Genomic DNA, 115,343 nt, shown 5'->3' on the forward strand with positions numbered 1-115,343 from the left:
CCTCGGGGCTGCCTTCTACAGCGCGCCGGCGCTGGACGTGACGCCGCTGGCCTATATCCAGCAGACACTGTCGCTGCTATCCCCTGGTGACCTGTGGCAGGGCCTGTCGAAAAGCGCGGTGTTCGCCGTGCTGATCACGCTGATCGGCTGCAGCACCGGGTTCAACGTCACCGGCGGTGCGGAAGGGGTCGGCCGGGCAACCACCCGCGCGGTGGTGATTTCGATCTGCTACATCATCGTCGCCGACATGATCTTCTCGTACTTCCTTAACCGCCCGTCATGAACACGCCCGAGGTGGTCATTGACGTGACGGGACTGGACGTCTGGTACGGCCGCCGGCGCATCCTGCACGACGTGGATTTTCGCGTCGAAACGGGCGAGATCCGCGTCATCATGGGCGGGTCGGGCTCGGGCAAGAGTACGCTGCTGCGCCACCTGCTTGGACTGCACCGACCCACGCGCGGCTGCGTGAAAGTATTCGGCATCGACATTGCCCGGGCCAGCCGGAGTCAGTTGCAGGAAGTTCGCAAGGAGCTGGGTGTCTCGTTCCAGGGCGGTGCATTGCTGACCTCGCTCACCGTCGGCGAGAACGTGGCGCTACCGCTCCGGGAGCACACCCGGCTCGACGAGAACACCATCCGCATCATGAGCCGGTTGAAACTGGAAGTGGTCAACCTGGGCGGTTTCCAGGACCTCATGCCCAGCCAGCTTTCCGGCGGCATGATCAAGCGCGCGGCGCTGGCGCGGGCGATCGTGATGGATCCGCGCCTGCTGTTCTTCGACGAGCCGTCGGCGGGGCTGGATCCGGTCGTCTCCGCGGAGCTGGACGAATTGATTCTGCGCCTGCGCGATGCGCTGCGCATGACCATCGTGGTGGTCACGCACGAACTGGAGAGCGCCTTCAAGATCGCCGATTCGATCACCGTCCTGGATGGCGGGTGCGTGCTGATGACCGGTACCGTCGACGAAGTACGCAACGCCGACAACGCGCGCATCCAGGACCTCCTCAACCGCCGGCCGCGCGAGGTGACCGTGGATGTCGACGCCTATCTGCGGCGCCTGACCGAGGAGGACGCCGGATGAGCACCCTGGCCCCCCGCGGCGTATTTCCACGCGCAATTTTCCACCGGCCCGGTATCCTTGCCCGCCGACAATGCATGACTCGCCGCCTGGGGCGAAAAGGATTGCCGTGAAGCGCGACCATGTGAACTACACCCTGGTCGGAGTGGTTGTGCTGGCAGGCTTCGGCCTGCTCCTGTTTGCCCTGTACCTGGTCACGGGCCGACACGGCGGTGAAGTCGACTATTACGCGGTGTATCGCAACGTCACCGGCCTGCGCCATGGCGCGCCGGTGTTCTACCAGGGATACCGCATCGGCCAGGTGACCGCACTGGAGCCCCGAAGGACCGACGAGGGCACGCGCTACCGGGTGACGCTCAACGTCCGCAAGGACTGGCCGATTCCGGCCGATTCGGTGGCCCGGCTGCAGTCGAGCGGCCTGCTGGCCGACGTCTCCATTGCCATTCGCGAAGGCATCGAGAAACAGGCCATTGCAGTCGGTGGCGAGATCAAGGGCGAAGAAAGCGCCGACATCTTCGGCGCGATGAACGAACTGGCTGGCGAGATCACCGCACTGACGCGCAGCCAGATCACGCCCCTGGTGCAGACCTTGTCGCGGCGCGTGGATTCGATCACCGATTCCCTCGACAAGGGCACGCCCGAGCTCGTGTCCCAGGCGCAGGCCCTGCTGGTGCGGCTCAATCACGCCAGTGACGCCGTCAATGACCTGCTCAAGCCGGCCAACCGCGAAGCGGTGGGCGACATCCTGGCCGAAGTGCGTGCCGTGAGCCGTGAGCTGGATACCACCAAGGCCGCGCTGGACCGGGTCATGACCGACCTGTCGGCAATCACCCGGGAGAATCGCCCGGGTGTGACGGCGGCGGTGACCGACCTGCGTGCGATCCTCGCGGCGCTGTCGGGCCGGATCGACGCGATCGTGCATCACCTGGATTCTTCCAGCCGCAACCTGGACCAGTTCAGTCGCGAGATCCGCAAGAGCCCGAACCGCCTGCTGCTGTCGCCCAAGGCGGATGCGACGGAGGAAAAGGAATGAAGCGGACTTTCCTCGCGGCGGCAAGCCTGGTGCTGGCCGCCTGTTCCGCGCCGGTCGTACCGGACATGACCTACTACCGGCTGCCCGATCCCCGCATCGCGGCGGACGGGAAACTGTCGGTCAGTGTGCCGATCGATGTCGCCGTCTTCGGCGCGGATGGGCTGTACGCCGAACAGGCCCTGATCTACACCCTCGACTCGGGCGGGCGGTCCCTGCGCTCCTACCACTACCAGCACTGGAGCGATCCGCCCTCGCGCATGCTCCAGCGGCGCCTGATCGAAGTGCTGCGCCAGCGCGATGCGGCGCCGGTCGTGACCGACCGCCTGCCGGCCAGCGCCAATGCCGTCGAGCTTAGCGGCGTGATCCAGCGGTATGATCGCGTCCAGGACGGTGAGGCGTTCCACGCGGACGTGGCGCTGCAGATCCGGGTCGAGCGGGGCGGCGAGGTGCTGGCGGAGAAGGTCTACGCCGCGCGGGCCCCGGCGGACGGCAACGCCGTGGAAGACACGGTCAAGGCGTTCGGCGTGGCGCTGGACCGGATCTTCAGCGATCTCATCAATGATCTGGCCGGAATGAGGGCTTTGCGGGAATGAGTGTGGCAGCCAGCCTGCCGATGACGCCGGGGCGCCTGCGCCGGCTGTCGGCAATGGGGGTGACGGTCTACCGGATGCGTCGTGGCGCGATGTCCGCAGACCGGTCGGAATCCGTCGAGACGGCGCCGGACGTGGCGGCCGAAGTAGCGGCGCGCCAGCTGGTCGTGGTGTGCGATGAGCCACGCGGCCCGGTTGTGGACGCCATCCTGCGGGCGCTGGGCGCGGCCGAGTCCGGCATCACCTGGTGCCGCCCGCAGCAGGGGCGCATCGAGGGGCTGGACGTCGGCGCCGACACGTATCTTGTCCTGGGTGAGCACCTGGCCCGCGTGGTCGGCGCCGATTTGCCCACGGCAGCCCAGCAGAGCGCGATGATCGTGGTGACCAGCGCACCGGCGGGCCTGCGCGGCAACGCCATGGCCAAGCGGCTGCTGTGGCGTGCCCTGCGGCCACTCAAACGGCGACTCGCCACGGCGGGCTGAGCATGGTTGCGATCCTCCAGCCGGCGTTTCCCGAAATGCGTCCGATGCGTGCCGACGAGGTAGAGCGTGTCGTTGCCGTGGAGGTCAGCGCTTACGAGTTTCCCTGGACCGAAGGGATCTTCCGCGATTGCCTCCGGGCCGGCTACAACTGCTGGGTACTGGCGCGGAACGACGAGGTCGTGGGCTACGGCATCCTTTCGGTCGCCGCCGGCGAGGCACATGTCCTCAATGTCTGTGTGCGCCCGGATGAACAGGGCAGCGGTCACGGTCGCCGGCTGATGCGCCGGCTGATCGATCTGGCCCGTTGGCACCGGGCCGAACGCGTTTTCCTGGAAGTGCGCCCCTCGAATCCACGGGCAATCGCGCTGTACGACCAGCTCGGGTTCAACGAAATCGGCCGGCGCCCGAACTACTACCCCACGGCACGCGGCCGCGAAGACGCCATCGTCATGGCTCTGGAGCTGCTGCCGCCGGAGGAATAGGCGCCGGTCAGCGCTGCTGGCGCGTGGTGGCGGACTCATCCACCACGACGAACTCCCCCTCGATCACACCCGCCGGCGTCTGGCGCGACGGCGGAGGTGTGCCTGCGCTGGCGGTTGCGGTCGCTGCCGGCGCGCGCGGTCCAGCGAGGTGACGCGCCAGCCAGATCACCGCGCCGACACAGACCAGCAGCACCAGTGCAAAAAAGCCGAAGACGAGGACGCCCGCCAGGACCAGCGCGCCCAGCACGGCGAACACGGCCCGCGCAAGGGGGTTGCGGGTGCGCGGGAGGCGGAAGATGGCTTGGAACATGGGCGCGGAAATCCTGTGGTGGCGATGCACGCGATCGGCTATGCAGCCGGTGCGACCTTCTAATCTAAGGGTTCCTGCGGCGCACTCAAGTGCAGTTCGTCAGGGCATGGGATCAAGGCGTCCGAGGTACCCCACTGCCCGGACGCTCAGAGGCAGGCAGGCGGGCCAAGCCCCAGCGCGCTGAACACCACGCAGCCCAGCCATTTCACGCCGTAGATGATGAGCAAGGGTACTCCGGCCGAGGCCAGCAGGAGTATCGCAAGGGCGACATACTGGAGCCCTCGGGATTTGCCGGCGCCCCCGGCATACATCAGCAGGGCGTATGCCACCCACAGCGGCGACAGGACGAGCAAGAGGAGGCTTTCGCCGACGCGGTCGCGCCATCGCGATGGCGTTGCGGAACGACTGGGCATGGAAGGGCACGGTGCTGGCGAACTGTTGTGGTAGGTAGGGGCGACGGCGCAATAGGCAATGGGGCTTTCGCCGGAAACGTCATGGAGAGCGCGAGCGCCTGCACGGCGCTTTTTTAGCACGCAACGGGTCTACGGCTCGGCAGCTTTTGCCATCCCGTGCAGGTAACCTTGGCGGCCAGCAAACACCGAGGCCGAGGCAGGATGAACGACCGGACTTCCCTTTGTCGGATCGACGACATTCCCGATGGTGGGGCGATCTCCGCCGAGATCGAAAGCAGCACCGGCGGTTTCAGCCTGATTGTGTTGCGCCAGGGCGAACGGGTGTTCGCCTATCACAATGAATGCCCGCACGCCGGCCGGCGACTGGATTGGTCGCCGGGCAAGTTCCTGGTGAAAGATGGCGTGCTGGTCTGCGCCGCGCACGGCGCCAGTTTTGACGTCGCTTCCGGCGCATGTATCGGTGGTCCCTGCCGCAGCGGACTGGCGCCCGTGCAGTTGCGCGTGACTGATGGCGACGTGGGGGTTGGCGGTGCGCTGGAATAGACCGCCGGCCGCCGCTCAGGGCCGGCCGTACATCACGTTGACGCTGATCAGCAGCGTTATCAGCAGCAGCAGGGTGAGCGGCAGGCCGACCTTGAGAAAGTCCCGGCGCCGGTAGCCACCCGGGCCGCCGACGATGGTCAGTACCGGATTGGCGTTGGCGATGATGAAGGTATTGGATGTGGAAATCGCCACGATCAAGGCGTAGACAGCCGGGCTGCCGTTGGAGGCCAGCGCGATATTGATCGCCATCGGCACCATCATCACGGTGGCGCCCACGTTGGAGACCACCTGGGCGAAGAACAGCGAGAGAATCGCGATGACGCCCTGCAGCGCCCACTGTGGCCAGTCACCCAGATACACCAGCACTTCCTGGGCGACCCACGCCGCGGCGCCGGTGGAATCCATCGCCCAGCCCAGCGGAATCAGGCAGGCGAGGGTGAAGATGGTCTTCCAGTTGATCGAGCTGTAGGCCTCGTCCATGGTCAGCACGCCGGCCAGCAGCATGCCGACCGCGCCGGTGAGCATGGCCACCGACAGCTTCATGCCGGTGAACAGGCCCAGCATCATTGCCAGACCAAAGAAGATCAGCGCGTGCCAGAGCTTGGCCGGTCGCGCTTCTTCCTTGGGAATGTCGGTCACCACGACGAAGTCGCGGTCTTCCGCCGCGAGGGCCAGGTCGCGCCATGAACTGTGCAGCACCAGGGTGTCGCCGGCGCGCAGCGATACCTTGCGCACGTCTTCGCGGAACACCTGCTCGCCGCGGTAGATCGCCAGTACGCTGATACCGTGGTGCTTGCGCATGCGCAGGTCGCCCAGCGTCTGCTTGACGAAGCGCGAGGTGGGCGGGATCACCGCCTCGGAAATACCGGCGCGACCGGGATTGAACATGTCGCCAAACTGGCGCAGACGGGCCTGGACACGCAGCAGCTGATTCTGGGCGAAATCATTGACCTGGTCGCGCTGGCCCAGCACGCCCAGTACCGTGCCTACCCAGATCATCTGGTCGGCCGGCGGCGCCAGGCGCGACTCATTGCCGTTCTTCATCGCCAGGATCAACGGTGCGCCGCGCATCTGCTCGACTTCACCCACGCTCATGCCGACCAGCGGGCTTTCGGCGGTGACGGTCAGCTCCATCACGTCGCCGTCGATGCCGTAGGTCTCGGCGAAGTAGGTTTCCGTGCGGCCGGGCGTCACCTTCTGCTTGCTTTCCTCGTCGGGCAGCAGGCGCCGCGTGAAGAAGGCGAAGTACAGGAGCCCGACGATCAGCAACGGAATGCCGATCGGCGCGATCGCAAACAGCTTGAATGGCTCGATTGTTTCCGCACCCGGCGGCAGGTTGCGATTCGCGCTGACGATAAGGTCATTGAGCAGGATCAGCGGCGAATTGGAGATCATCGTCGTGTTGGTGCCGGCGAGGATCAGGCAGCCCATCGGCAGCAGCAGGCGCTTGAGCGGCACGCCCGTGCGCGCCGACACGCGCGAGGCCACTGGCAGCAGCAGGGCGGCGAGCGCCTGGCTCTGCATGACGGCGGTCAGCGCACCCGCCATGACGTTGATCGCCAGCGACAGGCGGGATTCCACGCCCTGCGACACTCGCAGAACCAGGCTGGCCGCCTTGTTGAGCACGCCGGTGCGGTCTAGTCCGGCGCCCATGATCATGACCGCGATCAGCGAGATCACCGCATTGCCGGCGAAACCGTCGAACAGCAGGTCCACGGGCATGAGGCCAGTGATGCCGATCACCACGATGACCAGCAGGGCGACGACGTCCGCGCGGATCCACTCCAGTACCAGCATGAAAACGGTGAAGATCACCAGCCCGAAGACGAGCATCATGTCGGTGGTGAGTGAGAGGCCGGCATCCATTGTGGTTTTTTAGATTTATGCCTGCGCTGCGGTGGCGGTTACACGCGATCGAATATCAGATCCCACACGCCGTGGCCAAGACGCAGGCCGCGCTTCTCGAAATGCGTTTCCGTGCGCCAGTCCGGTCGCGGCGAGTACGCATCCGTCCCGGCCCGGTTGCGCCATGCGGTATCGGCCTGGACCACGGACATCATCTGCTCGGCATAGTCCGCCCAGTCGGTCGCCAGATGCAAGCAGCCGCCCCGCGCCACGCGCGTGGCCAGCAGGGCGACGAGTTCGGGCTGTACCAGGCGCCGCTTGTTGTGCCGCTTCTTGTGCCAGGGGTCGGGGAAATAAATGCGTACCTGGGCCAGGCTCGCCGGCGCCAGTTCCTGGGTGAGCACCTCCACGGCATCGTGGTGATACACCCGCGCGTTGCTCGAATCCTGCGCGGCCAGCGCGTTGAGCGCCCGACCGACGCCAGGACGGTGCACTTCCACGCCGATGAAGTTCATCGCCGGTTCGTGGGCCGCCCCGAAGGCCAGCTGCTCGCCGTTGCCAAAGCCGATTTCCAGCGCGACGGGACGCTGATTGCCGAAGACGGCGGCCAGGTCGCGCGGCTGGCCGGTGAAGTCGAGTCCGTAGCGCGGCCAGTGCGCGGCGAACGCGCGCTCCTGCGCCGGCGTGATGCGACCCTGGCGCAGGACGAAGCTGCGGATCCGACGCTGCGGACGGCTGGCGTCGTCGCCGGTTTGGTCGCCGTCACCCGGTTTCATGCGATGGTGCCGTCGATCGGACTGGACGCCGAGGCGTAGCGCTTGCGCGGAATACGGCCCGCCAGGAAGGCTTCGCGGCCCGCTTCGATCGCCTTGCGCATCGCGCTGGCCATCAGCACCGGATTCTTCGCCCCGGCGATAGCCGTGTTCATGAGCACGCCGTCGCAACCCAGTTCCATCGCCACGGCCGCATCGGACGCGGTGCCGACACCGGCGTCCACCAGGATGGGAACTTTCGCATTCTCTACAATTTCGAGCAGGTTGTACCGGTTCTGGATACCGAGCCCGGAGCCGATCGGCGCCGCCAGCGGCATCACCGCGACACAGCCGATTTCTTCCAGGCGCTTGGCCAGGATCGGGTCGTCGGAGGTATAGACCATCACCTCGAAACCCTCGCGAACGAGGGTTTCCGCCGCGCTCAAGGTCTGCACCACGTCCGGGAACAGCGTGCGCTGGTCACCCAGGACTTCCAGCTTGACCAGGTTGTGTCCGTCGAGCAGTTCCCGGGCCAGGCGGCAGGTGCGCACGGCGTCTTCGGCGGTGTAGCAGCCTGCCGTGTTGGGCAGGATCGTGTAACGCGAAGGCGGCAGCACGTCGAGCAGGTTCGGCTCGTTCGGATCCTGGCCGATGTTGCTCCGGCGGATGGCCACCGTCACGATCTCGGCACCGGCCGCTTCGGTCGCCTGGCGCGTTTCTTCCAGATCCTTGAACTTGCCGGTGCCGGTCAGGAGGCGCGACCGGTAGGACTTGCCGGCGATGACGAATGAGTCGGAGGTCGATGGGGACATGACGAACGCCGTGCTAAAGCGGGGAATGGTAGCAGAGCCCGTCCGACCGGCGGCCGGGCATCGCTGAATGCGGCTGGATGCGGCGCGTGCCGGTGCGGCGGCTAGCCGCCGCCGATGGCATGCACGATCTCGACCTGGTCATTGGGTGCCAGAGCAGTCTGGGCGTGCCGGCTGCGCGGGATGATTTCCCGGTTGAGTTCCACGGCGACACGTCGCTGCGCGTACCCGGCCTGGTCGAGGAGTTCGGCAAGCGTGGTGTCCTCCGCGCATTGGTGCGGATGGCCATTGAGGAGTATCTGCATCCGCCTATTGTACGGGCAGCCGCCCGCGCTGCGACCCCATAAGCACCACACCCGGCCTTGCGGGCCGGGTGTGGTGATTGACTCAGCGGTGGGGACGTCCCTGATCGCCTTCGTCCTCGCGGGTGCGGCGGCGCTCGCCTTCACCCTTGGGCTCGCGGCTGGGCGGTGCGTGCACCGGTGCTGCGCGCTCGACCGGTTCCCGCGCCGCGCGCTGCTGCGGCGGAGGTGGCATGTAGACCTCGCGGGTCTGCGGCGGCGGCACGTACTGTTGCGGCGGTTGCGCGCGTTCCACCGGCTCGGCACGGCGGACGCGTTCCTGCGGCGGCGGCGCGTAGCTTTGCGGCGGAGGCGGGCTGTAGGCCTGCGGCGCCGGCTCAGCCTGGCGCATCCGGCGCTCGGGCTGCTCGTGGCGGGCATCGCGCTCGACCGGCCGCGCATCCTCACGCGGCATCGGACGCCGGCTCGAATATTCCGGCTGCGGCTTGGTGGGTTCCGACGGGCGCTCCATCCCGCGATATTCGGGTTCCGCACGGTCACCGCGTTCCACCTGGCGAGGCGTTTCGCGCATCACGCGCGGCTCGGCAGTGGGCGCCGCGCTGCGCTCCACGCGATTGCTGTTGATGTCATCACCGCCGCGATCACGCGGCGCACGCACCATGGTGTCGCTGGAGCGGCTGCTCGGTCGGGTGAAATCGCGCTCGGGCGCCGTGTCCGTGTTGCGGCCAACCGGCGACCGGGCACTGGGTTCGGAATCGCGTTCCACCCGGCGCGTGTCGGCGCGGTCCATGGTGTCGCGCTCGACCGGTCCGCGCTGGATCTCGCCGCGTCCGCCGCGCTCGGGAACCGCGCGGTCGCCGCCCTCGGTCGGTCCGCGGTTGCGCGAGCTGACCGCGGTGTCGCGCTCCGGTTCGCGCGTCGGCATGCGGTCCGGACCGCGGCCGTCCTGCGTACTCATCTCACGTCCACCGGCGCTCGGCCCGACCACGCGGACCCGCTGCGGACCACTGGAAACAGCGGTGTCACCCCGTTGTACCGACGCCATGGCTTCCGGCGGAGGCACCCGGCCCGGAGTACGCTGCAGCACTGGCTGGCGCTCGCTGAAGGACGGCATCCGCGGCGGCGGTGCCGTGCGGGCCACGACCTCGCGCTGCAGGACTTCGCGTGCCGGCATCGCCGTGGCGGCGCGACCGACACCGACAACGCTGCGGCTGGACGGTGCGATCGCGGCGACATGGGTTACTTCGGCGCGGGCCGCCGCTTCGCGGTCGAGCGTGATCAGCGACTGGCGGACAGAGCGTGCGTTGACGAAGGCGTCGCCCGGCACTGCCGTGACGGCGCCGGCGATCTGGCGGTTGTGATAGTTGACCGCCGCGATGTTCCGGCCGCTCGAATAGTCGTTGTAGATATTGGTGATGTACGTGTTGTTGATGACCGTGTTGGTCACGTTGACGTTGGTGAAATAGTTGCGGCTCGTCCGGTACGGGGGCACGTAGATCTCGCGATGGCCCAGCGGGAACCAGCCGATCGGACGGGTGCCGATGTTCACGCCCACGTGCCAGTTGTGGCCGCCGACAAAGGCGACCAGGGCCGGGGCATACACCGGACGCACGCTGATCGGGCCCGGAATCCAGCCCCAGCGATTGCTCACGTGGACCCAGCGGCCGTAGTGGAAGGGCGCGAAGCCCCAGGGGGCGTCGTCCACCCAGGTCCAGCCCCACGGTTCCTGCCAGATCCAATGGCCGTCGCGGTAAGGCGCCCAGCCGACGGAGACGCGGGACGGGAACCACACCGAGCCGTACTCTCGCACTTCGGTCCAGCTGCCGTATTCGTCCAGGTCCGAATAGCCGATGAGGTCTTCCGACACATACCGGCGCGACACGGAACGGTCCATCCGCGCATCGCTATCCATGCAGAAGCGGTCGAATTCGTCCGGCCGCGGGATATCGAAGACTTCGTAGTCGCTCAGGCGCCTGTCGAAGAAGCGGATCGCCTCGCCTTCGCGCACGCGGAAGTGCGCGCCGTCGCCATAGGCTTCACCGCCGCCGTCCCACACGGCAACCGTGGTATGGCGCCCGCGCGAATCCACGTCGATGCGGTATTCACCCGGCCGGGTGATCACGAAGGCCAGCGTCGGGGTGTCGACCTCGAACGTCTGCGCATCGTAAATGCGCCGCACGCGCAGGTTCAGGGTGCCCTGCGCCAGTTCGACCTGGGCGTTGCGGTCGTCCAGGTTGAGGATCTGGAAGCTGGTGCCCTCGTCGAGCCGGTAGGTGGCCGTGCCGGCCTGCAGTTCGGCCCGGGCGCCGCGGTCAGTCCAGAGCCGGTCGCCGCGGATCAGCGGTCGATTGCGGGTCGCGTTGACCCATTCATCCTCGCCGGCGGGCGAGAAACTGACCTCGCCCCGGGTGTAGCTGAGGCGGGCGACGCGACTTGGCGGGTCGCCCCGTTCGGCCTGGGCAACGCCGCACGTAAAGGCCAGCAGCGCGATGCCCAGAAACGCCGCAAACCGTGAACGCATGTACATGGAAGTCTCCTGGAGGTTCCGCGCCACGCCACGAGCGCCCCGGCGTAGCTAGCTCGTATCAGACAGCAGACTGGCTGAATGCCGACCTGCCGCCGTACGGGTGTCTGGCGACGTTCAGGCGCCGCCTGTCCCGGTGCCGTGCGGGCTATCACCGTGAACGGTCGCGTCGGCGCCAAGCGAACACGACCGGTCACCGGCCAGGTGTGTCAGCCGGGTTTCGGCGCCGACTGTGCCTGGCGTTCCTCCAGTGTCTTGAGCATGGATTGCGCGCGCCGGGCCTGGTCCACCATCACGGCGTCGCGCGGATCGACGAGCTGCAGGAACCGGCGGAGGCCATCGGCTGCCCGCGCAGGATCCTCCCGTTCGTAAATGTCGAACTGGAGGGTCCAGGTGCTGGCGTGATCCGGGAATTTCGCGACCAGGGTGTCGTGCACGGCGATCGCTTTGGCGCGGTGCCCGGTGCTGGTCAGGTACAAATAAGCGAGGTTGTTCAAGATTTCCCCGGCCTCCGGGTCGATGGCCAGCGCCTGCTGGTATGCCTGCTCCGCGCCGGCGAAGTCGCCGCTCTCTTTCAGGATGTTGGCCTTGCGATGCAGCGGTTTCGAACTTCCCGGCATCAGCGCCGCCATCCGCGTCGCGTCGCGCAGCGCCCAGTCCAGGCGCTTGAGGTGCGTCAATACGGAAGCGCGCTGCCCCAGTATTTCCGTGTCGTCCGGGAAAAAGCGCAGGGCCTGTGTCTGCCATTCGACCGCCTGGGCGTACTTGCCCACGGCCATTGCGACATCGGCGGCATACTTCAGTGCCAGGGGGTCCGGCTGGCGTCTGAGCGCTGTCTCGTACAAGGCCAGGGCCTTTCTCGCGTCGCCCTGGACGTAGTGCATATATGCCTGGTAGTTCAGCGCGTGCGTCGAAAGGAGAGAGTTCATCGGCACCTTTTCGACGTGTGCCATGGCGGCGTCCGCGACCGCCTGCATTTTCGCCTCGGATCCACCCCAGCGCGGTTCACTGGCGATCATCAGTCGCTTGTAGATGTTGGCATCAGTGGGGTCGATGCTCAGCGCCTGCCGCGCAATCTGCTCCAGCAGCGCGCCGTCCGATCCCATGCGCGCCATTTTCATGAGCGCGGAATACGCGGGCAGCAATCGGCGATTGCCGTGGATCGCCGCGTGCAGCACCGTCCTGGCTTCCGCCAATGTCGCGCTCATGGTTGCAATCGCCTCGGGCGAGGTCGCGGCGATGGTGTCCTCGCCGCGCTCCGCACCGGCGCGGCTCACCAGCATGTAGCCTTCAGCGGTGAGCGCGTAGGCGCTTTGTGGACGCGCGTCGCGCCAGCGTCGGACGATATCGGCGACGGCGTCGTCATGCTTCGAGAAGATTTCCGCGTAGGCGCGCAGCAGAATGCCGTGCCGGCCAGTATCCGAGAAATGTGCGGTCAGGTAGGTTTCGAACGTGGCGTCCAACTGGTCTGCGCGCCCGGTGTCCAGAAGCGCTCGTGCCTCGTCGCGTGTCAGAACAGGCTCCATGTAATAGCGGCACAGGTCCGCCACGGTGGCCTTGGGCCAGACAGCATCGACGGGGTCCGGCGTCTCCCGGCAGCGCTTCAGGTCGTCCTCCTGCAAGTTCGCCTGCGCCAAAGTGTCCAGGCGTTCTGGCGTCAAGGTGTTCGCGGGTTCGGGCAGGAGGCGATAGACAAGGGTGCCCACCGCTCCCGCCAATACGACGGCGGTCAGGGCGAGCTGTCGCCAGTTGGTCCTTCCGGGCATTGCGGTTCCTGTTCGTAGGGCACTATGCAGCGCCGTAGCCGCACAGGATACGGCCTGGACCCGGTGTACGCAGCGGTACATTGTCGGTCACGCGCGACTATGGCTAAATACGCCGACCTGCCGCGGGTGTAGCTCAATGGTAGAGCTGTAGCTTCCCAAGCTACTGACGTGGGTTCGATTCCCATCACCCGCTCCATCTCCGCTGTTGCGCATCCTGTTGCCGCTGATTCCGTCGCGGATTGCCCTGTCGCGGCTGACGGCCGCCCATCTTTGCAATTCTCACGACGATTTCCGGGAGTTGATGGCCCGGCCAGGCATCGCGCCCGGGTCCTTTCATCATGCGTCGGACATCGTCCATTTCTTACGTGACAGAACGCGTGCAGCCAGTGCTCGCGTCCACCGTGCACGTGCCGACTCACCCGTCTGCGGAATTGCGTAGCCACGCATTCAATAGCGGCGTCGTGGCGGGAGGCGTGCAGCTGTTCGGCAGCCCGGGTTGGCCGGATTCGACGGTGGACGAGAGCTGGAGTGACGAGATCGTCTCCGACATCGTCTTCCTGCGCCTGGACGGAGACCAGCTGCGCACGGCCGGCGTGCCCGACATGCAGAGGCCGCATCGACATCGAATGTGAAGCCAGTTGTACCGACTGGTACGGCAATGCGCGGCTGTTCTTCGTCGGCGAACGGATCTTCGCGTTGAGCGCCGGCCGGATGAAAGAAGCCCGCTACGACGGCGGCCGCGTGCAGCCGGTGCGGGACCTGGTGTTTCCCTAGGGCCGGCTGGCGCATTGCCGGCCCGTGGTACCCCTCTGCTATATTCGCGCCTACGGACTCGCGAACGGGCGTCGCCGCTGCTGCCACTGTCTCGTGCCGCGGATCACTGCCCGTCGTACCCGGACGCGCCCACCACCGGTACGAGGATTCATGCAGACCCTGCCTGTGATCGGCTGGCGCGAATGGGTGGGCTTGGCCGGGCTCGGTATCGTGGCGGTGAAGGCCAAGGTCGATACCGGTGCACGCACCTCTTCGTTGCACGTCGATTCGCTGGAACGATTCCGGCGCGGCAACCAGACGTGGCTGCGTTTCCAGCTCCGTCCGGGAAACCGGCACGGGCCGTCGGTCGTGGTCGCCGAGGCGCAGGCGACGGATCGACGCCGCGTGACCGATTCCAGTGGTCATGCCACCGAACGGTGGTTCATCCTGGCAGCGGTGCGCGTGGGGTCGTTGGAGTTTGAAGCCGAAATCAATCTGACCAGTCGCCGCAATATGCTGTTCCCGATGCTGCTGGGACGCACGGCCCTCGCGGGCCGGTTCCAGGTCGATCCCCGTCGTTCGTATCTGTGCAGCGGAACCTGGGGTGCCCGTGGGCCGGAGCTAGAAAATGAATATCGCAATCCTGTCGCGTAATGCAAAACTATACTCAACGCGACGGCTGGTCGAGGCCGCGCGCCAGCGCGGACACCGGGCACGCGTGCTTGATCCGCTGCGCTGCTACATGGGAATCGCACCGGGCGAGTTCAGCGTGCACTACAAGGGCAAGCGCCTGGCCGACTACTGCGCGATCATTCCGCGGATCGGCGCATCCGTCACCTTCTACGGCACGGCGGTACTGCGCCAGTTCGAGATGATGGGCGTATTCACGCCCAATCGTTCCGACGCCATCCTGCGCGCGCGCGACAAGCTGCGCTGCCTGCAGCTCCTCGCCCGTGAAGGGTTGGGCCTGCCCCGGACGGTGTTCGGCGACAACCCCGACGACACGACCGACCTGCTCACCCTGCTCGGGCCGCCGCCGCATGTGATCAAGCTCAATGAGGGCGCGCAGGGGCAGGGCGTGCTGCTGGCCGAGAAGGCGTCTGCCTCGCAGAGCGTGATCGAGGCATTCCGCGGCCTGTATGCGAATTTCCTGGTGCAGGAATTCATCCGCGAGGCAAAGGGGGCGGACATCCGCTGCTTTGTCGTCGGCGGCAAGGTGGTCGCCGCGATGCGCCGGCAGGCCCGGGTGGGCGAATTCCGCTCCAATCTGCACCGGGGTGGCACCGCCACCGACGCCGACCTCTCCGACCGCGAGACACAAACTGCCATACACGCCGCGCGGACCATGGGGCTCAATATCGCCGGCGTCGACCTGCTGCGCTCCAAGCGCGGGCCGCTGGTCCTGGAGGTCAACTCCTCGCCGGGGTTGGAGGGCATCGAAGGGGCGACCGGGGTCGACGTGGCCGGGGCTATCATCGAGTACATCGCGCACCGGACGCAGACCCGGGCCAAGCGACGAAACAAATAGTACGAAAGTAATCGTTGACAGTGCCGGAGCTGTATGTCTAGCATCGACCTGCATGCTGCCGCGAGCTCTCTGTCGGCCAGTAAGCAGGGGCATATACGATCACTTTCTGGAGTCCACTGATGAAATTCCGCATGGTTTCTCTCGCGGCCGCTACGCTGTTCTCTCTGTTCACCCTGACCGCCCAGGCCAAGGATCAGCCCGCCGAAAACGTCCTCACCGCCGAGAACAAGACCCAGTTCGAGACGCAGGCGGCCAGCATCCGCTCGCAGATCAAGCAGGGTGGCCGCTATGAGTTCGTCACCGACGCCGAGCGCGAAACCATCAACCGCCAGCTGGCCGTCATGGAGCGCCTGCTGAGCGCGCACTCCGACGGTTCGGCCTTCCGCGAGAACGAGAAGCTCGAGCTGCTCAACGCCCAGGAACAGGTCAACGCCATCCTGGCCCAGCGCGACGGCAAGCGCCTGATCTGCACGCGCCGCGCGCCGACCGGATCGAACCGTCCGCAGAGCACCTGCATGACCTATGCCGACAAAGAGCGCGAGCGTCGCGACACGGTCAATTCGCTGCAGGAAAGCCGTGGCCGCACCCAGATGCAGCGCGGCAACTGAGCCCCGCAACGACGGTCCGGCGCCGGTTTACGGCGCCGGTCGCCTCGGGCATGCTTGAGTCTCGTTACATGAATGGGTGACCTGTGAGTCCACGTCATAGCAGCGAAGTCCCCAGGCCGACGGAAGCAGAATTGGCGATCCTGGGTGTTTTATGGGACAAGGGCGCAAGTACCGTGCGGGAAGTGCACGAGGCGCTCTATCTGCATGAGGGGGGCGGCTACACCACCGCGCTCAAGTTGCTGCAGGTGATGCACGGGAAAGGACTGGTCGAGCGCGATGACTCCCAGCGCGCACATGTCTACCGGCCGACCATCAGCAAGGAACGCACGCAGAAGCGGTTCCTCAACGATATTGTCGATCGCGTCTTCGACGGCTCGGCGTCGCAGCTGGTGCTGCACGCGCTGGGCAGTCAGAGTGCCTCGCGCGAGGAGCTGAAAGAAATCCGTGCGTTGCTGAACCGTCTGGACCGGGAGTCGAAGTAATGGAAAGCTGGCTCGGTATGGTGGACCCGTCAATCCGGGTGCTGGGCCTGGTTCTGCTCCACTTCCTCTGGCAGGGAGCGCTGGTAGGTATTGCCTTTGGTGCGCTGCGGCCCTGGCTCCGGCCGGGGCACCAGCGGTACGCCTGGGGCCTGGGCGCCTTCGCCACGCTGACGGCGCTTCCGCTCATTACCGCCTGGTACCTGGTGCAGTCGCCGCCCGTCGAGTCGGCCGCCACCCTGGTCGCTGCAGGCACCACGGTCGTTTCAGCCGCAGCCGCCGAACCGGGCTTCTGGTCGAACTGGCAGGAACTCCTCCCCTGGCTTGTTGCCCTGTGGGGCGCCGGTGTGGTGATGCTGACCGGCCGTGCGCTGATGCACTGGCACAGCCTCAAGCGACTGATCCGCCAGGCCAGCCCGCTGGCCGAGTGGGATGGCCGCCTGCGCGAGCTGTGCCGCCGTTTCGGCGTCAGCAGCGGCATACGCCTGCTGCATAGCGCGGCTGTCCAAACGCCAACCCTGGTCGGCTGGTTCAAGCCCGTCATCCTGCTGCCGGCCGCCGTGGCGCTGGGTTTTCCGGCGCAGCAGATCGAACTGATCCTCGCGCACGAGCTGGGTCACCTGCGCCGCTGGGATCACGTCGTCAATTTGTTCCAGGTGGTCGTGGAGACCGTCCTGTTCTATCACCCGGTCGTGCACTGGATTTCGCGTGACCTGCGCCACCAGCGCGAAGTCTGCTGCGATGAGCTGGTGCTGCGGATCAGCCGCGCCAGTCCGCGCACCTACGTCGAAACCCTGGCCGACCTCGAACAGTTGCGCCTGGCCTCGCCCGGCGAGCTGGCGCTGACGGCGACCGGCGGCGTGCTGCTGCAGCGTGTGCAGCTGATCGCCCGCGTACCGCCTACGACACTCGACACCCGGGTAATGGCGCGCCTGGCACCGGCGCTGCTGGGCACCCTGGCCGTACTGGTCATCGCGGCCGCCCAGCGGGTGGAATGGGCCCGGACCAGCCTCGCGGACGTGCTCACGCCCTGGCAGCTGCGCAGCCTGCTGAGCAATCCGGCAGATGCGCCGGCGCGCGCGCCGATCGCGGTCGACAACCTGCGCTTCGAGCGTGCGGCCGTCGTCGTGCCGCCGCTGACCGCTCCAGCGGTGGAACTGCCCGTCGCCGACGCGGCGGCGACTGAATCGGCCGCTGCGGTCGAAATGCCTCGGTTGGCCCTGGATCGTCCGGCGATCACGGCCTCGGCCGCCCGGCTGCCTGCGGTCGGGAACCTGGCCATGGCGGCGCGTCCCGCGGTCGCGGTGACCGAGCCCGTCGTCGAGACGGCGCAGCCGCTGCCGACCCAGTACATCCCGCCGGCCTACCCGGAAACGGCTCTGATGCGGGGCGTCGAGGGTCAGGTGGAGCTCACCTACTACGTTGATGCGGCGGGCATCGCGCGGGATATCCGCGTGGAGCGGGCTGATCCGCCGGGCGTCTTCGAGCGGGCGGCGGTCTCGGCGCTGAGCAAATGGCGCTTCCAGACGGGGACGGATGCCACCGCGTCGAGCCGCTTTGCGCGCACATTCGTCTTTTCGCTCGGCAATTCCGGCGGTGGCGCCCGTGCGCCCGCGACGGACGAGTCGCGCTCCGGCGGGCAGGACTGCCATATCGTGACCGGAACCCGCATCTGCCGGCGCTATGAGGACGGCGAAAGCACTGTCACCACCGTACCGTTAAACGGTTAACGATTCCGTCAAAGCCGCTTAACGACCATTTAAGCACCCGCTTCCTAGTATCGTCCCCACTGTACTTTCTGCGAACACTCCCAAGGTCAGGTCGTGACGAGCAGACTACGGTAATCGGGGCAGTAGCTTTTTGGCCCAAGCGAGGTGTGTTCCCCCAATGGCACCTCCTTGGGCCATTTTCTTTCCGGCATCCGGACGCACCGACGCCCCTTTCCTGGGCACCGATCCAGGTGCATCCTTCCCGAAACGGAGTTCACCAAGCCAGCCCCATGCGCGTACTCGTCATTGAAGACAATCGGGATATTGCCGCCAACATAGGCGACTTTCTGGAAGACAAAGGCCACGTCGTCGACTTCGCCGGAGACGGCGTCACCGGGCTTCACCTGGCCGTGGTCAACGATTTCGACGCGATCGTCCTCGACCTCACCCTGCCTGGCATGGATGGTCTGGAGGTCTGTCGCAAGTTGCGCCAGGAGGCGCGCAAGCAGACTCCCGTGCTGATGCTCACTGCGCGGGATGCGCTCGATCACAAGCTCTCCGGCTTCGATTCCGGTGCCGACGACTACATGACCAAGCCGTTCGCGCTGCAGGAACTGGAAGCGCGCCTGTCGGTCCTGGCCCGTCGCGGCAAGGGGCCGCAGAGCCGCGTGCTGCAGGTGGCCGACCTGAGCTTCAATCTCGATACGCTGACCGTATCGCGCGCCGGCAAGCAGATTCAGCTCAATCCGATCGGCCTGAAGTTGCTGCAATTCCTGATGGAGGCCAGCCCGTCGGTCGTCACCCGGCAGGACCTCGAACACCGCGTCTGGGGCGAGGAACTGCCCGACAGTGATTCCCTTCGCGTACACATCCACGGCCTGCGCGCCGCCCTGGACAAACCCTTCGACAAGCCGCTGATCCAGACCCGGCACGGCATTGGATACCGGATGGTCGATCCGGACGCCGCCGTCAACGGGTGATGCCGATCCTGCGCGCGCCCGGACGGCCGCGCGCCAGCTGGTGTGCCCCACCCGATGCCGCGATCCCTGCGGCACTCACCATTCGGTAGCGAATCCGATCAGGGATCCAGCGGTTCGAGCCAGCCGTGCTTGTCCGGCGTCTTGCCGTTGAACAGGCCGAAGAACAGCTCCTGGATGCGATGCGTGACCGGACCGGGCTTGCCCGTGCCGACCGGCTTGCCGTCGACCGAACGGATCGGCGTGATCTCGGCCGCCGTGCCCACCATGAACAGCTCGTCACAGAGGTAAAGGTATTCGCGCGGCAGGTCGCGCTCGATGACGCCGATCCCGGCATCGCGCGCCAGCGTCATGACCGAGTGGCGGGTGATGCCGTTGAGAATGGCGCTGGCCACCGGCGTCGTGTGCAAGTTGCCTTCGAAGACCAGGAACAGGTTCTCGCCGGCGCCTTCGCTCAGCAGGCCCGTCGACGCCAGCGCAATGCCCTCGCCGAAACCCAGGCGGCGCGCTTCGCGTGCAATCAGCTGGCCCGAAAGATAGTTGCCACCGGCCTTGGCGCCCGCGGGAATCGTGTTCGGGGCGAAACGCTGCCAGCTCGACACGCAGGCATCAATGCCCGCCTCCAGCACACCCGGTCCCAGGTAGGGGCCCATTTCCCAGGCGGCCACGGCGACATCGGTCGGCGTTTCCGCGGAAAGTCCAAATCCGCCGAGGCCACGATAGGCCACCGGGCGCAAATACGCTTTCGACAAATGATTGGCGCGGATCACTTCGCGGCACGCGGCGTTGATTTCCTCCACCGAGTAGGGCATCGCCATGTCGTAGATCTTGGCCGACTGGAACAGGCGCTTGTTGTGGTCCGTCAGACGGAAGATCTGCGGGCCGCTCGGTGTTTCGTAGCAGCGGATGCCTTCGAAAACGGAAGAGCCATAGTGCAGGGCGTGCGACATCACGTGAGTCGTCGCCTCGGCCCAGGGCTTGATCTTGCCGTTGTGCCAGATGTGGTCGGGATATTGCATAGCGATGGGTTTGGGTGTGTGCGGTGACGAGAAACCGACAGCCTAGCGACGCTACCGGCGTTTGCCTAGCGCAAAAGTCCGGACCTCTGGCGAACCGCCGCGACACCACCGTCAAGAATAAGTTCACCAACGAAACAAAAAATTAATCGGATTGGTTAGGATACCCGGGTAGATGGCGTGCCCCTTCGGGGGCCGGTGAGGGGGATGGTTCGAGCGCAGGGGTTGCGGACGAACCGACTGGGAAAGCCCATCGACGCTGTCTGCGGGGTATTCAGTGGCAGCGCCTGGCGTTGCCGCTTTCGCAACGACGAGGATGGGCATATGCGAATTGTGAATGCCGGGCTGGCGGCTGTCGGCCTTTTTCTTGGCGCGCTGCTAGCGTCTCCAGCAAACGCTCAAACGTATACCTATTCTATCTACGTTGACGGCGACGGGCGGCCCACCAGCGGCTGTACCGTACCGGCAATGACCGGCGCCGACTTCCGGCTGCAGGCCGAAGTCACCGGAGGCGCTACGCCCCAGGTCATCGCCGTGCGCCGCGCGGCCTGCTCCGGCGGCGCCTTCGGTGCGGACACCCCGATCGGCGGCGGTTATCCCGTCGGATTGAACAACGGCCTGGGCGGCGCGGACGTCGTCGAACTGACCGATGCGCTGGCCAATATCAGTTCGGGCTGGCAGCCCAATGCGCTGCGACTGGCAGTCGTCGCCAACAGCGCGACCGGGCAGGACGACCTCCTCACCACGCCGTCGGGCGGCCCGATCCTCCTGGGCCTGCCGGCGCTGCCGATTCCCTTTCTCACCTGGCCGATCCTCCTGGTACTGGCCGGCATCGTGGCCTTCCTGGGGGCACGCAGGGCCAAGCGCACAGCCGCCTGGCGCGTGCTTTCCCTGTTCCTGATCGCCACCGGTGTTGCGATCGCGGCGAATTTTGCCGCCGACGGCGACGTCAGCGACTGGGCCAATGCCGCACCGCTGGCGACTGATCCCACGGGCGATGCCACCACCACCGAAAGCGCTATCGATATCGTAGCGGTCTTCGGCGCGCTCGAAAATCAGCGCGCGTTCTTCCGTGTCGACGTGCGCGATCTGCAGAACAATCCACCGACCGTGACACCGGCAACGGCGACGACCCTGGAAGACCAGGCCGTCACCGTCACCCTGACCGGAACGGATCCGGAAGGCGCCAACATCACGTTCGCCATCGCGACAGGCCCCGCCAACGGTACGCTCGGTGCGATCACGCCGACCGGCCCGACATCGGCCACGGTCAGCTACACGCCCAACGCGAACTACAACGGCACCGACAGCTTCACCTTCACCGGCAACGACGGGCAGGGCTCCTCGGTGCCAGCGACGGCGACCATCACCATCACGCCCGTCAACGATGCGCCGCTCTTCACCCGCGGCGCCGACCAGTCCGTGACGGAAAATGCCGGCGCACAGACGGTAGCCGGCTGGGCAACCGGCATCAGCGGCGGTCCGACTGCCGACGAGACATCCCAGACGGTCACCTTCACGGCGACCGTGACCAATACCACGGGCAACCTCACCTTTGCGGTCGCTCCTGCCGTCGCGTCCAACGGCACGCTCACCTACACGCCGACCAATGGCACCTCGGGCATTGCCACGATCAGCGTCGTTGCCACGGACAACGGCGGCACGGCCAACGGCGGCGTGGATACGTCCGCCGCGCAGACCTTCACCATTGCGGTCAACGCCATCAACCACGCACCGACCTTCACGGCCGGTGGTGCGCAGACGTCCCTCGAAGACGCTGGCCCGCAAACAGTCGCGAACTGGGCCACCGCGATCAGCGACGGCGACGGCAATACGCAGGCGCTCACCTTCAACGTCACCAACAACACCAATCCGGCCCTGTTCTCGACCGCCCCCGCGGTTTCGCCGACGGGTACGTTGACCTACACGGCGGCACCCGACGCCAATGGCAGCGCCACGATCACCCTGGTGCTGCAGGACAATGGCGGTACGGCCGGCGGCGGCGTCGATACGTCGGCACCGCAGACAGTCACGATCACCGTGACGCCAGTGAATGACGCGCCGTCGTTCACGGTACAGGCGTCGACTTCCGCGTTCGAGAATGCCGGGCCGCAGACCGTTCCCGGTTTCGCCACGTCCATCGTTCCCGGTCCCACCGACGAGACCACGCAAACCGTGACGTTTGCCGCCACCGTCGGCGCGACCACCGGCACCCTGGCTTTCAGCGCGGCACCTGCGATCGCTCCGAACGGCACGCTGACCTATACCGCGCAGAACGGCACCATCGGTACCGCGACCGTCAACGTGACCTTGCAGGACAACGGCGGCACCGCCAACGGCGGCGTCGACACCTCCGCCGCGCAGTCCTTCACCATCACTATCAGCAACGTCAACGATGCGCCCAGCTTTGTCGTCGGTGCGAACCAGACTTCGCTGGAAGATGCCGGCCCGCAGACGGTCGCCGCCTGGGCGACGTCAATCACCGACAATGACGCCAACACGCAGACGCTGACCTTCAACGTCACCGGCAACACCAATCCGACCTTGTTCTCGGCTGGTCCGAGCGTGGCCGCCGACGGTACGCTGACCTATACGGCCGCGGCCAACGCCAACGGCACGGCCACGATCACGCTGACCTTGCAGGACAACGGCGGTACGGCCAACGGTGGCGTGGATACGTCCGCGCCGCAGTCCTTCACGATCACCGTCACCGCGGTCAACGACGTGCCGTCGTTCGATCTCGGTACCTCGGCATCGGTGCTCGAAAGCGCCGGACCGCAGACCTTTGCTGCCTTTGCGACGAACATCCTCGCCGGGCCGGCCGATGAAAGCGGCCAGACCCTGGCCTTCACCGCCACCGTCGGCGCTACGACCGGCAACCTGGCGTTCAGCGCCGCACCGGCGATTGCCCCCAACGGCACCTTGACCTTCACCGCGCAGAACGGCACCTCCGGCACGGCCACCGTCAGCGTCACCCTGCAGGACAACGGCGGTACCGCGAATGGCGGCGTCGACACCACCGCGGCACAGACCTTCACCATCACGGTGAACAACGTCAACGATGCGCCGAGCTTTGTCGTCGGTGCGAACCAGACTTCGCTGGAAGATGCCGGCCCGCAGACGGTCGCCGCCTGGGCGACTTCAATCACTGACAATGACGCCAACACGCAGACGCTGACCTTCAACGTCACCGGCAACACCAATCCGACCTTGTTCTCGGCTGGTCCGAGCGTGGCCGCCGACGGTACGCTGACCTATACGGCCGCGGCCAACGCCAACGGCACGGCCACGATCACGCTGACCTTGCAGGACAACGGCGGTACGGCCAACGGTGGCGTGGATACGTCCGCGCCGCAGTCCTTCACCATCACGGTGACGCCGGTCAACGACGTACCCTCCTTCGACCTGAGTGCCTCCGCGTCGGCACTCGAGAACGCCGGCCCGTCGACGTTTGCGGCATTCGCCACCAACATCCTGGCGGGCCCTGTGGATGAAAATGGCCAGACGCTCGCCTTCACCGCCACCGTCGGCGCGACGACCGGCAACCTGGCGTTCAGCGCCGCGCCGGCGATCGCTGCCAACGGCACCTTGACCTTCACCGCGCAGAACGGCACCTACGGCACGGCCACCGTCAGTGTCACGCTGCAGGACAACGGCGGCACGACGAATGGCGGCGTCGACACCTCCGCGGCGCAGACCTTCACCATCACGGTGAGCAACGTCAACGATGCGCCGAGCTTCACCGTCGGCCCGAACCAGACGATCCTCGAAGACGCCGGTGCGCAGACGGTCAACCCGTGGGCAACGGGCATCAGCGACAACGACGGCGGTCTGCAGACCCTCACTTTCAACGTCACCGGCAATACGAACCCGAGCCTGTTCGCCGCCGGTCCCAGCGTGGCCGCGGATGGCACACTGACCTACACGCCGGCGACCAACGCCAATGGCACGGCCACGATCACCCTGACGCTGTCGGACAACGGCGGCACCGCCAACGGCGGTTCCGATACGTCCGCGCCGCAGTCGTTCACGATCACTGTCACGGCGGTCAACGACGCGCCCAGCTTCACGGCCGGCACCAATCCGACGGTCAACGAAGATTCCGGCCTGACCACCCTCACCAACTGGGCCACGGCGATCTCGCCCGGTCCGGCGGATGAAAGCAGCCAGACGGTCAGTTTCACCGCAAACGTCACCAGTGGCGCTGCGCTGTTCACCATCCCGCCGGCGATTTCGCCGACCGGAACCCTGACCTTTACCGTCGCTCCGGATGCAAACGGCACGGCGAGCGTGGACGTCACCCTGCAGGACAACGGCGGCACCGCGAACAGTGGCGTCGACACGTCGGCCGCGCAGACGGTGACCATCACCATCACCGCCGCGGACGACGCGCCGGTCGCGGTGAACGATGCCGCCACGGTGGTCGAGGATGCCGGCGCGACCAGCGTCAACGTCCTGGCCAACGACACGGACATCGATGGTGGTCCGATCTCGGTCACGTCCGTGACGCAGCCCGCCAACGGCACTGTCGTGATCACCGGCGGCGGCACCGGCCTGACCTACCAGCCGAATCCGAACTACTGCAACAACCCGCCGGGCACCACGCTCGACACCTTCACCTACACGTTGACGCCGGGTGCCTCGACGGCCACGGTCACGATGACCGTCACCTGCGCCGATGACGCGCCGGTCGCCGTTGCCGACAGCGCTACCGTGGCCGAGGATGACCCGGCCACTGCCGTTCCCGTGCTTGCCAACGACACCGACGTGGATGGCGGACCGATCTCGATTACCTCGGTCACGCAGCCGGCCAACGGTACCGTCGTCATCACGGGCGGCGGCACCGGCCTGACGTACCAGCCGAATCCGGACTACTGCAACAACCCACCGGGCACGGTGCTCGACACCTTCACCTACACCCTGACGCCGGGTGGTTCGAGCACGACGGTGACAATGACGGTCAACTGCGTCAACGACGCACCCGTCAACACCGTTCCGGGCGCGCAGGTGATCGGCGCCGGTGCGACGCGGGTCTTCAATGCGGCGAACAGCAATGTCGTCAGCACCGCTGACATCGACGCCGGCGGCGGCACCATCAGTGCGACGGTGTCCGTCCCGACCGCCGCTGACGGCAGCATCGCGCTGGCCAACACCGGCGGCCTGGTGTCGATCACCGGCCAGGGCACGAACAACGTCGTTGCCACGGGCACGCTGGCGGCGATCAATGCCGCATTCGACGGCATGGCCTACACCGCGCCCGTCGCCGTTCCGACCCCCAATCCGGTAACGCTGACGATCGTCGTGGACGATCAGGGCAATACCGGCACCGGCAGCGCGCTGAGCGATACCGACACCATTTCCATCGCGATCGACAACGCGCCGACCGTGACGCTCACCACGCCCGCCAACGGCAGCACCACTGCCAACAACGTCGCGCTGTCGGTGACCTTCAGTGAATCGGTCAACGCCTCGGCCGGTGCCGTGACGCTCACCTGCGGCGGCGGCAACCTGATCACCGGTGGTGATTCCGGCACCGGGGTGATGTCGCTGACGCCGACCTATGCCGGCAGCCTGCCCAGTGGCGCGACCTGCACCCTGACGGTGCTGGCCGCCAACGTGGTCGATGCCGACGCGATCGATCCGCCGGACAACATGGCCGCGAACTTCGTGGTGAGCTTCACCACGGATGCGGCTCCGACGGTGACCTCGACGACGCCAACCAACGGCGCGACGGCCGTGACCTCCGATGCGACGATCACGCTGAATTTCTCCGAGCCAGTGGACCTGACCGCCTCGGCCTTCACGCTCAACTGCGGCAGCGCGGTCACCGTCACCGGCCTGCCGGCCACCAATGTCAGCTCTGTCGTACTGACGCCGAGCACCGCTCTCCCGGGCGGCGCAACCTGTACCGGTACCGTGGTGGCAGCGCAGGTCAGCGACAACGACAGCTTCGATCCGCCGCAGAACATGGCGGCCAACTTCGTGTTCTCGTTCCAGACGGATGCGGCACCGACGGTAACGGTGTTCACGCCGGCCAATGCCAGCACCGTCGCGTCCACCGCCACGCTCTCGATCACCTTCAGTGAGAACGTCGACCTCACCGCCGGAGCGGTGACGCTGCTCTGCAACGCGGTTCCCGTGGCATTCACCGCGGTGCCCGCATTGCCGGCGACCGGAACCGGCTCCCTGGTCGTCACGCCGACCGGCGGCCTGCCGGCGGGTGGCAACTGCACGGCGACCGTTGTCGCAACGGAAGTCAGCGACAGTGATACGGCGGATCCGCCAAACCTCATGGCCGCCAACGAAGTGCGCACGTTCAGCGTCGACGCGGCGCCGACCGTGACATCGACCGTGCCGGCCAATGGCGCGACGGACGTGCTGCCGAACAGCACGATCGTGGTGAATTTCGACGAAAGCGTTGCCTTCAGCACGCTGGCGAACGCGGCCAACACGAGCTTCGACCTGGAATGCCCGGCTGCGACGCCGGCGGATTTCATCCTGACGACGGCCAGCCCGGCCACCAGCGTCACGATCGACCCGACCGACGCCGCCGTCGCCGGCCAGACCTGCACGCTCACTGTCCGCGCCACGGGCATCACCGACGCCGACGCGATCGATCCGCCGGACAACATGGCGGCAGACTACACCGCCACGATTGCTTTCGGCTCGCTCGCCGCCGATGACAGCTACAACGTCACGCCGCATCTCACGCTGCAGACGGCGCTGGGCGCGGCGGAAGTTGATGCGAATGACATCATGGGCGCCGGCACGATCACCGGCTTCGGATTCGGCAGCTGCACCGGCACCACGCCGGGCAACCTGCTCGACGCCGGCGCGGCGAACGGCCGCCTCACGCTCAATGCCGATGGCACCTTCAGCTACGAGCCGCCGGCCAATGTCGCGAACGCGACCCGGACGTTCTGCTACACGGTGACGGGTGGCGATACGGCCAATATCGCGTTCAACATCCAGAACACCGAGTTCGTGTGGTTCGTCGATGCCGGGGCTGCTGCTGCCGGTACCGGAACCCAGGCGCGTCCGTTCCAGACGGTGGGCGCTGCCGTGGCCACCGACTCGGCCAGTGACACGATTTACGTCGCCTTCAACGCCGCGGGCTACACGACCGGCATCACGCTGGAGACGAGCGAACGGCTGATCGGTGCCGGCGCTTCCGGCACGCTTGCAACGCACAGCGGCATCACGCCGGTGACCGGCTCGGCCTTTCCGGCTCTGGCTGGTACAGCGCCCACGTTGACCTGCTCCGGCGTCACCTGCGTGGCGCTGGCGACGGGCAACATGATCCGCGGCGTCGTCATCGGCGACAGCGGCGCCGCCGGTACCGACATCGGCGGCACCAGCTTCGGCACGCTGACGTTCTCCGAGCTGACACTCAACGGCACCGGGCGCGCACTCAACCTGGTGACCGGCACGCTGGCGGGCACCTTCGTCGACCTGGATGCGAGCAGTGGCAACAACGAAGGCGTCCTGCTCGATGCGGTGAACGGCACTTGGGGCGTTGCTGGCACGGTGGATATCGGCAATGTCTCCGGCACGGCCGTCTCGATCCAGAACCAGCCGGCAGCCGGCGCCATGACATTCACCGGCGGCATCACGATCAACAAGACGAGCGCTGGTACGGGCCTGCTGCTCAACGCAAACCTCGGCACGGCGGCGTTCAATGCGTTGAACGTCACCACGGGGGCCGGCACGGCTGTCTCTGTCACGAATGCACCGCTCAGCGCCACCAGTGGTACCGTCGCGGCCACGGGCGGGCCGGCCATCCTGTCGAACACCGCCAACTTCGGTACGACAACCTTTACCAGCGTCAGCTCCACGAACAGCACGGGCTCCGGCATCAGCCTTACCGGATCAAGTGGTTCTCTGACGATGAACGGTGGTGCGATCAGCGGTAACGCCGCGAACCAGTCCGCCTTCCTGGTCAGCGGCAGCGCCGGTGGCGGCATCAGCTATGCGGGTACTGTGGCCAAGACCACGGCAGGACGCCTGGTCGATATCGCCGGCGCCGCAGGTGGCAATGTCACTCTGTCAGGCAATCTCACCTGCACATCGTGTGGTTCTGGTGCGAGCGGAATCCGGGTCGATTCGCGCACGGGTGGCACCATCCTGTTCAGCGGAGCAAGCAAGGCGATCACGAGCTCGGCAGCAGGTGTCGTTCTCTCGTCCAACGGCGGCGCGACGATCAACTTCACCGGCGGCAACCTCGATATCGTGACGACGACCGGTGCCGGTTTCAGCGCCACCGGCGGTGGCTCGATCTCCGTACAGGGGGCCGGCAACTCGATCACCTCGACGACAGGTACTGCACTGACTGTCACCAGCACCACGATCTCGGGCAGTGGCATGACCTTCGAAGCGATCAGCGCCAACGGCGCTGCCAATGGCATCGCGCTGACCACGACCGGGGGCAGCCTGACGGTCACCGGTACTGGTGGGGTGAACAGCGGCGGCATCATTCAGAACACCACCGCGGAGGGCGTTGTCGTCAATGCGTCGAATAACCTGTCGCTGACGCGGATGCGCCTCTTCAATACCGGTTCGCACGGCATTTCCATCGCCAATTCGAACGGTCTTACGATGGCCAATGTCGACGTTGTGGACGCCGGTGACGCCGACGAAGAGCACGGCCTGAACCTGTCGCAAGTGGGCGGCACAGTGGCGATCACGGGTGGCAGTTTTGACGGCGCCGCGGAAGATCTGGTGCGCCTGGTCAACAACAATCTGAACATGACCCTCAACGTGACGGGCAATGTGCAGTTCTCGTTCCCGGCGGTTATCGGCGCGAGTGCCGGAAATGCCTTCAACGTGCAACCCAACGGCACCTCGGCATTCACCGCGAATATCAACGGGAACACCTTCACCAATATCCGCGCCACGTCGCTGACCTGGGGCGCTGCCGCGCTGAGTTCAAACGGCACCAGTACCCTGGATTTCGTCAACAATACGATCAATGTGACCTTGGCGGCCCGCGCGGCGGGCATCCTGATCAGCGGTCAGGAATCCACCACGACGGACATCTTCATCGACAACAACGATTTCACTGGCGCGGGTGGCAACGGCGTCATCGCGACCGACGTGAACGATGTTTCGACCGTGACAGGCACCATCACCAATAACACGGTCACCAACCCGCCGGGCCATGGCTTCTTCCATGCGGTTGACGAAGATGCGCTGTCACGCATCGAGGTCATGAACAATCTGGTTTCCAACAGCGGCGGTGAAGGCATTCAGACGGTGAATTTCGGCGGCGTGGGTGTTTCCGACTTCGACATGGCGATCCTTGACAACAACGTCGCCACGCATAACACCAACACTGCGGTGGCCTTTGTCGGCGGCGTTTCCTATACCGGCTTCGAAGACAACAGCTGTGTCATCAAGCGTGGCAACACGGTGTCCGGTACGCCGGCCAGCCCGACCCAATGCGGTGGCGCGCCGTGCGACGCTTACCACATTGAAGAGGTAGGGGGCATCACGCGCATGGAGGAAATTCCGAACACCGGTGCGACGACGGCATCGTCGGCTTACGTGGGATCGATCAATACAGGAACCCCGGTCACCGTGTTCGGTATCGTCGACCTCACCAACGGGGCCGCCTGCCCGCGTCCCTGATCGCTTTGCCCACGTCGCGGCGGTGAATCCGTCACGACGTGGTATCCGCGCCGCGACTGTGTCACGGCATTCCGAGAAGGCGACCGCGCAAGCGGCGGCCGCATGGACGAGGGGGATGGCTATGGCAGAACCGTTCTTGAGCGAAATTCGCATCATGTCGTTCAACTTCCCGCCGAAAGGCTGGGCCTTTTGCAACGGGCAGTTCCTGCCCATCAACCAGAACCAGGCACTGTTCTCGCTGTTGGGGACCACCTACGGCGGCAACGGCCAGACCACCTTCGCGTTGCCGGACTTGCGCGGCCGTGTGCCGGTCCATGTCGGCTCGGGCCTGACCCTCGGTCAGGCGGGTGGCCAGGAGGCCCACACGATCACGCAAAGCGAAATGCCGCAGCACATCCATTTTGCCAACTGCGCCACCGATGCTGCGGATGCCGCCGTACCAGGCGCCAACCTGCTGGGTTCCGTCGACGTGACGACCTTCGGCAACGCCTATAACGGACCGTCGTCGCTGGTGGCGATGGGGCCGGAATCCGTGGCGCCGGTCGGCGGCAGCCAGCCGCATGAGAACCGCCAGCCGTTCCTGGTGCTGAACTACTGCATCGCCCTGCAGGGCATCTTCCCGAGCCAGAACTAGGAGCACGACGATGGCACAACCCTATGTCGGCGAAATTCGCATGTTCGCGGGCAATTTTCCGCCCGTGGGATGGATGTTCTGCGATGGTCAGCTGCTGCCGATCTCCGAGAACGACACACTTTTCACTCTGATCGGCACCACCTACGGTGGCGATGGCGAGTCGACGTTCGCCCTGCCGAATCTGCAGAGTCGCGTACCCATTCATATGGGCTCGGCAACGACCGGGACGACCTACCAGATCGGAGAGATGGCGGGGGTCGAATCGGTGACGCTCAGCACGCAGCAGATCCCGAACCACACCCATGCGATGCTGGCGTCGGAAGCCGCGGCGACGGCCCTGACTCCGCAGAACAACATGCCGGCCGAAGCGACCAAGCGTTTCTTTGTCGCGCCGACGTCGGTCACGCCGATGGCGCCCAATGCCATCGGGCCGGCCGGCGGAAGCCAGCCACACGAGAACTGCCAGCCGTTCCTTTGTGTCAATTTCATCATCTCCCTTTTTGGTATTTTCCCGTCGCAGACGTGAGGAGCGAGCAATGGCAGACCCCTTTGTCGCTGAAATCCGGATTTTTCCGTTCAACTTCGCGCCCACCGGCTGGGCGTTCTGCGATGGCCAATTGCTGCCGATCTCGCAGAATACGGCGCTGTTTTCACTGCTGGGTACCACCTATGGTGGAAACGGGAAATCGAACTTCGCCTTGCCGGACATGCAAGGCAACGCGCCGATGCACCCGGGTCAGGGGCAGGGCCTGAGCCTGCGAGACCTTGGCGAGATTGGAGGCAGCCAGTTTGTCACCCTGATCCAGTCCGAGATGCCGGTCCACACCCATGCCATGCAGGGGCAGAACTCGAACTCGAACCTCAACGACCCCGCCACCGCAGTGCTTGCGCGGCCATTTGGCGGCGGCAACCTGTACAAGACGCCGTCGGGTGCCACCGTGGTGAACATGGCGCCGCAGACGATCTCGCCGGCCGGCGGAAGCCTGCCGCACAACAACATGATGCCGTACCTGACTCTGAACTTCTGTATCGCCATGCAGGGAGTCTTCCCCGCAAGGCCCTAAGCGCAGGATGATTAGGGACCGGCAACATGGCCGGTCCGTAAATTCGAGCCGCCTCAGGCATGGACTTCGCATGAGGCGCCTCGAATCTGCTGCCAACGGAGCTGTTGGCGCGGGAACAGGGGGAAGCATGAAATTTTCGATACGGTGCGGACTGGCGTCGATGCTGGTCGCGGTAATGGCGTGCGGCGTTTCGCCGGCTGCCAGGGCGGAGACGGTGGTGGCGGCGGCCAACGGGCAGGTGATCGGTCCCCTGATGGCGGAATTTTCCGACAAACAATGGCTGGCCTACCTGGGGACAGGTACCGCGCCTTTGCGCCAGGAAGAACGGCTCTTCGCCGGGTCCTTCGAGCTCGCCGACGAGGTTGGGGCCGGTTTTGTCGAAATCTGGCTGGATCAGGACGGAATCCGTCACCCCTATTCGCCCTTCGTGTATTTCACTGAACCGGGATGTCAGGGAACGAGCTTCATCTCTGCCGCCGCAAGTCGTGCGTCGACCCAACTGCCGGCCGCGGTTGTCGGTCGGGAGGCCGTCCTGTTCCTGTCCCAGTCGTCACAGAGCGACCACGCCCAGGTCTACAGCCGGCTCGACCAGGGCGGTTGCACGCCATTCGCTCATGTCGTGCGGGCTTACCGCGCGGCAAACCAGGGCTCGTTGCTGCAGCGGTTTCCGGCGCCGTATTTCGTCCATTGACATCCGCCTGCGGAGATTTTCATGAAGCGACGTGAATTCCTGATCCAATCCGGCGTTGCGACGGCTGCGGCCGTCGGCGTCCTGACGTCAACCGGAATCGTTCGCGCCGCCGTAGCGCAAGGTCTGCCGGCTGATGTGAACCCCGCCACACCGCCGTTGACGGTGCTTCGCCTGGTCCGGCCTGACCACACCGAAGGCGTGCTCGACCCGCGGCAATGTACCTGGCAGGCGGTCGCTGCCGTAGCGGACCCGACAGGTGCAATGGCGCCGCGTACCGTCACGCTGCTCGGCGTGCAGAGAAGCCAGGACAGCCAGCTGGCGCGCGTGCAGATCGATGCCGTCTTCCGGGGCCCCGATGGCCGCGCACATCCCTACTTCGCCTACGCCTACTGCGCCGATGCCTGCGGCGACCGCAGCAAGCCGGTGCGTTTCCACGACGAATCGGGAAACCTTCGCGAGCTGACCCTGCGCTCCACGTATCATTCGGCCGACGGAAATACCGCAACGCTGCTGACGGCGGATCTGCCGCCGGGGCAGTATGTAAGCATCCTGCCTCGCTCGCGCACCCCCGTCAGCGCCGGCGAACTCGTCTTCAGCGGCGATCCGATGCGCCCGCTCGCCCGTCGCAACGCGACGGCGCTGAATCTGGACTACATCATCTTTGACGTGCACGGCGCCGCGTGACCGGGGCCGGAGAAACCCTCGCCGCACGATTGATGCGGGGCTGCCCCGATATCGATCTGCGCGAGGAAACCGACGACGACATCGCATTCCTCGCCGGTCTGTATGCATCGACGCGAACAGAAGAACTTGCGCCGGTTCCCTGGCCTGATGCGGCGAAACAGGCGTTCCTTCGCAGTCAGTTCGAACAGCAGCGAGCCCATTACCGGCGCCACTACAATGGTGCTGAATTCCTGCTCGTCCGCGCGGGTAGCGAGCGCATTGGCCGGCTGTATTGCCGTCGCAGCGGAAACGAGTATCGCCTGATGGATATTGCGCTCCTGCCCGACTGGCGTGGCCGCGGCGTCGGCGGGCAGATGATCCGCACGCTGCTGGACTGCGCCGCGTCGGATCGTTGCGAGGTGACCCTGCACGTAGAGCCAGGCAATCCCGCGCGCCGCATGTACGAACGCCTGGGGTTCCGTCTTATCGAGGACCGCGGCGTGTATTGGTTCCTGGGCTGGACGAAGGAAGCACCCGCGGATCAGTTGAACGTGATTTCGTAGCACATGCCGGTACCGTCCGGGCCGATCGGCACGATGAACAAATCCAGGGTGCCGCGCGGCGGCAGATCCAGCGAATAGATACCCTGGCTGAAGTGGCGATCGACACCGACGTCCCGCAGGACGACAGAAAAGGGCGGCGTCGGACGGGGTGAAGGGTTCTGCAGGCGCTTGACCTCCTTGAGCTGCAGCAGGCGTTCATGGCCTTCGCTCGAAATGCGGATCTGCTGGCCCAGCAGGGCTTCAAATTCCTCCACCGCGACGTCCTGCAACATATCCCTGCCTCACCTTCACCGAAACGGAAGTGGCAAGGGTAACGCTTGGAAGGCGCGTGGAACCAGCTGTTTCAGGCGACGAGCGGGGCCAGCGGACGAGGCGGGCATTACGGCCCGAAACCGTCCTGGAATAGCCGGTCTGCGCCCTGCACCCGCAGATCGGACAGCTGGTTCAGATAGCACTCCAGGTTGGTATACCCGGCTACGCCCGTGAACGGCATCGACAGCTGCGCGCCGTTCGCATCGAACACGGCCGGATTGAGTCCCAGCCCTGCATGACGCTGCTCGAACGCATCGGGCATGCCGTCGTTATCGGTATCGGTCGGCGCGGCAGGCGGCGTGCCACTGGGAAAATCCAGGTCAAAGGCGTCATCGGCCAGCGGCGTCCCATAGGCAACTCCCGAGAAGCTGCCCGCACGCGCCTGCGCGGCAATCCGGCGCGATTGCGGGTCGTGCGGCAATCGGCCGGCGAGCGTACTGATCAGCGTGGCGGGCGGTGGAGACACCACGTTCGTCACGGCGGGGAAGGGATGGCGCGCACCCAGTCGCGTCGCGCTGCCAAGGTCCGTGTTCGGGGCGTTGCCGGGAAAGTCGTTGCAGCAGTAGAACAGCTGATAGTCGCTATACGATGGATAGCGCGACAGCGTGTTCCCGGAGACGAACAGACTGTTGCTGCTGACATCGAGCAGATCATGCAGCGCCAGCCCGTAGGCGAAGTCGCTGCGTACCTGCCAGCGATTGCCGATCAGATTGAATTGCAGACGGTACGGCCCGAGCGCCACGTTCTGGTCGACATCGCGGTTGTACCAAAGTAAAAAACCGCTGTCGTGGACAAGATTGTAGGAAACCTCCAGCTGCAGCGGATGGGCCTGGCAGTCCGCCACGCTGCCGGGGTCTGACGGGTACGCGCTGGCTTCGCAGGTGATTTCCGGTAGCCGCCCGCCGACGCGATACCACAGGTTGTGGTGAATGCTGAGGCGATCCTGCGGATGCTCCGGATGCGAATAGTTGAGCAGCATGCCGCCACGGTCCGCGTGATCACCGATGGTTTCGCCGAGCGTGGAGTACTGGATCGTGCCGTCGGAGGCCCAGCTCAGCTGCACGGCTTCATCGGCCGCGTTGGCGATCGACAGGTGATCGAAGATAAATCCCTGCATGCCGTCCAGCCGCAGGCCGTCGTCCAGCCGCTCGCCGCCCGCAGGCACCGACAGGTTCCAGGCCGGCCGCGACGCGAGATGACGCGCGATCACATTGTCGCAATCGTTGCGGTCGTAATGGCCGTCGCACACGATGCCCCGCACGATGACGCCGCCGGGCGAGGTCTGCCCCGCAATGGTGACATCCCCGTGCACGATGTTCGCCGCGGCGTGGATGACGCCGGATACCTTGAACAGCACGTAGCGTGGCCCGCTCTGCCGCAATGCCCAGTTGAATGAGCCGGGGGTGGTGCCGCCCGGATCGGCCGCGAGCGTCGTGACGTACAGCACCTGTCCGCCGCGACCGCCGGTGGCCGTTGCGCCGAATCCTTCGGCGCCCGGAAAGGCCGGTGGTGTCTGCGCCCGGAGCGACGGGGCGCCAACGGAGAGGGCAAGAGCGAAAAGCGGCAGGAGGCGCATGGCGTTTCATCCATGGCGGGGGCTGGTGCCACGGTAGCGCGATCCCGTCGCGCCGGCCACTTGCGCAATAACAAACGGCACGCCCTGTCCCGGGCGTGCCGTCTGGTCAGTGCCGCTTGATCAGTACCGTTCCCCGACTATCAGCGGAATCCGGAAACCGTCGCGCGAGTGTTGTTGAGCACGCGGTGATTGTCGTGCCTGTTGGCCGTACCCATCGGCACGCCGCCGTAGGTCTTGTTCGGATTCGACCAGAAGTTCAGACGCGTGCAGTTCACGCTCGAGCAGTTGTAGGCCATGATCGTGCGCCACCGGCCCGTCGGATACTGGTAGCCGTGGCCATAGGCATACGGCGTGTTGGTCGGGTCATTGGCGGGATCGTGACGCGCCGACTGCAGATGGCCGATCTCGTGCGCGAACGAGTAGTAGCCCGTGGCGCAATCCCAGTGCACGGCGGCAAACGCGGTGGACGCCGAAGCGCCGATCGCCGACGCCAGGCCGCAGGCGCTGTCGTTGTCGATGATCAGCACGCCCACGTCAGCCGCGGTGCTGTTGCGGGTGGAATGGATCGAATCCATGTAGCCGTCCGACGTACCGCGATAGCGCGACAGGTCAGTGCTCCAGTTGCCACTTTCCGTGTAGCTGACCTGCGCCTTGCCCGCCAGCTGCAGCGTGATGAACACGTCGCTGTTGGTGTAGCCGCGGTTTGACTCGGTGATCGCCAGGTTGATCAGGCTGTTGATATCGCCCGACGCGCTGGCGGCACGTGCGGTGTAGTTCACCAGCACCCGGATCACGGTGTTGGCACGCGAGGTGTTGTCCGCCTTGGGCGCCGGCATCGCCTCGACGAAGATCTTGCGATAGGCGGACGCGGGGTGATCGGCCGGCGCGAGGCTTTCATCGGCTTCCACGATCACGTGCCGCGAATCGTGCAACGGCCGCAGCTTGTAGAGCTGACCCATCACGCGGATGTTGCCAGTCAGCTTGTCGCCGTTGCGGACGATGACGACCGAGTTCATCGGATCATCCTTGATCTCCGATTCCAGCATCACCGGCTTGGTGGCATCGGCGAGCGTGCCCTGCCAGACGATCGTGCCGTCCTTCTGGCGCTCCACCGAGGTCTGGCGGGCGTTGACCGTGATCGGGCCACCGATGTCCAGGTTGAGGGAAAGGCTCTGCGTGGTTTCATCCACCAGCGCCGCATTCGCCATGACCACTGAAATGGCATGCGACATGGGTTCCTTGGCCAGCGCCTGGTAGGCGCTGTCCGACTCGACCGAACGCCATACCGATGGCGCGCTCGAGAAAAGGTTTTCGCTTCCTGCGGCCATCGACGCCGACGTCGACAGCGAAACAGCTCCTGCTACAGCCCACAGAATCGACCGTTTCATACGGATCTCTCTCCAAGGCAGAGCACACGCGGCGAGTCCGGCACGACGGAGGCGTGCGCTATGCAGGTAGAAGGAAGCGTCACCCAGAAGACGCTTCGGGACCGGACTCGTCTCCCACCCCAGTCACCGACTGTCTATCGGGTGTACAAAAGCGTCAAGTGCATGTGCAGCAATTCGTCAAGTGTGAAGTCCACGCTAAAGCGTGGAAATTTGCCTCTTTCACAAGACGGAAAGGATTCGTAACCGTATGTTTACGCGCCGCTTTTGGCGCGCAAACCATCGCGCGGCGAAGACGCGACGGTTTGGCGGAAATTTGATACCGGTCCCACCTGGCGGCAGATGAACTCGCAAAAGTGGACCAGCGCGTCGCATTGCGCGACGCGCGGTCAATCAACGCAGTCGATCGAGGATCGCAAGCGTGCCGCTGGCGCGGTTCAATGTATAGAAGTGCAAAGCGGGTGCGCCGCCGTCGAGCAGGCGCCGGCACAGGTTCGCCACCGCGTCGGCGCCAAATTCGCGGATCGCCTTGGCGTCGTCGCCGAAGGCCTGCAGGCGCTTGGCGATCCAGCGCGGAATCTCGGCGCCGCACATGTCCGAGAACCGGCGCAGCTGCGAGTAGTTCGTGATCGGCATGACGCCCGGCACGATCGGGATCGTGACGCCCAGACGCCGTGCATCATCGACAAACCGGAAATAGGCGTCCGGGTTGTAGAAGTACTGGGTGATCGCACCGTTCGCGCCGGCGTCCACCTTGTGCTTGAAGTGGGCGAGGTCGGCCAGGGCGTCTTCGGATTGCGGATGGGCTTCGGGATAGCACGCCACTTCCAGGTGAAAGTAGTCGCCCGTCTCGGCACGGATGAACTCGACCAGGTCGCTGGCGTAGCGGAAATCGCCATAGCTGGCCATGCCCGACGGCAGGTCGCCGCGCAGCGCCACCAGGCGGCGGCAGCCCTTGCTGCGGTACAGGGCGAGCAGGTCGCGGATCTCCTGCCGGGTTCCGCCCATGCACGACAGGTGCGGCGCGGCGTCCAGGCCGTGCTGTTCGCGCAGGTGGCAGACGGTGTCGGGCGTATAGGCCAGGGTCGAGCCGCCGGCCCCGAAGGTGACCGACACGTAGTCCGGCTTCAGGGGCTTGAGCGCCGGCAGGGCCTTCTCCAGCGTCTCGCGCTGTTCGTCGGTCTTGGGCGGGAAGAATTCCAGCGAAATCGGCACCGGAAGCGGGGCGGCAGGGGCGGAAGCAGGCATCGAAAGCATCCTGTCGGAAACGGCTACGGGGTTCGGTTGCCGGCACGGCCCGGGTGGGCGGCAGGCGAGGGGAGGAAATATATCTCTATTTCCGGATGAAGAGATAGATGTCCGGCCACCGGGCCCGGCCGCGGTTGCGGTGTAATGGCGCGTCGGTCTGTGCTGCGGTCGCGGCCGCCGCAGTCAGCCCGCCCGCCGCCCCGGCCGCGGAGAGCTGCCATGTATCTGATCCGCCATCTCGCCATTGCCGCTGCGCTGGTGCTGGCCAGTGCGTCCGTACCGGCGCAGGACATCATCAAGGCCAGCCCGGAACACAACAAACTGCTCACCGAGACAGCCCACCTTCGCCTCATCGAAGGCTGGCTCGAACCCGGCGCCCACCAGGCGCTGCACGAGCACACCCCCTATATCGTCTACATCCTGGAAGGCGGCTCGCTCGAAGTTCGGTATAAAGATGGCAAAGTAAAGAAGCTCGAAGGCGTCGCCGGCCAGTCCTTCGGCGAAGACGCCGATCCCCCGCACGAGACCTGGAACGTGGGCAAGACGAAGGTACGGTGGTTGTTGATCGAGACGAAGACAGGGCCGAAGAAGTAGTACGCAGACCAGCAGGTGCGAACGTGCGTGCTGGTCGCTTTAGTGGTGATGAGTGTCATGGGATGCACTTGGTCGGAATGGGGGCGACACATTCGTAACGTTCCCCCTGTTCCGCCAGTCCGCAGTGAGAGCGCGATCCCAGCCGCACCGAATTCGAGGTCAGGTCGCCGCGCGTCTCACGATCCGATACATCGGCTTGTCAGAATCGCATGACCGGTCCGTGGAGCAGCCCATGACATACCCATCCGTCCAACGTTGCGGCCATCGCGGATATAACCGTCTGCGTCTAGCAGTGCTATCGCAAATTCCGTAGACTCCGTCACGTTTCAATCGGCGCACGTTGCGCCGCATCCGCATCCGCATCCGCATCGGCAGCAGGCATTCCTGCGACTGGCTACGCCGGTCCGTGATCATCCCTTGCGCCGCATCGCCATCAGGTGGTTCGACACCGTACTCCGATGCGCTGCGATGTAGCAGCCAGTAAACCAAACCCTTTGGCGGTCCCGTTGTGGGCCGCATGCCAGCCATACCAGGGGCTTTGCCTTGACCACCACCGAAGCGCCTTGCGGCGCGTCGCAATCCGTTGTCGCGCCTGATCGGCGTGACCTCGCCTCTGCGGCGCCTGTCGATTCCTCCCTCCCCATGTTCGCCATTCACCGATACCCGATGACAAGCTTCTTCCAAAAAACGCTACGTACTGCGACGACGCTGTTGCTGGGGCTGGGCGCCTGGAGCGCGGCTTCCGCGCAGGTCACGCCGCCTCCGGCGACGGTCTGCAATGCCGTGACGGTGCCCACCGTCCACGGCACCGTGCCCGGCTTTCCCGGCCGCTGGGTCAATCCGGATCGCCAGGGCCTGGGCTGGGACTTCTTCTACGGCGACGGCCAGCAGTCGATGTACCTGACCTGGTTCACCTACAACCGCGCCGGCCGTCCGGTGTGGTTGCACGGTGAAGCCAAGGATCTGCAGTTCAATGTCGTTTCCGGCGAGCGTACCTGGGCGTCGACGCTCAACTGGGTGGAGTTCAATCCGAACGGCCGCCGCACCGTCACCAAGGTCGGCGATATCGCTATCACCTTTCCGGCCAACACGACCACCCGCGCGGCGGTCCGCTGGCTCTGGAACCGCGGCGTCAACAAGGTCGACGACGTGGTCCACGACGAATGCCTCGTCGACATGTTCCGCGACATCGCCAGTCGCGGTACGCAGCCGAACCAGGCGTTCTCGTCGAACTGGTTCTTCCGCACCGACAACGACAACGACCCGCGCCTCGGCTGGGGCGTCGACTTCATCTTCCACAAGCTCGCGGACACGGCCAACTACGTCGAGATTGCCGCCGCGGCGATCTTCGACCAGGCCAACCAGCCGGTCTGGCTGCAGTCGATCGACCTTGCCGGAAACCTGCCGCCGGCCACCACGCTCAATCAGCTGCCGACATCCCAGTACGGCGTGCTGAAATACCTGCACTACACCTACACGGGCAACAACCAGGCCTCGGTCCATCCGATCCTGCGCACCTGCGTGGAAAACTGCACCACGCAGATCGACGACGGCCTGAGTCCCAACCCGGAGAACGCCGCGCAGCCATTGCGCCGCAACTTCGTGGAGCGCCAGATGGAAGCGGCGCGCGCCGGCCTGGCGCGGGTGATTGCCTCGGTGCCGGCCTCCAGGACGGGCACGGCCGCGATTGCGTGGCCGCCAGCCGTCCTCGGCTCAGAACCCGTGTCGGTCGTGCGCGTCGACGCCGACCACATCATCGTCGATCGCTCGGTCTGCAAGGTGCCCAAGGTGGGCGACACCTGTGAGTTCCGGGTCAGCTGGAGCAGCGAAGACGAGAACGCCGTGATCTCGCGCGTCGATCTGGTGCGCGGTGGCGTGACCCGCATTGCCACGGGCCACTGGGGCGAACGCACCGAAGTGCTCAAGGCCGGTGACCGCGTCCAGTACCGGATCAACTACAAGACGGCCGTGCTGACGGGCGAGCACTACACGCCGGAAGTGCGCGTCATCGTCGGCGGTGATTTCCCGGACGAAGCAGAGATCGTCCAGAACGCCTGCAGCGACAAACCCGAGTGCGACCTGGGTACCCACGACGCGTCAGTTGGCGCAACGGCCGGCGAAGCCGGTGTCGACGGCGGCGCGGCGACGTACACCATTCCGATCACGGTTCCGCCGGGCCGAAAGGGCATGCAGCCATCCGTCTCGCTCAGCTACAGCAGTCGCGCCGGCAATGGCATCGCGGGCATCGGCTGGAGCGTCTCCGGATCCAGCAGCATCCATCGCTGCCCGCGCACATTGGACCAGGACAACGACGTCGGTGGCGTCAAGCTCGATGCGTACGATGCCCTTTGCCTGGACGGACAGCGGCTGGTCAAGATCAACGGCACTTACGGCCAGCCCGGCACGACCTACCGCACCGAGATCGACAGCTTCGTCCGGGTGACGCAGACGGGCAACGCGCTGAACAGCGGCAATGTCTGCTTCAAGGTGGAACACAAGGACGGGCGCACGTCCTACTACGGCTGCAAGTTCGACAACACCGACGGCTGCAACCGGGGCGTCGCGCCGCGCGTGGTGCCGGTGGAAGTCACTCCGGGTGCCCCGCCGCAGACCAAGGAACTGTCGTGGCTGATCGCGCGTGTTGAAGATCGCACTGACAACCGGATGGACTATTGCTATACGGCCGGCGCCCGCGGAGAAACCCTGCTGGAGGCGGTGAAATACACCGGCTCTAACCACGACGGCCCCGGCGACCGCGTCGTGCGGTTCAGTTACGAACCGCGACCGATCGACAACGGCGCGAACGATCGCAGTTACTCCTATGTCGCTGGCTTCCTGACGCAACAGACGCAGCGCCTCACCCAGATCCAGACCGAAGCGCCGAATTTTGACGGCGTCGCCAAACCGGTCCGCACCTACACGCTGCGCTACGACAACGAACTGCAGTCCGACCGCAGCGCTTCCAGCGGACGCAGCCTGCTGCGCTCGGTGCAGGAATGCGCGTTCGGCTTCGACAATGTCGACAAGGATGGCAACGACGCCGAAACCATGGCCTGTCACGAGCCGACCGTCTTCGACTGGGCGGATAGCGGACTGAATTTCCGTTCGGGCCCCATGACGGAGTTGACGCTGCCCGATGCCGCACCGACGGGCGGCAGTGATGAGGGCCCGGCTCACGCCGTTCGCTCCGTCGCCATCAAGGCGGACTACAACGGCGACGGCGTGCGCGAAGTGATGTTCAGCCAGCGCCAGTCCGATGGCCAGCTGCACCACTACCTGGCGCAGTTCGATGCGGATCGCCGCACGCGCGATCTGGTCGAGCTGTCATCGTCGAGCTTCAAGAACCGCGCAGTGGACGCCCTGAGTGCCTCCCGCGCCGCCGACTTCGACGGTGACGGAAAGTCCGAGGAGCTGACCGACTACACCCTGCAGAAGTGGAAACTGGAACCGGGCGCGCCACTCACCGGCGATCCGTTTGCCACCGTCAGCACCAATCTGCCGGCCTACGACAACCCCTACATCGGCGACTTCAACGGAGACGGCGCGCCGGACATCCTGGCACTGGCCAACCGCACCTGCACACCCAGCGCGCCGGGCACGGTCTATACCGACGGCACGTTCTACACCGTGTGCCTGTTCCTCAATCCGCGTCCGGCCGACGTGTTTCCGCTCAGCAACGGCCGCATCGACTTCACGCCCCACCGCATCATCGAGCTGCCGCACGCCACCGGCAGTGCGCAACGCCTGGTGCACATCACCGATTTCGACGGGAACGGGCTGACCGACTTCTTCGTCGGGCCGAGCGGACCGGAAACCGTCTACCTCGCCAGCCGCAGCGGCAGCAGCGTGACGTTCACACCCAAGCGTGCGACCGACCTGAACTTCCAGCACCAGTCCGATGACATCATTCACTGGATCGACATCAACGGCGATGGCCTCGACGACATGGTGCGTGCCCACCCGGAAACGTGTCCGACCAACCAGTCGTGCTATGGCAACTGGCATATCCAGCTCAATCGCGGTGGCTACTTCGCCAACACGGCCACGCCAAACTATCCGGGCCAGCCGGGTGCGCCGGGACTGATCCGCAGCGGCCGGACAATGCGCTACGCCAACGCGGTTCGGCCGGCGGATATCGACTCGGACGGTCGCGCCGATCTTCTCTACCCCGCGAAATTTGCCGCGCGTATGTGCGTGCACACGATGACGCAATGCCGGCAAGACGATTGTCCCGACACGCGGCGAGTCTGGGCATGCCCTGAGTACCCGCCGGAAGAGGGGGCGCACCCCGACGACCTTTCCAATCTGCAGCAGGCAGTGGCGGGCTTTTCCTACCACAATAGTTCTGGTGTTGAATATCTGTACGCAAAAGAGCACGAGGGATCGGATCACAGCATCTATCAGTTCAACGCCGTGAAGTTCGTCCAGACGGGCGAGAACAGCTTCGATGCCGTCGTCACGCAGACGCCGCTCCTGGGCAAGATCTTCTCGCTGGGACGCGACACGGATCGCGCTGTCGATGACCTTTTCGGCGACGGCATGACCGATCTGCTGAACAATGACTTCTACTGCCCGGTGCGACCGGCGCCGGGTACGCTCTACGACCGAGCCGCGTGCGCTGTCATCGGTGCGATCCAACCCTTCCCTAACGCCCCTACCTACCAGGTGGGCCCGACCGCGCCGCTGCCCGGCGGCGTGCCGCTGGCGTGCCTGGCCCAGTTTGCGTATGGCCTGCCGACGCCCGCCAAGAATGCCTGCGATGTGGCCCGTGCGACCTACCTGAACGAAAACCTGGGTGACCACGAGCGCAGCCGCGCGGATGGGCAGCGCCTGGCCCCGGCATTTCCGGAAGTGATCGACCGCGCCACCGATGCGCTGGGCAACCAGAGCGTCTGGGAATACTTCCCGCTCACCAGCCAGGCCGGTCGACTGTCGCAGGTGCCGCCGCTGTACACGCTGGGTACTGACGGTTATGTCGGCCGCGACCGCCGTCACTTCCAGTTCCGTTCCTCGATGCCGGTCGTTTCGCAGTTGTCGCAGAGCAACGGCCAGAAGACGGGCACATCAAACGACCTGCTGGGTTTCCGCTCACGCCTGTTCAGCTACCAGGACGCGCTGTACAACGCCTACGGACGCGGATTCCAGGGCTTCCGGCGCATCATCGAGCAACAGGCGACCGCGCTGGGTGACGCCAACCGGCGTCTGCGCACGGCAACGACTTACCATCAGAAATTCCCGCTTGCCGGCCGCGTCGAAAAGGTCGAGACAGGAATCCCCTTGTCGGCGACGGCAATGCAACCCGTGTCGGAAACCATCTACGACTGGCGCTGCAAGATCGCCGGTGCTGCGCGGTGCGCGACAGAAACGGGGGGCGCACCGGAAAACTATCCCTTCCTGCTCTCGCAATCCACGACGACATACGCCAGTTCCGGCGAGCCGATGCGCAGGGTTCAGGAAGTTCATATCGACGGGCTGAAGGCCGGCTGGGATCAGTACGGCAACCCCACTGCGACGACGGTGACCGCCAGCGATGTCGGCACTGATCTGCAGAAGCTCGTCACGTCAAAAGTCACGCATACCAAGAACGTCTACACCTACGACGAAAACGCGTGGTGGTTGGACAGGCTGAGCAGCAGTACCGTCACCACGCGCGCCGTGCAGTACAGCGACACGCATCCGTTGCCCGCTGGCGTCACGGTACCCGAATACACCGTCATCTCCACGCCGGCCTTCGATTCCGTCAACCGCACGCTGCTGTCGATGACCGTCGACGGAAAGACGGGCGCCACGGCCGATGCCAACAGCCACCTCGTCACCCGCTACACCTACCCTGCCGTCAACCATGGCATGCCGGCCACCACCACGGTCGAAGTGCCGCCGCAGGACGGTGTCACCGGCGTGACGCAGGAACGCAACTCCACCATCACCTATTCCAGTGACGGCTATTTCCCGGAGACCACGACCAATGCGCTGAATCAGTCGTCGGAGGTCACTTTGTCCGCCCGCGACGGCCTGCCGCGTGAGCAGACGGATATCGCCGGCATCACGACGTCAACGCGTTACGACGCATTCGATCGCCCCATCGAGGTGCGCCAGGCGCGCATCGGCGTGGGCAACCTGTCGCCGCCCATCCGTACGGCGGTTCGCCGGTGTAGCAACGGCAGTTGTCCGGGCGTGGGTGCCGGAAATACGACGAATGAGCGACAGGCCGCATTCCGGGTCACCGTGGCGCAGGACGGCCAACCCACGCGCGTGGAATGGCACGACGCGCTCGGTCGCACGGTCAAGTCCGCGCAGGCGACGCTCGTCAAGAACGGGCTCCCGGCAACGTACAAGTACCGCGCCACGCTGACTGACTACAACCGCATGGGGCAGGTGGAGCGGACATCACCGCCGTATCTGGAAGGCGTGGATCCGCTTCCACCCGCGGAAGCCTGGACGAACTTCCAGTACGACGCATTGGGTCGCGTCACGCAGAAGCTGTCGCCCACCGCCGAGGCGGACAAGACCCGTCGCATGGCGACGACCTATGCCTACGATGCCAACCTCACCAGCGTTTCGCTGAAGCCGACGGACAACGCCTGCGGCACCAACCTGTGCTTTACCGTCAAGCGCTATGACAGCGTGCTGGGCATGCTGCGGACGGAAGACGCCGACGGCGGCGTGACGCGCTACTGGTATGACGGCGCCGGACGCCCCCTGGCCATCGCCGATGCGCGCGCGAACAGCCTGGTGGCCAATGGCGTGGTCGCCTATGCGAATGCGACCACGGGCAGCTATAACGCCTTCGGTCATCGCCTGAAGCTGAATGATCCCAACCAGGGTCTGTGGCAGTTCAGCTACAACGTCCTGGGCGAGCTCGTCAGCCAGAAGGACGCGCGCAGTTTCGTCACCACGATTGAACAGCGCGACGCGCTCGGCCGCGTGCTGAAACAGCGCAGTGAAGACACCTACCGGGTTGGCACAGGTACCCGCAAGGAGTACTACCTGGACCAGTGGACCTACGACCAGGGCGTACCCGGCCAGCTCGATGAGGTCGTCCGGTGCGCCAAGGATTCGGCACCGCCCGATACCTGCACCAACGGCCTGCGCCAGTACTCGAAGGAAAGCACCACCTACGACGAGCTGCGCCGCCCGTATACACAGACCACGCAGCAGTGGTCGCGCCCGGATATCAATATCCAGGGCGCCGAAACGGCCATGTCGGTCACGACCCACTACGACCGCTACTTCGGCCGCGTAAAAGGCGTGACCTACAACGACAGCCGCCTGCGCATCCGCACCAAGTACGACCGCTACGGCGAAGTGATCGATCTGCAGGACAACGACAACGGCGCCTGGCTGTGGTCCATCGACGGCTACGATGCCTGGGGCCAGCCGACCCGCCAGCAGTACGGCAACGGCGTCTGCGGCTTCTATAGCAGCAACCCCAAGACGGGCCAGTCTGCCAAGCGGGCCTGGCACCGCCATTGCGATACGGCGTCGGCCAAGCTGGACGAGGTGAACTACACCTATGACGCCCTCGGCAACCTTGCGACGCAGCAACGCGGCCGTCCCACCGTCGCGCCGTTCACCGCTACCGAGTCTTACGGCTACGACCGCCTGCAGCGCCTGCTGTCCGCCAGCCCCACCACGGCGGCACCGGTCAACTACAGCTACGACCAGATCGGAAACCTGACCCAGAAGACCGACTACGCGCAGTCATACACCTACACGCTGCCCCCCGCACCGAACGTTCCTGGAGCGACCAGCTGCGGACCGAACGTCGCCAAGCGCATCACCCGCATGGGCGGCGCCGGCACCATCGACGCCGGCTGCGACGCAAACGGCAACCTCACGCTGACCCGCAGCAGCAACAGCGCCGACGAGCCTGACCGTCTGATCGACTACGACCACACCAACCGCCCGCGCCTGATCAGCCGCAACGGCCAGAACACCGCCTTCGACTATTCCCCGACCGGAACGCGTCTGCGCGAAACCGTCCACGCCGGCGGCGTGCTCAAGATGATGCTCGATCGCGGCCCCGGCGGCGTCGAACGCGAATACAGCGCGGCCAACATCAACGAGAAGACCCTGCGCCACGAACTGGGCGACGTGGTTATCTTGAAGAAGAAGCGCGAAAGCGACGGCACCATCACCGACCTCGGCACGTACTACCGCCCGATGGATCGCCTCGGCTCACCGCTCGGCATGCTCGACAAGAACGGCGACTACCGCCAGCCCGTCACTGACGTCAACCAGTCCACCGCATCAGCACTTGCCTTTGATGCCTTCGGTCAGGCGCGCGACTGGGCCTTCGCCATGCGCCCGGCCAACGGTCCAAAGCCCAGCGGTCAGACCAACCTGACGACGACGCACCTGGGCTTCACCGGGCACCAGCACCTGGGCGACGTGGGTCTGATCCACATGAACGGCCGTGCCTACGACTACCGGTACGGCAAGTTCATGTCGGTGGATCCGTTTATCCAGTTTCCGGAGAACTCGCAGTCGCTGAATCCGTATAGCTACATTCTCAACAATCCGCTGAGTGGGACGGATCCGACCGGATATCTTTCTGATCCAAAGTCAACTTGTTCGCGTCTGGCGGGAAGCTGCTACGGAACTATCACATCCTATGAGCCAGGCCAGTCGAAAAAGGGCGGCAACGGCGTGACAAAGCAGTCGATCAAGAGCCCCTCACAAGAGGGGGGCGATGCTAGCGGTATCGCTCAAAAAAGTGACCAAGGAAAGCTGGATAGCCTCGTTCAGACAGCGAAGAAGGAGGCTGGAACCTTCAAGGACAGATACAAAAGGTACGTGGAACAGGTCAGAGTACGAGTACTGAAGGCGCTCGAAAAGGTTTCCATCAGTGGAAGCGAGGAAGACACCGATCGCGTACGCAAGTCGCTCGAGAGGTTTGCGCGCCATCCAGAAGCGGTAACCGTGCTGGAAAAGGCGGTAGAGAGGTGGGGTGGGCTTGAGATCTATGCGATTGACGTTGACATCAATGGCAGCGAAGTGTCTGAGAACAGGATTACCATAGGGATGCAAGAAGGTTATACGTACGTACAGGTAGATGGGCCTGATGAGGAATGGGATCAAGCCCGTGTGGAGGGGAGGTTAAAAGATGGGTCAAAAATGTACCAACAGCAAGATGTGGAATCGACGGTGCTGCACGAAGTCATTCATTCTGCGCTGGATGACTTTGGCATACGGGGTCAAGTAGAGAACACTTCGGACGACAAGCTTGTGATTCCTTTGGAAAACCGACTCCTTCCAGCGTTAACTGGAAGCAGGCTCCAGAAAAAGGGACACAACGCCTGGACGGCGAAGGAATACCTAGATCCCCCTACTCCAGTAGAGTGACATTTCATGAAAGCAAAACAGGTGGCTATTGTAGTTGCGTTGATGGTGCAGTCGCTCCTCTGGGACGGGGGCAAGCATCCGCCTGCAGCATTGGGCCGCAGGACTTGTCATGGTCGCAGATGCTGGAGAAGGCAACGGGAGCGGTGATTGTCCGTCCAAAGATTGCGCATGTCATTGGCGAAAGAATCGTCGTAGACCTCAAGCGAGAGTCCGTGATTCACGATCCAGGGGCGCTATTTCGTGGGCAAATGATTGTTGCTGTACCGCACGCGGAGACGAAAGATCGGCACAGACAGCCAGCGTTCTGGGGGGTAAGCGGTCGGCGGGATTTCGGACTCCATCATGCCGATTCGAACAGGCATTGGATGAGTCAAAGTCCTACGTACTGCTCATTTCCGTGCAGGGGGAGTACACGCTGGAGCCGATTTTCGATAATGACGACCCATGGCTTGCGACGGTGAGAACATTTTTCAAAACGCGAAAACAGGAAGTGCCATTACGTGCCACCCCAAGGTCATTCAAGCTTGTTCGCAGCGGGCCATGTGTGATGTACCACGAACGAGAAAATGGTCTGGACGAGTTCAAACAGTGCATTCTGGACCGGGTCAACAAAGACGGTAGAAGGGCCACGTCTCTGGATGTTGACGTTGACGGAGAGGTGTTCGATTTCTACGTGCAGCTTAGCGAAGGGCGAATTCCGCGTGCGGAGTTGCTGCGCGTATTTGGGACGGATTTCGGCATGTCGAACGGGATTCCGTTTGACGGGATGGCTGGTTCGGTGGCGACAGAGTAGACACTTGCGGTAGATCCGTGCGACCGGAGGCACCATGAGGCAAAGGAGCCCGTATGCCACGCAAGTCAAAGAAGGGCGCAGGTGCTGAGCCAGCGCAGATCCGGGCCCCGCAGATCCGGCCAACCACGTTTCAGACTTTTCCGAGTGTGCGAATCCAGGCCAACCATGTTCACTCAAAAATGAAGTTTATCGGAAGCAAGTCGAGGCAGTTCTTGGTCGGTAGTGTCTTCACCGCGATGCTGCACTTGCCGGCCATTTGCAACGCCCAGGCAATTGAATTTAGCGGAATGACCAAGTATCCAAACGGAAAGCCAATCGCCGGTGGAACAATCCTTGTCACGGAACTCAAGCAGCGTCCGCTCCAAATGCCGGTGGCGAAAATTTTGACCAGGGCAGTTTCCGATAGAGATGGACACTACAAGTTCAGGATCGAAAGCGCAAAAGGTGATCTGCACATTGAGCTCTTGGGCGACAACTGTGAATGGCTGGGTGGATTTGTTGTTATCCGTAAGAAGGATCTAGCGGGCCCGCGGACTCGTGAAGTCGACATCGTTTCCGAAGCAGAAGCTTGTCCTAAAGTAACGAATTGCGCATCTACATCCGAGTAGCTGATCTGACTCATGGCCTCAGGCCCAGGCGAACGACTCCAGGCCAACCAAGTTTCAGACTTTTCCGAGCCCATCACCGGAATCCAACCGATTCCGGTGACGAAGTGAAACAGTGGCGCCATGGGCTATTTCAAGGATCACAGCACCAACAGCTTGCGCATTCTATTGGCGTCGCAAACGCTCGACGACCGTAGGCGGCACATTCCAGCGAGGTGCCAACGGTCGGATTCTCACCACTGTGAATAGCGGTCACTTCGGGAAGAATTGGTCGGATCCCGTTAGGCAGCAATTCGAAAGCTGGTTGAGCGGGCGAACAGGCCTTCCCGTACATCACAAACCTTGGGGTTTCTAGCAGGCCGTTGAGAAAACCCAATTTCCGCCCAGATCAAGCTGGCCAAGTGTTCGTTCGTGGTGCAGTAGCTGATCGACAGTGTGGGACTCGCGAGCTACGTCGGCGAAGGATTCCACCATCCTTGGATGCCGCCGATGCGGATCAAGTTGTAGGCGGCGAATGTCCAAGTAACCCATGCGCGTACAGCCGGAAGTCCCACGCGAGTCAGCTTTCGAAGTTCACCGATGGTCTTGACCCAACCAAATCCTTGCTCGATCTTCTTTCGAACCCGCTGGCTGATCGCGTATCCCTTGCTTGATGCGGTGCGTCCGTCAACTGCACTTCGACGGTGGCTATTGTTCTGGGCAACGTGAGGCTTGATACCACGCTCCTTCAACGCGGCTACGAAAGCATGAGTGTCATAGGCTTTGTCTGCACCCAATGTGCATCCGGCGCCCAGGAGCATTTCGTCGACCAGCAACAGGCCGCTTTCTCGCTCGGATGTCCCAGTCGCATGGCGTACATCAACTCCCACCAGCAGACCGTTCCGGTTCTCCATCAATGTGCTGGCTTGGTAGCACAGCTTGGCTTCCTTGCCAGCACCTTTGCGCATCAAGCGTGCGTCGGGATCCGTCGTAGATTCGTGTGTTTCGTTACTGCGCTTTTGACCGTGAAAGTTTCCGCTGTCATCGCTACCGTCGCCGTCCTTCGGGCGAAAGCTTTTGTGAGAGGCCCAAGCCTCCAACAGTGTTCCGTCCACCGAAAAGTGCTCGTTACTCACCAGCTGTTTGAGCTGCGCCACCAACACGGTGTGATCGAAAAATCGTTGGGCGATCTCTTCATCGAACAACCGATCTCGATTGAACGAGAAGGTGGAATGGTCCCATACTCGATCGTCGATATTCAGGCCAACAAACCAGCGAAACAGAAGGTTGTAGTCCAGCTGTTCCATCAGCAGTCGCTCGCTGCGTACGCTGTACACGACCTGCAACAGCGATGCACGAAGCAACCGTTCCGGCGGAATGGACGGCCGCCCGATCCTGGCATAACGCGACTCGAATAGTTCGTCCATATTTGCCAAGATTCCGTCAACCAATTCCCGCAACTGACGAATGGGATGATCCGGCGGAACGCGTGCCTCGACCGATACGTAGGAGAACAATCCGAGTTGCTGAACGTCCGGTGTTCGCATGCTGAGTGGCTTCAGTCAATGGCGGAATGCTGCATTTTGCACTGAATGGGGCTTTCTCAACAGCCTGCTAGTGAGCATCCACCTTCTTGACTCCGCGATAGAGGAGCCGCCCTATTGTTGGCCAATTGAAATGGGGGCGCTCAGGTTGGGGGTCCACCAGCACCACGGATGGTGTATACGGTTGGAAGGGCGCATTGTTTGTTTCGACTCGGAGGAAAAGTGTGTTCCCCTTCTTCCAATACTTGAGCTTCCGGTAGAGAAGCTAGGCGCCTTCTTGAAAAAAGCGGCTGACGAGAACTCGAAATACGGGGATGCGATTGGGCGGTTTCCTAAAGAGCTCTTGCTGAAGCACGTATTCCACGCATCGTTTTCCTGGTACTGGTCAGAACGTGCGTTGGAATGGTTGAAGGTAGAGCCGGGGATGCAGGCGTCCTTCAAATGTGAGCTCGAAAAGTTCGTTGGGTGCAAGAAGTCAATGCCGCAACGGGCACGGCAAACGGCTAAGGGCATGCTTAATAGACTAGAGCGCGGTAGCTTGGGGTGAGTGGGAAGGACTCCTGGACCTGGGTGATGGAGTGATTGCGGGACAACCAGAAGCGCCAGGACAAGTCCGGCAGCGACGAAATGGCCGCAGCCATTGTTGATGAAGTCCGGGCCAACCAGGTTTCAGACTTTTCCGAGCCCGCCACCGGAATCCACTTGATTTCGGTGGCGGTACCTACGTGAAATAGTGGCGCCATGAGCGCCCCAGACACTTCTTCGTTCCCCCCGGCGTTGCCGGCCATTTCCACTGCATCTCCCGCTGCGTCCGTCGGGCGCAGATCCGGCCAACCACGTTTCAGACTTTTCCGCGTGTGCGAATCCAGGCCAACCATGTTTCACTCAAAAATGAGGTTTATCGGAAGCAAGCCGAGGCAGCTCTTGGTCGGTAGTGTCTTCACCGCGATGCTGCACTTGCCGGCCATTTGCAACGCCCAGGCAATTGAATTTAGCGGAATGACCAAGTATCCAAACGGAAAGCCAATCGTCGGTGGAACAATTCTTGTCACGGAACTCAAGCAGCGTCCGCTACAAATGCCGGTGGCGAAAATTTTGACCAGGGCAGGTTCCGATAGAGATGGACACTACAAGTTCAGGATCGGAAGCGCAAAAGGTGATCTGCACATTGAGCTCTTGGGCGACAACTGTGAATGGCTGGGTGGATTTGTTGTTATCCGTAAGAAGGATCTAGCGGGCCCACGGACTCGTGAAGTCGACCTCGTTTCCGAAGCAGAAGCTTGTCCTACGGAAGTAGCGAATTGCGCATCTACATCCGAGTAGCTGATCTGACTCATGGCCTCAGGACCAGGCGCACGAATCCTGGCCGACCACGTTCCAGACTTTTCCGAGTCCACCACCGGAATCCAACCGATTCCGGTGATGGTGACGAAGTGAAACAGTGGCGCCATGAGCGCCCCCCCCCCCCCCCCCCCCCCCCCCGACATCTCTTCGTCCCCCCGGCGTTGCCGGCCATTTCCACTGTATCTCCCGCTGCGTCCGTCGGGCGTTCCTGTGCGGCGAGGACAACTTCACAGGCCAGACCTTTGAGCACCGCAAGCAATGGATCGAAGACCGCCTGTACGAACTGGCGTCGATCTTCGCCGTTGGTGTGTACGCCTACGCCGTGATGAGCAACCACGTGCCTGCGCCATGCGCGCAGCGTATATTGCCGCTGATCCGGCGAAAGTGGCGCTGTACCGTGATCGATTATCCTCATTGCCGTGGTTCATGCGCTGCTTGAATGAGCCGATTGCACGACGGGCGAATCGCGAAAATGCGTGCACCGGACGGTTCTGGGAAGGGCGCTACCGCTGTCAGGCCCTGCTGAACGACGCTGCGTTGCTGGCGTGCATGGCCTACGTCGATCTCAATCCTGTTCGAGCTGGCATCTCCCAGGACCTAGCTACATCCGAGCACACCTCGGCTCGTCGCCGCCTGCTGAATATCGACCCGGAGCAATTGCTCAAGCCGGTGGCCGGTTGATCGGATCACTCGCTATCAGTTTCCGTTGCGCAGTACGTGACGCTGGTTGATTGGACGGGTCGCAAACGCTGCCCAGACAAGCGCGGACATCTGACGGGTAAGCCACCCGAGGTGCTGCGATCTCTCGGCATCACGCCCGATGAATGGACCGCCGAGGTGTTCACGATCGAGACTCGCTACTGGCGCGCCATCGGTTCCGTTCAGGCGCTCGTGGACAAGGCGAAGGAGTTGGGACAGTGCGGGTTGAAGGGCGGAGGGCGGAAACCCGCAGTTCACTCGTGGAACATGAGCTGATTGCCGGGCGCGTCTCTGCGATCACTCGGAAAACGCCTATTCTTGGCTGTCCTGGTTAGTGTCAGTACTCGAAGGAAAGCCCACCTACGACGAGCTGCGCCGCCCGTATACACAGACCACGCAGCAGTGGTCGCGCCCGGATATCAATATCCAGGGCGCCGAAACGGCCATGTCGGTCACGACCCACTACGACCGCTACTTCGGCCGCGTAAAAGGCGTGACCTACAACGACAGCCGCCTGCGCATCCGCACCAAGTACAACCGCTACGGCGAAGTGATCGATCTGCAGGACAACGACAACGGCGCCTGGCTGTGGTCCATCGACGGCTACGATGCCTGGGGCCAGCCGACCCGCCAGCAGTACGGCAACGGCGTTTGCGGCTTCTATAGCAGCAACCCCAAGACGGGCCAGTCTGCCAAGCGGGCCTGGCACCGCCATTGCGATACGGCGTCGGCCAAGCTGGACGAGGTGAACTACACCTATGACGCCCTCGGCAACCTTGCGACGCAGCAACGCGGCCGTCCCACCGTCGCGCCGTTCACCGCCACCGAGTCTTACGGCTACGACCGCCTGCAGCGCCTGCTGTCCGCCAGCCCCACCACGGCGGCACCGGTCAACTACAGCTACGACCAGATCGGAAACCTGACCCAGAAGACCGACTACGCGCAGTCATACACCTACACGCTGCCCCCCGCACCGAACGTTCCTGGAGCGACCAGCTGCGGACCGAACGTCGCCAAGCGCATCACCCGCATGGGCGGCGCCGGCACCATCGACGCCGGCTGCGACGCAAACGGCAACCTCACGCTGACCCGCAGCAGCAACAGCGCCGACGAGCCTGACCGTCTGATCGACTACGACCACACCAACCGCCCGCGCCTGATCAGCCGCAACGGCCAGAACACCGCCTTCGACTATTCCCCGACCGGAACGCGTCTGCGCGAAACCGTCCACGCCGGCGGCGTACTCAAGATGATGCTCGATCGCGGCCCCGGCGGCAGAGCTGGCTCCGCAATTTCGGACAGCAGCTTAAGTGGGAATCTGCTCCAATGACGAGGCGCCGAGGCGCCCAGAAAGGAGCAATCGATGAAACGTACCCGCCGGAAGCACTCGGCAGAGTTCAAAGCCAAGGTGGCGCTGGCGACCTTGAAGGGGGACCGGACGCTGCCCGAGTTGGCCAAGCGATTTGACGTCCACCCGAATCAGATCACGCAGTGGAAGGCGCAGCTGCTGGAGAAGGCCGCAGAGGCCTTTGGCGGCTCGCAGGAGCGAGAACCCACACCAACCGTGGATGTGAAGGCCCTGCAAGCCAAGATCGGCCAGCTGACGATGGAGAACGATTTTTTGGCCGTCGCGCTCGGTCGTCTGGACGATGCGAGCGCCAAGCGATGATCGATCGCGATCATGTCCTGCCGGTGAGCCGACAGGCGGAAATACTGGACCTATCGCGATCGAGCGTGTACTACCTGCCGCGATCGACGTCGCCTGCCGACCTGGTGTTGATGCGCCGGATCGATGAGCTTCACTTGGAGCACCCGTTCGCCGGTGCGCGCATGCTGCGTGATCTGCTGCGGCAAGAGGGTCATGTCGCGGGACGACGGCACATTGCCACGCTGATGCGCAAGATGGGCATAGCAGCGCTCTACCAGGCTCCCCGTACGAGCACGGCCAATCCGGCACATCGAATCTATCCATATTTGCTGCGCGCATTGAGGGTTGATCGTCCCAATCAGGTCTGGTCGACGGACATCAGCTACATTCCAATGGCAAAGGGATTTATATACCTTTGTGCAGTAATTGACTGGTACACGCGCCGGGTCTTGGCGTGGCGATTGTCCAACACGATGACGACTGACTTCTGCATCGATGCGCTGCAGGAAGCGCTTGATCTACACGGCAAGCCGGAGATCTTCAACACAGACCAGGGAAGCCAGTTCACCAGCGAATCCTTCACCGGTCTGTTACAGCAAAACGGCATCCAGATCAGCATGGACGGCAAAGGCGCATGGCGTGACAACGTCTTCGTCGAGCGACTCTGGCGAACGGTCAAATATGAAGAGGTATACTTACATGCCTACGAATCGATCGCCCAGGCAACGCAGCGTTTGACCCGATACTTCACGTTCTATAATCAACGCCGACCGCACAGTGCTCTTGACGGACGCACGCCGGACGACGCCTACTTCACTGCGCTGCCGCAAAAGAAGGCCGCGTAACTCCGCAGACTCTCACTTAACAACGACGGGAAGTTGTCCTAACAAGCGGAGCCACCTCTGCCGTCGAACGCGAATACAGCGCGTCCAACATCAACGAGAAGACCCTGCGCCACGAACTGGGCGACGTGGTTATCTTGAAGAAGAAGCGCGAAAGCGACGGCACCATCACCGACCTCGGCACGTACTACCGCCCGATGGATCGCCTCGGCTCACCGCTCGGCATGCTCGACAAGAACGGCGACTACCGCCAGCCGGCCACTGACGTCAACCAGTCCACCGCATCAGCACTCGCCTTCGATGCCTTCGGTCAGGCGCGCGACTGGGCCTTCGCCATGCGCCCGGCCAACGGTCCAAAGCCCAGCGGTCAGACCAACCTGACGACGACGCACCTGGGCTTCACCGGGCACCAGCACCTGGGCGACGTGGGTCTGATCCACATGAACGGCCGTGCCTACGACTACCGGTTCGGCAAGTTCATGTCGGTGGATCCGTTTATCCAGTTCCCGGAGAACTCGCAGTCGCTGAATCCGTATAGCTACATTCTCAACAATCCGTTGAGTGGGACGGATCCGACGGGGTACGCGGCCGAGACGGGGTCCGTTTGCGAACGTGGAAAAGGGGTGTGCGGCGCGGCGTATGGCTCAGACGGCAATTCAGCTTGGGCGGTCTATCAAATGGGTGGGCCGATTGTCCTCGCCAAAAGACTTGCCACGCGGAATGCGCTTATTCGTAGCGGTGGTGCCGGAATTGGATCCATTAAGGAAAGTCTGAACAAGCCTCGAAAACTGCTTGTCTGAAGACTCGGTCGCATGCCGGTGGTGATGAAAATCGGTTCAGAGCGAACGAGATTGCTTTGCAAAGGCTGCAAATAGCAGCCTTTTTAACGCGCTATGCCACCTTCGGACGCAACTCGCCCGTCATCGCCAGCAATCGCTTTCGCGCCATCCACAGATTCGATAGCGCGAACAGCGTCAGGATCTGCGCCGTGTTCTTCGCCAGTCCCTTGAAGCGCACCTTCACGTAGCCGAACTGACGCTTCACGACACGGAACGGGTGCTCCACGCGCGCGCGAATACTCGCCTTGCGCTTCTCCGCTTTCTCGATCGCACGCTTCTGGCGTCCTTCCGGTACACGTCAAGCTACTTGTCGCCTGCTTTGATCAATTGACCAACTTGTCCGGATTGAGCGTCACGGCCCCCGTGGGCGACCAGTCGCGAACACCGCGAGACCATCGACGCGGATTCTGTGCTCGCGCCGATTCGTACAGGTGGTGACGGGCACGCAAGATGGCATGGTCCTCGCCACGATGACGTTGGGCTGGCGTAACGAACCGAATGCCGCTATGCCGATGCTCGCCGTTGTACCAATGGACGAAGTCAGCTGCCCACCGACGAGCGGCCTGGATGTCGCCAAATCCTTCCGGCGGATATCCGGAGCGGTACTTGGCGGTTCGGAACAGTGACTCGGCGTACGCGTTGTCATTGCTCACGCGCGGACGTGAGTACGACGGCGCGATGCCCAGCCATTGCAGCATGGCCAGCACTGTCGTCGCCTTCAGGCTGGCACCATTGTCGCCATGCAGGACGGGTTTGTTCAGTGCCGTGTGCACGCCTTCGGCCAGCGCGACGCGTTTAGCCAGGTGGGCGGCGTGCTCACCGGATTCGACCTGCTGAACCTCATGACCGACGATATGCCGGCTGTAGATGTCCAGGATGAGGTAGAGATAGAACCATTGGCCTTTCACGCGTGACGGCAACCAGGTCACGTCCCAGCACCAGACTTGGCCGGGCGCGGTGGCAATATGGGTTGTCGGTTCTCTGCGCCGTTCTGGCGCTTTCGCGCGACCGCGGTGTGTGGTCTGCTGGTTATGGCGCAAAACGCGATGGAAACTCGATTCGCTGGCGACATAGCGGCCCTCATCAGCCAGTCGCGGGACGATCTGCGCCGGCGGCAAGGCGGCAAATCGTGGTTCGTTGGCGATCTCCAGAATCGCTGCACGCTCTTGCGACGTCAGTGCATGTGCCGGCACAGGCCGCACGGCCATCGGGCGACGGTCACCGGTCTCCAACCCACCGTCGCGGCGCCATCGCTGCAGCGTGCGAATGTCGATCCCGGCCAGCGAACACGCCACGCTCAGGCGGGCACCGCTACAGTGCGCCTCATCAATGGCTTCTACCATCCAACGGCGATCTTCCATCGCGATCATTCGTCCGCGTCCTTGGGGAAGATCGCCTCGAGTTTTTTGACAGAACCAGCAGAGCTGCCGTCTCCGCCAACGCTTTCTCTTTGCGACGAAGCTCGCGCTCCAGCTCCTTTACCTGACGCCGCTCCGACGGCACCTGCTGTGCAGCGTCCGGCCGCTCCAGGGCTCCTGTCGCGGCAGCACGCCACTGCGCCAATTCGCTCGGAAACAGCCCTTGCGACCGGCACCACGCGTTCTTCTCTTCCTCGCTCATTGCCGCCGTCGTCAGCAATGCCTCAAAGCGCGCTCCGGCTGTCCAACCGCCGTTCTTCTGGCCACTGGCCAGCGCCTCTGCGCGCCACCGCTCCAATGTATCCGCCGAGATGCCGATCTCGCGCGACACCACATTCACGTCCGCACTTTCCGGCGGCAGCAATCGCGCTACCGCCCGGTCCCTAAACGCCTTTCCGTATCGAGCCACGTTCTTGTCCTTCGCCCCAGGGGTACGATTCTATCGGGGCGACAAGTAGTCTGACGTAAGGGGCTTCCGGCATTGCCTTCACGCTGCTGCGTCGACGAGCAATCTGCCAGTCCAATCCTCGGCGCGACGAATGCTTGTCCGCGCCCGTGTAACCGGCATCGGCATAGACCACGCTTTCCTTGCCGTGCAGCAGATACTCCGCTTCATTCACATCCGCTTCGTTCGCTGCGGTTGTCGTCACCGTGTGCACCAGTCCGGAGTCGACATCCACGCCAATGTGCGCCTTCATGCCGAAGAACCACTCATTCCCCTTCTTCGTCTGATGCATCTCCGGATCTCGTTCACCTCCGGCGTTCTTCGTCGAGCTCGGTGCTGCGATGATCGTGGCGTCCACCATCGTTCCGCGCTTGAGCATCAGCCCTTTGCGCGACAGATAGCCGTTCACTCGAGCCAGAATCTCGGCACCCAGCTCGTAGGTTTCCAGCAACCTCCGGAAATTGAGAATCGTCGTCTCGTCCGGGATCGGCTTCGTCAACGATAGGCTCGCGAACTGGCGCATCGACGCGATCTCGTACAGCGCTTCTTCCATCGCCGGGTCGCTCAGCCCGAACCAGTTCTGCATCAGATGAATCTTCAGCATCACCTTCAGCGGATACGGTCGCCGCCCATTGCCAGCCTTCGGATACACCGGCTCGATCAAGTTCAGCAGGATCGTCCAGGGAATAACCTGCTCCATCTCTGCCAGAAACACCTCGCGGCGGGTCCGTTTGCGCTTGCTCGCATACTCGGAGTCGCCGAAGCTCATCTGGTCCATGCGCGTGCCTTTGTGTGGGAGGGTACTATCTCAACACAATCGGGTCGGACTTGTTCAGACCTTCCCAAGCGGGCGCATCGCCCAGGAAGATTTTGTAGGATATGTTAATAGCGGGTTGTTCAAGGGGGACGTGAATATCATCTCGGGCGCGCATGGAAGTGCGGACGGTACTTTCAGTGCTGATATGGCGATGTATATGGATGACGTTGCAACATTCGGCAACATGCCTGGTGTTAAGGTGCACAATTTCCCAGAAATGACGCCGGCTCAGATCACGGGAGTTCTTAATAGCCCTGGAACAATTATCGGTGGGTTCTGCGATAGTGGTGCCTGTCTTGCGCCATTTAAGTGAGGAATTGGTATGTCGGAGCGCCCAAAACTGCTTTATGAAGCAATTGTTTGGTCTAGGGAAGGTCTGAACAAGTCCGACCCGATTGTGTTGAGATAGTACCCTCCCACACAAAGGCACGCGCATGGACCAGATGAGCTTCGGCGACTCCGAGTATGCGAGCAAGCGCAAACGGACCCGCCGCGAGGTGTTTCTGGCAGAGATGGAGCAGGTTATTCCCTGGACGATCCTGCTGAACTTGATCGAGCCGGTGTATCCGAAGGCTGGCAATGGGCGGCGACCGTATCCGCTGAAGGTGATGCTGAAGATTCATCTGATGCAGAACTGGTTCGGGCTGAGCGACCCGGCGATGGAAGAAGCGCTGTACGAGATCGCGTCGATGCGCCAGTTCGCGAGCCTATCGTTGACGAAGCCGATCCCGGACGAGACGACGATTCTCAATTTCCGGAGGTTGCTGGAAACCTACGAGCTGGGTGCCGAGATTCTGGCTCGAGTGAACGGCTATCTGTCGCGCAAAGGGCTGATGCTCAAGCGCGGAACGATGGTGGACGCCACGATCATCGCAGCACCGAGCTCGACGAAGAACGCCGGAGGTGAACGAGATCCGGAGATGCATCAGACGAAGAAGGGGAATGAGTGGTTCTTCGGCATGAAGGCGCACATTGGCGTGGATGTCGACTCCGGACTGGTGCACACGGTGACGACAACCGCAGCGAACGAAGCGGATGTGAATGAAGCGGAGTATCTGCTGCACGGCAAGGAAAGCGTGGTCTATGCCGATGCCGGTTACACGGGCGCGGACAAGCATTCGTCGCGCCGAGGATTGGACTGGCAGATTGCTCGTCGACGCAGCAGCGTGAAGGCAATGCCGGAAGGACGCCAGAAGCGTGCGATCGAGAAAGCGGAGAAGCGCAAGGCGAGTATTCGCGCGCGCGTGGAGCACCCGTTCCGTGTCGTGAAGCGTCAGTTCGGCTACGTGAAGGTGCGCTTCAAGGGACTGGCGAAGAACACGGCGCAGATCCTGACGCTGTTCGCGCTATCGAATCTGTGGATGGCGCGAAAGCGATTGCTGGCGATGACGGGCGAGTTGCGTCCGAAGGTGGCATAGCGCGTTAAAAAGGCTGCTATTTGCAGCCTTTGCAAAGCAATCTCGTTCGCTCTGAACCGATTTTCATCACCACCGGCATGCGACCGAGTCTTCAGACAAGCAGTTTTCGAGGCTTGTTCAGACTTTCCCTAAAGATCCGAACAGTGTTGGAAAAAGGATAAGCTTCTACTCTGATGGGCCTGAAGAGGCTAGAAATTATCTTTTCGAACAGTTTGGCGAGGAGATCGTATTCACCTTGCACAATGAGGAGGCTGCAACGCGGCCTCGATAACATCAAAGCCTACGACGAACTGATCCATACGCAGATCCAGGCCTACGCAGATCCAAGCCAGATCCAGCGAAGTCCGCGCCAACCAGGTTTCAGACTTTTCCGAGCCCGCCACCGGAATCCAACCGATTCCGGCGGCGGTTCCGGCTTGAAATAGTGGCGCCATGAGCCCCCAGACACGTCTTCGTTCCCCCCGGCGTTGCCGGCCATTTCCACTGCATCTCCCGCTGCGTCCGTCGGGCGTTCCTGTGCGGAGAGGATCACTTCACAGGCCAGACCTTTGGGCACCGCAAGCAATGGATCGAAGACCGCCTGTATGAACTGGCGTCAATCTGCGCCGTTGGCGTGTACGCCTACGCCGTGATGAGCAACCACATGCACGTTGTCGCGCATGTGGCACCGCATCCACATGGACCGCGGATGAAGTGGCTGAGCGCTGGATGCGGTTGTGCCCGATCCGTCAGGACAACGAGATTGATCATGCTGCCTGCGCCATGCCGGTAGTGCGCAGGCCAGCACGTGCTGCCGGTGCGCGTGCTGGCTTGCTTCACGCAAGAAGAGCGATCAGTTCGCCATTGCCACCCAGCTAACCGTTCGCTGATCTCCCGCCATCCTCAATGCCGGCCGTAGCGCGGCAGGTGTGTGGCGACATCGAATCCGCAGCTGGCGCATCGGGCCGACTCGGCATTGCGGAACACGTTCGCCGGCCCCACGAATCGGCCACGGCAACTCGGACACCGCGCGCGCAACAGGGGAATCGCTGCCGTCCCAATGACGCCTGCGCCGACGACAGCCATCAGGTACCAGGGCACTGGTATCGCGAAACGCGAAAAATTCGCGGCCACGACACCAACAACGACGGCAGCACCAGCCGCAATACGCTGCCGGGCACGCACATCCTCGAGAGCGGCGCGAAGGCGACGGATGCTGTTGGGGTCTGGCGCGGCGGGATGTTCGGTGGATTCTTCCGGGTTGAGCATGGCAGTGACAAATGCGCCTGGAATGGGGCGCGGGAGGATACGCGAATCGGCTGATTTGCGTGACGTCCATTACGTACCATGCCGAATGAATTCGCGTTGGCGCCTCTCGCTGCGATTTGGAAAGAGGTCCGTGATCATTCTTCGCGCCGCATTTCGATTGGTGCCCTGAAATACCAACGGACGTAACGGGAGGAGAAATGGCAAACTCATTGAAATCGTGGATTGCAGGATCCATGCTCGCGCTATTCGCCAGCGCAGCCTCCGCCGGCACCGCCGACTACAAGGTCGCTGAACGCTACCGCTTCAATCTGGGCGGGGACGTTGGCCAGTACACCGATTGGGAGCGCCAGGATCTCGCGCGCTTCGACGGCCTGGTGACCACCTTCCGGTTCGGCAAGGTCTACGGGAAGAAGTCGGACAAGTGGGATTCGATCGGGCGCATCAACCTTCACGGGCCTGGGGAAGGCGACGGGCGCGCGATGATCTCGATCATCTTCCTCGTTGACCGGAAGACCCATGGCGTGACGCCGATCGTGTCTGACAGCATCACGGGTCAGAAGGGGCGTCTGGACGTCACGGCGGAAGGCGACAAGCCGATCACGTTCTCGGCATTCAAGGTTGCGGATGCCGACAAAATGCTGCTGAAAGTGAACGATACGTCGGTCACGATCCCGAGTACGTTTGAGATCAGGAGCGTGTCGGTCATCGGGTCCGGTGTTGATCTGGGTGTCGAGAAGTTCGAGTTGGTTCATCGCCAGCCCGCGGAAGCCGGCAAGGGCGAGTAACACGGTCGTGCGGCGGACTCTGCTACGAGCCCGCCGCTGAAGTACCTGGGGATCGCAAATGCGTGATGATCGGTCGCATTCTACGCGGGTTCAGCGAAGGCGTAGTCCATGGAAGCGCTGCGAAAACACGTCACTGGCGACGGTGTCATGACCGCTGTTGACACTGCCCGCACACCTGCCGGGATACGCGCATTTCGGCGTGACCGGATCCTTCGGCGTGCGCAGCAGCACAAGCTGTTTTCGCTGCGGTGTGCGCACTACGAGAGTGCGTCGGCAGAGCGGCGAGAGGTTGTTCGTGGCGTCGTTGGCGACGATTCCAGCATGGTCCTGTTGTTCTGGGAATCGGAACAGAAGTGGACCGTGTTGGGGACGCAGGTGCTTGCTTCCTGCCACGACAGTGTCGTCGAAATCTGCGAGCTCGATGTGATCGGCAGGGACATCTGCCTGCTTCACCCGCCGGAACACGATGCGCGGTCTGCGAAGACGACGGCAGAGTATTTGCGATTGTCCAGACCGGGCATCTGTGTCTGGGCGCCGAGTGGGGCGGAATTGTTTGCGTTGTGGAACATTCTCCTGCAATTTCCATTGGCCGTCAGCGAAGCGTAACGCACGCGCATCGGCCAGCGTACGTTTACCGGCGTTGACATACGCCGACGCCCTTATCCACACTTACGCCGCTGCCGCAAATTCGGCAGTCCAGGATTGGTCTCCTGGTGTTCTGGCGCAGCCAAAAAGCGCCCATCCGTCGATGTCGGCGCTATTTTTTTGCGTCCGCCATCGTCGGCTGGGCGCCCTATTGATACCATTCCGGTTTCAATGGCGGGCGGCGCGTGGCAGCAGCAATGCTGGCCGGTCCAGAACCCGGTAGACCAACCATGCGCCGTCCGTCACCTCTCGGGTCGGGTGACGGGTACATTCACGCTCGTCGAGGACACCCGCAATGTCTCCCTGCATGGAACGCCTGTTCGCGCTGCGCGAACGTTTGCCGTCGCGTCGTACCCGTCGCCTGTGCTGGCCTTCGCGCCGGCGGCGGTGGTCGCTTCGTTCTTCCTTCGCCCCGTCGTCGCCGGGCGCAACGGTTCCGGCACCATCGGGGAGGGGCGTATGAGCGACTTTCGTGATGACGATGATCAGCCCGGCGCCCCGGCCGGATACAGCATCCACGATGTGCTGGTTCAGGTCCTGGCGGAAGATCACCACGATTTTGCGCACATTCTCCGCGCCGCACGCCATGTGCGCGATGCCACGCTCGCCAGCCTTCGCACTGTGGCGCACCTGGTGCGCGCGGCCGCCGATAGCGAGGGGGTGCGAAGAGTGGACCTGATGCATGACGCAGGCTTCGTGGTCGCCCAGCTCACCGATTTCGTCGATGCGTTGACCACGTTGGAGAGTCACGCTGATTACCAGCGGCAGCGTGTGAAAACAGGATCGTAGCTGCGGTCGCAAGCGCGACCGCACGAAGAGGGCGGTGCCGTGATCAATACAGCCCGACGGTGCGATCACCTGCGGTGACCAGCGCTGCGAAGGCCGCCGCACGCGATCGTGCGAATGCCACAGGAAACACCGTCGCCCTTTGGCGTGGGCAGGGTGGCAAACGGTGGTGGTCATCCTGGCCGGAAAGGTTGCCCGCCGCGCGACACCACCGACGGTGTTTCTGGTGACATTTGCCGTTGAATCCGCCGGTGCCGGGGCATCGAGTCAGGGTCGGAAACCGCTCGCGAACGGATTCCGACCAGCACCCACTGCTGACGAGCGGTGCGGTGCGACTGAGTCGCCCCAGCCCGGCACCCATTCCGCCCCGTGGCCACGGTAGCGGCCCATTGACCATTGACCCTGCGCAGGCTCCTTCCGAAGGGACGTCCTTCCGATTCATCGAAGCACTGGCATTGTTGTGCCGGAGGCGGGCGCGTTCCGCTCGCCTCCGGCAGCGGTGTTCCGAAGCAGTCGACGACTGCTCCGAAGCATTTGTCGATTGCTCGACGCCCGTTGAAGGGCCTGCCAGCAATTCTGCGTTCGTTGCTCCGGTGCCAGTTGCCTGCGTACCGCCCAGACAATGCGGATGGAACTCCGCGATTTCTCGACACCGACCCGCCACTGCGGCACGTCTCGGTGTGGGATCGGTCTGAGGAAGCGGCGGGGACGCCGCTCGACAACGACTACCACGTCGTTGCGACGCGACTGCTGTCCGTGGTGGTTCCCAAGGCCGATTACCGATCGAAATCGTCGTGGCGGTGGGGCGATTTCGAGTACCACAAGGTGAAGGAGGGCATCGAGACCTTTCTCGTGCCAACGCCGGTTGATCTGGTCGTGGCTATTCCCGACCGTCGCAACAAGGAAGGCGAGCCGTTGGCGTACGTGCTGTCGACCAGCGCCGTGCTCTCCTTGTGGTACTCACCGGAAAGTGGCGTCACGGCAGTCGGATTCCGCGACGAAGGCACCTCGGGTTCGGTCTTCTATTGCACCGGGAAGCCGTGCCTCTTCGGGCCGTTCGTACCGTTGCGGGAATTTCCGTAGGGGATCAGCCGATACCTGCTACGCCCGGTGGATCGCTACCCCCATATCCTGGCGAGCAGCGTTCTGTAACGGATTGTTTTTTGACCAGCCCCCCGATTGCGGGAATACTTGGCGGGCTCGACGATCGATTTCATCTCGGCCGCAACGGTGTCCGGCAACGACTGCCCGGGCCCAAACGGGGGGTTAACTATGCGCTTGTACTTTCTCCGGGCGACCGCCTGGTCGCGCCGCCGCGCCTTGGCGTGCGCACTGGTCGGTAGCGGATTGGCACTTCCTGGCATCGGCCATGCGGCCAATATCGTCCAGGATCCTAATTTCTCGGCGCCGATTGCCGCCAATTGGCAGTTGCAGCTGTCCGCCAGCCCGGATCCGGCAGGCGCCGGAGTACTGACGCACGGGACGCCCGACGTGGGCAACATGGTCGGATCGGGTTCGGGCGAGGTGGCGTTGCTCGCTACGCAACCGGCAGCCCGCGCCGCGGCCAGCGTGCGGCAGTGCGTCGTGCTCAATGGCGGGGCGACGCCGGTCACCGAGGCGAATTATGGTGGCCGCATCCGCATCCCCACGGCGGGCAACACCGCTGATGGCTCGGTGAATGCCCAGGTCGAAATCCGGTTCTTCAGCGATGCCGCCTGCACGAGCTTTATCCCCGGCACGGGCGGCAATCAGGGGCGGACACTCACCCCTGGCGTGCCGGACGATGCCTACTGGTACCGCGTCGGCGATGCGCATTTCCTGCTGCCGCCCGGAAGCGTAGCGGCCAGTGTGGAAATCCGCGGGACCGTGCGCCGGGTGAATGCCGGCAGCGCGGCCTCCTCGGCCTTCTTCGACGATCTCTACATCGGCCTGAACGGCACCACGCCGGTTGAGCTGATGCATTTCGACGTCGAATAAACGCTGCCTGCCGAGGAACCATCATGTCCCATTTCCGTCTGCTGGCCGGCAGCCTGTCGGCCCTCCTGGCCGGTTCGCTGCATGCCGCCGTGCCCGAATGTCCCACCATCAGCCTCGCCCCCGCCACGCTGTCGGCGGCCACGCGTGGCGACAGCTATTCCCAGACCCTGGCCGCTAGCGGCGGTGCGGGCGCTACGGTATTTGCACTCAGCGCGGGCGCGCTGCCGCCGGGTGTGAATCTGAGCGCCGGTGGTGATCTTGCCGGCGCGCCCACGGCCACCGGCACTTTCACCTTCACAGCCACGGCATCAGACAGCAATGGCTGCACCGGCGGCCGCGTGTACGTGCTGCCGGTGCAGTACCGCAACCATGCACCGAGTTTCACGGCGGGCAGCGCGCCGTCGGTATTGGAAGATGCCGGTGTCCAGACCCTCGCCGGCTGGGCGACGAACATCCAGGACAACGACGGCAACACCCAGGCGCTGAATTTCAGCGTGAGCTCGGATGCACCGAACCTGTTCACCGTGCAGCCGGCGATCGCGCCGGACGGTACGCTGAGCTTCGGAGCGGCGCCGCATGCCTACGGCACGGCGACGCTGTCGATCCAGCTGCACGACGACGGCGGTACGGCCAATGGTGGTGTGGATACCTCGCCCACGCAGCACGTCGTGATCACCATCAGCGGCGTGAACGATACGCCCGGCTTCACCAAGGGCGCCGACCAGTCACTCCTGGAAGATGCGGGAACGCAGACCATCAGCGGCTGGGCCACCGACATCCGCGACAACGACGGCAACACGCAGGTCGTCGATTTCCTGGTCAGCGCAGATAACCCGGCGCTGTTCAGCGCGCAGCCCGCGGTAGCGGCGGATGGCACCTTGACCTTCACGCCGGCGGCAAATGCCAACGGCACGGCCACGGTCAGCGTGCGCATCCACGACAATGGCGGTACGGCCAGCGGCGGCAGCGACACCTCTGCCGTGCAGACGTTTGCGATCACGCTGGCGCCGGTCAATGATGCGCCGTCGTTCACCAAGGGCAGCGATCCGTCCGTGCTCGAGGATGCGGGCGCGCAGACCCTTCCGAACTGGGCCACGGCCATCAGCGCGGGCCCTGTGGACGAGTCCGGGCAGACGCTCAGCTTCGTCGTGTCGAACAATTCGAATCCGGGCTTGTTCAGCACTGCGCCGGCCGTGAGCGCGGACGGTACGCTGACCTTCACACCGGCAGCCGGCGCCAATGGCTCGGCCACCGTCACGCTGCGTTTGCAGGACGATGGCGGAACCGCGAACAGCGGCGTCGATACGTCAGCCACGCAGACCTTCGTCATCAGCGTGAGCGCCGTGAACCAGGCGCCGAGCTTTACCAAGGGCGCGGACCAGACGGTGCTGGAAGATGCCGTGGCGCAGTCCGTCACGGGCTGGGCGACGGCCATCTCCGCGGGACCTGCGGACGAAGCGGGCCAGACGCTCACGTTCCTGGTGACCGGCAACACCAATCCGACGCTGTTCAGCGCAGGTCCGGCGGTCAGTGCGACCGGCGTGCTCACGTACACCCCGGCTGCCAACGCCAACGGTACGGCCACGGTGACGATCCGTCTGCGCGACAACGGCGGTACCGCCAACGGCGGCGTTGATACCTCGCCGGCACAGACATTCGTCATCACCGTGACGGCGGTCAACGACGCCCCCTCCTTCGTCAAGGGTGCAGACCAGACCGTGCCGGAAGACAGCGCCGCGCAGACGGTCACCGGCTGGGCCACGGCAATCTCGCCGGGGCCGGGTGATGAGTCCGCGCAGACGGTGACGTTCGCCATCACCGGCAACAGCAACGCTGCCTTGTTCAGCAGCGGCCCGGCTGTCACTCCGACGGGCGACCTTAGCTACACGCTGGCCGCAGGCGCCTCCGGCACGGCCACTGTATCGGTGCGATTGCAGGATGACGGCGGCACCGCAAACAGTGGCGTGGATACCTCTGCCGTGCAGACCTTCGCGATCACGGCGACGGGAATCAATGACGCCCCGGCCTTTACGAAGGGCGCGGACCAGACCGTGCTGGAAGACGCGACGGCGCAGACCGTGGCGGGTTGGGCCACGGGCATCAGCGCGGGTGCGGGCGATACCGGCCAGGCACTCGATTTCCAGGTGACAGGAAATACCAATCCGAGCCTCTTCAGCGTGGCGCCCGCCATCAGCCCCACCGGTACGCTGAGCTACACGCCGGCGGCCAATGCCAACGGCACGGCCACGATCACGGTGCGCCTGCACGATGACGGCGGTACCGCGAATGGCGGCGTGGACGTTTCCGCCGCACAGACCTTTGTGATCACGGTGACCGCCGTGAACGACGTGCCCTCGTTTACCAAGGGCGCGGATGTTTCGGTGCTGGAAGACGCTGGCGCGCAGAGCGCCGCCGGCTGGGTGACGGCGATGAGTGCCGGCCCGGCCAACGAATCGGCGCAGGTGCTGAACTTCATCGTCAGCAACACGAACAACGCGCTGTTCAGTGCGCAACCCGCGATCGCCGCCAACGGCACGCTGAGCTTCACGCCGGCTGCCAATGCGAATGGCACGGCGACGGTGACGGTACAGGTGCACGACAACGGCGGTACCGCCAACAGCGGTGTCGATACCTCGGCGGCGCAGACCTTCGTGATCACCGTCGCCGCCGTGAACGATGCGCCGGCTTTCACCAAGGGCGCCAATCAGGCGGTCAACGACAATGCGGGCGCGCAGAGCGTGTCCGGCTGGGCCACGGGCATTTCCGCGGGGCCAGGCAATGAATCGGGCCAGATCGTCAGTTTCGTCGTTGCCGGCAACACGCATCCGTCGCTGTTCTCGGCGGGCCCCGCGGTCGCCGCCAACGGCACGCTGACCTACACGCCGGCGACGGCGCCGACCGGCACCACCACCGTGACGATCACGCTGCGCGCGCACGACAACGGCGGCACCGCGAACGGCGGCGTGGACGACTCGGCGGACCAGACTTTCACCATCGCCATCACGCATGTCGCGCCCGCACCGTCGGCCGCGGCCGACACGTATGCGGTGACCGGAAATATCGCGATCGCTCCGAACGCGGCGGCTGGCGTGCTGCTGAACGACACACCGAACGGCGGCAGTATCGACCGCTTCGGTCCGGCCACCGGTGCCGAGACGGCCGTCGGAAGCACCGGCGCCAGCGCGCAGGGCGGTATCGTGACCGTGCAGGCCGACGGCAGCTTCAACTACAACCCGCCGCGTGGCTTCGTCGGCAGCGACAGCTTCCGCTATCGCATCACCAATGCGGCCGGCAATTCGGTCGGCACGGTGACGCTGAACGTGGCCAACCGCGTCTGGTTCGTCAACAGCGCCGCGGGCGCCTGCAGTGCCAGCTGCGATGGCCGCCTGAGCCATCCGTACACGACCCTGGCGGCATTCATCGCGGCCAACACCAATGTCGCGCCCAATCCGCAGAACAACGACGTGATCTTCGTGCACTCGGGCAGCGGCAACTACACCGGCGCGCTGTCGCTGCGCACGGGTCAGAAGCTGACGGGGCAAGGTGTGGGCCTGGCGACGGCGCTGTCTGCGTATGGGATCACCGTGGCACCCAACAGCGTGGCGCTGCCGGCGGCAGGCACGCGGCCGACGCTGGCCGGTACGGTGACGATGGCGGGCAGCAGCCGCGTGGAGGGCGTCACTATCACGGTGACCGGCGCAAACCAGGGGTTGGTCGCGAGCAATGCCAGCGGACTGACGGTGGGTGCCATCGCCGGCAGCAACGTGACGGTGTCGTCCGGTGCGGCGTCCGCAGTGGCCCTGACGACGGTCGACACCAGCAACCTGACGTTCCGTTCGATCAGCGCCACCGGCGCCGTGTATGGCATCGACCTGCGCGGCGTAAACCCGACCTCTGGCACCTTCAGCGTGCTCGGCGACGGCACCAACGCGAACAACGGCAGCGGCGGCACGATCAGTGGTTCCACCGGCAACGGCATCTTCCTGTCGAACGTGCGCAGTGCCAGCTTCACGGCGATGTCCATCACCGGATCGACCTATAACAACGTCGATGCGGACCTTTCGGGCAACGGCGTCTACCTGACCACCACGACGGCCTACACCGGCCCGGCAGCCGTCACGGTGACGCGTTCGACCATCACGGGCAATCAGTCGCGCGGTGTGCATGCCCACGTGTTTGGTACCGGAACGACGAACGTGACGGTACAGAACAACACCTTGAGTGATGCGGGCAACGTCGGCGGGCTGCCGCTGGTGAACCTGTTCTACGACGGCGGCGGCAACGGCGCCTATCCGAATACGTCCAACCGCTACGAGGTGTCGGGCAATACGGGAACCGTCACCGGGACCACGTTCTTTGCTGCCACGATCAACAGCGTGGCTTCACCGCGGCCGCAGACCGTTTCCGGTCGCTCGGACAACAACACCATCACGGGTGTCGCCGGAACCGGCTTCGCCAGCGGCCTGAACTTCAGCATCGGTGACAACCTGGGTTCGCTGCTGGTGATGCAGGCCAACGGCAACACGATGACCAACATCGGCGGCACTTTCATCTCGGTCAACAAGGGCACCGGCAACAGCAATATCGAGACGACGATCCGCAACAATGCCGCCTCGGCACCGACGCCCAATGTCAGTTCAATGATTGCGCTGATCTTCTGTCCGGCTTCCAACAGCTGCGCCGGCGGCAACATGCGGGTGAACGTCGCCGGCAACAACATCCCCGGCTTCGACAGCCTGCAGCGCTCCTTCCGTATCCGTCAGCTGCAGCCCAATTCCCTGGGCGTGCGTTCATTCGAAGGATTTACCGGCACCACCGCGGCGCAGCTCACCGCGCACCTCGTGGCGACGAACACCAACGTCAACGTCGTGCAGTACAGCAATGCCGAGCCGGTGCCGTTCTATACCGGCGAAGCGGCCGGCGCGGTGCTGTTGCCGCCGTGAGATGAAACCGGGCACCTCGCCAGGCGGCGAGGTGCCCGGTGCGTGGCGTGTAGTTACCACAGGTGACCGCACGATCGGGCCTCGCCGATTGCTGTGCGGCTCCATTGTGCGGTCGCTTGCGCGACCGCACGGCACGGGATCACTCGAAGCCGTCGTGGAACAGACGATCCAGGCGGTACACGATGCGCGTACCGTTGTTGCGCAGTTCGGGGTCGGCGGTATTGATGGGAGCCGAAGCCTGGAAGGGGATTTCCAGCGTACCTTCGGACGATGCCGGCACCGTGCCCGTGATGACGTAGCGCACCTGGCCGCTGTCGAGCAGTTCGAGCACCTGGTCAAGCGGGCCGGTGTGCGGCTGGTTATCGCAGCCGGTTGCCAGGGCTTCGGGTATGCAGCGCCAGGTCACGTTCTGGAGTGCGCTCAGATCAGCGCTGACACGCACACCTTGCGCGTACACACTGCCGTTGTTGCCGACAGTGACATTCACGGTGATGGTGGCGCCGCCAGCCGTCAGGTTACCCATTGCCGGCGCGTCGACGGCAACGTCGGCCTGGGAGAGCAACGGATCCAATACGCCGGTAACCGTGCTGCCGGCGACATCCGCCACGTAGAGAAAATTGCCGTCGGCCATCGGCAGCAGTCGCCGCGGCGTGCCACGCACGCGTCCGGCCGACAGCACGTTCTGGGAGGCATTGAAACGCATCAGGCTCGCGGGAGATTCGCTGGTGAGCGCGTAAATATCACCCTTCGACCAGGCGACATCAGCAACAGGGCGCTGCAGATTGCCCGTCAAGGTCAATCCGGCGGTCGAGAGAAGCTGGCCGGATCCCAGCGCAATCGTGGAATGATCGGGCGAGATCCGAATCGGGCCGACGGTGGAAATTTCGCCATGATAGGGCGACTCGCCTTCCGCGACGATCTCGCCGGCGCTGTTGATCTCTTCCCAATGCACATCGGACGGAGATGTGTCATTGCGGAAAAAGTACATTTTGCGTGATATCGGATCCCAGGTGTACGTATTGGACCGGTAATTCCATTCCACCCAGCTGATGCGGTTGCCGTTGGGGGCGAAGGTGTAGTGACTGGCCCAGGCGCCGGAGTCATCGGCGGCCAGCAGGAACTCGCCGGCGCTTGCCAGCCCGTGCGGGGTATAGGCCGTGCTCGTGAGGTAGTTGGCTACGCCCGGTTCGTCGAGCGGGTGCGCATAGATCGCGCCGCCGGCGTAGCTGGCGAACAGCGTGTCGAGTGTGGCTGAGTAGGTGACGCGATCGGGGCCGGACAACAGCGCGATCGGCGCGGACACAGACCAGGACTGCGGATCAAAGCGGTACGCGGCGCTTTCGGACTTGGAGAAAAACAACACGCTGCCGTTCGCGTCGATCACGTCGTCAGCGCGCTTCGCCGTCATGCTCCATGGACGCGCGTTGACCGGCGTCGGCTTGACGAAGGTGGACAGGTCAAGCGGCAGGATAGTGGCACCCATTGCCGTTGCCGCGTAGACGGTCTCGTTGCCGACAAACAGATCAGTGATGCCTGCCGGGGCCCTCAGACGGCCCAGTTCGCGCAACTCATTGGAAAAAAGCACCAGTTCATTGCCGCGCAGAACCACGAAGCGATCGCTCAGGAAGGCGGCGGTTTCAATGTTCCCACCCAGGCTGCCGCGGTAGATGAGCTGGTCCGAATACACCGTCCCCGTGTTGTCGACAACAAAGGTACTTTGTTCGCCGGTGTAATTTTGGGATCCCGCGGGCCAGGCGCCGTGATAGGGGCTTTCCACAGACGCGGAAACGGCCCCTGTCGTCGGGTTGACCGACACGACGAGAACGTCGCTCGGGCTCAGTCCCTCGTAGGAAACATAGATTTTCCCCAGCGCATTGAGGATGGAGGGGCCGCGAACGGTGTACCAGATGGTCGTGGAGCCGATCGGTGCGCCGTTGGCTTTGGCGTAGGTCCGCACGTTCCGGTTGTCCGCGACAAGAATGAAGCCCGCGCCCAGCTCGAGCGTCGACTGGCCGCCAGGAATGTAGGGGATGATGGTCGAGGTGGTGCCGGCCAGGTCCAGCCGTACCACTCTGTCGGAAAGACTGACGTAGATACCGTCCGCATCGACATCGAACGTCGTCGCATTGGACGCAATGGCGATGTCGCTCAGCCACGCCTGCGCCGCGAGATCGTATCGGGCGATCCGCGATTGAGCCGGAAACAGGAAATAGGCAATAGCGCCGTGCACGCTGCGCTTCGCCCATGGCGTCGTCAGAAGCGGTGTCGCCGCCTGCTGTGTCTCTACCGGCGGCGTGTCCGTACGGTAGGCGGCCTGTGACGTCGGGCAGAGTGCGAAGGCCAGCGCAGACGACAGGGCTATGGCGGCGGTTCTTGGTAGTGTCATGGTGAAGTCCTTGTTATATCGACAGTTTCTTCTCGGGCAGCTCGCAGCACTGTGCGAAACCAGCGTAGTTGGTAGGTGTTTCAGCGATTGAGATCCGGCGAAGGGCTGCAGGGTGTCGCAAAGGAGGCCGCCAGCAGCCGGGCGTGGACGTTGCCCGGGAAAGGAGCGCTGCCACCCGTGCCGCGGGACGCGATCGACAGTGAATGAATCGGAATACGGGGATGTTCCTGATCAGCGGGAAACCTCAACAGGGCAAGGCATCCGTGGCGCCCTGGCCGATGCCGGCGTCGAAAAAACGGGTGGCCTGCGGAGGCGTTCAATGCGTGGCGCGAATGAACGCCGCGAGCTTTCGCGGATCGAGCGCACCGTCGGTCCTGACGCTGCTGCACAGATCCAGGCCGAAAGGGTTGACCTGCCGGATGGCATCGCCGACGTTGTCCGCGCGCAAGCCGCCAGCCAGGAATACGGGCTTGCCGCACTGTTCGACGATCTGCCGGCTCACGGCCCAGTCATGCACGCGCCCGGTGCCGCCGAGCTCCTTGACGGCGAGCGTCGGATTGCCCGAATCCAGCAGCAACGCATCGACGTGCGGCGCAATGGCCCTGGATTCGGCGACGGCGCCTTCGTCGCGAACATGGATGACCTGTACCAGGCTGATGCCGGGCAACGCGCGGCGCAACGTGGCGTAGGTCGACAGGGGTACCGCATCCACCAGTTGCAGGGTGCTGGTCCGGCAGCGGCGCTGCTGCGCGATGATGGCTTCAGCGTCAGTGAGGCAGGTGAGCAGGAAGGTGGCGATTGGCGGAGGCACGGTCGCGGCAATTTCGGCGATCAGGCTTTCGTCCACGCAACCGGGGCCGCTGGGCATGGCCGATACCAGCCCCAGCGCGCTGGCGCCGAGCCGGATCGCCGTGGCGGCCTCCTCGACGCTGCTGATACAGCAGATCTTGATGCGTGGCGCGGTTGTCATTGACGGTTCCGGCTTGTGCTCCCGTAAAACGGAAAACGCCGCAGCCCGGAGGCTGCGGCGTCCGTGTCGATCAGCGTCAGGCCGGCGGGACCGGCTGGCGCTGTTCGATCAGTAGCGGTAGTGCTCCGGCTTGTACGGACCGTCGGCATCCACGCCGAGGTAGGCGGCCTGGTCCGGGGTCAGACGCGTGAGCTTCACGCCGATCTTTTCCAGGTGCAGGCGGGCGACTTCTTCGTCCAGCTTCTTCGGCAGGCGGTAGACCGTCTTCTCGTAGACGTCCTTGTTGGCCCACAGGTCGATCTGGGCGAGCGTCTGGTTCGAGAAGGAGTTGGACATCACGAAGCTCGGGTGGCCCGTGGCGCAGCCCAGGTTGACCAGGCGGCCTTCGGCCAGCAGGAACATCTCGCGGCCGTTCGGCAGGATGTACTTGTCGACCTGCGGCTTGATGTTCACCTTCTTCACGCCGGCCAGGGCGTTGAGCGCATCGACCTGGATCTCGTTGTCGAAGTGGCCGATGTTGCAGACGATGGCCTGGTCCTTCATCGCGGTCATGTGCTCGACCGTGATGACGTCCTTGTTGCCGGTGGTGGTGACGTAGATGTCGGCGATGCCGAGCGACGACTCGACGGTGTCGACCTGGAAGCCTTCCATCGCCGCCTGCAGGGCATTGATCGGATCGATTTCCGTGACGATGACGCGGCAGCCGTAGGCGCGCAGGCTGTGGGCCGAGCCCTTGCCCACGTCGCCGTAGCCGCACACGACGGCAACCTTGCCGGCGAGCATGACGTCCATGGCGCGCTTGAGGCCGTCGGCCAGCGATTCGCGGCAGCCGTACAGGTTGTCGAACTTCGACTTGGTCACCGAGTCGTTCACGTTGATGGCCGGGACGAGCAGCTTGCCGGCTTCCATCATCTGGTAGAGACGGTGCACGCCGGTGGTGGTTTCTTCCGAGACGCCGCGCCATTCCTTGACGACGTTGGTCCAGAAGCCCGGGCGTTCCTTGTGCACGCGCTTGAGCAGGTTCTTGATGATCTGCTCTTCGTGCGAGGCCGACGGGGTGTTGACCCAGTCCGAACCCTGTTCGAGTTCATAGCCCTTGTGGATCAGCAGGGTGACGTCGCCGCCGTCGTCGACGACCAGCTCCGGACCCTTCTGGCCCGGATGGGTGACGCAGTCGAGCGTGCAGTCCCAGTACTCTTCCAGCGACTCGCCCTTCCAGGCGAAGACCGGCACGCCGGCGGCGGCGATCGCGGCAGCGGCGTGGTCCTGGGTGGAGAAGATGTTGCAGGAGGCCCAGCGCACCGAGGCGCCGAGGTCGACCAGGGTCTCGATGAGGACCGCGGTCTGGATAGTCATGTGGAGCGAGCCGGTCACGCGCACGCCCTTGAGCGGCTTGGCGGCGGCGTACTTCTTGCGGATCGACATCAGGCCCGGCATCTCGTGCTCGGCGATCTCGATTTCCTTGCGGCCCCAGTCGGCCAGCGACATGTCCGCGACTTTGTAGTCGTTCTTGAGGTTCACGACAGCATTCATGGTAAGGCTCCAGGATGAGCGGGCGCGGTTTCGGAATGGACCCGAAATCCGCCGAGCCTGATTTCACATCGCGAGCATCGCGACCGAACTTGCAGCGCCCCTCGGCGGGAGGAGGGCGCGAATTATATCGCTTGTTCCGGATTGAGCGATATAAGGCGGGCCGGGCGGGCGGGGGCTTGACACTGCAGTCGAGCCCGCCATGGCGAATCGCTCGGCATCCCGCGTCTGGCCGCAATCTACGCCCGTACGGCTTCAGTCCAGGTCCGTTCGACGCCGTTTCGCATCGTCGGAGGCGGCTTAACCCCATTGCTGCGCTGCAAATGAACAGGGGCCACGGAGAACGCCGTGGCCCCCTCTGCCGCAACGAACTATCTCAGCGGTCGATCGAGATCACGTAGTCCTGGGCCTTGGCGTTCGTCGGAACGCTGATGCCCTTGACCTGTTGCAGGTGATCCACATCGCCCACCACCTTGGCCAGGTTGTAGTGACCCTTGTCGCTGACGATGACGTAGATCTCGCGCTCCTGGGCGTCGTGCACGATGACGTCGTCAACGCGGTCGGCGTTGAGGTCGACCGTTGCGAAGGTGATGCCCTTGCCGTTCAGGTCGAGTCCGATGCCGCGCAGATCCGGCTTCGCCGCGGCTTTGGCCGCATCCGCAGACCTGCCGCTCACCGTCACCCAGACCGTCGTGAAGCCGGTGCCGCCGGGGCCGTAGCAGTGGATCCACTCGACGCCACTGAAGCTGAAGTAGCGCGTGTAGGCGCCGCTGGGGCCGCCCTGGCTGCAGTAGTTGGCGTTGGTCGACCAGTAGTTGATCCACACCCAGCCCGGCGTAGTCAGCCAGCTCGGGCTGGCATAGGCGTGCACGTACGGCGGCGATGGCGGTACCGGCGATACGGTGAGGTTGGCGGTGGCGGAGGTCTGGCCGCCGACGCCAGTGCACGTCACGGTGACTGAGCCGCTGGAGGCCGGCGAGACCGACGCGCTGCCGGAGGTGGAGGCCACGGAAACCAGGCCGGTGCTGCTGCAACTGGTGGCGTACTGGGAGCTCCAGCTGAACGTGGAGCTTGCGCCGACATAGATCGATGCCGGCGAGAAACTGACATTGACGACAGGCGGCGTATTGCCGGGCTGCACGGTCAGTGAGGCAGTCCGGCCACCCGCGGCTCCCGTTTCATTGTTCTCACAGTAAACGTGGGCCTGCAGGCTGGCTGTCGGTGTTAGCGACAGCGAGCCGAAGCTGGATTCGGTTGCAAGTCCGGGGACGCCGGTGATCTCGCAGTAGTCGGCGCCGATGCCGCGCCAGGTAAACGTGGTGGCCTGACCTGCAAGAATAGAGTTTGGCGAGAAGGATGCTGAAACCCGAATAAACCCGTCCGGTGGAATTCTCGTGTTATCCGTCGCGAAAACCGCCGGAGTGGCGGCCATCAAGAGCAAAGCAGAAGCAAATAGGCTTTTCATTCCATTGTCCTGATTTGGCGTTCACGTAACTTGTTGACCTTTGTGCATCGCCATGCGGCATTTTTGCGGACGCGCGCAAAAAATCGGCGCCCCCGTTTATGCAGGGTGCCGCGTGGTCGATTCAAAGGGTGTTCGTGGATTGACCGCAATAATCACATTGCTCAAACCACCAATCGATAATAAGTGTGTTTGTAGCGGTGTCAACTTTGAGGGGAAACTGATGTGCCGCGAGAGCAAGCAAAGTAAGCTCGCGGCGAACGAAGAGGCCCTCCCGGCATGGTTTCGCGCTGCCGTGCCGTACGGCACGGCGTATGCCGGTGTCTGCGATCTGATCGGCGACCGTGTCGAACGATGGCGTCAGAGCCGAAAACGCGCGATCGATTTCTCAGCCGTAATTCCATTGATTGTGTAGCGGAAGCGGGCCTTGCCTTCCTGGCCCGGCTCCATGGAGAAATCGAATTCCGCGGTGCCGACGACGGAGTGGTTTGCGTCGCGCTCGTCATAGTTCGGCGCGCTCCAGGGTGGGCCGGAAGACTCCACGATTTCACCATGCCATCGTGTGGACGTTTCCCATGTGCCCGCCTGCACGGTGTACCAATGGGCGAGGCGGTTGTTGTCGAAGACGTACAGAGTGCCGAACAGGGAATAGAGAACGCCTTGGTCGAGGGTCAGGCCCCAGCCGCTCTCGCCGGGACTCCACCAATGTCCGCTGTAGTCGGCGATCGGAAACGGCTGGGGCGGGAATATCGCAACGGTCACCGGATTGGTAACGACAAAATTGATCCGCTCCATCGGTGTGCCAGCTTGGCCCTCGTAGTACTCGACGCGATACTCGCCCGGCGGAAAAGAGCCGAGGTAGATGTCCACGATTTCCGGATCATCTGGCGTAAAGCAGTATGCTGGCGAGTGACGTACCGAGATCACCGGCCCCTGCATGTAGACGGTGACGGATTGTTCGTAGAACACGCAGCTGTCGACGCGCTGGCGCAGGTGCACCTGCTCGAACTGCAGCGGATTCTCCGGCACGATGCGTGATGCGGAAAGTGCAGGAACGGAAAAGGTGAACATTGCTGCAGCGGCAGTAGCCTGGGCAATTGGCTTCAACATCGTCATGGTAAACCTCGATGACCAGTTTGATTGAGTCCCCGCTGCCAGGACGTGGCTACGGCGACCTTCGTCGCACCGGAAACGGCCTTTCCGATTGGACCACCACGCAACCGTTGACACCCCGTCCTGGTGCTCCCTCACAGCGACGGCGGTGCGGCGCAGCAGAGCTACGCGGACATGACGCTCATGCTGCCGGCAGGGACTGGTTGGTGCCCGGATCGGGCAACCCGTTGATCAGCCGCGTGAGCAGGCTCAGGTCCACCGGCTTGGTCAGGTGATGGTCGAAGCCGGCCTCGCGGGTGCGGCTGCGATCGCTCTGCTGGCCCCAGCCGGTGATCGCAATCAGCAGGGTGTCGCGGCCCTGCGGGGTGTGGCGGATCAGCCGGGCGACTTCGATTCCGCTGAGCTTGGGCATCCCGATATCGAGCAGGACGACATCCGCGGCGGTGCGGTTGAATTCGTCCAGCGCCTGCTGGCCATCGAACACCATGCGCACCTGGTGGCCCTGGAAGCGCAGCACCTGGGCCAGGCTCTCGGCGGAATCGCGGTTGTCGTCGGCGATCAGCACGTTGCGCGGACGGTGGGGGCTGTCGTGGGCCGGCACCGGGATTTCCGGCATCGGCAGGACAGTGGGCTGGCACGGGATACGGACGGTGAAGCGCGAACCGCGATCGGGCCCTTCGCTCGCCGCCTCGATCTGGCCGCCGTGGAGCTCCACCAACCCCCGGGCGAGGGCCAGGCCGATGCCCAGCCCCCCTGGGAGCGATCCGCGGCGGAGCCGACCTGGGCGAACATCTGGAAGACGCGTTGCAGATCTTCCGCGGCCAGACCCACGCCCGTATCGATGACGCTGATAGCGAGTTCGTGATCGGTGTGGGAGACCTCGATCCGGATCGCGCCGTGGGTGTCAGTATACTTTGCAGCATTGGCCAGCAGATTCGACAGCACCTGGGCCAGGCGCAGCGAATCGACTGTCACCTGCAGGGGGTAGGGCGGCAACGTGACGGTCAGGCGGTGCTGCCTGGATTCGATCAGGGGGCGCACTGTCTCGACCGCGGCATCCACGATGCCGGCCAGGTCGGTCGGTACCAGGCGCAGCTGCAGGATGCCGCGGGTGATGCGCGATACGTCGAGCAGGTCATCGAGCAGCAGCGCCATGTGGCGGACCTGCCGCTCGATCACATCCAGGCTCCAGCGCTGCTGCGACGGGCTGGCATGGCCGGCCTTGGCCACCGCGGTGGCCTGGCGGATCGGGGCGAGGGGATTGCGCAGCTCGTGGGCCAGGACAGCGAGGAATTCGTCCTTGCGCCGGTCGGCTTCCTGCAACGCCAGTTCCTGGCGCCGGTGCTCGGTGACGTCTGCGTACCACACCGCGACGGCGCCTGGCAGCGGCGAGGCGATCACGTGAAACCACACGGACGCACCGGACAGATCCACCGCCAACTCGAACTCGCGCACCTGGGCGTGATCGGCCACGGCGGTAAGGTGCTCGAACAGGCCGGGAATGCGCCAGCAGTCCGGATACTCGTCAGTGACGGGGCGGTTGACCAGGTCGGCGGCCGCCCGTCGCAGCGTCTTCGCGGCTGCCGCGTTGACGTAGTCCCAGCGGAAATCGATGACCTGGCCGGCTTCGTCGCGCACCGGCGTGAGCACGTTGAACGGCACGGCCGATGCTTCCAGGACCAGCTCGAACCGCTGCTGCTCGGCCTCGACGCTGGCGCGCGCCAGGGCGCGCTCGACGTAAACGGCGGCCTTGCGTGCACAGATATCGCCCAGGCGTGTTTCGCGCGCGTCCGGCACACGTGGCACGTCAAAGTAGAGGGTGATGACGCCGATGGCCGCGCCGTCCAGTGTCAGCAGCGGCGTGCTGCAGAGCGCGCGGAATCCGCAGGCGCGGGCGATCGAGCGGTAACCGGCGGCGTGGGCGTCGGTCTGGGTGTCGGCCACGATGCTGCGCGCCTTGGTCGCGAGGACCGCACCGCCAATGCCATCGAAGGGGTGGGCATTGGACAGTTCCAGCAACTGTTCATCGGGAAGGCCCAGGCTCGCACACACGCTCAAGTGCGTGCCGCCCGGGTCGACCAGTGCCACCACGCCCTTGCGGCAGCCATGGAAAGCCGCCAGTGCGCGTAGGATGGCGGTCAGTTCGCTGCGCAGGTCGGGCAGTTCGAGCAGGTGGCCGCTCAGATCGTGCAGGCGCTGCAGGTCGTCGACCTGCTGTTCCAGGTGGTCGCGCGCGGCGCGCAGGGCGAGGTCGAGCCGCTTGCGTTCGGAGATGTCGATGACGGCGCCGCGGAGCCAGCGTGGCTTGCCGTCGTCAAATTCCACGTCGACTTTCGAGAGCGTCCAGCGCACGGTGCCGTCGGGGCAGCTGATGCGGTGCTCGTGCTCGCGGTGCAGCGGGCGCGACGGGTTGGCGTCGGGGGGAATGGCGTAAATGCCCAGGAGGAAGTCCGCCATGACGGCATCGGGCGCGCCCATCGGTACGTCGAGCAGGTCACGCAGTCCGGGTGAGGCCGACAGCGTGCGCGTAGCGAGGTCGATCTCGAACAGGCCGACGCCCACGCTTTCCTGCACCAGCCGTAGGCGGCGCTGCGCGTCAAGGGCCAGCTGCGAGATAACCCGCAGCCGTCCGGAAATGCCGATGACCAGCAGCGATACCGCGGCAAAGACCAGGATTGCGAACCGATCCGCCGGCGCGTGCACGGCGATCGTCGCGGCCGGTTCGAGCAGGTATGCCGCATTGACAACGCCGGTAGCGAGCACGAACAGCGCGTGCGCGCGGCCGATCGTCACCGCGGCGATGACGATCGCGGGAATGAAAAACAGAAAGGGGATGCGGGGCCCAGCCCAGGGCTGGATGCACCACTGCAGCCCGGCCGCCGCCGCGGCGAGCACTACCGCCACCAGCAGGCGTACCTGGCGCGACCGCGAGCCACCCGGCAGTAACGCGCCCAGCCAGCGGTCGGTGCGTGAAACGCTCGACCGGCCGGGCGATTTGTCACTGGCATCGGGCACCGAGGACTGCATGACATCTCCGGTCGCGCTACAGCCTGCCGTCGGAATGGGCGCCCTGCGGATGTCACTGGTGATCGTCGCGACCCCGCGTGTGACGCGCAGAGTGCCCCCGTATGGATTTGTATATCACGCGCCGTCCCGCCTGAAAACCGCGCCGGACAGGCCCGGTGCGGCTGGCGCGGCGACGGGTGGATGAGGCCGCCGGCAGCCCCTGGCCGGCGGGCGGCGTCCACTAGCGCGGCATTTCGAATCCGGCGCGGAAGATTTCATCGGCGGCGTTCACGGCAATATCGATGCCGGTGACTGCCTGCGTGCCCAGTACTGTGATCGGCCGCGACTCGCCGGCGGTGCACACGGCCGGGGTTGTCAGCGTTTCCAGGAAGCACTGCGCGGTGGGATGGATCTGCGCCTGGCGCCAATCCGCGGCCCAGTCGGCGGCCATGACCAGGTAGCGGCCCGACGTCAGTCCACCGATGTGGTAGGTGCCGTCGGTCGTCGTCCTGGTGGTTTTGAGCACCCGCTGCGTTGCCACGTCGAGCACCAGCGCGGTCGCCCCCGACAGGCCCAGTCCGGTTGCCCGCTCGAGGATGCGGCCACTGATGGCGCCGCTTTCCGTGAGGCGGAACTCCACCGGACCAGAATGGGGTTGCAGGTCCAGCGCGATGTCGCCGAATTCCCCGGCGGTGGCCGCTTCGTTGCAAAAGCGGTTTGCCGGAGTGCAGGCGACGTTGACGGTGGCGCGGTCGATCCAGCGGGCAGCGCCAGCGAGGGTACGCACGATGACGCGCGATGCGCCCTGGAAGCCCGTGAGCACGAAGTCGCCGTCCGCGTTGCTGACCGCTGTCGACACGGGTTGAAAGCCCCAGGTCGACAGGGACCAGGGCTCGTCGGCGATGCGGCCGGCGACAACGCGGACACCGGCGATGGGCTGCCCGTCATCCGCCTGCACGAGGCGGCCGTGGATGCTGCGCAGCGGGGTCAGCGTGGCGTCGAGGTTGTCCACCAGCGGCAGGTCCGGAATGACGACCGTGGGCGCGCTGGCCGGCTGGCAGGCAGGTTCGTCGCAGGGTTCACCCAGATGGAACGCGGCGCGGTAGTCCACCGGCGAACCACTGCGCATCAGCAGCTTGACCGGCCCCGGCAGCACGGGGCCCAGCACAGGCCGGCCGTCGGGACTGCGCCACTCGCTCGTGCGATACCGCGTTGGCTGGTCCGCGACGAAGGCCACCATCTCGGCGTCAGGGACCGCCGTGCCCGCCATTGCATCCACGGCGCGGCCGCGCATATACACGCCGCGCCGGAGTGACACGTCCACATTGGTCACCTCTTCTCCACTGGGCACGGTGACGCCGGCCGGGGGATCGGTGCAGGCGATGTGGAAATCATCGCAGTCAAAGTCCGGGTAGTAGCGGCGCACATAGCCGTTGGTCCACGGACTGTCGGTGCCCTGCGCGTCGGACCACACGCGGTACTGCGCCCCGACCAGCGCCCCGATCGCGTAGCTGCCGTCCGCGGCGGAGGTGGTCGATGCGGTGCTGCTGCTGTCGCCGTGGCGGTGCACGACGACGGTTGCGCCCGCGACGGGCGCACCGTTGGCGCGGTCGGTGATGCGTCCGGCAATACGCGCGCCGCGGGCCAGGGCGAAGTGGACGGTCTCGTGGCTGGCCGCTATCCACGCCCAGGGCTGGGTCTGCGCATCGCAGGTGCTCTGCGAGACGCATTGCGCGCCGTCCTGATTGCGATTCACGTACACGGACGATGCCGTGACGACCGCCAGCCGCCCGGCGAAAGGAATATCCAGCGTGTAGCGCCCCGCATTGTCGGTGATGTCGCTGTCGACCAGCCGGGGCGCCTGGGACGGCGGCTCACGCAGTATGGCGCGTACGGGAACGCCGGCGAGCGGTGCGCCGCCGTTGTGGTCCGTGACGATGCCACTGACGGTGCCGGCGAAGGCGGGGGAGAAAGCGCGGCCGCGGCAAGAAGGGTGGCGACAGCACGGCGGGTCGGAAAGTACAGGACAGTTCGCATGTTCATCCATTCCATGGAGAAAAACCGCATTCGACCCGGCGAACGTCAGTGCCGGCAAATGACAATTTATCTCTTCATGATGAACGTGTATCTGTTCCCAAGTGTACTAAGGGTAAGTGCGACAAAGCGTCGCTGGCGAGGCAAATGGCGAAAAACGGCGTGCGGAAGCGGTGATCCTGCCAGACGCCGCCGGCTGCGGCATCTGGCAGGCAGGAGCTTCACCCGAGCTTCACGTCGAACGGGCAGCCTGTCCTGGCTTTGACATCATCCAGGCTCACGCCTTCGTGCAGTTCGATCAGTGCCAGGCCGCCGCCCTGCTTGACTTCGAACACGCACAGGTCGGTGATGATCAGGTTGACACACTGCTTGCCGGTGAGCGGCAGCTGGCATTCGGGCAGGATCTTCGGCGATCCGTCCTTGGCGGTGTGTTCCATCAGCACGACGACGCGCTTGACGCCCGACACGAGGTCCATTGCACCGCCGGGGCCCTTCACCATCTTGCCCGGCACCATCCAGTTGGCCAGATCGCCGTTCTGCGACACCTCCAGACCGCCGAGGATGGACAGGTCGATGTGACCGCCGCGGATCATCGCGAAGGAATCGGCGCTGGAGAAGAAGCTGCTGCCGGGAATGGCGGTGATGGTCTGCTTGCCCGCGTTGATCAGGTCCGCATCGACCGTCGCCTCGGTGGGGAAGGGGCCGATGCCCAGGAGACCATTCTCGGACTGGAGCGTGACATCGAGCCCTTCGGGAATGAAATTCGCGACGAGGGTCGGGATGCCGATACCGAGGTTGACGCAGAAGCCGTCGCGCAACTCCTTCGCGGCGCGACGCGCCATGCGCTCGCGCACCGGATTTTCCTTGCCCGCCGGTGTGCCGCCGGAGAGCGTGCGGAACTCGATGCGCTTTTCGTATTTCTCGCCCTGGATAATGCGATCGATGTAGATGCCGGGCGTGTGGATCTGGTCCGGATCGAGCTCGCCGATCTCCACCAGTTCCTCCACTTCCGCGACCGTGACTTTGCCGCAGGTGGCGATCATCGGATTGAAGTTGCGCGCGGTCTTGCGGAACACCAGATTACCGAACTTGTCGCCCTTCCAGGCTTTGACGATGGCGACGTCGGCCTTGATCGCCGGTTCCAGCACGTAGTCGACGCCATCGAACTGCCTGGTCTCACGCTTCTCCGCCAGCTTGGTACCGAAGGCGGTGCGCGTGTAGAAGCCCGGGATGCCGGCGCCACCGGCGCGCAGGCGCTCGGCCAGCGTGCCCTGCGGAACCAGTTCCAGTTCCAGTTCGCCGGCGAGCACCTGGCGTTCGAATTCCTTGTTCTCGCCAACGTACGAGGCCACGACCTTCTTGACCTGGCGCGTCTTGAGCAACGGGCCCATGCCGAAATCATCGACGCCGGCGTTGTTGCCGACGATGGTCAGGCCTTTCGTGCCCGATTCGAGAAGGGCCTGGATCAGGTTTTCCGGAATACCACAGAGGCCGAAGCCGCCAGCCGCGAGGGTCATGTTGTCGAACAGCAGGCCGTCCAGGGCGGCGGCGGCGTTGGGACATACCTTTTTCACAAGTATTCCTTCCTTTGTAGGTGCAATGCGACAGCCGGCCGCGGCGATGGGGGTCAGGGGCGGCCCGGCCCGAGATGGCAGGTGCGCGCCGCCGGAGACGGAGCGCAGGCGGCGCGAGGGTATTACGCCAGGGAGGACGGGTTCAATCTGTCCTTTTGGACAAGGGGGCTGCCGAATGCCCGCGCATGGTCGTCGTCGGAGGGAAAACCGGCGTGCTGCCGGCCGTTCCGGTGGTAGAGGCGAATGGCGACGATGGTATTGTCCGGACTAGTTCGGGTTGGTTCCATCACGCGACACCGGGCCGCGCGCCCGAAGGACGCGCGGCCGGTTGTTTCAGCCGTGTTGCATCAATCGCAGGCGCGTCCGCTCGGTTTGCCGAGGCGCTTCCAGACCAGCTCGCCCTCGCCCTGCGGAATGCGGGGGTCGGAAGATGGATTGCTACGATACCTAATGCGTAGCGTGTTGCAGTCGGGGAACGACAATTCCACGACGCCCCAATACGTCGGTGCATCGGCGCTGCGCTTGCCGGCGAATTGTCCGCCGCTCGTGTAGTACGCCTTTGCGGATACTTTACGCAGGTGTCCATAGTCCGAGCCAGCGCCGACCAGGAAGAGTGGCAGGCCGTCGTTGTCGTAGGTGAACCATTCAAAGCGCAGAGGCGTGACATCGCCGTCCAGGATCGTGCCTTCCAGGGACTCGATCACGATGCCTTCGCCCGGATGCGCCGGATCGTAGTAGTGACCGCCGACGTAGCTGGTGATCGGAAGGTTCGGAAACGTAGCCGGCGGTACGTAACCTGGCAGGCGCAAGGTCGCCGTGGTCCCCAGCGGACTACTCAGGCGCACGGTGATCGGGCCGTTCAGATCCACACCTTCGGCCCATTCAAGAAGGTACCGATTGCTGGGCATCTCGTGGAAGACGTAGCCGACATCATCGCCCGCGATCGTTGGGGTGGGTGATTTGGTGACCTCGGGTCTGACGAAGACGTCGCTGCCGGTCTTCCCCACCTCGATCGCCGGCAACAGTCCGCCATAGGTGATGGTGTAGGCATGGTCATCCCTCGTTTCGAGCTGGACCACCGAATGCGTGGCGTCGCAGGCAATCCGACGCAGACTCACATACATCCGGATGTCTTCGTAGTAACCCGCCGCGCCCATCCGTGGCACCTGGATATAGCCGTGCGTCTCGTCCGAAGCGACGTTCCCGGTCTGAATGTTCCTGGTCTGGTAGTAGTGCTCCGGCGTGATGCAGGAAGGCGGGTAGGGCAAGGCGTCGGGTGAGCGTGCCTGGGCCGGCAGGCCGGTGCTGCCGGCGAGAGCCAGGACCAGCATCCACACCCCATGTAGTGCAATTTTCATCGTCGACTCCAATCGTTTCGTTGCGGGCGTGGGTCATCAATCACAAGCGTGATCGGCGGGTTTACCGAGGCGCTTCCATTCAAGCGTGCCACTGCCCTGCGGAATCGCCGGGTCGGCGGAACCGCTGCTGGCGTAGCTCAGCCGCAACGTGTTGCAGTCGGGAAAACTCATCTCGACCGTTCCCCAGGGGACTGGCGGAGCGGCGTTGGCACGTCCGGCAAACCGCCCGCCCCTGAGGTGTACGGCGGGCAGCCGGGTGCTGCGCGAATGCGGGTCGACCGTATCACCCCCGGTCAGCCAGAACGGATGCCCGTTCTTGTCGTAGGTGAACCAGACGTAGCGCAGATAGGTGTGGCCGGCGGCATCCGGGGTGCCGATCGACTCGATCACTATGCCTTCGCCAGGATGGGCCGCATCGTAGTAGTGCCCTGCGACGAAGCTGTCCAACGGACGCGGCTGAAGGACTTCTTCGGTCGGTACATAGGCTGGCAAGGTGACGTAGACCGGTTCGGCGACCAGTGTGTCCACCCTGATCGTGACAGGGCCATTGAGATCCGGGCCGATGGTCGGTTCGAGAATGTAATCGTTATTTACATATTTGTGGAATGCGCGCCAGAGCTCGTTCCCTGACGGTACCGGCAGGGGCGTCCTGCTGGGGTTCAACCCGTGGAACTGGTCGTCGCCGGCGGATCTGGCGGCGAAGTCGGGTAGCACGCCGCCGGGAATTTCGCCGGGCGGCGCCATATCCGTCGTCGAAACGACGAGCACCGACTGGGTCGCCGTACAGGGCACGCGGGCAATCCGGAACGCCATCTTGATCGGATCCGCCGGCCGCGTCGGCTGGATGCGGACGACATCGATGATGCCGCTGGCTTCCGGGTTGGCCGGACCGCCGGACCGGTACGCCGGCCAATCCGGCAGGCAGGAGGGCGGGTAGGGGTCGCGACCGGCCCAGTGTGCTGCGCCGGTCGCGCTCCATGACAGCATGGCGGCCGCGCCAAGGCGGCTGCAGAGCCTGGTGATGTGTTGCATAGTCCACTCCGATAAAAAGCGCAGGAATTGTCCGGGAGTGCCCTGCGGCATCCTGCTCGCCACGGGCTGTCTGTCCGCGCAGCAATGAATCGCTCCGCCACGGGTGACGGATTGATGGTGCGTGGAGACAGCGGAGAGTTAACACGCCGGACCGGATTCGACGTGGGCCATTTGAGGCAAAACCCGACGGAAAATGGCTTCCCGGCGAACGCGGACCTTCGCACGCGCGGAAGCGCGCTGGCCCGTTGCGGACTGGCGTGGGTACATCGCGCAGCACCCCGGGCGGGCTACGCCCACGCGATGGCGTGACGGCTGCGAGCGCCGTGGATGATGCGCGACAGCGATTTCAGGCGCGTCTCACGACGTCGCACTCGCGGATCAATCGCAGGCGTGGCCGCTGGGTTTGCTCAGGCGCTTCCATTCCAGCTGGCCGGTGCCCTGCGGCACGGCGGGATCGTTGCTGGGGTCGCTGGCGTAACTGAGTCGCAGCGTATTGCAGTCGGGGAAGCTCACCTCGACGGTGCCCCAGCGAATAGGGGATACACCGGTGGTCTGGCCGCCAAAGCGGCCGCCCGTCAGTCGAACGGCTGGCAGGCGTGCACTGCGTGCCCGCGCGTTGACCGAATCGCCGCCGGCCAGCCAGAACGGATCGCCTTTGCGGTCGTAGGTGAGCCAGGTGAAGCGCAGGTAGCTGTTACCTTGGGCATCCGGGGAGCCGATCGACTCGACGATGATGCCTTCGCCCGGATGCGCGGGGTCGAAATAGTGACCGGCCACGAAGCTGTCGAGCGGACGGGCCTGCAGGATCTCGGCGGTCGGCACGTAGGCCGGCATGGTCAGCATGCGCGGCGTGTCCACGCCGCTGTCGATCTTGATCGTGATCGGGCCGTTGATGTCGGCGGCCGCGGAAAACAGGATGTAGTCGTTGTTCGCGTTCTGGTGGAATTCGTGCGAGATCGAGGTGACGCGCCAGGCGGGAAATGCGTTACGCGTGGCAAACAGGTGCAGGAACTGGGTCGCGCCGGCGGGCTTCACCGTGAAATACGGCAGCACGCCGCCCGAGATCGGGCCTTGCGGCGCGACTTCGGTTGTCGAGACGACGAGCACCGATTGCGTGGCCGTGCACGGCACGCGCGCGATCTTCACGGTCATCGGAATCGTGCCGGCCTGGTACAGCGGCTGGATCCGTCGGACCTGCAGCGTCGCCGTCACTTCCGGATTGGCCGGCCCGCCGGACAACCGCTCCGGCCAGTGCTGCAGGCATGAGGGTGGGTAGGGCGGCGTGTCGTATTCCGCGTGGGCGGGAAAACTGGCAAACGCCGCCAGCGCCAGACAGGCGCCGAGGCAATACCGCAGGTACTGGTTCATCGGTGTTCTCCAAACGTGAGGGCAGAACGTGTGTGCAGGCGGCCGCAGCGAGTCCCGCGCTGCGTCCGGGCCTGCCGACCTCGGCACGGCGGCGACGACGCCGATATCGATATCGGCGCGTCACCGTGTGTTACCCGACGCGCCGGCGTCTGCGCGGCGGCGACAATTAGCACGACAGCCCGGGATGAAGGTGGTCCGGTAACGCGGACTTCTGCCGCAAAATGGTCCGGTCGCTTCTCGCCAGGCCGGTGGCTCTCGCGGCCCGGTCCCGTCGCATCCTTCAATCCCCCGACCGCAGCAACGATCCGAAACTCAGGTAGATCGAACTCGTACCGCCTTCCGCACGGCCGTAGCCCAGGAAGATGGGGCCCAGGAACGTATCCACACCCATGAAGAGGCTGCCGGCACCGACAACGCCATCGAGGTCGATGGCGCTGCGCTTGTCCCAGATGCCGCCGGCTTCCAGGCTGGCACCCGCATAGACCGGCACGGAAAACAGGGTCGTGGCGTCGGTCAGTCGCCGGTAGTAGACCACGCGGCCAAGGGCCGTCTGTGTCGCCAGCAACTGATTCTCGGTGTATCCGGACAGGTTGCCCAGGCCGCCCAGCGTGCCATAGCTCGACAGCAGGTCGCCGTCACCGCCCGCGCTGTGCAGGCGTGCGCCGAACAACCAGCTGTTGGCGCCGGAGGAAACCGCGGTATCCCAGCTCAGTCGCGTGACATCGACGCTGGTACCGTGCGCGGTGTCGATGAGGTATTCCTCGCTGATATCCGTGCGGGAGCCTTTGCGCGGAAACCCGGAATTGTCGAGCGTGTCGCGTGTCAGGCGCAGTTGTGCGCCGGCAAAGGTGCCGCTGACAGCGCGTGGAAAATCCGACGCGCCGACGCGCCGCCGTGCTTCGTCGTAGCCATATTCGAGCGCGCCGGAAAAGCGCCAGCTGGCGTCGGGCGTGTAGCCAAGCTCCAGCGCCGACAATGTGCGGCTGCGCCGATAGATGGCGAATGTGTCGTTCGGATCGGTCGTGGCACCCAGTGAAAAGTTGTAGGCACGATGATCGATATAGGGGGCGAGGTAATACTGGCCGGCGCGCCCGAATGGCTGGTAGAACTCCGAGTGCAGGCCGGTGATGCGCCCGAGCTCGATGCGGTTGCGCAGTTCACCGCCCCGCTCGTTCAAGCCGGTGAAATTCACCTCGCCGATCAGCTGGTAACTGTTGCGGCCGGCGAAGTCGTCCGACAGGCGCATGCCGAAGCGCAGGAAGTTCGGGCCCCAACCCTTGTCGACGGGCTGCACGGTGATACCGGTCTGCCCATCGCGTTCGTCCAGCTGGTAGGTGATGCGCTCGTAGCTGCCGTCGCCGTAGGCAAGGCCGATTTCTTTCTCCAATCGATCCGGGTCGAACACCTTGCCTTCGTTTTCCGACAGACGTTGCTCGACGTAGGCTGCCGTGCGGCTGCGGCCGCGCAGGACATCCAGAAACGCAATCAACGGCGGATCGAAGGGGCGCTGCTGGTGACGCTGCTGGAACTGTGCGTAGCGCGTTTCATCCACCGCATAGCGCCGCAGCGACGCGATCGATGCTTCCGCACTGGCCATGCCTGCGGCCACGGCTTCACCGGCGCGGTGAAAATCCGCGCTCGCAAATTCGCCCAGATCCGGCACCAGCAGCAGGTCGTCCGGACCGAGCGTGGCCAGCTGTGCATCGGTTTCGCGCTTCATCAGCGTCGTGAGCATTTGATTGGCGATGACGAAGGGCGAGTTGAGCTTGTCTTCGCTCGCCAGCGGTTCGCCGACATTGACCACGATCAGGCGTGTGGCGCCCAGGGCGCGGGCCACGTCGATTGGCACGTTGTCGACCACGCCGCCATCGACCATGAGCTTGCCGCGATAGCGAACCGGCGCAAATGCGCCGGGCACGGACATCGATGCCCGGATCGCCATGGCGAGGTCGCCGTCGGAGAAGATCACCTTGGCGCCATCGGCGATATCCGTGGCGACGGAGCGGAAGGGGATCGGCAGTTCGTCAAACGTCTTCAGCGTGGCGGTCGAGAGCATCAGGCGGCGCAGCAGCAACTGCATCTTCTGGCCCTGGATCATGCCGCGCGGCAGGGCGATGCTGCCGTCCTTGAGGCCCAGCTCGATGCCGCCGAGGAAACGAAGCTCGTCTTCCTTGCGCCGCATTGGCAATTCGGCGCGCGGAGGATCGTCGCGGAACATGTCTTTCCAGTCGATACCCTCGAGCACCCGCTCGATGTCATCGGCGTGGTAGCCCGCGGCATAGAGTCCGCCCACCACCGCGCCCATCGACGTGCCCGCGATGCAGTCGATCGGAATGCGTTCGCGCTCGAGCACCTTGAGCACGCCGATATGCGCCGCGCCGCGCGCGCCGCCGCCGCCGAGCACAAGGCAGGTTTTCGCGCCGGCCAGCGCGGGAATGCCCAGGAACAGGGCCAGGATCAGTCGGAAACAGTGTCGCATTATTTATTCCTGCCGCCGTGCGCAACGCTGCGCGCAGGCGTAGTCGGTGACGCCTGCCAGCGTCAGTCTTTCCACTTCAACGAGCAACCCATGCTGGGGTATTGCGGCACGACGGTCGTGCCCGTACGGGCGATCTCGACCATGGCGTCCACCAGCTCGCGTGCCTGTCCCGGCTGGCGTGCCGCGCGGTGGGCGGCATCCAGGCGGCCGCGGAAGCGCAGGTTCAGGTCAGCGTCGTAGCCGAAGAAGTCCGGCGTGCACACCGCACCGTAGGCGCGTGCCACGGACTGGTCTTCGTCATACAGGTAGGGGAAAGGGAACCCGGCGGTGTTGGCCAGCTCGCGCATCCGCTCGAAACTGTCTTCCGGATAGGCCCGGGCGTCGTTGCTGCTGATCGCCACCACGCCCACGCCCGCGGCCTGGATATCGCGGCAATCGGCAAGCAGCCGGTCCAGAATGGCCTTCACGTAAGGGCAATGATTGCATATGAACATCACCAGCAGCCCCTTGGGGCCCCGGCACCCGGCCAGGGAAAGGTGACCGCCGGACGTGGCCGGCAGCCGGAAATCCGGCGCGGGCGCGCCCAGTTCGGGGTCGGGAGTCTGTACGAGGGCCATCGGACGTTCCTGCCAGGGGAAGGCCGGGAGTTTAGCCGGCTCGCTGCAAACCCGCCCGAGCGCGTGTATGATTCGCGGTTCCATTCCATCCATTCATCCGTATCAAAGGATAAATGCCGCGATGAGCAGCTACCTCTTCACCTCCGAGTCCGTTTCTGAAGGCCATCCGGACAAGGTCGCCGACCAGATTTCCGATGCCGTGCTTGACGCCATCCTGTTGCAGGACAAGCGCGCACGCGTGGCCTGCGAAACGCTGGTGAAGACCGGCGTGGCCATCGTGGCCGGTGAAATCACCACCTCCGCGTGGATCGACCTGGAAGCGCTGACGCGCAAGGTCATCCTGGATATCGGCTACGACTCCTCCGACGTCGGCTTCGATGGCGCCACCTGCGGCATCCTGAACCTGATCGGCAAGCAGTCCCCGGACATCAACCAGGGCGTCGACCGCAAGAAGCCGGAAGAGCAGGGCGCGGGCGACCAGGGCCTGATGTTCGGTTACGCGACCAACGAAACCAAGGACATGATGCCGGCTGCGATCTACTACTCGCACCGTCTGGTCGAGCAGCAGGCCAAGGTCCGCAAGAACAAGAAGTCCCCGATCAAGTGGCTGCGTCCGGACGCCAAGAGCCAGGTCACCCTGCGCTATGAAGACGGCAAGGCCGTGGCGATCGACGCCGTCGTCCTGTCGACCCAGCACGATCCGGGCGTGAAGCAGAAGGAACTGATCGAAGGCGTGATGGAAACCATCATCAAGCCGGTGCTGCCGTCCAAGTGGATCCACAAGGGCACTAAGTTCCACATCAATCCGACCGGCAAGTTCGTCATCGGCGGCCCCGTGGGCGACTGCGGCCTGACCGGCCGCAAGATCATCGTCGACACCTACGGCGGCTGGGCCCGTCACGGTGGCGGTGCGTTCTCGGGCAAGGATCCGTCCAAGGTTGACCGTTCGGCCGCCTACGCCGCGCGCTACGTCGCCAAGAACGTCGTGGCCGCCGGCCTCGCCGACCGCTGCGAAATCCAGGTCTCCTACGCCATCGGTGTTGCCGAGCCGACCTCGATCTCCGTGACCACCTTCGGCACCGGCAAGATTCCGGACGACAAGATCGAGAAGCTGATCCGCAAGCACTTCGACCTGCGTCCGTACGGCATCATCAAGATGCTGGACCTGGTCCACCCGATGTACCAGCAGACCGCCAGCTACGGCCACTTCGGCCGCACGCCGTACGACGTCAAGCTCGACAGCGGCGAGAAGTTCACCGCGTTCTCGTGGGAAAAGACCGACCGCGCCGATGCGCTGCGTCAGGACGCGAAGCTGAAGTAATCGCGTCGGTATCACCGTACGGAACAAGAAGGCCGCCGCGAGGCGGCCTTCTTGCGTATACGGCACGAAACTGTGCGGTTGCGCCGATCATCAGCGGCACCGATTTCCGATTGCATCCTCTGGCCGAACCTCCGTCTCCTGCCACCTGCGGATCCCGCATTCCGTCACTGCCCCATGGACCTTGCAATGATCTCCTGCCTGAACCGGATGAAAAGACGGTGGACCACACTGGCTGCCTGCCTTTTCGCGTTTCCCTTCACCGCTCACGCGAACTGGGATTGGGAACGTACGTTGGATGTGGGGGATCCGGGCACGAAGCCCACCAGGATTGTTGCTGCCGATGATGGATCGCTTTGGCGGACCGCTGCGTTTGGCAGCCGGATCTTCACCCTCTACCGGCACGATCCTGATGGAACTTCTCGAGAGATACTGCAGCGGCAGACGAGCCTTCAAACGTTCGTGCGTGGTGTTTTCCCGGCAGCCGATGGCGGCGCGTACGTGCAGACGGACGTGCCAGAAGCCGGCTCGCCCGTGCTGCAACGCGTTTCGGCGGCCGGCGAGGTATTGTGGACAAGTACCGATCCTGTGGCCTTCACGAGCGGGATGGTCCGGCCGGTGCGCGACGGTGTCTGGTTTCAGGGGAGCAATGCCCTGATCCGACTGGGCCTGGATGGCGTCAAGCAGGCCGAGGTCGCTGGCGCACACATCTACAACGCGAATCTGGCGGCGGTGGATCTGGCCAGCGGCAAGCTCGCTGGCGTCGTCCATACGACCGTCAACGGACAGGAGAGCGTTTCGCTGGCGCAGTATGACCGTGCCGGGAAGCGCCTGTGGTCCGTTTCAACCATCGTCGGCGGGCAGCTCGTGACGTTCGACCAGCTGCGCTGGACGGCCGACGGCGATCTCATCGCGCTCGGACATTCCAGCACCGACGGTGCGGGTGCTGCGATCCGGATTTCCGCTACCGGCTCGGTACGTTGGGCCAAGCTGTATCCAGGCTTGCAAGGGCGCTCGTTTTCAGCCGTGGCTGCGCAGCCAGGTTCGGTTTTCGCAACGGCGGCAAATGCGGCCGATCACGTAATGGTGAAGCTGGATTCCGCCGGTGAATTGAGCTGGGTTCGTCCTCTGGCCACCGTTGCCGAATGCCAGCCGGAATGCCCGATCGTTGCATCCTCAGACGGTGGTGTAGCCGCGATGACGATCACTGCCCCTGCGCAATTGCGGCGGCTGGATCGCGCTGGTACAGCGTTACCTGCCGTCGCGCTCCCTGAAATCGCTCATGCGGTAGCGACAGCTGACGGGCGTTTTGCAGCGGGCGCCAATCCAGCGCCAGGTGACGCGGAGGCAGTGGATGCCTATCGCATCGATACCAGCGGCCAGGTTGTCGCGACGTATCGCCGCCCGCACATGCAGGGGCGCTCGCAGGTGTGGTGGATGTCCTTCGATGATGCGGGAAACACCTATGCACTGCATGGTCCGTTCGGAACGACCAAGGCGACTCTTGCGCGAATCGATCCGGACGGTCAGGTGCTGTGGCAGCGCGAGCTCGACACGCCCGTAGCGGAATTTGCCAGCGGCAGCCGCAGCACCGATCGCCTGTGTGTCACGGCAGCCACATCCACCAGTGACGCCAATCGCACGATCCAGCTGCATTGCTTCCGGACAGCCGATGGGGCCGCGCTGTGGTCGCGCGAAGTGGCGCGGCCGTTTGACGATGCCTACTACCACTCCACGTCCGTGCACCCCAATGGCAGTGTGTACGTCAACTACATGCACTACATGCTCACGTCGAAGCTGCAGAAGTTCGCGGCCGACGGTACGCCGGCGCCTGCGCAGGATATCGACGCACCTTTCAATGACGCGTTGGAGGTCAATGGCTTCACCGCGTTGTGGCAGGGCTTCGAGCAGCCGGCGCGCAGCAGCCTGGCGCTGGTCGACAGCACGGGGCGCCTGCGCTATTCCACGCGTGGCACATTCAGCCGGGGATTCAACAGCTGGGCGCTCGCCGAAGACGGCAGCATCGCAGTTATCGGTGGAATTCCGGGGTACCACACCGTCAAGGTCGTCCAATTGTGGGACGCCAACGGAAGAAACCTTTGGGAAACGCCGCTCCCGGGTCCTGGTTACATACCGAAAGTTGTCATGGACAGGGAAAACATTTACCTGGTGAATGCGGGGTTCTACAGCGAGCATGGAAGATATGCTCATTCACTGTGGTGTCTTTCGCGCGCCGACGGAGCGATTCGCTGGAAGACGGACCTCGGCCAACCTGCCAGCGCCATTGTTGCGGCGGTGCTGGCCGGCGACGACATCGTTCTGCTGGGTACCGGCCCGTCAATTGGAATCCAGCGCGTCAATCGCCAATCGGGACAGCTCGTCGGTGAGCGCAATGTGGGTTGCGGTGGCAGCCGGTGCCTCACCTTCTACGCCGGCGCCGATCGGAACGGAGGCATCCGTGTGCAATCGCGGTCCGAACAGCTGGGCGGACGCGCCCGCCAGACGGTCTACTATTCCTCGCGGCCGGCCGCGCCAGTTTCACCCATCCGTGTCGACCAGGCTGGCATTGCCGGCGCATGGTGGTCGACGTATGGCAATGGCGAAGGACTGGTGCTTGATTGGCTTCCCGACTCTCGTACCCTGTTCATGCCCTGGTTTACCTACGGCACAACCCGCGTGAATCATCCTTCCGGGCAGCGCTGGTACACGCTTTCCGCGGGTGCTGTCGCTGAAGCAGCCACGTCGGTGGAGATGGCGATCAACGAATCGGCTGGCGGCCAGTTCACCGCTGGGCCAGCCGGAACCACGACGCGTGTCGGTACCGCGACGTTGACGTTCGACTCCTGCGACAAGGCGTCGTTGCGCTACCGATTCGATACCGGCGAGAAAGCCGGTTTGAGCGGCGTGCTCAGTCTCGACCGCCTGGCGGCGGCGTCGGCCGATTGCCTGATGGCGGACGGCACGACGCGGCCGGGCACCGGTTTGCAGCCGCCGGCAGGAGGCTTCGACAGCCGCATGGGCGGAACCTGGTACGACCCGGGGAATTCCGGCCAGGGCCTGCAGCTGGCGATTCAACCCGGTGGCGTGCTGTTTGCGCCCTGGTTTACCTACGATCCTGCCGGGACGGCCAATGACCCCACCCGCCAGCATTGGTTTGTACTGTCCGGTAGCCTGGCGCAGTCCTCGGGCGGGCGTGTGACAGTGCCGATCGTGCAAGCAGTCGGCGGAAAGTTCGACTCCGTACCCACCAGCAACTTCACCGTTGTCGGCAGCGCAACACTGGCCATGCAGGCCTGTGACCGCGCCAAGCTCGACTACCGATTTGATAGCGGCGAACTCGCAGGTCCCTATGCCGGCAAGACCGGCACGGTCAACCTGGTCAAAGTTGGCGGCTGTGCACCGTGAACAAGCCGGGCAAGAAGTGCGGAAGCGCGCCGATCGTCTTCTCAGCACGAGCGGCGGCGGGTTGTTGGAAAGCAGAATGGATGTGACTGAGGGGGAATCAGCCCAATGAAATTGGCAGTACGTTTGATTGCGGGAATCGCCTCGGCGGCGTGTTCATTGGCCGCTGCGCAGGACGGCTGGGACTGGCGCTACACCCTGCCGGTCGACGCCGCTACCTACCGCGCGGCGGATCTCTTCGTCGCCGACGATGGGGCCGTGTGGCGCACTGCTGTGCCAGTCGACGGTACCCGGGCCAATTCCATCTACCGCCACTCGCCCGATGGTTCGTCCCGCGAAATGCTGCAACGCCAGACGGCGCTTCAGTCATCGATACGCCATGTGGCCCCTGACGCGGACGGAGGCGCGTATCTCGTGGCCTACGCTGCCACGGCCGGCGGTCCCGTTACCTTCTACGATTCCGCTGTGCAACGCCTCACCAGAGACGGCGCAATTTCCTGGACTCGTACTTTCGGTTTCATTAGCCACTGGTCGCTGCCGGTTCGCGACGGTGTGTGGATCCAGGCCGACCAGTCCCTCCGGCGGCTAGGCACGGACGGCGTCACGCGCGCGGAGATTTCGCGGACGACCGTCGAACGCCCGGAGTTGGTGGCGGCCGACAAAGCGTCCGGCAGTCTGGTCGCCCTGGCACAGACCGTCGCAGGCGGGCAGACTTCCAAGGCACTGGCCCGATTTGACCGGACGGGCAAGAAACTGTGGTCCGTGACGCCGATGATCGCTGGTCGCAGCGTCGCGTTCGACTATCTGCACCTGGCCGCAGATGGCGATGTCATTGCGGCAGGTCGGGCTGACAGCGACGGCGCCGGTGCGCTTATCCGCGTCAGCGCAACAGGAACGATGCGCTGGTCGAAACTGCACCCCGCCACGATCGGGCGTCGCTTCAGCCGGATCGATACCACGGCTGACGCTATCTACCTGACCGCGACGAACGACACTGATCATGTGCTGTATCGCTTGAGCAACGCGGGCGATGTCACCTGGAGCCGGACCGTCGCGACCTTGGCGGAATGCCCGGCAGCTTGTCCTCTGGTCGTAGGCATCGATGGGACGCTGTCGTTGCTGACCGTCGGCGCAAATTCAGAACTCCGAAGATTTGATCGTGCCGGCACGCCGGCGCCCCCGGTCTCACTGCCCTCACTGGCGAAGGCTGCCGTGGCAAGTGACGGAACGTTCGTGACGGCCGCGAGCCCCGCAGCGGGTGCAGTCGGCGAAGTGGACAGCTACCGGATCAACGCGGCTGGCCAGGTGGTCGCAACCTATCGCCAACCGGCCCTGCAGGGTCGTCCGGTCGTCTGGTGGTCAAGCTTTGATGCGGACGGCGACACGTTCGCCCTGACCGGAGCGCAGGGCTCGACTGTCGCTACGCTGACCCGGCTGGATTCGCACGGGCAGGTGCGCTGGCAGCGTGTTCTGGATGCCCGTGTAGCGGTGTACGCGATTGGCGCCAAGAACGACGAAACGTTGTGCTTCACGGCGCCGGATCATTTCAAACAAGGTCAGAGCACCGTCCGCGTTCATTGCTTCCGAACGCTCGACGGCAGCGCGATCTGGTCGCGGGAGATTGCGGCGTACTACCCGGACTGGTACTTCCCGTCGACGGTAGTGCTCCCCGACAGCTCCGTGCAGGTGTTGCATGCGAACACCACGGGAACCCTGCAGGTGCATGCATTCAGTGCGGCGGGAGCGCCGAAGCCGCTGGCGGAACTTGCGACGCCTGTCCTCGGCACCCCGCGCGGCGCCAACGGGTTTACCGCGTACGTGTATTCCAGTTCCGGCAACCCGCCGCGGACCAGCATTTCCCTCGTCGACAGTGCCGGGCGCCTGCGCTACAACGACTATTCCGGGTTTGCTCTCGACTTCAATCACTGGAGCATCGGCCGCGACGGTAGCGTTGTGATCGTCGGGCGTACTGCGACAGTACCGTCCGAGACGGTCGCCCGACTGATCGACGCGAGCGGACGGTATCGCTGGAGCACCCCGTTGCCCGGCATGGGTGAGGCCTCTCCGCTGATACTCGACGGCTCGAACGTCTACTTCATCGACCGGGCGTCACCCTCGATCTCGGGGCGCTGGCGCTACACCCTGTGGAGCCTGTCGCAAGCGGACGGTGCGATACGCTGGAAAACCGACCTCGGATTGCTCAGCATCCTCAATGCGCGGATTGCAGTGCGTAACGGCCAGGTCATCGTTGCATCTGGCGGCGACCCGATCGGCCTTCGACGGATCGACGATGCCACTGGCCAGCTCATCGCAGAAGAGAAGTTGCCTTGCGGTCACACCTGGTGCCCGGTCTTCGACATGGCGCTGGATGCCGATGGCGGGCTTCGCGTTCTTTCCCGCCTGGAAAGCATGGGCGGCCGGACGCAGCAGGTCATCTTCCACGCGGATCGCCCGGCCCTGCCGCGCACAGCGGTCCGCGCCGACCAGCCTGGCATTTCGGGCGCGTGGTGGACGACCTATGGTAACGGCGAAGGCCTGGTGCTCGACTGGCTGCCGGATTCGCGCACGCTGTTCATGCCCTGGTTCACGTTTGGCCTGGAAGCCGTCGGTGACCCGTCCGGCCAGCGCTGGTATACGGTCGCCGCCGGCGGCGTTCCGGCTGGCGCCACGCGGGTGGACATGGACATCCGGGCATCGGATGGCGGGCGATTCGTCGCTGCTGGTGGCGTGGTCACGACGCGCGTCGGATCCGCCGCACTCACGTTTGAGTCGTGCGACAAGGCAACGCTCAGCTACCAGTTCGACAGCGGCGAAAAGGCCGGCATCCAGGGATCGCTCGCGCTATCGCGTCTATCTGCGGCCGGCGCTGATTGCGTACTGGCCGACGGCAGCACCCGTCCTGGTACAGACCGGCGACCACCTGCCGGTGGTTTTGACAGCCGCATGAGCGGCTCCTGGTATGACCCGGAGAAACCTGGCCAGGGCATGCAGTTCGCGATCCAGCCTGGTGGTGTGCTTTTTGCTCCCTGGTTTACCTACGACGTGGACAATACCGCCGACGATGCGATGCGCCAGCACTGGTTCGTCCTTTCCGGCAACCTGGCTGGCGCGTCGGGAGGACGCGCGACCGTCGCGATCGTGCAGGCGATTGGCGGCGCATTTGATCGCATCCCTACCGGGAATTTCGTGGTGGTCGGCAGCGCGACCGTGACGATGACGGCATGCGACCGGGCGAATGTGAGCTATCGGTTCGATAGCGCGGAGAGCGCCGGTCCCTATGCCGGAAAGGCCGGGACGATCAGCCTCGTCAAAGTGGGGGTGCACACCCTGATCGGCATTCCTTGAACGTGAGCCGCCGCTCCGGAAACGCCGCGGCGATAGAAGCGAGCCCATTTCCCGTACTCCCTCCTATTTCCCCGACTTCCAGGGTTACATGACTTCCGCCCCACTCTTCCGATTCCCTTCAGCGGCACTGCTGTCCGGGCTTTTCCTCGCTACTGCCACACCGGCGCAGGCCTGGGAGCAGATCTACGCCGATCCCGTCGTTGATGCGCTGACGGAGAGTCCGCGCGATTTCGCCCTTACGGTACAACGACCACCTGATGGCCGCCGAGCCGGCCAGCCATGCGCTCCTGGTCGCTGGCACGGATGAATTGTCCGGTGTGAAGCGGGCGACGGTGATGAAGTTCGGCAAGGCCGGCAATCCGCAGTGGACCTGGCGCGCCTCGGACGCGCTGGGCGCAACGACGATCGACCATCTGCGGCTTGTGGAGAACGGCGACGTCATCGTCGCTGGTGTGGCGCAGTCGCCGCGGCGCCTGATGGTGGCGCGGATCGGCCGCGATGGCGCGCAGAAGTGGGCGAAGGCGCACGCACTGCCCGGCGGCTTCGACAGCGGCGAATTCACTGTACTGCACATGGCAACGGCCGACGACGGCGGTTTCTACGTGCAGACCGGCGGACTCAATCCCGGTAACCCGGGTGCGCCGACGGCTGTCGTCCGCGTCAATGGCGAAGGTACCCTGGAATGGCTGCGTGCTGCGGAAACGCATGGTGGCTGCCGGTTCTCGGCGTACTGCCAGATTACGGCGATACCGGGGGCGACCTGGCCATCCTGCGCTGGGGCCAGACCGCCGCGATCACGCGCCTGGGACGCAACGGCAGCCTTGTGTCGACGAAAGCGCTGTCGTTCCTGCCGGTTGGTCAGTCGCCCAAGCGCACCGCCGATGGCAGCTTCGTCACACTGGCGCTGCTGGATGTCCCGAACCGGATCTACGCACCGGTGACGATCGCGCCGGATGGCGGCGCCCAGATCCATGCGCAGCTCAGTCCTGTACCGCACAGCGAAGTTTCGATGGCAGCACTGTCGGGTGCGGACGGCACGACCTACTTTGCGACCTATTCGCGGAAGAATCCGCGTCGGAACAGCGTGGTTCGCGTCAATGCCGATGGAGCGCCCGCGTGGCGAAAAACGTTCACCGACAACACACCGCGCGCCTTCGCTGCCGACGCTCAGCGCGTGTGCATGAGCACGCAGCATTACGAACGTCTTGACGTGGTTCGCCGTGTGGAATGCCGGCGCGCGGACACCGGCGACCTGCAGTGGACAGCGCTGCTCAAGCCGTCGAGCGCAACGATCGCGCAACCCGCGTCGATTCGCCTGCTGACGGATGGATCATTGGTGGTTGTATATGAGGCGGAGGCGGCCAGCGGCACGGTCGTTCACCGGGAAATCTATTCGTCCGCGGGAACGCTGAGCCATTCATTCAGCAACGAGGGACAGCTCGGACGGGTGGTCATCAATGCTGCTGGCGACACGGCATTCACCGCAGGGAAATCCGGCGTCGTCACGCTTGTCCGGGTCGACCGGAACAACCAGCGGCGCTATGCCGTGCAATTGACCGAGCCGACGTGGTTGACGGAACTGGCGATGGATGATGCCGGTGGAGTCGTCATGACACAGTTGCGTCCTGGTATTGCCAGCGACACGACCGTGACCTACCGGGACGCGAACGGTGGCCTGCGCTGGTCTGTCACTTTGCCTACGGTGTCGGACGCCGCACAGCTTCATGTGGACCGGGGCAGTGTCTACATACTGGCGCTATGTCCCCCACATCCGATTGCGACGGACAACTGTGCCGAAAAGGACAGCTTCTTCCGCATCGGGTTGGTGGATGGTGTGGTTCGGTGGCGGGTGGATGCTGCACGACTGGAGCATGGAAACAGCCACATCCTGGGCAGCCCGGACGGACGTCGCGTCCTGCTGGTGCAGTCTGATGGCGCTACTGTGCGCATGCGCCGTCATGACAGTGCGACCGGCGCTCCATTCTCCGAGACGCGTCGCGCCTGCGCAGGCTACTGCGGCATCCTGCAGGCAACGATCAGTGCCGGCGGTATCGGCCGATTCGTCAGGACACTCTGGTCGACGAGTGAACTGGGCAGGGTCGCGATCGTCACGGAAGACGATGTCATGGATGAGGCGGCCCGCATTCGCGTCGACCAGTCTGGTCTTTCCGGTGCCTGGTGGTCGCCCTACGCCAGCGGCGAAGGCCTGGTGCTGGACTGGTTGCCCGATTCCCGCACGCTGTTCATGCCGTGGTTCACCTATTCGCGTGACGGCGGAAATGATCCGGCGCAGCTGCGCTGGTACACACTGCAGGCAGGCGATGTGGCTGCGAACGCCACGCAGGTGCAGCTGTCGATCACTGCATCCACGGGCGGTCGCTTCGATGCGGCAGAGGGTGTGAGCCACACGCGTGTCGGCACTGCAACGCTGCGCTTCACCGGGTGTGACCGGGGAACGCTGGATTACGTCTTTGACGCCGCGCATAACGGCGGTGCGAAAGGCTCAATTACGCTGTCGCGCCTCACGCCGGCAACAACGGACTGCATCCTTGCGGACGGCACGGTGCAGCCGGTGAATACTCCGCTACCCTCGAAAGGGTTCGATGCGCGCATGAGTGGTTCCTGGTTCAGTCCGGAAACACCGGGGCAGGGGCTGCAGCTGGCGGTGCAACCCGACGGCATCCTGTTTGCGCCGTGGTTCACGTACGATCCGGCCGATGCTGGCAATGACGCGGGGCGCCAGCATTGGTTTGCGCTCAGTGGCAGTCTCGCGGGCGCGAGCAACGGCGTCGTCACCGTGCCGATCGCCCAGTCGATCGGCGGCGCCTTCGACCGGACGCCGACCGCCAACATCTATCCCGTCGGAACGGCTACGTTGACGATGCTGGCCTGCGACCGTGCGCGAATGGACTACCGATTCGATAGCACTGAATCCACGGGTGCGTTCGCCGGAAAGTCCGGTTCGGTCACCCTGGTGAAGGCTGGCGGCTGCGTTCCCTGATCAGGACGGCTTGCGCAGGCGCGCGAGGATCTCCTCGCGTGCCTCGCGCAGGATGGAATCGCGGTCCAGGCTGGCGACGATATCCTGCACGACACGCTTGGGCCCCTGTTCGCCCCAGGACTTTCCGGCGACCAGATAGCGCTCGGCGGCGCGGCCGACCAATTGCGTGGCGTACCAGGCCAGTGCGCCTTGGGCGCCGGCGGTCATGACGGTGGAAAGCCCCGCGCTCGCACCCTTGAGCGCCGAGGCGACCAGGTGCACGCCCCAGATGGCGCCCATCAGTGCTGCCAGCTGAGCGCAGATCGTGGCGATCAGCTGACCGGCCTCGCGGCGTGTCAGCGGCAACCCGTAGACCTTGCCCAGGTGCATGACGAGCGCCGCGTCCAATGCGGCGGCGGCCAGGAGATCCGCGACCGGGATCGGATTGAGTGCGACCGCGATGCCCTTGGCCAGGCAGTAATGACCGATCAGTCGATCGGCGATCTCGCGGCGGGTTTCGGCGAGGCGCCGGGCCACCTGGTCGGACAGTCGGCCGGCGAAGAGGCTGGCGTTGAGCGCGGAAAGGGTTTTGCCCTCGCGTTCGCACACCGCCAGCAGGCGCGCGCGCAGTTCGGCGACCTCGGCAGGGCGCGCCTCGCAGCGTTCGTGCTCACGGCCGTGGGCATCGACGTCGATCACGCGACGGTCCGCCGGCTGCGCCGCGCAGGCGATGACGTTGTCGGCATGCACGCAACCGACGGTATGTTCGCGCAGCCGCCGGAGCAGCCGTTCCGTTTCCTCACTGGTGTAGCGATCGGACTTGTTGAGCGCGAGCACGATGGGACGCTCGGTTTTCGCCAGGATGGCAAGCGCGTCCCGTTCGCTCTGGGTCATGTCGCCATCGACGACAAAGATGACCAGGTCGCTGATCTCGGCCACTTCGAAGGCCAGGCGTTCGCGCGATTCACCGTCGAGTTCATTGATGCCGGGTGTATCGATCAAGTGCAGGCCCGATCCGCCCGCTTCGGTCCAGCGTTGCTGGTTGGCCTTGGTGGTCGTGCCGTGCAGCACGCCCGTCTCGAAGGCAGCATGCCCCAGCAAGGCGTTGGCCAGGGCGGACTTGCCGACGGAGACGCGACCGAAAACCGCGACGTGCAACTCATCGCGGGCAAGTTTGTCGAGCAAGGCCTCGATGCGGTTGAAGTCGTCGGCGAGCTCGGTGCGCAGCACGGCCGGGATCAGCGGATCCTGCAGCAGATCGCGCAGCGCGGAACTGGCGCGGTCCACGGCGCTGGTCGGTGGCGGTGGCGGTGCCATTGACGTGTCGCGCGCGAACCACTGGCGTACGCGTTCCAGCCATGACGTTGCATCGCTCATGCGGCTGCTCCGCCGCGGCGGGCGCACCGGCGCATGTCAGCCCTTGGGCTTGAGGACCAGATGCGCCGTGACCGGCACGTCGTTGCCGATCGCGCTGGTGTCGGCCCAGTCGCCGGTGCCGACGTCGAAGTCCAGCCGTTTCAAGGTGGTTTCCACGTCCAGCGTGGCGCCGTCGCCTGCGGGCGTGAAGGTGACCTTCAGCTGGGTCGGACGGCTCTTGTCGCGGATGGTCAGCGTGCCGTCGGCGACCAGACCGTTGTCGCCCTCGCGGAAGGCGGTGGTGACAAAGCGCGACTGCCTGAACTTGCCGAAATCGAAGAATTCCGGCGCCTTGAGCTGCTCGTCATAGTCGGCGTTTCCCGTGGTGATGCTGGTGACATCGACGCTGACATCGAACTTCGCGGCAGCCAGGCTTGCCGGATCGAAGGTGATTGCCGCGGTGAAGCGCCCAAAGTGGCCGGTGAATTTTTCACCCTGGTAGGTGCCGCTGAATGACAGCGTGCTGGCCGGGTCGACGGTCCACTCCTTCGCGCACAGCGAGAACGGCACCAGCAGCAGGAGGGCGGCAGCAAGACGCATCATGGACGGGACTCCGGGGATTGGTCTGGAGAAGCGGCGGAAGGTATTGGCGTTGCGGCCGGCGCGGACTCCACGGCTGGCGCGGTGCGCCGGCGGAGGAACGGCAGCATCCGCGCCAGCGTTTCATCGCGATCGATGAAATGGTGCTTGAGTGCAGCGCCGGCGTGGGCGAGCAGGAGTGCTGCGAGCAGGTAGAAACCCCACTCGTGGACCTCGTGTGCCAGGGATTTGAGCGCCGCGTCCTGTCCGCCGGTGAGGCTGGGAAGGTTGACCATCCCGAACCACCGTAGCGGATAACCCGAAGCCGAGTTGTACAGCCATCCGGACAGGGGCATGACCAGCATCAGCCCGTACAGCAGAACGTGCACGGCATGGGCGGCGCGCGCCTGCCAGGCAGGCATGGGGACATCGGCCGGCCGGTTGTCGCGCCAGCGCCAGACCAGGCGCAGCAGGACCAGGGCCAGCACGGTCAGCCCGACGGACTTGTGCATGGCATAGATCTTCATCTTCTGTGGCGAATTGGGCAGGTCGGTCATGTACCAGCCGACGATGCCCGCGCCGATGATGAGGAGCGCCATCACCCAGTGCAGCAGCTGCGCACCCAGGCCCCACTGCCGCGAATCACTTTTCAATGCCATCGTCACTGTTCTCCGCTGCCTGTGTATCGCGCCGGCCGCGATCGCGTGTGACCTCGACCTCGATCAGCAGTTTCACGTCATCGCCGACGACGGACAGCAGCTTGTCCATGCCAAATGCCGAACGCCGGAGCGTTGCTGTGGCGGAGAAGCCGGCCGTGCGGCGAAAGGTATAGGGGTCGTTGCCGACCTTGTTGACCTGGAAGGCGAGGTCCAGTGGCTGGCGCTCACCGCGCCATTCCAGGTGTCCGTGAACGACGCCACGACGCTCGTCCACGCGCTCGATGCTATCGCTTGAATAGCGGGCGAGGGGCCAGCGCGAGACGTTGAAGAATTGCCAGGACCGGACGGTTTCTTCCCACTTCGCATCGCCCAGGATGACGGTGGCCGGATCGACCGTTACCGTCAGGGATGCGCCCGCCCAGTCATCCGGATCGAAGGTCAACTGCCCGTCGCGCACCTTGATGAGGCCCATGGCGCGTGAAAATCCCTGGTGATCGAGCGAAAAATGGATCTGCGTGTGAACGGTGTCGACGCGCCACTGTGGCGCACCGGCGATGGCCGGCAGCGCCATCGCGGCCGACAGGATGAGGAGCAGGGCGGAAGGGACTCGGCGCATTCCCGGAGCTTGGCAGATATCGCCGGGTCGAACAAAGGGCCGTCGGCTGAACGGATTGTTGCCGGCTGGCGTACAAATTGGCCCAGGATCACCGCGCATGGCCGTTGCCGGTCGTGGCGTCACGCAGGCTTTCGAGCGCCAGGTTCGCGATATGCCCGAGCCGCTGCGCGCTCTTTCCGGTCAGCAGCTCGCGCAGTGCATCAGTGGCGGCGGCCTGGTCCAGCCGGTGGTGTTCGGCGAGGGTGCGCACCACGGCACATCCCAGGCTGTCGAAGATCAGCCCGTAGGCCACGGCGTGGAGCACGCCGCCGCTCAAGGTGCCCAGGCCAGGGAAGGCCTTGAGGGCATTGCCGGCAATGGCCAGGACGATGGAGCTGGTGGTTCGCAGCGTGCCACCCGCCTGCTCCAGGAACGCGTCGAGATCCAGCGTTTTCACGGGCACGTCGTACAGGGCGGCCAGCTCGCGGATCAGGCCCGTGGCCAGCGCCCCCTGGATGATCAGGTCGGTACCCGGTGCAATGGCCGCCAGGGCGCCGACGACGGCGCGCCGTGTGTAGCGATCGACGATCCGGTAGGCCTCCACACTGCGCGCCGACCGTTCGGCGGCGCCCAGCCGTTCGGCCAGATGACCCAGCACGGCGCCTTCGCGGGCTGCCTCGAGTGTGTCCGCATCGGTGGCGACGAGCGCGGAAAGGGCCTTGGCCAGCGCTGCGGTGTCCGGCGTCGCCTCACGCGTGACCTGCTCGCGCCGGCCATCCGGCAGGCGCCGCTCAAGGTGTTCCACGCCGCCGGCGCGGACTGGCACGACGGCGTCAACGACATCCCGATAACGTGCATCCAGCGCAGTGCGGACCTCGTCGCGCTGCGCGGCCGATAGCAGATCCACCTTGTTGAGCGCGAGCAGCAGCGGCTTGCCGAAGCCGTGCAGCCAGCGCAGTTCGCCATCCTGCTGGCGGGTCAGGTCGCCGGTGCAGACGTAGACGACAGCGTGCGCGCGCAGGGCCTCGTCCCGCGCGAGCGTCTCGTGTTCGCGGGCATCCACTTCCTGCGTGCCCGGAACGTCGGCCAGGACCAGTTCGCGCTCGCCCAGGCGGCCGCGGTGGTGGGCGACCTGCCGCGTGGTGCCGCCGAGCACGTCGACGGCGTTGTCGGCGTCCGGTGCAAGCGCGCGGATCAGGCTGGACTTGCCGGCGCTGATCTCGCCAAAGACCGCAACGTAGCATTCGCCGCTCTGGCGACGCGCATCCAGTTCGGCGAGCTCGGCGCTGAAGGACGCTGTCGTGTCGTCCAGTTGTGCGAGCCGCTCGACACGTCGCTCGATCGTGGCGCGATCGGGGGGCGGTACGGTGTTTCGATGGGGCCGGCGAGGCCGGAGCAGACGCCAGCCGGCCCAGGCCGTCACACCGGCGAAGCCGGTCACGATGGTTCCGACAAGCGCCTGCAGCGACCAATGCAGACCCGCGATCTGCTGCCACAGGGCAAGGCCCGTCTGCAACGCGCCCAGCAGCAGCCAAAGCAGTGCCATCGCCAGGACGGCGAATCCGACGGCGATGAACCGGCGCACGGTGACGCGGGAGATCTTGTCCATGCCGGCATTTTAGGGAACGGCGGCGCGGCTGCCAGCAGGACTGTCGGCACAGGCGCGACGGTCGATGCGCCGCCGCACATTGTGGACATCGCCGCAAGCGGATCTGGCATGATCGGGAAGGGAGGAGACCGATGCTCGCTACTGCATTGCTGTCTGTGATGTTCGCCGCGGCGTCGCCGACGCCTGCAGTGCTGGCGCCGGTGCCGCTGTTCCGTCGCTTCGGTGCCGGCGACGGGCTGCCGTCGTCGACGGTCTACAAACTGGCGCAGGATCGCGACGGCTTTCTGTGGATCGGTACCCAGGATGGGCTGGCCCGCTACGACGGAATGGCCTTCCGCATCTGGCGGCATGAGCCGGGCGCCGCGTCGTCGTTGCCAAAAAATGAAGTTTCCGCGGTGTTCGTCGACCGCGAGAATCGGGTGTGGGTGGGCGGCGAGGGTGCCGGTGCAAACCGGCTGGACACATCGCGCCGCACGTTCCATCACTTTCCTTACGTGCCGGGCGATGCCTCGTCCCTGTCAGCGCCCGATGTCTGGGCCTTTGCCCAGGACGCCGCCGGCGCCATCTGGATCGGCACCTATTCGGGCGGCCTCAATCGTCTGCGCGCCGACGAGCGCCACTTCGACCACTTCCAGCACAAGGCGGACGATCCGGGCACCATCGCCTCGGACGTGGTGCTGAGCCTCCTGGGCGACACGCGCGGCGGCCTGTGGATCGGTACCAGCGCCGGCCTGGACCGGCGCGATGCGGCGGGAACGATCTCACACATCGCATTGCCGGTCGACGCGACGAGCCGCGGCGATGTACAGGTACTTTCGCTCCTGGCTGATGGCGACGGCGTCATTGCCAGCACGTCGGCGGGGCTGTTCCGCGTGGATGGTGCCGGGCAGGCGGCCAGGATCGACGCGGGTGCGACGGCGCGCACGGTGTACGCGGTGACACGGGATCCGCGCGGCGACCTGTGGCTTGCCACCCGTCACGGGGTGACGCGACGCGAGCCGGACGGACGCGAAACGGCGTGGGGCGCGCGTCCGCTGATGCCGGGTGGACTTCCCGGCGAGTTGCTGTTTGATGCATTGACCGATCACCAGGGCGGCCTGTGGCTGGCCGCGCTCGACGGCGGTATTGCCTACCTGCCGCCGGCGTGGCGCCGCTTCACGCAGATCCGCGAGATTCCCGGCGATGCGGCGAGCCTGTCGCCGGGCCGTGTCCAGGGGATTGGTCGTGGCCGCGACGGCAGGGTCTGGTCAGTCACGCTCAACGGTGCGGTGGACCGCATCGATCTGGCGCGCGGCCAGGTGGAGCGCTGGGGGCCGCGGATCGGCGGCACCGAATTGCGTCGGCGCGCTGTCCTGGAGGACCGCGACGGTCGCTTGTGGCTCGGCCAGCACCGCGGCGTGCGCGTTTTCGATCCGGCCACGGGCACGGCGATGGATTTGCCCGCCGCGGCCAGCGGGACCGCAGCAGGCGTACCGGCGGGTCCGGTGGATCTGCTGGCGGAAACGGACGACGCCGTGTGGCTGAGTGCGCGGGGCGTCGGCGTGGCCCGGGTGGACCGGGCCACGCTCTCCGTACAGCGCTATACACCCGGCGATACCGGCAGTCCGCGCGATACGGATGTGGAACAGCTCCATGCAGGCGCCGACGGCAGCCTCTGGGTTGCGCACGCCCAGGGACTGGACCGGTGGGATCCGGCGCAGCGGCGCTTCGCTGCAGTGGACGGAATGGCGGTGGATCGCATCCATGCCTTCGCCGTCGATGAGGGCGGGCGGGTGTGGGTTCATCGCTTTGGCCGCATCGAGCGCTACGAAAGGAATAGCAAACAGTACGCGGCGACGTGGGCGCTCGATACGGGCGACGGCTGGCCCGCGCTGGAGGTTGGGGCGATGGCGCGCGATCGGCAGGGCGCGCTGTGGCTGACCTCGCCGCGCGGCCTGTACCGGGTGGATCCGGCGAGCCGCCGCTTTCGGCATTTCGACGTGGCCAGTGGCCTGCTCTCGCCGGAATTCGTCGATCGCAGCCTGCTGCTGCGCGATGATGGCGTCCTGGTTGCAGCGACGCTAGCTGGCGTGGTGGCGCGCGACACGCAGGTCGCCGATCCCGTATTGCGGGCCAGCCCGCTGCATCTGGCGGGCGTGACCGTGCGGCGCGGCGATCAGGTGCAATCGCTTGATCCAACGCAGGCGGTGCACCTGCGCTGGAACGACCGCGACCTGCGTGTCGAGGCGCGTTCACTGGCGTATGCCGCGCCCGCGCGCTACCAGTTCCAGCTGGAAGGCGCCGAACCGGAATGGACCTTGCCCGACGCCCGCGGCGTGCGCGAACTGGCGCACCTGGATCCCGGTGAATTCCGGCTGGGCGTCCGCGCCATCGATGAAGAGGGCGGCATCACGCAACTGGCGGCCCCGTTGGTCATAAAAGTGGACGCGGCGCCCTGGGAGCGGCCGTGGGCTTATGCCCTGTATGCGCTGCTGTTGTCAGGCCTGGCATTTGCGGCGGCGCGTTCGTGGCGGCGACGCGTGGCGCACGAGCAGGACCTGATGCTGGCCTCGCAGCGGCGCGCGCTGGCCGAGCAGGCGAGCGCATCCAAGTCGGAATTCCTGGCGCACATGGGGCATGAGATCCGCACGCCGATGACGGGGCTGCTGGGCATGACCGAATTGCTCGAGCGCACGGTCCTGGACGAGCGCCAGCGCGCTTACGCCGAGGGTATCCGCGCCTCCGGTGAACACATGTTGCGCCTGGTCAATGACGCGTTGGACCTGGCGCGGATCGAAGCCGGCCGGCTGGCGCTCGAGCAGGTGCGTTTCGATCCCTTGCGGATGCTCGACGACGTCGCGGCCATCGGACGCGCGCTGGCGGCGCGCAAGGGGATCGGCTTTGTCGTCGACCGTTCCGGGGAGATTCCCGGCCCCGTGCTGGGGGATCCAGGTCGCGTGCGGCAAATACTTTTGAACATCGTCAACAACGCCATCAAGTTCACCGATGCCGGTGAAGTGACTCTGTCGTTGTGCCGCGAGAACGACGCCGGCCTCTGCTTTCGCGTGCGCGACACTGGCCCGGGCATCTCCGACGAACTGCGCGAGCGCCTGTTCGGCCGTTACGAGCAGGATGCGGTTGGGCGCCGCGCCGGCGGCAGCGGACTGGGACTGGCCATTTCGCGCGACCTGGCGGAACTCATGGGGGGCCGGATCACCGTCAGCAGTACGCTGGGCCACGGCAGCGTATTCTCGATCCACCTGCCGTTGCCGGCGGCGCCGGAGGGCCTGTCCGGTGACGAGCCGGCAACGCAGCAATGCGACAGTGCGCTGTCCCTGCCGGCCCGTGCGCTCGACATCCTCCTGGTGGAAGACGACGCCACCATTGCCCGGGTGGTGACGGAGCTGCTGGAAACGTTGGGCCACCGCGTGCGCCATGCGGGCAACGGTCTGGCCGCACTGGCGGAGATGCAGGTGCGGCGTCCGGACGTGGCGCTGATTGACCTGGATCTTCCGGGCCTGGATGGCTTGCAGGTGTCGCGCCTGATCCGCGCCCGCGAAACCGGCGAGAGGCCGACGCGGCTGATCGCGTTGACGGCACGCAGCGATGCCATGGCGGAACAACAGGCGCTGGCAGCGGGTATGGATGGCTTCCAGCGCAAGCCGGTCACGCTCCAGTCCCTGGCGGATGCACTGGTGAGTCCATCACCGGCGCTGCTTGATGAGTAGCGCCGGCGGGGCCTTGCTCAGCCGGCGGCGTAGCGCGGTGACAGGGAGTGAACCGCTTCGACCAGGGCTGCGACGTGATCGGGCGGCACGTCCGGCGTGATGCCGTGGCCGAGGTTGAACACGTGGCCGGGGCCGGCACCGTAACTGGCCAGCGTGCGCGCGACTTCTTCGCGGATGGCTTCGGGACGCGCGTGCAGGATCGTCGGGTCGAGATTGCCCTGCAGGGCGACGCGCTGGCCCACGCGGGCCCGCGCGTCACCCAGGCGGATGGTCCAGTCCACGCCCAGGGCGTCGCAGCCGCTGGCGGCCATCGACTCCAGGTGGCCGTTGGCGCCCTTGGAGAATAGGATCAGCGGCACCTCGCGCGTGGCCGGGTCGGACTTCAGCGCGGTGACGATCTGAGTCAGGTAGCGCAACGAAAACGCCTCGAAGGCGTCCGGTGACAGCAAGCCGCCCCAGGTGTCAAACACCATCAGCGCCTGCGCGCCGGCGGCCACCTGGGCCGCCAGATAGCTGGCGACCGAGCGCGCGATCGTATCGAGCAACCGGTGCATCAGGGCCGGTTCGTTCCAGAGCATGGCCTTGGGGCGCGCGAAACTGGACGAGCCTTCGCCTTCCACCATGTAGCAGGCCAAGGTCCAGGGGCTGCCGGAAAAGCCGATCAGCGGTACGCGTCCGTCGAGCTCGCGGCGGATCGTGCGGACGGCGTCCATGACATAGCGCAGTTCACCTTCCGGATCGGGGACGCCCAATTTCTCGATATCGGCGGCGGTGCGGACCGGGTGACGGAACTTCGGGCCCTCCCCGTCGGCGAAATGCAGGCCCAGGCCCATCGCGTCGGGAATGGTCAGGATGTCGGAAAACAGGATCGCCGCATCGAGCGGGAAGCGCGCCAGCGGCTGGAGTGTGACTTCGCAGGCCAGTTCGGGATTCGTGCACAGGTTCATGAAGCTGCCGGCCTTGGCACGCGTGGCCCGGTATTCGGGCAGGTAGCGCCCGGCCTGGCGCATCAGCCATACGGGTGTGGCATCCACGGGCTGGCGCTTGAGTGCGCGCAGCAGTCGGTCGTTTTGCATCGTCGGTTCCATCGTTCCAGATTTCGGGAGGGGCTGCGACGCACACCGCCGCGGCGCGGTGCGCCGGCGGACGGTAGCTGCATGCGTTGCGTGTCAGCGGTTGCGGATTTCCTGCTTGAGCGGCGCGATACGCCGTGGCCATCCGGTGCGCTGGGCGCCCAGGGAGATAGCCTGTTGGCGCGCCGACCGGGCCGCTTCCAGGGAGGTGAAATCGCCCCAGGCGGCCACGAACCAGTCGTTGCCGTCGCGCTGCAGGCGCAACAGGTATACGGCACCGTCGGGCAAGGCCAGCGCACCGGCGTCCCGTTCGACGGCGGTGCGATCGCTGCCGCTGCTCACTTCCAGGACGTAGTGCGAATCGGCCAGGCGCGCGAATTCCGAGTGGCCACGGAGCAAGGCCGCCACGGCGGCCGGCCGCGGGGCATCGACCACAGCGCCGGCTTCGGCCGGTGATGGCGTTTCACGGTCTGAGGCAGTGGCGCGCGCAGGGGCGGCGTCCTTTGTCGACGCCGTTGTGGCGGCGGGTGCCGCTTCGGGCACCGGCGCTTCCGCAGCAGCGGTCACTGGGCGCGTGCTGGTGTCCGACGATGCGGGCGCAGGCATCGACACTGTCGCGGGCGTCGAAGCTGTCGCAGGCGTCGAAGCTGTCGCAGGCGTCGAAGCTGTCGCAGGCGTCGAAGCTGTCGCAGGCGCCGAAGCTGTCGCAGGCGCCGAAGCTGTCGCAGGCGCCGAAGCTGTCGCAGGCGCCGAAGCTGTCGCAGGCGCCGAAGCTGTCGCAGGCGCCGAAGCTGTCGCAGGCGCCGAAGCTGTCGCAGGCGCCGAAGCTGTCGCAGGCGCCGAAGCTGTCGCAGGCGCCGAAGCTGTCGCAGGCGCCAAAGCTGTCGCAGGCGCCGAAGCTGTCGCAGGCGCCGAAGCTGTCGCAGGCGCCGAAGCTGTCGCAGGCGTCGAAGCTGTCGCAGGCGCCGAAGCTGTCGCAGGCGCCAAAGCTGTCGCAGGCGCCGAAGCTGTCGCAGGCGTCGAAGCTGTCGCAGGCGTCGCGGGTGCCGTGCTGGCGGCACTGCGGGCTTCCGGGGAGAGCAGGTAGCTCGGTACGGAACGGCGGCTGCGCGGGGTAGCGGGTGGCGCTGGTGGTGGTGTAGCGAGGCTGACGGGCGGCGTCTCGGATCGGGTGGTGACCGGCGCATCGGCGGAGCCATCGCGGGCCAGAGCGGTTGTCGCCTCGTCGCCGGCCCGGCTGGTTCGCAGCGTGGGCTCCTCTTTCCGCGCGCCGGCCTCAGGTGGCTTGGCATCGGTGCCGCAGTCCCAGCCTTCGCCGCTGGCGGCCGGTACGCAGACGTGCTTCTTGCCGGGCTCGAAGATCTGTTCGTCCTGTCCGGCGGCGGGGCCCGCGGCGATTGCCAGGATCAGCAGCAGGGCCCTTGCCCGGCCCGGGCCGCCCAGGTGGCTAGCGAACATGCGGTGCCTCCAGTCCCTGACTGAATACCACTTTGAATCCGCGCTTGACCTGGGCGTCGCGCGCCTGCGCGAAAGCGGTCAGGGCGTCGTCGCGTTCGAGGTAGACCTCGCGCTTGCTGCTGGCTCGGCCGCCCTGCTGGCCCCATTCGCGGTAGAGCATCCAACCGCCGAGCAGATCCTGCTGAAGGACGATCTCGTAGTACCGCGGCGACTCGTTCGACACCGGCTGGGTTTGCATGTAGATGCGCATGGCCCGATTTTAGCCACAAGTGCCGCGTCCGCGTGCCGGGCCGCGGTCAGCCTGGTGCCATGGCCTCGGCAGACAGCACGGCCCGGATCATCGCTTCCGGGACATCCGGAACGATGTCCGCGTGGCCGATGCCGCGCCACAGGATCAGGCGCAGGCGGCCGCTGAGGTTCTTCTTGTCCAGGCGCATGAGGGACAGCAGGTCGTCGGCGGACGTCCCCCCGGGCAGGTCGGTCGGCAGTTCGAGCGCGCGCAGCAGGTGCTCAAGCCGTTCGGCATCGGCGGCGGGGGCGCGTTCCAGGTCGGCCGACAGGCGTGCAGCCAGCACCATGCCGATGGCGACCGCCTCGCCGTGCAGCAGGCTGCCGTAGCCGGACACGGTTTCCAGCGCGTGGCCGAAGGTGTGGCCGAAATTGAGCAGCGCCCTCTCGCCATCTTCCCGTTCGTCGCGGGCCACCACGCCAGCCTTGTGCAGGCAGCTGCGCGCAATGGCTTCGGCGACGACCCCGGTTTCCCGGGCAAGGAGAGCGGTGGCGTTGGCTTCCAGCCAGGTGAAAAAGTCCGGGTCGCCGATCGCGCCGTACTTCACCACCTCGGCCAGTCCCGAACGGTATTCGCGTGGCGGCAGCGTATCTAATGTCTGCGTATCGATGAGCACGGCGCGCGGTTGGTGGAATGCACCGACGAGGTTCTTGCCGGCCGGCAGATTGACTCCGGTCTTGCCGCCGACGGATGAGTCGACCTGGGCCAGCAAGGTGGTCGGAATCTGCAGGAAATCGATACCGCGCATCCAGCAGGCGGCGGCAAAGCCGGCCAGGTCGCCGATCACCCCGCCGCCGAGCGCAATCACGCAGGCGTCTCGATTGGCCTTGAGGCGGGCCAGGGCGTCCAGTACGACGCCGCAGTTTTCCAGCGTCTTGAATGACTCGCCATCCGGGAGGATCACGCTGGCATGCAGACGCTCGCCCAGCGCCCGGGTAACCCGGGACAGATACAGTGGTGCGATGGTTTCATTGGTGACCACCAGCACGTGGCGGCCGCGCAGCGCTGTGGTCCATCGTGGGGCATCATCGAGCAGACCAGGGCCGATCCAGATGGGGTAGCTGCGTTCGCCGAGTGCGACGTCCAGCGTATGCAATGCGTGCATCAGGCGGCCACCGTCGTGGAGCGGTGCCACTGGCGTTCCAGCTGGCTGGCCAGCTCCAGCGCGACCTGCGGGACGCGGTCGCAGGAGGAGTGCATGATCATGTCCGAGACTTCCTGGTAAAGCGGGTTTCGCACCTGGGCCATCTGCTCCAGGCGTTCGCGCCGGTCGGGTGCCGCCAGCAGCGGACGCTTCTTGTCGCGTGCCAGGCGCGACAGCTGCTGTTCCACGCTGGTTTCCAGCCACACCACGAAGCCGCGGGTGGCGAGCAACTGCCGGTTGGCCGGGTCGAGTACCGCACCGCCGCCGGTGGCAAGGACGATGCCCTGCCGCCCGGTCATCGCAGCGAGGCAGTCGTGTTCGCGGCGGCGGAATCCGGGCTCGCCTTCCAGTTCAAAGATCAGCGGGATAGTCGCGCCGGTTTCTTCTTCGATGATCTGGTCCAGGTCATGGAAGGGCAGGTG

85 protein-coding genes, 1 tRNA gene, 3 pseudogenes and 1 riboswitch (2 of these 90 running past the window's edge) are annotated in these 115,343 nt (G+C 64.7%); of the genes and pseudogenes, 45 read left to right on the forward strand and 44 right to left on the reverse strand.

Annotated features, from left to right (window positions below; genetic code table 11):
- From N4264_RS06270 to rimI, 6 genes are all read left to right on the forward strand, one after another.
- Positions 1-283: the end of an MlaE family ABC transporter permease gene (locus N4264_RS06270; protein WP_261696210.1), read on the forward strand. It extends 476 nt beyond the left edge of the window; the window shows 283 of its 759 coding nt (coding positions 477-759); the start codon falls outside the window, past its left edge; the stop codon is at positions 281-283.
- Complete coding sequence (locus tag N4264_RS06275; protein ID WP_261696211.1) at positions 280-1,083, forward strand: ABC transporter ATP-binding protein; 804 nt, start codon at positions 280-282, stop codon at positions 1,081-1,083. Before N4264_RS06270 ends, N4264_RS06275 begins: the two co-directional genes overlap by 4 nt.
- A gap of 106 nt (positions 1,084-1,189) precedes the next feature.
- Complete coding sequence (locus tag N4264_RS06280) at positions 1,190-2,113, forward strand: MlaD family protein (protein WP_261696212.1); 924 nt, start codon at positions 1,190-1,192, stop codon at positions 2,111-2,113.
- Positions 2,110-2,706 (forward strand): ABC-type transport auxiliary lipoprotein family protein, encoded by a 597-nt coding sequence (locus N4264_RS06285; RefSeq protein WP_261696213.1) that lies wholly within the window; start codon positions 2,110-2,112, stop codon positions 2,704-2,706. The genes N4264_RS06280 and N4264_RS06285 overlap by 4 nt, the downstream gene beginning before the upstream one ends.
- The gene (locus N4264_RS06290; protein WP_261696214.1) at positions 2,703-3,185 is read left to right on the forward strand and encodes a hypothetical protein; all 483 of its coding nucleotides are present in this window, start codon (positions 2,703-2,705) and stop codon (positions 3,183-3,185) included. The genes N4264_RS06285 and N4264_RS06290 overlap by 4 nt, the downstream gene beginning before the upstream one ends.
- 2 nt (positions 3,186-3,187) lie before the next feature.
- Positions 3,188-3,667, forward strand: a complete 480-nt coding sequence (gene rimI, locus N4264_RS06295) for a ribosomal protein S18-alanine N-acetyltransferase (RefSeq protein ID WP_261696215.1) — start codon at positions 3,188-3,190, stop codon at positions 3,665-3,667.
- 7 nt (positions 3,668-3,674) lie between these two features.
- Here the strand turns inward: rimI and N4264_RS06300 are convergent, their stop codons facing one another.
- Positions 3,675-3,977 (reverse strand): hypothetical protein, encoded by a 303-nt coding sequence (locus N4264_RS06300; protein WP_261696216.1) that lies wholly within the window; start codon positions 3,975-3,977, stop codon positions 3,675-3,677.
- A 146-nt stretch (positions 3,978-4,123) separates the two neighbouring features.
- On the reverse strand, positions 4,124-4,390 hold the full coding sequence (locus N4264_RS06305) for a hypothetical protein (RefSeq protein WP_261696217.1): 267 nt from the start codon (positions 4,388-4,390) through the stop codon (positions 4,124-4,126).
- 201 nt (positions 4,391-4,591) lie between these two features.
- On the opposite strand from N4264_RS06305, the gene N4264_RS06310 reads away from it, so the two are divergent.
- Positions 4,592-4,933, forward strand: coding sequence for a Rieske (2Fe-2S) protein (locus N4264_RS06310; protein ID WP_261696218.1), 342 nt, complete (start codon positions 4,592-4,594; stop codon positions 4,931-4,933).
- 15 nt (positions 4,934-4,948) lie between these two features.
- On the opposite strand, the gene N4264_RS06315 is transcribed toward N4264_RS06310, so the two are convergent.
- The 6 genes from N4264_RS06315 to N4264_RS06340 all read right to left on the reverse strand — a co-directional run bounded on the left by N4264_RS06315 (position 4,949) and on the right by N4264_RS06340 (position 12,931).
- Positions 4,949-6,799 (reverse strand): SLC13 family permease, encoded by a 1,851-nt coding sequence (locus tag N4264_RS06315; protein WP_261696219.1) that lies wholly within the window; start codon positions 6,797-6,799, stop codon positions 4,949-4,951.
- A gap of 38 nt (positions 6,800-6,837) precedes the next feature.
- Positions 6,838-7,554 (reverse strand): tRNA (guanosine(46)-N7)-methyltransferase TrmB, encoded by a 717-nt coding sequence (gene trmB / locus N4264_RS06320; protein ID WP_261696220.1) that lies wholly within the window; start codon positions 7,552-7,554, stop codon positions 6,838-6,840.
- Positions 7,551-8,342 carry a thiazole synthase gene (locus N4264_RS06325; protein WP_261696221.1) on the reverse strand — a complete coding sequence of 264 codons (792 nt, stop codon included), beginning with the start codon at positions 8,340-8,342 and terminating at the stop codon, positions 7,551-7,553. The genes trmB and N4264_RS06325 overlap by 4 nt, the downstream gene beginning before the upstream one ends.
- A 101-nt stretch (positions 8,343-8,443) precedes the next feature.
- Positions 8,444-8,644: a sulfur carrier protein ThiS gene (gene thiS, locus N4264_RS06330; RefSeq protein ID WP_261696222.1), complete on the reverse strand. Its 201-nt coding sequence runs from the start codon at positions 8,642-8,644 to the stop codon at positions 8,444-8,446.
- Between the two features lie 82 nt (positions 8,645-8,726).
- On the reverse strand, positions 8,727-11,168 hold the full coding sequence (locus tag N4264_RS06335) for a DUF6600 domain-containing protein (protein WP_261696223.1): 2,442 nt from the start codon (positions 11,166-11,168) through the stop codon (positions 8,727-8,729).
- Between the two features lie 206 nt (positions 11,169-11,374).
- Positions 11,375-12,931: a tetratricopeptide repeat protein gene (locus N4264_RS06340; protein ID WP_261696224.1), complete on the reverse strand. Its 1,557-nt coding sequence runs from the start codon at positions 12,929-12,931 to the stop codon at positions 11,375-11,377.
- Between the two features lie 122 nt (positions 12,932-13,053).
- On the opposite strand from N4264_RS06340, the gene N4264_RS06345 reads away from it, so the two are divergent.
- From N4264_RS06345 to N4264_RS06380, 8 genes are all read left to right on the forward strand, one after another.
- Positions 13,054-13,127 (forward strand) — tRNA-Gly (locus N4264_RS06345).
- 142 nt (positions 13,128-13,269) lie between these two features.
- The gene (locus N4264_RS06350; RefSeq protein WP_261696225.1) at positions 13,270-13,563 is read left to right on the forward strand and encodes a hypothetical protein; all 294 of its coding nucleotides are present in this window, start codon (positions 13,270-13,272) and stop codon (positions 13,561-13,563) included.
- A 307-nt stretch (positions 13,564-13,870) separates the two neighbouring features.
- Complete coding sequence (locus N4264_RS06355; RefSeq protein WP_343231991.1) at positions 13,871-14,338, forward strand: ATP-dependent zinc protease family protein; 468 nt, start codon at positions 13,871-13,873, stop codon at positions 14,336-14,338.
- Entirely contained in the window at positions 14,313-15,212 is a 900-nt protein-coding gene (gene rimK, locus N4264_RS06360; RefSeq protein WP_261696227.1) for a 30S ribosomal protein S6--L-glutamate ligase, read from the forward strand. Before N4264_RS06355 ends, rimK begins: the two co-directional genes overlap by 26 nt.
- A gap of 119 nt (positions 15,213-15,331) precedes the next feature.
- Positions 15,332-15,820 (forward strand): hypothetical protein, encoded by a 489-nt coding sequence (locus tag N4264_RS06365; RefSeq protein WP_261696228.1) that lies wholly within the window; start codon positions 15,332-15,334, stop codon positions 15,818-15,820.
- Positions 15,821-15,903: 83 nt separating this feature from the next.
- Positions 15,904-16,302 carry a BlaI/MecI/CopY family transcriptional regulator gene (locus tag N4264_RS06370; RefSeq protein WP_261696229.1) on the forward strand — a complete coding sequence of 133 codons (399 nt, stop codon included), beginning with the start codon at positions 15,904-15,906 and terminating at the stop codon, positions 16,300-16,302.
- Entirely contained in the window at positions 16,302-18,029 is a 1,728-nt protein-coding gene (locus N4264_RS06375) for a TonB family protein (protein ID WP_261696230.1), read from the forward strand. Before N4264_RS06370 ends, N4264_RS06375 begins: the two co-directional genes overlap by 1 nt.
- A 269-nt stretch (positions 18,030-18,298) precedes the next feature.
- Positions 18,299-18,988: a response regulator transcription factor gene (locus N4264_RS06380; protein ID WP_261696231.1), complete on the forward strand. Its 690-nt coding sequence runs from the start codon at positions 18,299-18,301 to the stop codon at positions 18,986-18,988.
- A 98-nt stretch (positions 18,989-19,086) separates the two neighbouring features.
- On the opposite strand, the gene N4264_RS06385 is transcribed toward N4264_RS06380, so the two are convergent.
- Positions 19,087-20,010: a branched-chain amino acid transaminase gene (locus N4264_RS06385; protein WP_261697582.1), complete on the reverse strand. Its 924-nt coding sequence runs from the start codon at positions 20,008-20,010 to the stop codon at positions 19,087-19,089.
- 459 nt (positions 20,011-20,469) lie between these two features.
- Here N4264_RS06385 and N4264_RS06390 point away from each other — a divergent pair, with 459 nt between their 5' ends.
- From N4264_RS06390 to N4264_RS06420, 7 genes are all read left to right on the forward strand, one after another.
- Positions 20,470-29,628 (forward strand): tandem-95 repeat protein, encoded by a 9,159-nt coding sequence (locus tag N4264_RS06390; RefSeq protein WP_261696232.1) that lies wholly within the window; start codon positions 20,470-20,472, stop codon positions 29,626-29,628.
- Positions 29,629-29,749: 121 nt separating this feature from the next.
- The gene (locus tag N4264_RS06395) at positions 29,750-30,262 is read left to right on the forward strand and encodes a phage tail protein (protein ID WP_261696233.1); all 513 of its coding nucleotides are present in this window, start codon (positions 29,750-29,752) and stop codon (positions 30,260-30,262) included.
- Between the two features lie 10 nt (positions 30,263-30,272).
- Complete coding sequence (locus tag N4264_RS06400) at positions 30,273-30,788, forward strand: phage tail protein (protein WP_261696234.1); 516 nt, start codon at positions 30,273-30,275, stop codon at positions 30,786-30,788.
- Between the two features lie 10 nt (positions 30,789-30,798).
- A complete protein-coding gene (locus N4264_RS06405; protein WP_261696235.1) occupies positions 30,799-31,326 on the forward strand; it encodes a phage tail protein in 528 nt (175 codons plus the stop codon).
- A gap of 127 nt (positions 31,327-31,453) precedes the next feature.
- Positions 31,454-32,017 (forward strand): hypothetical protein, encoded by a 564-nt coding sequence (locus N4264_RS06410; protein WP_261696236.1) that lies wholly within the window; start codon positions 31,454-31,456, stop codon positions 32,015-32,017.
- A 21-nt stretch (positions 32,018-32,038) separates the two neighbouring features.
- Positions 32,039-32,701, forward strand: a complete 663-nt coding sequence (locus tag N4264_RS06415) for a hypothetical protein (protein ID WP_261696237.1) — start codon at positions 32,039-32,041, stop codon at positions 32,699-32,701.
- The gene (locus N4264_RS06420; protein WP_261696238.1) at positions 32,698-33,243 is read left to right on the forward strand and encodes a GNAT family N-acetyltransferase; all 546 of its coding nucleotides are present in this window, start codon (positions 32,698-32,700) and stop codon (positions 33,241-33,243) included. The genes N4264_RS06415 and N4264_RS06420 overlap by 4 nt, the downstream gene beginning before the upstream one ends.
- On the opposite strand, the gene N4264_RS06425 is transcribed toward N4264_RS06420, so the two are convergent.
- The 4 genes from N4264_RS06425 to metF all read right to left on the reverse strand — a co-directional run bounded on the left by N4264_RS06425 (position 33,222) and on the right by metF (position 37,764).
- Entirely contained in the window at positions 33,222-33,515 is a 294-nt protein-coding gene (locus tag N4264_RS06425; RefSeq protein WP_261696239.1) for a DUF6916 family protein, read from the reverse strand. The genes N4264_RS06420 and N4264_RS06425 overlap by 22 nt on opposite strands.
- Before the next feature lie 107 nt (positions 33,516-33,622).
- Positions 33,623-35,131 carry a hypothetical protein gene (locus N4264_RS06430; protein WP_261696240.1) on the reverse strand — a complete coding sequence of 503 codons (1,509 nt, stop codon included), beginning with the start codon at positions 35,129-35,131 and terminating at the stop codon, positions 33,623-33,625.
- Between the two features lie 140 nt (positions 35,132-35,271).
- Positions 35,272-36,519 (reverse strand): M12 family metallo-peptidase, encoded by a 1,248-nt coding sequence (locus N4264_RS06435; protein ID WP_261696241.1) that lies wholly within the window; start codon positions 36,517-36,519, stop codon positions 35,272-35,274.
- Between the two features lie 390 nt (positions 36,520-36,909).
- Positions 36,910-37,764, reverse strand: a complete 855-nt coding sequence (metF, locus tag N4264_RS06440; protein WP_261696242.1) for a methylenetetrahydrofolate reductase [NAD(P)H] — start codon at positions 37,762-37,764, stop codon at positions 36,910-36,912.
- 219 nt (positions 37,765-37,983) lie between these two features.
- Here metF and N4264_RS06445 point away from each other — a divergent pair, with 219 nt between their 5' ends.
- The 4 genes from N4264_RS06445 (at position 37,984) to N4264_RS06460 (ending at position 49,104) form a co-directional block, all read left to right on the forward strand.
- Positions 37,984-38,358, forward strand: coding sequence for a cupin domain-containing protein (locus N4264_RS06445; protein WP_261696243.1), 375 nt, complete (start codon positions 37,984-37,986; stop codon positions 38,356-38,358).
- Between the two features lie 666 nt (positions 38,359-39,024).
- Positions 39,025-47,703: an RHS repeat-associated core domain-containing protein gene (locus tag N4264_RS06450; RefSeq protein ID WP_261696244.1), complete on the forward strand. Its 8,679-nt coding sequence runs from the start codon at positions 39,025-39,027 to the stop codon at positions 47,701-47,703.
- Between the two features lie 361 nt (positions 47,704-48,064).
- A complete protein-coding gene (locus tag N4264_RS06455; protein ID WP_261696245.1) occupies positions 48,065-48,496 on the forward strand; it encodes a hypothetical protein in 432 nt (143 codons plus the stop codon).
- Positions 48,497-48,549: 53 nt separating this feature from the next.
- Positions 48,550-49,104, forward strand: a complete 555-nt coding sequence (locus N4264_RS06460) for a hypothetical protein (RefSeq protein WP_261696246.1) — start codon at positions 48,550-48,552, stop codon at positions 49,102-49,104.
- A gap of 446 nt (positions 49,105-49,550) precedes the next feature.
- Here the strand turns inward: N4264_RS06460 and N4264_RS06465 are convergent, their stop codons facing one another.
- Positions 49,551-50,627: an IS5 family transposase gene (locus N4264_RS06465; protein WP_261692907.1), complete on the reverse strand. Its 1,077-nt coding sequence runs from the start codon at positions 50,625-50,627 to the stop codon at positions 49,551-49,553.
- A gap of 512 nt (positions 50,628-51,139) precedes the next feature.
- Positions 51,140-51,502, reverse strand: coding sequence for a hypothetical protein (locus tag N4264_RS06470; RefSeq protein ID WP_261696247.1), 363 nt, complete (start codon positions 51,500-51,502; stop codon positions 51,140-51,142).
- Between N4264_RS06470 and N4264_RS06475 the strand changes: the two genes are divergently transcribed.
- The 6 genes from N4264_RS06475 to N4264_RS06500 all read left to right on the forward strand — a co-directional run bounded on the left by N4264_RS06475 (position 51,501) and on the right by N4264_RS06500 (position 55,957).
- Complete coding sequence (locus N4264_RS06475; protein ID WP_261696248.1) at positions 51,501-51,947, forward strand: hypothetical protein; 447 nt, start codon at positions 51,501-51,503, stop codon at positions 51,945-51,947. The genes N4264_RS06470 and N4264_RS06475 overlap by 2 nt on opposite strands.
- 369 nt (positions 51,948-52,316) lie before the next feature.
- On the forward strand, positions 52,317-52,649 hold the full coding sequence (locus N4264_RS06480) for a hypothetical protein (RefSeq protein ID WP_261696249.1): 333 nt from the start codon (positions 52,317-52,319) through the stop codon (positions 52,647-52,649).
- A gap of 36 nt (positions 52,650-52,685) precedes the next feature.
- On the forward strand, positions 52,686-52,943 hold the full coding sequence (locus tag N4264_RS06485; protein ID WP_261696250.1) for a hypothetical protein: 258 nt from the start codon (positions 52,686-52,688) through the stop codon (positions 52,941-52,943).
- Between the two features lie 58 nt (positions 52,944-53,001).
- The gene (locus N4264_RS06490; protein WP_261696251.1) at positions 53,002-53,997 is read left to right on the forward strand and encodes a hypothetical protein; all 996 of its coding nucleotides are present in this window, start codon (positions 53,002-53,004) and stop codon (positions 53,995-53,997) included.
- A gap of 33 nt (positions 53,998-54,030) precedes the next feature.
- Positions 54,031-55,160, forward strand: a protein-coding gene (locus N4264_RS06495) for an IS3 family transposase (RefSeq protein ID WP_261693907.1) whose coding sequence is annotated in 2 segments (ribosomal slippage) — positions 54,031-54,292 and positions 54,292-55,160 — 1,131 coding nt in all. Because the reading frame shifts where the segments join, the coding sequence is not laid out codon by codon here.
- Between the two features lie 134 nt (positions 55,161-55,294).
- Complete coding sequence (locus N4264_RS06500) at positions 55,295-55,957, forward strand: RHS repeat domain-containing protein (RefSeq protein WP_261696252.1); 663 nt, start codon at positions 55,295-55,297, stop codon at positions 55,955-55,957.
- A 91-nt stretch (positions 55,958-56,048) separates the two neighbouring features.
- Here N4264_RS06500 and N4264_RS06505 read toward each other — a convergent pair.
- The 3 genes and pseudogenes from N4264_RS06505 to N4264_RS06515 form a co-directional block, all read right to left on the reverse strand.
- Positions 56,049-56,270 (reverse strand): annotated as a pseudogene (locus N4264_RS06505) (transposase); the annotation flags it as partial.
- Between the two features lie 49 nt (positions 56,271-56,319).
- A protein-coding gene (locus N4264_RS06510; RefSeq protein WP_261696253.1) for an IS3 family transposase occupies positions 56,320-57,823 on the reverse strand; the annotation gives its coding sequence in 2 pieces (ribosomal slippage) (positions 56,320-57,403 and positions 57,402-57,823; 1,506 coding nt in all).
- Between the two features lie 70 nt (positions 57,824-57,893).
- Positions 57,894-58,637: pseudogene (locus N4264_RS06515) on the reverse strand (IS5 family transposase); the annotation flags it as partial.
- Here N4264_RS06515 and N4264_RS06520 point away from each other — a divergent pair.
- The 4 genes from N4264_RS06520 to N4264_RS06535 all read left to right on the forward strand — a co-directional run bounded on the left by N4264_RS06520 (position 58,636) and on the right by N4264_RS06535 (position 62,733).
- The gene (locus tag N4264_RS06520; protein WP_261696254.1) at positions 58,636-58,989 is read left to right on the forward strand and encodes a hypothetical protein; all 354 of its coding nucleotides are present in this window, start codon (positions 58,636-58,638) and stop codon (positions 58,987-58,989) included. The pseudogene N4264_RS06515 and the gene N4264_RS06520 sit on opposite strands and share 2 nt — an antisense overlap.
- Before the next feature lie 121 nt (positions 58,990-59,110).
- Positions 59,111-60,094: an IS5 family transposase gene (locus N4264_RS06525; protein ID WP_261692799.1), complete on the forward strand. Its 984-nt coding sequence runs from the start codon at positions 59,111-59,113 to the stop codon at positions 60,092-60,094.
- Between the two features lie 1,481 nt (positions 60,095-61,575).
- Positions 61,576-62,127, forward strand: a complete 552-nt coding sequence (locus N4264_RS06530) for a hypothetical protein (RefSeq protein ID WP_261696255.1) — start codon at positions 61,576-61,578, stop codon at positions 62,125-62,127.
- Positions 62,128-62,448: 321 nt separating this feature from the next.
- On the forward strand, positions 62,449-62,733 hold the full coding sequence (locus N4264_RS06535) for a hypothetical protein (RefSeq protein WP_261696256.1): 285 nt from the start codon (positions 62,449-62,451) through the stop codon (positions 62,731-62,733).
- A 207-nt stretch (positions 62,734-62,940) separates the two neighbouring features.
- Here N4264_RS06535 and N4264_RS06540 read toward each other — a convergent pair whose 3' ends face one another.
- A complete protein-coding gene (locus N4264_RS06540; RefSeq protein WP_261696257.1) occupies positions 62,941-63,735 on the reverse strand; it encodes a hypothetical protein in 795 nt (264 codons plus the stop codon).
- Between the two features lie 501 nt (positions 63,736-64,236).
- Here N4264_RS06540 and N4264_RS06545 point away from each other — a divergent pair.
- From N4264_RS06545 to N4264_RS06555, 3 genes are all read left to right on the forward strand, one after another.
- On the forward strand, positions 64,237-64,641 hold the full coding sequence (locus tag N4264_RS06545; protein WP_261696258.1) for a hypothetical protein: 405 nt from the start codon (positions 64,237-64,239) through the stop codon (positions 64,639-64,641).
- Between the two features lie 189 nt (positions 64,642-64,830).
- Positions 64,831-65,535: a hypothetical protein gene (locus tag N4264_RS06550; RefSeq protein ID WP_261696259.1), complete on the forward strand. Its 705-nt coding sequence runs from the start codon at positions 64,831-64,833 to the stop codon at positions 65,533-65,535.
- Between the two features lie 23 nt (positions 65,536-65,558).
- On the forward strand, positions 65,559-70,478 hold the full coding sequence (locus N4264_RS06555; protein ID WP_261696260.1) for a beta strand repeat-containing protein: 4,920 nt from the start codon (positions 65,559-65,561) through the stop codon (positions 70,476-70,478).
- A 139-nt stretch (positions 70,479-70,617) separates the two neighbouring features.
- Here N4264_RS06555 and N4264_RS06560 read toward each other — a convergent pair whose 3' ends face one another.
- The 14 genes and pseudogenes from N4264_RS06560 to N4264_RS06625 all read right to left on the reverse strand — a co-directional run bounded on the left by N4264_RS06560 (position 70,618) and on the right by N4264_RS06625 (position 91,407).
- Entirely contained in the window at positions 70,618-72,864 is a 2,247-nt protein-coding gene (locus N4264_RS06560; protein WP_261696261.1) for a hypothetical protein, read from the reverse strand.
- Between the two features lie 316 nt (positions 72,865-73,180).
- On the reverse strand, positions 73,181-73,834 hold the full coding sequence (locus N4264_RS06565) for a phosphoribosylanthranilate isomerase (RefSeq protein WP_261696262.1): 654 nt from the start codon (positions 73,832-73,834) through the stop codon (positions 73,181-73,183).
- Between the two features lie 108 nt (positions 73,835-73,942).
- Positions 73,943-75,367 (reverse strand): adenosylhomocysteinase, encoded by a 1,425-nt coding sequence (ahcY, locus tag N4264_RS06570; RefSeq protein ID WP_261696263.1) that lies wholly within the window; start codon positions 75,365-75,367, stop codon positions 73,943-73,945.
- Positions 75,368-75,380: 13 nt separating this feature from the next.
- Positions 75,381-75,476, reverse strand: a riboswitch (S-adenosyl-L-homocysteine riboswitch).
- Between the two features lie 264 nt (positions 75,477-75,740).
- Positions 75,741-76,829: a hypothetical protein gene (locus N4264_RS06575; protein ID WP_261696264.1), complete on the reverse strand. Its 1,089-nt coding sequence runs from the start codon at positions 76,827-76,829 to the stop codon at positions 75,741-75,743.
- Between the two features lie 357 nt (positions 76,830-77,186).
- Positions 77,187-77,942 (reverse strand): hypothetical protein, encoded by a 756-nt coding sequence (locus N4264_RS06580; protein ID WP_261696265.1) that lies wholly within the window; start codon positions 77,940-77,942, stop codon positions 77,187-77,189.
- 178 nt (positions 77,943-78,120) lie between these two features.
- The gene (locus N4264_RS06585) at positions 78,121-78,540 is read right to left on the reverse strand and encodes a response regulator (protein WP_261696266.1); all 420 of its coding nucleotides are present in this window, start codon (positions 78,538-78,540) and stop codon (positions 78,121-78,123) included.
- A gap of 158 nt (positions 78,541-78,698) precedes the next feature.
- A pseudogene (locus N4264_RS06590) lies at positions 78,699-80,966 on the reverse strand (GAF domain-containing sensor histidine kinase); the annotation flags it as partial.
- Between the two features lie 220 nt (positions 80,967-81,186).
- Positions 81,187-82,992, reverse strand: coding sequence for a carboxypeptidase-like regulatory domain-containing protein (locus tag N4264_RS06595; RefSeq protein ID WP_261696268.1), 1,806 nt, complete (start codon positions 82,990-82,992; stop codon positions 81,187-81,189).
- Positions 82,993-83,200: 208 nt separating this feature from the next.
- On the reverse strand, positions 83,201-84,553 hold the full coding sequence (locus N4264_RS06600) for a 3-oxoacid CoA-transferase (protein WP_261696269.1): 1,353 nt from the start codon (positions 84,551-84,553) through the stop codon (positions 83,201-83,203).
- 347 nt (positions 84,554-84,900) lie between these two features.
- On the reverse strand, positions 84,901-85,911 hold the full coding sequence (locus tag N4264_RS06605; RefSeq protein ID WP_261696270.1) for a hypothetical protein: 1,011 nt from the start codon (positions 85,909-85,911) through the stop codon (positions 84,901-84,903).
- 36 nt (positions 85,912-85,947) lie between these two features.
- On the reverse strand, positions 85,948-86,943 hold the full coding sequence (locus tag N4264_RS06610) for a hypothetical protein (RefSeq protein WP_261696271.1): 996 nt from the start codon (positions 86,941-86,943) through the stop codon (positions 85,948-85,950).
- A gap of 378 nt (positions 86,944-87,321) precedes the next feature.
- A complete protein-coding gene (locus tag N4264_RS06615; protein WP_261696272.1) occupies positions 87,322-88,311 on the reverse strand; it encodes a hypothetical protein in 990 nt (329 codons plus the stop codon).
- Positions 88,312-88,591: 280 nt separating this feature from the next.
- Positions 88,592-90,790 (reverse strand): patatin-like phospholipase family protein, encoded by a 2,199-nt coding sequence (locus tag N4264_RS06620; RefSeq protein WP_261696273.1) that lies wholly within the window; start codon positions 90,788-90,790, stop codon positions 88,592-88,594.
- A 62-nt stretch (positions 90,791-90,852) separates the two neighbouring features.
- Positions 90,853-91,407: a thioredoxin family protein gene (locus N4264_RS06625; RefSeq protein WP_261696274.1), complete on the reverse strand. Its 555-nt coding sequence runs from the start codon at positions 91,405-91,407 to the stop codon at positions 90,853-90,855.
- A 121-nt stretch (positions 91,408-91,528) separates the two neighbouring features.
- On the opposite strand from N4264_RS06625, the gene metK reads away from it, so the two are divergent.
- The 3 genes from metK (at position 91,529) to N4264_RS06640 (ending at position 99,472) form a co-directional block, all read left to right on the forward strand.
- Positions 91,529-92,728 carry a methionine adenosyltransferase gene (gene metK, locus N4264_RS06630; RefSeq protein ID WP_261696275.1) on the forward strand — a complete coding sequence of 400 codons (1,200 nt, stop codon included), beginning with the start codon at positions 91,529-91,531 and terminating at the stop codon, positions 92,726-92,728.
- A gap of 498 nt (positions 92,729-93,226) precedes the next feature.
- Positions 93,227-96,130 carry a BamB-related PQQ repeat family beta-propellar protein gene (locus N4264_RS06635; protein ID WP_261696276.1) on the forward strand — a complete coding sequence of 968 codons (2,904 nt, stop codon included), beginning with the start codon at positions 93,227-93,229 and terminating at the stop codon, positions 96,128-96,130.
- Between the two features lie 105 nt (positions 96,131-96,235).
- A complete protein-coding gene (locus N4264_RS06640) occupies positions 96,236-99,472 on the forward strand; it encodes a hypothetical protein (RefSeq protein WP_261696277.1) in 3,237 nt (1,078 codons plus the stop codon).
- A 236-nt stretch (positions 99,473-99,708) separates the two neighbouring features.
- Here the strand turns inward: N4264_RS06640 and N4264_RS06645 are convergent, their stop codons facing one another.
- Positions 99,709-100,179 (reverse strand): hypothetical protein, encoded by a 471-nt coding sequence (locus N4264_RS06645; protein WP_261696278.1) that lies wholly within the window; start codon positions 100,177-100,179, stop codon positions 99,709-99,711.
- Here N4264_RS06645 and N4264_RS06650 point away from each other — a divergent pair.
- Positions 100,155-102,473, forward strand: coding sequence for a hypothetical protein (locus tag N4264_RS06650; protein ID WP_261696279.1), 2,319 nt, complete (start codon positions 100,155-100,157; stop codon positions 102,471-102,473). The two genes, N4264_RS06645 and N4264_RS06650, sit on opposite strands and share 25 nt — an antisense overlap.
- On the opposite strand, the gene N4264_RS06655 is transcribed toward N4264_RS06650, so the two are convergent.
- From N4264_RS06655 to N4264_RS06675, 5 genes are all read right to left on the reverse strand, one after another.
- Positions 102,474-103,829, reverse strand: coding sequence for a GTP-binding protein (locus N4264_RS06655; RefSeq protein WP_261696280.1), 1,356 nt, complete (start codon positions 103,827-103,829; stop codon positions 102,474-102,476). It abuts the gene before it with no gap.
- Between the two features lie 36 nt (positions 103,830-103,865).
- Positions 103,866-104,411 carry a YceI family protein gene (locus N4264_RS06660; RefSeq protein WP_261696281.1) on the reverse strand — a complete coding sequence of 182 codons (546 nt, stop codon included), beginning with the start codon at positions 104,409-104,411 and terminating at the stop codon, positions 103,866-103,868.
- A complete protein-coding gene (locus N4264_RS06665) occupies positions 104,408-105,046 on the reverse strand; it encodes a cytochrome b (RefSeq protein WP_261696282.1) in 639 nt (212 codons plus the stop codon). The genes N4264_RS06660 and N4264_RS06665 overlap by 4 nt, the downstream gene beginning before the upstream one ends.
- Positions 105,030-105,662, reverse strand: a complete 633-nt coding sequence (locus N4264_RS06670; RefSeq protein WP_261696283.1) for a YceI family protein — start codon at positions 105,660-105,662, stop codon at positions 105,030-105,032. The genes N4264_RS06665 and N4264_RS06670 overlap by 17 nt, the downstream gene beginning before the upstream one ends.
- A gap of 88 nt (positions 105,663-105,750) precedes the next feature.
- Complete coding sequence (locus N4264_RS06675) at positions 105,751-107,250, reverse strand: GTPase (RefSeq protein ID WP_261696284.1); 1,500 nt, start codon at positions 107,248-107,250, stop codon at positions 105,751-105,753.
- 131 nt (positions 107,251-107,381) lie between these two features.
- On the opposite strand from N4264_RS06675, the gene N4264_RS06680 reads away from it, so the two are divergent.
- Positions 107,382-110,957: a hybrid sensor histidine kinase/response regulator gene (locus N4264_RS06680; RefSeq protein ID WP_261696285.1), complete on the forward strand. Its 3,576-nt coding sequence runs from the start codon at positions 107,382-107,384 to the stop codon at positions 110,955-110,957.
- Between the two features lie 17 nt (positions 110,958-110,974).
- Here the strand turns inward: N4264_RS06680 and hemE are convergent, their stop codons facing one another.
- Both hemE and N4264_RS06690 read right to left on the reverse strand, forming a co-directional pair.
- Positions 110,975-112,033, reverse strand: coding sequence for a uroporphyrinogen decarboxylase (hemE, locus tag N4264_RS06685; protein ID WP_425508313.1), 1,059 nt, complete (start codon positions 112,031-112,033; stop codon positions 110,975-110,977).
- A gap of 93 nt (positions 112,034-112,126) precedes the next feature.
- Positions 112,127-112,597: a hypothetical protein gene (locus N4264_RS06690; RefSeq protein WP_261696287.1), complete on the reverse strand. Its 471-nt coding sequence runs from the start codon at positions 112,595-112,597 to the stop codon at positions 112,127-112,129.
- A 23-nt stretch (positions 112,598-112,620) separates the two neighbouring features.
- On the opposite strand from N4264_RS06690, the gene N4264_RS06695 reads away from it, so the two are divergent.
- Positions 112,621-113,148: a hypothetical protein gene (locus N4264_RS06695; RefSeq protein WP_261696288.1), complete on the forward strand. Its 528-nt coding sequence runs from the start codon at positions 112,621-112,623 to the stop codon at positions 113,146-113,148.
- Between the two features lie 329 nt (positions 113,149-113,477).
- Here N4264_RS06695 and N4264_RS06700 read toward each other — a convergent pair whose 3' ends face one another.
- The 3 genes in view from N4264_RS06700 to aroK are tightly spaced (at most 46 nt apart) and all read right to left on the reverse strand, a layout consistent with a single transcriptional unit that may run on beyond the window.
- Complete coding sequence (locus N4264_RS06700) at positions 113,478-113,738, reverse strand: WGR domain-containing protein (RefSeq protein WP_261696289.1); 261 nt, start codon at positions 113,736-113,738, stop codon at positions 113,478-113,480.
- A 46-nt stretch (positions 113,739-113,784) separates the two neighbouring features.
- Positions 113,785-114,882: a 3-dehydroquinate synthase gene (aroB, locus tag N4264_RS06705; RefSeq protein ID WP_261697583.1), complete on the reverse strand. Its 1,098-nt coding sequence runs from the start codon at positions 114,880-114,882 to the stop codon at positions 113,785-113,787.
- Positions 114,882-115,343: the 3' portion of a shikimate kinase AroK gene (gene aroK, locus N4264_RS06710; RefSeq protein ID WP_261696290.1), read on the reverse strand. Its footprint extends 84 nt past the window's final position; 462 of the gene's 546 nt are visible here — the last part of the coding sequence; the start codon falls outside the window, past its right edge; the stop codon is at positions 114,882-114,884. The genes aroB and aroK overlap by 1 nt, the downstream gene beginning before the upstream one ends.

Source organism: Tahibacter amnicola, from assembly GCF_025398735.1.
In the GTDB taxonomy this organism is placed as follows: Bacteria; Pseudomonadota; Gammaproteobacteria; order Xanthomonadales; family Rhodanobacteraceae; genus Tahibacter; species Tahibacter amnicola.

Bases quoted from the DNA above. Each gene is read 5' to 3' on its own strand.
- N4264_RS06275 (WP_261696211.1), top strand. From the start codon at position 280: ATGAACACGCCCGAGGTGGTCATTGACGTGACGGGACTGGACGTCTGG.
- N4264_RS06285 (WP_261696213.1), top strand. From the start codon at position 2,110: ATGAAGCGGACTTTCCTCGCGGCGGCAAGCCTGGTGCTGGCCGCCTGT.
- N4264_RS06290 (WP_261696214.1), top strand. From the start codon at position 2,703: ATGAGTGTGGCAGCCAGCCTGCCGATGACGCCGGGGCGCCTGCGCCGG.
- rimI (WP_261696215.1), top strand. From the start codon at position 3,188: ATGGTTGCGATCCTCCAGCCGGCGTTTCCCGAAATGCGTCCGATGCGT.
- N4264_RS06300 (WP_261696216.1), bottom strand. From the start codon at position 3,977: ATGTTCCAAGCCATCTTCCGCCTCCCGCGCACCCGCAACCCCCTTGCG.
- N4264_RS06305 (WP_261696217.1), bottom strand. From the start codon at position 4,390: ATGCCCAGTCGTTCCGCAACGCCATCGCGATGGCGCGACCGCGTCGGC.
- N4264_RS06310 (WP_261696218.1), top strand. From the start codon at position 4,592: ATGAACGACCGGACTTCCCTTTGTCGGATCGACGACATTCCCGATGGT.
- N4264_RS06315 (WP_261696219.1), bottom strand. From the start codon at position 6,799: ATGGATGCCGGCCTCTCACTCACCACCGACATGATGCTCGTCTTCGGG.
- trmB (WP_261696220.1), bottom strand. From the start codon at position 7,554: ATGAAACCGGGTGACGGCGACCAAACCGGCGACGACGCCAGCCGTCCG.
- N4264_RS06325 (WP_261696221.1), bottom strand. From the start codon at position 8,342: ATGTCCCCATCGACCTCCGACTCATTCGTCATCGCCGGCAAGTCCTAC.
- thiS (WP_261696222.1), bottom strand. From the start codon at position 8,644: ATGCAGATACTCCTCAATGGCCATCCGCACCAATGCGCGGAGGACACC.
- N4264_RS06335 (WP_261696223.1), bottom strand. From the start codon at position 11,168: ATGTACATGCGTTCACGGTTTGCGGCGTTTCTGGGCATCGCGCTGCTG.
- N4264_RS06340 (WP_261696224.1), bottom strand. From the start codon at position 12,931: ATGCCCGGAAGGACCAACTGGCGACAGCTCGCCCTGACCGCCGTCGTA.
- N4264_RS06350 (WP_261696225.1), top strand. From the start codon at position 13,270: ATGCGTCGGACATCGTCCATTTCTTACGTGACAGAACGCGTGCAGCCA.
- rimK (WP_261696227.1), top strand. From the start codon at position 14,313: ATGAATATCGCAATCCTGTCGCGTAATGCAAAACTATACTCAACGCGA.
- N4264_RS06365 (WP_261696228.1), top strand. From the start codon at position 15,332: ATGAAATTCCGCATGGTTTCTCTCGCGGCCGCTACGCTGTTCTCTCTG.
- N4264_RS06375 (WP_261696230.1), top strand. From the start codon at position 16,302: ATGGAAAGCTGGCTCGGTATGGTGGACCCGTCAATCCGGGTGCTGGGC.
- N4264_RS06380 (WP_261696231.1), top strand. From the start codon at position 18,299: ATGCGCGTACTCGTCATTGAAGACAATCGGGATATTGCCGCCAACATA.
- N4264_RS06390 (WP_261696232.1), top strand. From the start codon at position 20,470: ATGACCGGCGCCGACTTCCGGCTGCAGGCCGAAGTCACCGGAGGCGCT.
- N4264_RS06395 (WP_261696233.1), top strand. From the start codon at position 29,750: ATGGCAGAACCGTTCTTGAGCGAAATTCGCATCATGTCGTTCAACTTC.
- N4264_RS06400 (WP_261696234.1), top strand. From the start codon at position 30,273: ATGGCACAACCCTATGTCGGCGAAATTCGCATGTTCGCGGGCAATTTT.
- N4264_RS06405 (WP_261696235.1), top strand. From the start codon at position 30,799: ATGGCAGACCCCTTTGTCGCTGAAATCCGGATTTTTCCGTTCAACTTC.
- N4264_RS06410 (WP_261696236.1), top strand. From the start codon at position 31,454: ATGAAATTTTCGATACGGTGCGGACTGGCGTCGATGCTGGTCGCGGTA.
- N4264_RS06415 (WP_261696237.1), top strand. From the start codon at position 32,039: ATGAAGCGACGTGAATTCCTGATCCAATCCGGCGTTGCGACGGCTGCG.
- N4264_RS06425 (WP_261696239.1), bottom strand. From the start codon at position 33,515: ATGTTGCAGGACGTCGCGGTGGAGGAATTTGAAGCCCTGCTGGGCCAG.
- N4264_RS06430 (WP_261696240.1), bottom strand. From the start codon at position 35,131: ATGCGCCTCCTGCCGCTTTTCGCTCTTGCCCTCTCCGTTGGCGCCCCG.
- N4264_RS06435 (WP_261696241.1), bottom strand. From the start codon at position 36,519: ATGAAACGGTCGATTCTGTGGGCTGTAGCAGGAGCTGTTTCGCTGTCG.
- metF (WP_261696242.1), bottom strand. From the start codon at position 37,764: ATGCCTGCTTCCGCCCCTGCCGCCCCGCTTCCGGTGCCGATTTCGCTG.
- N4264_RS06445 (WP_261696243.1), top strand. From the start codon at position 37,984: ATGTATCTGATCCGCCATCTCGCCATTGCCGCTGCGCTGGTGCTGGCC.
- N4264_RS06450 (WP_261696244.1), top strand. From the start codon at position 39,025: ATGACAAGCTTCTTCCAAAAAACGCTACGTACTGCGACGACGCTGTTG.
- N4264_RS06460 (WP_261696246.1), top strand. From the start codon at position 48,550: ATGCCACGCAAGTCAAAGAAGGGCGCAGGTGCTGAGCCAGCGCAGATC.
- N4264_RS06465 (WP_261692907.1), bottom strand. From the start codon at position 50,627: ATGCGAACACCGGACGTTCAGCAACTCGGATTGTTCTCCTACGTATCG.
- N4264_RS06475 (WP_261696248.1), top strand. From the start codon at position 51,501: ATGTTTCACTCAAAAATGAGGTTTATCGGAAGCAAGCCGAGGCAGCTC.
- N4264_RS06470 (WP_261696247.1), bottom strand. From the start codon at position 51,502: ATGGTTGGCCTGGATTCGCACACGCGGAAAAGTCTGAAACGTGGTTGG.
- N4264_RS06480 (WP_261696249.1), top strand. From the start codon at position 52,317: ATGCGCGCAGCGTATATTGCCGCTGATCCGGCGAAAGTGGCGCTGTAC.
- N4264_RS06520 (WP_261696254.1), top strand. From the start codon at position 58,636: ATGCGCGTGCCTTTGTGTGGGAGGGTACTATCTCAACACAATCGGGTC.
- N4264_RS06525 (WP_261692799.1), top strand. From the start codon at position 59,111: ATGGACCAGATGAGCTTCGGCGACTCCGAGTATGCGAGCAAGCGCAAA.
- N4264_RS06530 (WP_261696255.1), top strand. From the start codon at position 61,576: ATGCTCGCGCTATTCGCCAGCGCAGCCTCCGCCGGCACCGCCGACTAC.
- N4264_RS06535 (WP_261696256.1), top strand. From the start codon at position 62,449: ATGGTCCTGTTGTTCTGGGAATCGGAACAGAAGTGGACCGTGTTGGGG.
- N4264_RS06540 (WP_261696257.1), bottom strand. From the start codon at position 63,735: ATGACCACCACCGTTTGCCACCCTGCCCACGCCAAAGGGCGACGGTGT.
- N4264_RS06550 (WP_261696259.1), top strand. From the start codon at position 64,831: ATGCGCTTGTACTTTCTCCGGGCGACCGCCTGGTCGCGCCGCCGCGCC.
- N4264_RS06555 (WP_261696260.1), top strand. From the start codon at position 65,559: ATGTCCCATTTCCGTCTGCTGGCCGGCAGCCTGTCGGCCCTCCTGGCC.
- N4264_RS06560 (WP_261696261.1), bottom strand. From the start codon at position 72,864: ATGACACTACCAAGAACCGCCGCCATAGCCCTGTCGTCTGCGCTGGCC.
- N4264_RS06565 (WP_261696262.1), bottom strand. From the start codon at position 73,834: ATGACAACCGCGCCACGCATCAAGATCTGCTGTATCAGCAGCGTCGAG.
- ahcY (WP_261696263.1), bottom strand. From the start codon at position 75,367: ATGAATGCTGTCGTGAACCTCAAGAACGACTACAAAGTCGCGGACATG.
- N4264_RS06575 (WP_261696264.1), bottom strand. From the start codon at position 76,829: ATGAAAAGCCTATTTGCTTCTGCTTTGCTCTTGATGGCCGCCACTCCG.
- N4264_RS06580 (WP_261696265.1), bottom strand. From the start codon at position 77,942: ATGACGATGTTGAAGCCAATTGCCCAGGCTACTGCCGCTGCAGCAATG.
- N4264_RS06595 (WP_261696268.1), bottom strand. From the start codon at position 82,992: ATGGATGAACATGCGAACTGTCCTGTACTTTCCGACCCGCCGTGCTGT.
- N4264_RS06605 (WP_261696270.1), bottom strand. From the start codon at position 85,911: ATGAAAATTGCACTACATGGGGTGTGGATGCTGGTCCTGGCTCTCGCC.
- N4264_RS06610 (WP_261696271.1), bottom strand. From the start codon at position 86,943: ATGCAACACATCACCAGGCTCTGCAGCCGCCTTGGCGCGGCCGCCATG.
- N4264_RS06615 (WP_261696272.1), bottom strand. From the start codon at position 88,311: ATGAACCAGTACCTGCGGTATTGCCTCGGCGCCTGTCTGGCGCTGGCG.
- N4264_RS06620 (WP_261696273.1), bottom strand. From the start codon at position 90,790: ATGCGACACTGTTTCCGACTGATCCTGGCCCTGTTCCTGGGCATTCCC.
- N4264_RS06625 (WP_261696274.1), bottom strand. From the start codon at position 91,407: ATGGCCCTCGTACAGACTCCCGACCCCGAACTGGGCGCGCCCGCGCCG.
- metK (WP_261696275.1), top strand. From the start codon at position 91,529: ATGAGCAGCTACCTCTTCACCTCCGAGTCCGTTTCTGAAGGCCATCCG.
- N4264_RS06640 (WP_261696277.1), top strand. From the start codon at position 96,236: ATGAAATTGGCAGTACGTTTGATTGCGGGAATCGCCTCGGCGGCGTGT.
- N4264_RS06650 (WP_261696279.1), top strand. From the start codon at position 100,155: ATGGCTGCGTGCTGCGGAAACGCATGGTGGCTGCCGGTTCTCGGCGTA.
- N4264_RS06645 (WP_261696278.1), bottom strand. From the start codon at position 100,179: ATGCGTTTCCGCAGCACGCAGCCATTCCAGGGTACCTTCGCCATTGAC.
- N4264_RS06655 (WP_261696280.1), bottom strand. From the start codon at position 103,829: ATGAGCGATGCAACGTCATGGCTGGAACGCGTACGCCAGTGGTTCGCG.
- N4264_RS06660 (WP_261696281.1), bottom strand. From the start codon at position 104,411: ATGATGCGTCTTGCTGCCGCCCTCCTGCTGCTGGTGCCGTTCTCGCTG.
- N4264_RS06665 (WP_261696282.1), bottom strand. From the start codon at position 105,046: ATGGCATTGAAAAGTGATTCGCGGCAGTGGGGCCTGGGTGCGCAGCTG.
- N4264_RS06670 (WP_261696283.1), bottom strand. From the start codon at position 105,662: ATGCGCCGAGTCCCTTCCGCCCTGCTCCTCATCCTGTCGGCCGCGATG.
- N4264_RS06675 (WP_261696284.1), bottom strand. From the start codon at position 107,250: ATGGACAAGATCTCCCGCGTCACCGTGCGCCGGTTCATCGCCGTCGGA.
- N4264_RS06680 (WP_261696285.1), top strand. From the start codon at position 107,382: ATGCTCGCTACTGCATTGCTGTCTGTGATGTTCGCCGCGGCGTCGCCG.
- hemE (WP_425508313.1), bottom strand. From the start codon at position 112,033: ATGCAAAACGACCGACTGCTGCGCGCACTCAAGCGCCAGCCCGTGGAT.
- N4264_RS06695 (WP_261696288.1), top strand. From the start codon at position 112,621: ATGCGGGCGCAGGCATCGACACTGTCGCGGGCGTCGAAGCTGTCGCAG.
- N4264_RS06700 (WP_261696289.1), bottom strand. From the start codon at position 113,738: ATGCGCATCTACATGCAAACCCAGCCGGTGTCGAACGAGTCGCCGCGG.
- aroB (WP_261697583.1), bottom strand. From the start codon at position 114,882: ATGCACGCATTGCATACGCTGGACGTCGCACTCGGCGAACGCAGCTAC.